Raw genomic sequence first — 115,343 nt, 5'->3', positions numbered from 1 at the left:
ACTATTAAACCTCCGTGTGGCAGTCCAAAACATTCACCTCTTGGAGGGTATCCATCATCTCTTCGTCGACGATGCCACCTATCCCTGTAATTATCATCACTGTCCTTAAGTGAAGATCCACATTTGGAGCAGTATTCTGCATCATCCTCATTTTTTGTTCCACATTTATGGCAGTAAACCATTGAAATCACCAGTTTAATATTTATATTTATATATTGATAAATCATTTGATTAAAAAAAATTAAATTAAACTCCCATTTTGTAATAATTTTTTTCCCATGATAAATTTGTTCTTGGGGTTTAATTCAAACAGTCTGATATTGTTCTCTATTTTCATTATTACAATACTTTTTTTAAAAATTATGAAAATTATAACTGTATTAAGGTGCATAATAGTGTAATAGATATAATTATGGTAATTGATAAAAGAGGTGAAAAAATATGGTCGACTTTAAAGAAATAAAATCTATTGAACTTGTGCCTTTTACATTGATGACATCTTCGGTTAGTGCCATTCTGGCATTTATCTACGCAATAATACTGTTGATTACATTTGGAGTATTAGCAGCAGTTGTACCAACTGTAGGATTAGTATTTGCCAGTCTAGGTCTTTCAATGCTCGTCATTTTCCCGATTGGAAGCTTCCTTGTTTATGTTACACTATCATTTGTATCTGCACTCATTTACAATAAGTTAGTGCCTAGACTCGGTGGTATAAAATTGGGTCTTGAAGGAGATGAAGTTAAAAGCCTGCCGGTTGTACCATTTGCGTTAATAACATCCTGTGTTGGAGCAGTATGGGCATTTATAATTGGACTTTTACTAGCTGCAATTATTGTACCCCTAACAACATTAACAAGTACAATAATTCCACTCATAGCAGATGTAACAGCTAATGCAACAAACATGACTCCTGCAACTCTTCCTACAGGTTCAGCCGTAGGAACCGGAGGCGTAGTTCTTGCTTTATTGTTAATCATTGGCTTACCAATATTTGTATTTGTAGCAGGATTCATTGGTAATGCTCTATGGGCAATATTCTACAACTTCTTAATTCCTAGAGTCGGAGGAGTTAGATTATTGTTTGCACCAGCAGGAAACGCCCACGAGATAACTTCAATACCTGTAGTAGCAGCTGCACTCGCCCTTGCAGTAGTTGCAACAATATTTGGAATTATTCAAGGATTATTTAGCCTTGTAAATGGTATTATGGCCGGATCCGCTTCAATGGCTGTTGGAAGTTTAATTGGCAATATAATCGGAGCGTTCATAGGGACATTTATTATGGTTGCAATTATAACCATACTCTATAACTTCCTAGCCCCAAGAATAGGTGGAATTCAACTAGAACTTAAATAAAGGTTAATAAACCTTTATTTATTTTTAACATCTGCTTTTTGAATGAAAAATAAATTAAGAGGTAATTTATGAAAAATAACAACTCTCAATCAACAAAATCCCAGCCACCAAACAAACAAGATGGAAATGAACAACACCGCACTCGTGTATCTTTAACAAGTTCAGAGCGTGTATTGGCGGTCTTATTTGCTTTTGGTTTCATTTTGGGCTTTCTTTTGACACCATTAGGAGTCGAACCTCGTATGCCTGAACTACGGACACTAGCTTTCGCAGGGTTCTTCATAACCGTGGGTCTATTACTTCCACTAGCAGGGCTGGTTTCGATATGGCTACGAAGACCTAGACTCGCTGGAGTCTTGGCAGTAATCGATGCTGTGTTCATGTTCATCACAGCACCAGCAGACCAAGCTCTGTTCTTCTTCACGATCTCTCCCCCGCCTGCAGTTACCGCAGGTGAGTTCATTCTGATCTTCGTGGGCATAGGATACATGCTTTACGGACCACGTGTTTACGCCAAGAACCGAGAACCAGCTGCGAATTTCTCTCAATAACCTATAAAATAGCGCTGCTTCGATTGTCCAGGCATGAGGTTTTAGGGTTATTTAAAATAAAATTATGAAAATTAGTTTCAATTCAAATACAAATATTAGAAAAATTTTGAAAAATAAGTTCTGGAAAAATAAGTGATTAAAATTGGTTATTATAGAATTTAAGTCAATTAATTAGATAATAAATTTTGTTTTATAACCAATATTTTAAATATTTTTTTTTATTTTATTAAGAATAATTGGAATTTAGAGTTTTTGGATTGGAAACCCTTGGACAGGTTTAATCCTCAAAGTTTTATCTTTTAACTCCTCTTCCCCTTTTACTTCCCGCCTTTTTATAACCCTTCTTTTGTCTGGTTCTCTTGTTAGTTCCTGATATCTTTGCCATTTAATTCAACTCCTATTTGTTAATTTTAATTTTTTAGAAAATTCAGCACTGATACACCTTGTAACAGTACAAAAAACGCTTTTTTTAACCCGAATAAAGTTAATATAGCTTCTTTTTATGGTTTTGATTTGTGATCTTAAATAATGTTACTAAAGATCTCCTACGTCTATTCTTTAATTTAGTTTCTATAAATACTTTATATATTTGTTAATTTTGGATCTAAAATTATTTTTCATATAAAAAATTTATTATTTGGATATGATACTAGAATGGAATAAAACCATACAAATTCATAGAATTACATTATATATAAAGTTTTTATGAGTTTAAATTCTTGACAATCAAATTTTTGATATTGAATATTCATTCGAACTAATGATGTGACTTTTCCTTCAGTATGCTATCAAAAATGTTTGCCATTTGAAAGTCTAATACCCATGAGCATATAAAAGAACGAAAACTGCCATACACTAATTGATACTCCTTTTTCATTTGCAATTAGACTTTATTTACCGAATTTCTTTAATTAGAACAAAAATTAACATTAATTTTCGATAACAATGCTTTTATAATAAAAAATTGATAATTTTTTAGTGACGTGATTCACCATAATAAAATAGAAAATACATTATAAGTTTAGGAGCTGTTAACATTAATCGAAAATTATTCCTTAGTGTGCTGTTGTTATTGGGAATAGCATTGACCCTAAATTTTGGTCTTGTATCTGCAACAGATAGTTCTAATAACACAACACAAAATCTTCAAACAACACAGACTTCAAGTGTTGCCAACTTAGCAACAACTTCAACTACTAAAGTAACAACAACGACTACCAAATTAGCAACAACATCAACCGCCTCAAAAACTACTAAATATGCAGCAGGTTCCCCAGTCAGTACAACCAGTACCAAAACCATTCGAGTACTAATATATAATGGAAATGGTGCCATTACTAGCTGTGTTAATGGTGTTGTGACCGCATTGACTTCAGCCAATAACAATAACCTTGTTCCAGGATATCGTTTCACCTATGGAAAATCAACTTCAATTACTTCGTCCATACTGGCTAATTACGATTTACTTGTAATGCCCGGGGGTTCAAGCGGCTACACTTACATTCACAGTAGCAGAATAAGCTCTTCTGCCATTAAAAACTTCATTTCCAGTGGTCATGGATATCTAGGAATTTGTGCAGGAGCATATGCAGGATCTAAATATGTAGGTGGAAGTGGAACCAGTTATAATGGATGGGGAGTTGCTCCTCATGTTAGTTCAAAGGTATATAACCATGAAGGAAATCTTCAGGTTTCAACAACCAGTATTGCAACTCAACTTTTAGGTTCCAGCGGTACATTGACCCTTGCTCACTATAATGGGCCTGCATTTTACGGTAGTGGTTTTACAAGATTTGCTAACTATGCAAGTGGTACAAACTCAGGTTATGCAGCCATAGTTGGAGACACCTATGGAAATGGAAGAACCGTTTTAAGCGGACCTCACCCAGAATTAAGTCCGACCAATTATACTTTACTAGATCAACTTATTGTATGGGCAGCTAATGTTCAGACACCATCAAGTACCAGTTATACTGTAAGTCAGATTGGTTCTGCTGCTAAATCTGTTAAAACATATTATGAAACCTATAAAAAGCTACCATCTTATGTAACTATTTCGAGTAAACATGTTACAATGTCTAACTTTTTATACTTGCTTACTTCATCAGTGATTAACCTAAACAGCGGCTCTACCGCATCAATAACAGCAAAAACTGTTAATGCACCAACAGCACCTAAAGGAACATTTAAACATGGAAACATATTAAAAACAGAATACGTTAAACTTGCAAGTAACATCAAAAACTACATAAACACCAATGGAAGAGCACCCAATTACATTGCCACCTCTTTGGGTAATATCCGCTACGAATCAACTATCTACATGTACTCAAAAATAATGAATTTCTATTATACAAATAAAAGATTACCAAGCAATGTGTCGATGTAGTTACCTGTTTAATCCTTCCTTTTTTTATTTTTTGAATGTTTTTTCTCTTGATTTTTGATAGATTGGATTGAAAATATTTAATAATCTATTTTACTATAATTACTTCTGAAAATACAATTGTACATATTAATTGTTAGAATACAAATTGGAATAAGATCTCTTTATCAAAGATTGAATTGCTAATTGTAAATTTGGGAAATTTTGTAATAGAATTTTAAGTAGATTGATAAAAAAAATTGAAGTTCAAATTTCCTTACCCATTCATCAGATGGAAATTGAAACAAAAATTGTTTAACCTATATCTTGTTTTAAATCTGAACTTAAATTTATTTTAATCTCCGAATTTAATCATCTTTTTAGGCTCGAAATTGGTTTTCATTGTCCAGAAATAGGCTTCACCCTTTGCAATTCTGAATATAATCAATCCAGGATGGTCAAATGTCATTCCAAACTCTTTAAGAAATGGTCTGTCTTCCAGTACCTTCTTTTTAAGTTCAATATCATCTACAAATTCTATTTCACCTGCAACCCTCATCATTGTTCCTGTTTGTTCGTCTGGCTGCCAAAAACATGCTTCAACTTTGGGGTTTGCCTTGAGTTGCCCATACATTTCCTTTACATCACCTATTTGAAAGTGAAATCCATTTTTATCAGCAAACCAAAATCCCAGTGCCCTTACTCGAGGTTGGTCTCCATCTACAGTTGCAAGATAACATACAGGTGTGTCGTTAGCAAATTTTATGCACTCTTCAAAATTCAATGTATCACTCCCTTTAAGTTAAAAAGTTCCATTTACTATTATGTTAATTCGCTTTGATGAATATTTTCATAATACACTTCAACAATTTTAAAATTTTATGTGAGTTATTACAGTTTGAGCAAATTTTAAATAATTAGCAGTCCATATTATATATTAGGTGATACTATGAATGAAAGCACAATGGGAGCAATTACTTTCGTTTAGGTGTGGTTCTGGCAATTTTAGCCCTTGCAGTACCAGGATTATTCTTTTGGCTATTTTGGATCGTGGTAATAATCTTAATAGTATACGGTCTATATATGTGGCTTATTAAAAAATAATTATTAAATTTGAACTTATTTTATTTTTTTAAATTATTTCCTAATTAAAATTAGAAATCCTAATCATTATTTGGGGCGATATTTTAGATCCTATTAATGTACAACAAGTACAGGACATTTAGCTTCTCTAATCACCCGTTCAGTGACACTTCCCAACATAAATCTATCCAGACCATGTCTGCCAGATGCACCCATAACAACGAGATCTACATCATACTCATCTATTGATTCAAGTATTTCCAGATGTGCTTTGCCCTCTTTAATTTTTGTGGTTAATTTAACTGTTTTACAAATACCATTACACTGATTCAATTCTAATTCTTTTCTAAATGATTCAACAGCAGTTTCTCCCTCCCTCATTATATCATCGTATAAGCCCTCCCTGTAATTGGGCAAGGCAGATATTTGGGGATAATAAAATTCAACCACATTTAAAACTATTATATCAGCTCCGCTTTTATCAGCAATCCATATAGCATGTTCTCCTGCTCTTTTAGAATTTTCAGAACCATCGGTTGGTAACAGTATTTTTTTATACACAGTTATTACCTCCTTGATACTTACTATCTATTTTTTATTGCAGATAAAATTTTATCAGTTCCTTGCTAATGATGCGAATATAGCTCCAAAGCCCATTATAGTTGAAATTGTGAAGATTATTTTAATACTGGTCATGAGTTCGGGATAGGTTGATGGTGTGAATTGTGCTGTTCCAATGTAGATGGAAAATATCAGTATTGTAATTCCCATACTGAGAGTTTGGCCTGTTATCCGCATTGTACTCGATGTTTGCAGCTGCAACACCATAAAATCTTGGTTATACTGAGCTCATTATTGCATTGGTATTTGGAGAGCTGAATGTTCCGGAACCAATCCCCATTATATGAGACCCAACAGCAAATAGTAGATACATGTGTTGTTATCAAGAAAAATAAACATAAAAAGGCTTAGAGTGATTATCATCATGCCTATTGATGCAATTTTACGAGAGTCGTACTTGTCTGATAGTTTTCCTGAAACAGTGGACATTAGGGCCATGAAAATGGTTGAGATTGCAAGTATTAAACCCGCAGTGATTGGGCTCAAGCCTTTTATATACTGCAGATACAAGCTCAAAAGGAAAATATGCAAATGTTCCTGTGAAACTTATTAATGTGGAGAGACTGGAAAATGCAAACATCCTGTTGTGAAAGAACAGTTTCATATCCAGTACAGGATGTTCTATCCTCAACTCGTAAACAACAAAGAGTATAAATCCTGCAATTCCCCGGAGTACCATTAATTTTCCATATGTGCTGGTTATCATTGAAAATCCCCATAGAACAAGTAACAGGGAAATACTGAAGATAGTTGAACCTGATTTATCAAAGTTTTCTCCTTTACATACTGCCCATTCAACTCCTTTAAGTTTCCAGAGTATTAATGACAGTATTAAGAGTCCAAATGGTAGCATCAAATAAAATAAACTTCTCCATCCAAGATACTGTGTAAACAACCCACCAATTACAGGACCGATAGCAAGACCCATATAAAGAACGATAATATTTATTCCAATCACCTTACCACGTTCTCTTGGAGGAAATGCCGAAGTAATTATTGCCATTCCTGTTACAAAGATCATTGCACTCCCAACACCCTGCAAACCCCTTGCTATTATCAGAAATTCTACTGTAGGAAATATTGCACCTAAGAATGATGCTGTTGTGAAAATCAAAACACCGCATGTAAAAATCTTTTTCAGTCCTTAGATATCGGCTATTCTTCCCAGTGGAATTGCAACCATTGCAGATACAAGGAAAAATCCTGTTGTAATCCAGCTCAATAATATGGCATTGGCGGATAATTCCTGTGCAATTGCTGGAAGCGCCACATTAATCGAAGAACTCATTATTGGAGTTAGAACAACTGCAATCACTGAAACAATCAAAACCGTTAGTTTATTTATATTTTGTGCAACCATCATTGTTATCTCCAAAATCGATGCTCGATTAAGCTTAATTAATATTAACTTTAAAGGTTTGGGTATGAATTTTTATGGGATGGAAGTGGACATAGACAACAGAAAAACTATATTCATATTTTAATCCAAATTGGTCGGGTATATTGGAATTTCTCTATTAATATACAATATAATCAAAAAACATTATAAACATGTGTTAAATTTAAATTTAAGGAATATTAGTATTTTAATTAAAATTTTACTCTTTTAGGGTGTGATTTGGGTGTGATTTGGGAAAATCGATTTAAGCTATAAAATAAAAGTTTATAGTGTGAGTTGTGTTCGCTTAGTCGCAACTTCATAACCCCCAATATATTATATATATTTACCCCAGGTAATCGCCTCCAAACTGATTAAACCTGGGGATATATATTGTTTAAGGATAATAGTGGTTTTTATTAGGTTGCATTTATCCATAAATAAATTACAAATCCAAATACAACAAATTATAAAGCCTATCTTTCCATTGATGTACTGGAAATCTTATTTTTGTCACTAGTAGGAATTAAAAAGGTTAGACACATTGTTATTACAGATATCACTGAGAGAATAATAAAAATACTCTGGAAACTTCCTGTGATGTCTAATATTTGTCCAGCCATACTAGGCCCGATTACTGCCCCCATATAACCAACCGATACAACAACACCCCCTGCAACTCCTGAATGTTCTTTTGGCATGATTTCCACGGGTAAACTTAGTAAAGTATTGAAACGTAGGATGTTTATGATTCCTGCTATAACCATTATCAAGAAGATTGAAGACATTGAAGCATACAATATCCATATTGCAAGGAAAGCGAATATCAAACTGGGTATCCATATAAGCAGCCTTTTCGATATTATTCGTGAATAGAACATGGGTACAAGTAGTATAGTTGGAATACCCACCAAAAGCATGATTGAAGTTAATAATCCGGTTAAATTTGAACTAAACCTTTATGTAATAGATAGGTTGGAAGCCACCCCGACCATGTGTAAAAGAAGATATTATGGAGTAAAAGAATAAAAGCCAATAGCCATAGTGTTCTATTTTTTAATATTTGTTTTAATCCTAGAGAAAGTGTTTTTTCAGATTCAATTTCAGTGCTTGGACATGGAGGTTCATTAACCAGAATCCACCATAAGATTGTTGCAATTATCAAAGGTACAGCCCATATATAAAAAACACCATGATAACTCTTTGCAAACGGATATATAATTGGTACTGTAATAGCCAGAGCCAATCCAATTCCTGCCAATAATCCAAATCCATTGATAATTCCTATGACTAAACTAGTTTACTGAATTGAACTGCATGATCTAGCTAATTTAGGTAAGTTTGCAAAGGTAAATCCCATACCAAGCCCAAAAACAATGGAAAATATAAGTAAAGTGGAATAAGATGAAGATGTTCCTTTAAGTACAGCACCGATACATGCAATAATAGCCCCAATTCCAATTGCTCTTTTTAAACCTACCTTATCTGCAATAATACCTGCAGGAATTGCTACCAGAGCTATCATAAGTATTGGAGAAGTGAAAAGTAAACTTGTCTAGAAATGAGTAATTAATAAATTTGCAGAAAATATAGTTTCCAATGGCGGTGTAACAAACAAAAATGCCCAAGTAAAAAAATTTAAAAATACTGCTATTATCAAGATCTTCCAAGGTTTATAATTATTAACACCACTATTATTCATTTCATTGCATCCCCTAAACAACTTAAGACAGTTCTTACTATATTATTTTCATAGTAATTGGTTGTAGAAGATAGGATAATTAGTCCCGTATTTTTACTATAAGTGCAGATATTCCCTATCTGTTGCGCTCTTGTTTTTCAGTACCATTAAAAATATTGAAATTTAATTTTGGAAATTTTAATGATCTATAAAAAAAATTAAAACGATGGAAAAAAATTGGGGCTTTAATTCTTTTATTAATCAATAAAAGAAGATTAATTTTCCATTTTTACTATTTCAGATGGATTTATAAAAAACAAAGCTATTCCATCAACAATTAACCATACTGCAATTAATATTGCAAGATAATATGGGTTCCATGCATATGCAGCCAGAACTATGTAAAGTATACCTAATATCACTCCTACAATACCTGAACCTTTACCAGCAGTTCCTTCTTTAGCAAATAATGACATTATTGCAGAAAATATAAGGAAAAATCCTGCAAGATAGAGCCAAAAGCTGACCAGGAAGCTGAAGGCCATTATATTACCAAATAGGCCTATTCCAACTATTACACCTAGAATACCAAGTATTAAATAGGCAATACTAACTCCTTTATTACCTTCCCAAACTGCAAAGCTCTGTATTAAAAGCCAAATACCTAAGAATAGTATACTCAGACCTGCAAGTATACTTACAGTGAAAACACTGAATAATGGGAATATCAGAACTAAAATACCTAAAATTATGGCTAAAATACCTAAAAGTACATTTCCTTCTTTTGCCAAATTTATTCCTCCAAATAGTTTTTTAAAGCCCCAACAAATGAGATTTCATGAAATACATGAACATATATCTATTTATATTTAACAATAAATTCTTGTTAGTAAAATGTTTAACTTAATATTATGGAGTTACAAACCACTGCTATATTTTCTAATTTAACCATTATCTTTTTATTATAATAAGATGACCATTTGTTAATTAAATTTGTTATTATAACTGATTAGAAGATTAATTGTAAGTTTTACGAAGGTACAGTTCATTAAAATAATAATTTATTTATTATAATATTTTTATTTTATTTGATGTGAATTCTTATTACACCAAAAGATTAACAGAATCTGTTGATAATAATTAAATTAAGACAAAAACTATGTTTTCATAAGAATCCTGATTAAATTAATGAAAATAAGAAAGTAATATTAATCATTTAAGTGTTGGAAATTGTTTTTTGGAGTTGAAGTTCATGCGATTTAATAAATGGAGTGCAATGAGAATATGTAAATGTTGTTATACTTCATTTACCCCAACTCAAACACAACGAAAGCGTCATGAAACTAGTTACTGTGCTAGCTGTTTTGAAAAAATAGAAAAAGCTAAAGGAAACAGTACAGATAAAAATAAAAAAATAAAGAAATGAATTTTATTGTTTGTTCCTGCTTACAATAAAACCGCCCATTAAAATGAGTATACCTAATAATGCAGGCAGTACAGGAATTCCTGTTTTTTGCATTGGTATTGTATCCTCTTTTACTTGTTCTGGATCGTTTTTAACTGTTTTATTCTGTTCGATCCATAAGTTTCTCTTACTTCATCTGGATCAAATTGCAGTACTGAACCATCCTCTCCAGATATCTGATTATCTCTTACATCACTAATAGTTACAGCAGCAGATGGAATTGTACCATCAACAGATGTAGCAGCCAAATGAAGTTAATGAATATCTTTATTCAATGGGTCATACTGTGATTTTTCATCCAAACCAGAATATTTACAAATCTTTAATATTAAAAATTTAATGATATTGAATTCAGTCGGTGCTACCAACGCCACCATAATATTTAGCTGTATTTACACCACTTTTACTGTAATCTATGTTTATGAATCCATTATTGTAGTAATACTGTAGTTCAGATGAATGCATTAATTCGAAATTCCTGTAAGGACTTTCCAGATATGGGAAAAGCATTCCAGTGAATGTGTATATGTATGCCGGAATTATACCATAGGTTTTGGTTAATATTTGGAAGTAGAGTGGGAATCCACAGCCTGGGGCTAATATAGGATTATCAGTTCGAACTGTTCCATGATAAACCATTGGTATGGCGCCTTGTTGGCCGTGTTGTTTGGCCAAACTTGTAACATGTTTCATCATATCGTCGTAGGTATTGTATACCACACCATCTGACATGTACTTGTATCTACCATCAGGTACACCGAATAGGGCAACGTTAATCGAATCCCAGATATTGATCTGGCCCAATCCTGTTGAACCGCCTCCCTGGGTGTCAATAAATGCTACTTCTATTATGTACACATTATCATTTTTGTTATTTCTATCATTTTCTTCAAGGTAACTACTATATGTTGAGCTACCTGCAAAATGTAGAACCAATGCACATTTAGAGTTCTTTTTATTCGCATATTGAGCTAATAAAGAAGAATGAGGATGACCAGGGAACATGTCGGGATTTTCCAGTTTAACAAATGAAAGTCTTCCCAATGGTTCTACGGGACCAATAGCTACCACAATAAAAGAATAACCCACAATTATTACTAAAACAGCTACTAATACAACTGACCATCTCATATTTTTACACCTAAAACATACATAATATCTTCTTAACTTGATATGACTGTTAATATAAATAACTTTTGTCAATTTAAGTAAAAGCTATTGATTTTAAAAAAGTATTATTTATAATTTTTTTTTATCATCACTCATAAATTACTAGTTTAATATATGTTTTACTTGCTAAAATAATTATATTCCAATTTGATCTTCACTAAGACTTAATATGAGTAATATTATAAAAATTATTTTGTAATAATTTCATATGTTATATCATTTCTGATTGTATTATTGTAGATAATTTTCTAAAAACCTAAAAAAATTAATATTATCAATACCAATTTTCTAATATGAATCTTAAATTCAAAATCTTGGTTTTAACTATTCTTATAATTTTCATACCTCTAAGTGTTTATTCTGCAGTTTTAAACGACAATAGCTCAAATATTACTAATTCTACAAATAATGTTTCAATATTGGAAAATAACAATCTATCACAGAACAGCACTAAATTGTTGGATGTTCCTAACGTTAAACAGCCTAATAATTATTCCTCGGGACCTGCATCTCTAGAAGCTGTTTTAGATTACTATGGAACAGATGTAATGGTGGATGAACTGATAAATATAACAAATACCACACCAGAAAACGGGACATTACCCCGCAACATTGCACAAACTGCACAAAGTTTAGGGGTCAATGCAGAAATAAAAGACAATATGACCCTCAAAGATCTGCAACAGAATATGGACCAGGGTATTCCAGTTATAGTAAATTTACCTGCATTGAATGCAACCAATATCAGCAATCAAAATGGTACAGTCAGTCCATTATACTGGCATTATATGGTTGTAATTGGAATAGATAACGAAAATGTCTACATGGAAGACCCAGCAATTTTGGGAAGCAGAGGGTATCTAACCAATCAAGAATTCCTTGACAGATGGAACTATACCTACCAGGACCCTTCTTCAGGTAATAATATTACAGCATACCGTTCAGGAATTGTAATAACAGGAGGAACACCTGTTGTTTTTCCATTGATAGTAAAAATTAGTTAAAAATACTATGGTGTAATAATCAAATTCCTATCTAATTATGTTCATTTAAAGGAGTGTTAAAAATAAAAAAGTTCATTTTATTATTTGTTTCATTGATTTTCCTGCTGACTTTTACTGGTACAGCTTCAGCAAGCAACAGCACATCTAATTTTTATGTGGATGTAAATCACGGAAATGACCAAAGTGCAGGGTCTTTAACCTATCCATGGAAATCCATTAATCATGCCGCATTAAAGGTAAAACCGGGAAACACAGTACATATTTCAAGCGGAAATTATTTAATCCGCCAAAATATCCACATCACCTACAAGTGGAACTAAAACCATGCCCATAAAATTTATTGGCACTGGAAACGGAATCATACCCAAAATATTGCTATCCAAGACAACCAGATACAAAATTATTTTACACAGCGGATGTGTTAATGACAGTTTAAAGCATGGATTGTCACTATACACATCTAATTTCAAAACAAGAAGCTAATAGATGTTTTTTAATACTATTTTAAAATTTAATGTCCACACAATGGAAATTTCTAAATCTTCAAAATTATCTTGATTTATTCCTAAGTTTCTAATATTATTTAAATAAATGATCAACGCAGATATACTCTATTAAGTCACTAATTGACGTCTCAGACAGCGTTTAAACGTTTTAAATCTCATTAAAGCGAAATATTGATAAATCAAACCCCCAAGCCTATAAAATTAATAAATAACCTTAAAATTTGATAGAATTAATTAACTTATATTGAGGGGATGAAAAAAAAGGATAAAAAAAATATTTAATAATTTAGTTTGAAGGTGCTCCTCCAGCCCCACCTAAATTCTTTCCACTGTGTGCATCCAAATATATTTCTCCAACATTTTTCTTTTTATCAATTACAGGAACTATGTAAACTTTTTTACCATCCTGTTTTACTAGTTTAGGAGTACCTGGTATTGCCCCAGGTTCTTCTATATATTTTTTTGCCAGTATTTTGGCTGCTGTTGGAGATATTATTTCACTCTTAACATTGTTTACCATGTTATGAACTGGAGCATTATTTGAAGACTCCGAGAGGGTACTAGGACTGTTGTTAGAGATCGAAGATAATGGTGCCGCCACATCAGAGGCTATATTATTAGAAGAATTATTATTTCCTGAAATTGCAAAAGCAGCAATAACAAAAACAGAGATAGATACCAAAATTAATAAAGTCACAGTTGCTCTTTTAAACATTTTTTTACCCCTTAAATTATCCAAATAAAATATTACCATCTAATTCATATTTTTTAACATCGATATTGAATTACTAAATTATCTAATTACACTCAATTACATACTAATACAACATCATTAATATAATTTCTTATTTGAAACTCTGAAATATAAACAATCTTAAAAATCCCCAAACAACTTTTAACTAATATATCCATGATAAATTTGAAATCTAGATACAGTTTAAGGGAATAAAAAATGGAGGGGTTAATTATTTATCAAAGATTTTAGATTAATTATTAATATGTCCAGAGAAAGTATTTACAAGAGGTATGTACCCTCTTTTGCACCTGAAGGTAATGAAGATAGCAATGTTTTCTGGTTTGTTTTTAACTCTGATAACTTGCTTATTGATCTTGAAAACAACTGTAAAATTCCTTTTATAAAAGATCTTAAAGTTTTGAATATTCTCCCTATTAGAACACATTATATGGGAACCTTTCTAGGACATGCATGTTATTCTGCAGAAGTTGCACCAGAAACAAATGCCCCCGAATCAATGGCTTTCATGGATTTAAGGCATTTATATGAAATTTTAGAGGAAGATTTGTTTCTTTTAGCTGGAAGAGCAATTCAAATAGTGAATTGGGATAAAAATCATAGCTTCTGTGGTAAATGCGGTACCTCAACAGAAATCATGGACAATGAAATGGCCAAAATTTGTCCAGAATGTGGTTTTATAAGCCATACACGTATTGCTCCCGCTGTGATAACTGCAATTATAAATGATGAAAAGCTTCTCATGGCCAAACATTCCTATGGATTGAAAAATATGTACGGTCTGATTGCAGGATTTATAGAAGCCGGTGAAACCTTAGAAGAAGGTGTTCAACGGGAAATTATGGAAGAAGTGGGTTTGAAAGTTAAAGACATTAAATATTTTGGAAGTCAACCATGGCCCTTTCCCAACTCGCTTATGATCGGTTTTACAGCAACTTACGAAAGTGGAGAGATAAAAGTGGATGGAAACGAAATTTTAGATGCAAAATGGTTTGATGTTGACGAAGTTCCAAGAACTCATTCTAAGATGAGTATTGCAAGCGATTTAATTAACTGGTATATTGATAATTATTCGAATAAATAGCTCTATCCCAAGTAAATAATTGTAATTTCTTCCTTTTTTTATTTTTGAATTTTTTTCCATCCATTATTTTTGAATATTTCATATTTTTTTTATTTGTACAACCCACGAATCTGTTATAACGGAATATGCATAATTTCAAGTATCGGATAAAAAAATAATACATTCAAAAAATTTAAATAATAAAATAATCATATTAAGTAATATCATAAGAGGAGGTAATATAATATGGAATTAAAATACATTCTTATATTCTTACTGGCACTCATTGCACTGGTTTCTTTCAATGGAGCATCTGCAACAGATGATTTTGTAATAAATGATTTTATAGTTCCTATAGATTATAATTCATCTGTCCAAGCAATTGAAACATTTTATGTGCAGGATCCTTCGGGAATGAAAAAGTAATTACAACTGATAAATTTAAAAACTGGCTTGTACAACATCTGAAAATTAATTCCAATGAGTTTAATCTTAAAGTTGTAAGGCCAGATAGTACTGAAAGAATCTCATTATGCTTCATAATAATACACATAAATGGTACTATTCAGTAAGTCCTGGTGACGATTCTACTACAATAAGCACTATGGCTAATGTCTATGGTAACGTCAATAACTTCCGAATTGTAAACAATTGTGGACAAACCGTATATTCCGTAGGTATTACATTATATAGATCAGTCGTAGGGTTCCCAATATACGCTACATCAAGTACTAGATATCATTTACCAAATAAAGGGGTATTAAATTATAACCCTAGTCCTGAACTTACTCATGTCACAATAGCTATAAATGTAAATAAAAAATGGCTAGGAGATCCAAGAATCGATATATTTAAGTTAATGATACCCTTAAAAACATGGCACACAGCTACTATTAAAAAAGGAGATGGTTTTTATTTATATTATAGCTAAAAACAGGGGGTTTAACCTATGAAAGATTTTTTAAGAAAGATTTATGGGGATAGTCCTAAAATTATTGGATTCATTGTATTAATTGGTCTTTTAATTATTATCATATTATTGATAATTGACATCATACTGCCCCTTATATTAACTTATTTTTAACACATATTTTGTCCTTCATCCCCATCTTAATAATTAAATTGATATATGGGTTTATTCCTAAGTTTTTCTGATTTCTTAAGGAAACAATTAGAGATAAATTAAAAGCTACAAAAATGGTTAATTTAAGGACATTAATTATGAAGATGCTAGAAAAGAGTTTTAGGTTATTAAAGAATTATAATGAAAATAAGGTGTATAAAAATTATATTAAAAAAAATATTGATATAATGGGTTTTTAGAATATGAAAATATATTTCACATCCTAAAATTTTAGATATTAACAAATAGAAATTCGAGAAAATTAATAAAATTATAAACTTTGTAAACTTATAAGATTAACAATTTTCAAGAAAACTTTGCTTTAACAATTCAAAATTGAGATTATTCGACTATTTCAGCGAATGCAAAATTTCTTCTTGTTGAATTAATCTTAATTTTTACTTCGTCGCCAACTTTAGCGCCTGAAACAAAAACCACAAAACCTTCTATACGAGCAATTCCGTCTCCGTCTCTGCCAGTATCCTCAATTTTAACATCGTATTCTCCGCCTTCTTGAATAGGAGCATCATTTCTTTTATCATTACCGTAACTATTTCCAAACAAATTTATCACTTCCAATTTTTAGCCTATAAAATAGGCTTATTCACTATTGATTTTAACACCTTATAAAGTAATTGGAAGTTTTCATGCTTTTTTTTAATAATTTATTTTGAAATTTGAAAAAATTATTTGGATAGGGCTAAAAAGCTGTAAACTGATCAATTTTTTAGAATATGGAATTTATTTTACCTACAAAATTCTGTTTTTCCCAAAAATATATTATATCAATACTAATATTTTCAGTTTTTTAATTAAAGATTGTAAATTTTTATATACTTTTATGATTGGTATTTTTTAGAAAAGTTAAAGTGAAAAGCAGACCATAATATTAGATAGATTAAAAAAATGATGTTGGAGGGTGATTATATGGATATGAAAAATGAAAATCTAACTGGTGAACAGTTATTAAAATCAATAAGTGATAAAAGAAAGTTATTCCATAGCAAAGCCCAATTTCCTAACGCAATATTAATAAATCCAAGTTGTTATTCTATTTTAAAGAAAGTTATGAAATCTGAAAATATATCCAGTAAGAAGATTTTTGACCTTGAAATTTTTGTGACAGAAGATACTTCCTCCTATCAGTTAATTAGAATCTACGATCCACACGAATGTTCAATATAACATTTCAGATCCAATCTTTATCAAAAGTTAAAAATAAGACATTATTTTATTTTATTTTAACAAAAAATATATTAATCATCAAAAAGAACAATATTATTATAATCGGAGTTAAGAGGAGTTCTAATTATTTAAAATAGAACCAAATTTCAGGTTAAAAATAAACTTTGCTAAAGAATAAATATATTTATTTTTAATTAATTTTTAATAAATCCCCTAGCTAATTAATTCTCTATTTCTTAAATCCATTATTTCATTAATAAACTGTCTACTTCGGTTGTTATTGGTCTAAACTCCAACCTGAATTTATCCAGCAGATTACTTGACTCTTCCAGTTTCTCAGCCTTTTCTTTCTCATGATCGTCCGAGAATACAACAAAATCATAGTTGGCAGCTACAGATTCTTGTAAAGTTATTAAACTGTGAAGGATCTTTAAATGTAGGGATACACAATTATCTGGAGGACTTAAAACTTCGTATCTGAAAAATGCTGTTTCAACACCTTTCATAATCCCCTTTATTTTTTTATATGCTTCCTGATTATCAATTTTTTCCTCTTTTTCAAGGTTAATTAATTCGCTGATTAACAGGGCCTGATTACCTGTTTCATTAATACAAGATTTACTTCGCTTTAAGAATTGTTTTCTGGTTAAAACCGACATTAAATATTCACCCAATTTTTTTAGAAATGTTATGTAAAGTTCCAATGGACATTTATTTGAAAATTTTAGGAAATTTGTTTTCAATGTTATATTTTCATAATTATATTTTCAATGTTATTTCCATGTTATACTATGGATCTATAGGGAAATTATTTTATCTATTTTTCTTATCCAGTTAAGGATTAATTACAGATTGTAACTAAAAGAGTAACATTTTTATATGATGTTGTTAAACTTTATTATTTCAAGCTTTATTGTAATTCATTACTTATTATACACAAATTTAAGCCTTTAAGGAGAAGGATGGTTTTAATGATAAAGGGAGTAAGAGAAATATTTAGAAATGATGTTAAGGCGGTTATTAAGAATCCTGTTGTTATGTTTGTTTTGATTGTTATTATTTTTATTCCATCGTTGTATTCATTACTAAATATCCAGGCTACGTGGGATCCGTATGCTCGAACTTCAAATATTGAAATTGCTGTCGTTAACGAGGATCTGGGTTACTCTACCAATGGGACAAGTTATAATGTGGGAAATATGCTTGTTGATGAGTTGAAGAATAATACAAATTTCAGCTGGAAGTTTGTTGATAGGGATAATGCAATGAATGGTGTTAAAAATGGAGATTATTATGCTGCACTCATAATTCCAAATAATTTCAGCGAGGATCTGCTTTCCATTGAAACATCAACACCCCAACAGGCTAAAATAGATTATATTGTCAACGATAAAACTAATCCAATTGCACCAAGGATTACAAATGCCGGTGTAGATGCAGTACAGTCACAGATTAATGATGAAGTTGTTAAAACTGTTGATGGTATAATTTTTGGCAAACTAGGTGATGTGGGGCAGTTAGTTAAGGAAAATGAGGCACAATTTTTAAAAACAAGGGCGTTTGTTAACGAACTGAATGGAAAAATAGGGGCCATAGATGCAACACTGGGCGAAGCTAATTCAAATATGGATACTGTAAATGATATCTGGCCTAAAGTCAGTGCAGCCCTGCCAGAAATACAGAAATATTCCAACGAAGTTAGAAACTCCTATGATTCACTTTACAATCAAATAGAATCTGATCCAAAAGGTGCCCTGACAAAGGTTCAGGATATGGAGTTAAAGGTTAATACTGCAATTGTTTCTTTAAAATATATTGATGCTATTTTAACCAGTTTATACGATGCTACAGGTGATGAACAGTTAAAACCTATTATTGCAGAAGTTGAAAATGATATTGGAATGGCAAATAAGGTTCTTGCTGTCTTGAAGGAAATAGAAGCCGATATAAAGGATGGTACTAATCCAACAGGTAAGTTAAATGAATTAAAAACATTAATTGATCAACTGGACAACGGTGTTAATTCATTTGTAAGTAATAAGGATAATATTAACCAGAAAATTAATGAGGCATCCTCTAAATTGAGTTTAGCCAATTCTAAATGGCCTTTAATTAAATCTGAAATTCCTGTTGCTGCTGCTAAACTCAACTCAATAAGTGTTGATGATCTGGATAAATTAATTGCATTCTCTGATATGGACCAGGGCGATGTTCAAAATTACTTTAAAACTCCTGTAACACTTGAAAAGCAACATATGTATCCTATTGCTAATTATGGATCTGCTCTGGCCCCATTTTATATTTCAATATCGCTATGGATCGGTTGTATTATTGCTGTTGCCATGATCACCATGAGAATTAAAACACGTAAAATATACAATGCAGCAAGTGTTTATATTGGTAGAATGGGATTGTTTTTAATTATAAGTATTTTACAAGCGCTGCTGGTTTCAATTGGTGCATTATTACTGCATATCCAGGTTACCTCTGCATTGTTGTTTACATTGACTACTGTGTATATTGGTGTGTGTGCAATGATAATTGTGTATTCAATGACATCCACATTTGGAAATGCTGGTAAGGCCTTGGCCATTATTATCCTGGTTTTGCAGATCACTGCTACCGGTGGAACTTTCCCTGTGGAAATTTTACCACCATTTTTCCAGGCAATACATCCGTATTTACCGTTGTCGTATGCTATAGGAGCACTGCGTGAGGTAATTGCAGGGGTGATTTGGACCAGCTACTGGTATGATATGGCAATTTTAACTGTATTCCCTATAATAGCATTTGTTTTAACCATGCTCATTAAAGAGAAGATGGATAAAGGTGCACAGTTAATTGAAACCAGATTGGAAAAGAGTGGATTATTCTAAGTAGATTGATACCATTTTTGGGAATGATCAAACCCAATATCATTTCAATCCCAGAATATTTTTCCATAAAATCCATAATTTTTGATTTTGAGTTATTTTAATTTGATTGCAATTTATATTATGAATCACATTTTTTTTATTAATTATTTTTAAATATAATTAATTCAAAACTTTAATAAACCTCTAATAACTTAATATAAACATTACTACAGTTTTTTAGATTATTTTTATTTATTTTCATTATTCAACAATAACAACAATTGAAATCTATTTAATTGGACATCATGGGAGGCGTTTTACTATCAAGAAGTATTTAGTTTTGGCTTTATTAGTTCTTGGAATAACATTAAGTTTAGGAATATATGGTGCCTCAGCAGCTAATGTTGGGACTGGAAGCACTGGAAATATAAGTTCAACCCATTTTGAGGGATCAGATGCAAAAATTGTTAGTTTAAAAAGTACTAGCTCTAAACCAGTTTCTAAAAGTGTATCCACTTCAAGGAAGGTAATTAAAGTAGTTATTTATAATGGAAGGGGTTCAATTAGTAGCTGTGTCTGGGGAGTAAAAACTGGTCTTCATACTGCAAACACCAAACATCTATTGAACGGTTATTATTTCTCGTATTCAACAACAAAGATAATAAATTATTCAATTTTATCCCATTATAATGTACTTGTGATGCCGGGTGGTACGAGTGGTAAAAATTATATAAACGCTGTAAGCAGTAGTGCCATACGAAAATTCGTTAGAACAGGTCATGGCTACCTTGGAATTTGTGCAGGTGCTTATTCTGGTTCTAGAAATGTTGATGGGATGTACCGAGCATGGGGTGTTGCTCCCCATGTTTACTGTAAACATCCATATCATGAAGGTAATATAAAAGTAAAAATATTGTATCCGGGAAGTAAATTATTTGGATCTGGCGGTACTGTTACAATGGCCCATTACAATGGTCCTGCAATGTATGTTAAAGGTGGTAAAGCTGTTACATTTGCTGTGTATGCCGACAACCATATTGGCTATAAAAATTATGGTGCCATTGTAGGTGATTACTACTACAATGGAAGATCGATCTTAAGTGGCCCACACCCAGAATTAGACCCCCAACATCCAAGTATATTGGCACGTCTTGTTGCATGGACAGCAAAGGTACCTGTTGTAAATAGTCTTGCAGTTATAATGCCCAATCCAAGTAGTGGTGCTGTTGATGTTTCACCTAACAAAGTTTTAAAGATCACCTTCAGCAAACCAGTAAAATTTGGAAATAAATTGATAACACTTAAAAACGGTTCTGGAAATTCCATAGCAACAACCCAAAGCATCAGCAGTAATGTGCTCACTTTAAGATATAAATTACTCAGCAAAGGAGTTAAATATATTATTACAATGGCTTCTGGAAGTGTGACAGACATATCGGGTAAAGCAATTTCATACTATTCAACCAGTTTTAGAGTTTCTTCTTTGACAATGGCACAGATGAAGGATGGGATTTCCAGAGTTCAGAAATTCTTTATTACAAACCATAGACTACCTAATTATGTTACATTTGGTACCAAAAAAATATTGATAAACAATTTCAAAGAGATAATAAGTGCATATGGATTGAAAGTAAATTATTAATTAATTTTTTTAGCCCAAAAACTAAGATGATTAATGGGGATATAATAGGGCCATTATTGATAATATTGGAAGAGAAATTTAATATAGTTGCATATGATTCAGAAAAAAGTTGATTGAAATTATTTCTTGTTTTTTTCTTGATCTAATTATATTTGATTTGATGGGTGAGGATCTGCACTTTTAACATGAATAATTATATATTCTTGTGAAGATATTCCATAATATATTATTAATGGAGTTAAAAAAATATCGGGAATTAAAATCCCATATAGCAGATATTTATCCCTAAAAAATATAAAGGTGTGCTGGTTTGGATATAAAAAGGATTTTTAAGATTTTAATAGTAACTGCCGTATCATTGACATTTATTTGCAGCATTTTACCCTATTCAGAGGCTCATATATTAATTATTGGGGATTCTGCCAATGATATACCTTCTGCATATAGTGAAGCAAAAAGTATTGCCTCTCTACTTAAATCAAAAGGATATTCTGTTTTAGAACTTTATAAAGGAAATGCTACCACCAAAAATATATTGAAGGGTATGTACGGTGCAGATGCAATAATATATGCAGGTCATGGTGGATATCAGTCGGGTAATTACAATTTGAAAGGAGGATCTGCAACTCCTCCCTTTGCATTGGTTGGTTCCGATAATTTTATATGGGGTATTGGAAATAGAATGCGCGAAGGATGGGATGGAAAACTGTTTACAGCCCCAGTAAAAAATAATATTCCTGTAATCCTGCTTGAATCATGTTTTTCAACGGGATGGGTAGATAATTGCCAAGTTTCAAATCCAACCAGCACAATATACAATTTTGCAAACATGTTTAGAGGTTCTGGAGCTAATTATTATGCAAGTGCTTGGACTGGAGAAGGTTTGGATCTTGTCAATAGTTTTATTAGTGGGGGAACCAAAAATTTTGCAGAATACAACAGTAAAAACGATTATGAAAAGATTGTTAAGTCAATATCATACAATAATACAAAGGTTTGGAGAAATTCCGGAGGATATTCTGCATTTGTTGGTAACTGGCTTGGTACTTTCCCAACACTTCAACAAACAACCAAATATAATGATAATGCAGCAGAGTTATGGTACAACAGCGACAGATCAAAAAATCCTTATCAATCTGATTTAACTGTATCAGAGGTTATTAATCCTAAGAATGGTATTAAAGGGCATAAAATTAATGTTTTGAGTACTATTAAAAACTTGGTTAATGCTGCTTCCAGCAGTTTTTACGTGAATTTTTACCTTAAAAAGAATTCAACAAGCAAAAATATCTACATGGGGCAGACTTTCATAACAAGTATTGGTTCACTGTCAAGTAAACATTTAAACACAACACTTACATTACCAACAAACATAGCTACAGCTAATTATAATATTTTACTCTATGCCGACCCTTATAAAACCAATCCTGAAACAAATAAAAATAACAATTACAAGTTAGGTTCAACCAGGATAAGTATTCACAGTGCATACCGGGATCTGGTTTTAACTGGAATTGGGGCCAAAATTAATGGTTACAGCGGAAACAAATTATATGTAACCAACACCATTAAAAATATTGGGACAATCAGCACAAGTAGCTTCTGGGTGCATTATTACCTTAAAAAGAAAGGAAATGCCCAGAATAAATATATAGGCCAGCATTACTTCACTGGGCTAGGTGGAGGTAAAAGTAAAACTTTGAATACCACAATAAAATTATCTAGTTCTATTGTTGCTAAGAATTATTATATTTCAGCATATGCAGATGCCCATAAAACTGTATCAGAATCCAATGAAAACAATAATTATAAGTTTAGTACAATTAAAAGTGTATGAAAATATTATTCTAATGCATTATTTTACTTATTTTTTTTATTCAGCTCAGATATATTAATTAATAAAAAAAAGTGTGGAAATCCTGATAAAACAAGATTTCTTATTATTTTGTATATTCAATTTTAAAAAAGGTAATTCTCTGTAAGTACCATAATAATTTGCTGTATTGGTGTTCCAGTTGTTTACAACTCCAAACTGGTTTCTGGAACTGGTTCCATCTGCTTTATACCATACCCGTCAACATATACTTGTGCAACCACATGCCCATACCAGTGGCCGCTTGAGAACCGTGCATATACCTTCTCATATCTAGCGGGAATCCCTGCAGCTCTCTGTAGTGTTTACACCAATCCCATTTTAAATACGCTTTAGATGAGAGTATAATGGTTCATATAACTATGTAAAAAAGAACAGTACTTTAAATAAGTAATAGAATGGAATTTAATATTAAATTTAATTCATTTAGTTGATTTATGAATTTTTATTTAAAAAAAGATAATATATTAATCTGTTGATGATATTTTGTCCATGTCTGTTTGATTGTCCAGATCTGTTGGTGGTATTTCATCAATTTCTGCTGGTGGTATTTTGTCCATGTACTTGGTTGTGAGATCCTCAATATTCATTTTCCCATTTCGCATATCCACAGTTATCTCGTTGAGCATTCCCAGTAATTCACCAAATTTTTCATCGCATCGATGATCTAATAGATATGTTTGACCTTCTGTGGTTTTATCCAGTACACTTATTGCCTTTAACATCTCATGAATGTTAATTTCTCCACATTTACCTGCACGAGCCCTCAAAATAAGTTCATTATTTAAACCCTTTAATTCGTTTTTCAATAAGATATAAATCACTCCTTATACTTTGAATTCTGTATTCAGGGTTAATATGAGCTTATTCCCTAGAATATTTAAATAAATTATTTAACACGAATAAATTTAAAAAAATAATTGATTATGCTTGGTTATTTTTCTTCATAATCTGTTTCAATTCTGCTATTATGGTTTTATTATCCTGAAATTCCAGAGATTCACCACATTTTGGGCATGAAAAGTTGTTTTCAGATGCTTCGTCAAATTTGTATCTGTGGCCATTTAAATTACATGCAAAGAACATGTTTTCTTCTTCGAATTCAAGAGATTTTTCAATTTCTTCAGAAAACTTTTCATATTTCTTGCTTATTATTTCAGAAATTTTATCCTGGTCAAATTTCCAACTGTATATGTACCAGTTAGTTTCAGGATCTCTGCTTCTTTTATAGGATGCTATGCCTGCATCGTAAAGTTTATAGAGAACTTTCCTTACGATGTTCAATCTTATTTCAGTTTCTTCTGCAATTTCTTCGTCGAATGTTTTACCCTTCTGTATACATTCAATTATAGAAACACTGCTTTTTTCATCGTTGGTTATATCCATTAATATTTCCTGGACTATTGGATCGCTTAACATAATTATCCCCCTTATATTACATTCAATATTTTTATTTGACAGTTAAAAAATACTGCATATACATTCAATTGCCGTTATATCCTCCAATCAAGTTTTTGAGAATTTTACGAATAATAATTGAATGTGGAATATTTATTTCTTAATAAACTTTTTTAAATTAAATTTCTTTCATCTGAATTATTCATTCAATGCAAATTATTATAAAAATACTTCCAATGTAAAATAAACAAATTTATTATTTATCACATTTTGATTTCTAAAATTTGAAAACTAAAAATAGAACAGTCTTCTTTTCTGTACTGTTTAATATATGTTTTCATAGCTTATATACTTTTCGGTTTATTTTTTATAATTTACAATAAAAATCCATTTAAATTTATATAAATTTCAAACTATCCATTAATTATATTTGAATTTTAGTTAGTCTATATGTTTCGGTTTAAAAAACATAAATATCATGGTATGAATTACGATTTTAACTGCCAGAAACTGGAATATTCAAGTAAGTATTTTTGTGTTGTGTAAATTATTTATTATTCCATCTATATTCAACAATTTTTTATTCATAAATTCCATTTTAACTATTTTATTCTTTAACCTTCCATAAATTCCAAATTTTACAACTCTTATAAATTTTATATCAGATGATTGAGAAGTGTTTGAATTAATATTATAAGTACCCTGAACCAACTCCAAATATATACATTTAAAAAGTATAAGTTAAACTTTTGAAAATAAATATTCTAAAAATGGATTATTTATTTAGGGGTAAAATTTTGAAAAAAAATCTATTAATCATCTTAATGATTTTAATTGTAGTTCCATTAATCATTCAAAGTTCTAGTTCGGCTGCAACCCCGGGAATAAGTTCTATTCATAAAGGGGTTTCACATGTTCCCAATAAAAATTTAATTGTTAGCCATATATCTGTTCCTTTGAAGGGTATTAAAGGGTGCAAGATAGTGGTGTCAAACACTATAAAAAATAGGGGAAATACTTCCTATTATAGTATATGGGTTAATTATTACCTTAAAAATATTCACAGCCACGCAATTACTTATCTCGGTCGCAACCACTCATCAAATATGGCTGCTGGTGCTTCAAAACATCATTTAACTTCTCTTTACATCAGTCCCAAAATGAATGTGGGTAATTATTATTTATTAACGGTTTTAAGCACTAAAAAATTTGTTTCAAAGTATAATATTGGAAATAATTATAGATACACTAAAAAGAAGATCAAAATTATTGGGCCGGAATATATCATATTTAACAGTAAAATTGGTGGAGATGTTACCCGAAACTCTCAGATCGATTCTAATATACCCAAGACAGATTTTGCAAAAACAATTTTTAGTCAGGAGAAAAAGGGATCTGTAATGTTGAAATTTGGAGATGGCCATGGTCCCATACTTCTAATCTCAGCAGGTATTCATGGTAATGAAACAGCAGCAAATATTGGAATTATGAAGTATTTAGAATATATTAAGGACAAAAATATCCATGGAACACTTTATGTTATACCATTTGCAATTCCATTAGATACTGAACTTAATACCAGATTTTACAAGGGCATTGATCCAAATAGAATTGCCAATGTAAAAGGTTCTCCTGCCTGGAAAATTGTTCACTTCGCAAAAAATAAGGGAATAAAATACATTTTAGATATTCATTCAGGCGGCGGGGTGACTCCTGAAGGTTATTTATATTTAAACCCATCAACCACAGGATCAAAGGAAGATAAATGGGTTTCTTATATAGCAAATGTTTCTGGCTGTACAAAACAAGTACAACCGCTTGGAACAGGTATGTTGAGAACAGAAGCTTACAATTTGGGTATTAACACCATTACACTAGAAGTTGAAAGGGATAACACTGACATGTCAATTGCGGCTGAAACAGAATTAAAAATGATTATGGCTGCATGCAAATACTTTAAATTTCAATAAATCCATTTTTTCATCAATTAAATTCTTTTTAGTATATTTAATAGTTTTTATGAGATAAAATTCCGGATGCCCATTCATTGTAAAGTTCGTTTGAAATTGTTTCTATTTCCTGTGAGTCTTTATGTTCTTTAATCCAAAATTTCCACCATGTATGGTTTTTTTCATGTTCAACCATATGTATTGCCTCGTGTATCACATCTAAATATATATTATTAATGTCCAAATCTTCATTTAGCACGTCCATATGTCTAGTTTTTCTCAATAATATCAAATAATCATATCCAGAATTTTCAGTTAACATGGTGTGTAGAAAAGTTACATCCTTCTCTGTGCCGTTATTTTCATTTAAAATTTCAATGGCACTATAAACTGGTGCAATGGTATTATACACTTTATTGATATGGATTAAAGCTGCAGAAATATAGGAATCATCTTCACTTTGATAAAAGAATTCGCCATATTCTTTGGTTATCATTTTTAAATATTTTTTGTAGCTGTTATTACCAGATTCATTTTGTTGGGTTATCATGTAATAGAAGCTTCTAACAATATCACATTCATAATTAAAGAGCTCAAATTCAGGGTCAGATAATAAAAATATTCTATAATTTTTGTTATCAACTTGAAATCTGTAGAGTACAAAGTCTATGAGATCATCATATAATTTTATATCTGGATCTTCCATGCTCAAACCCCGATTAATTGGTTAAACTGAAATTAATGATTTTAAGATCAACCTATAATTATTGAATAATAATTTAAACATAATTTATTTTATTGTTATCAATTTTAAGCTATATAAAAATAAAAAATCTTTGAAAATTCAGTTTCTAAAAAAAATGTATAATTCTATGAAAATTTATGGAAATTGGGTAAAAAAATAAATATAATAAAGGAAGGTGGGGGGGGGGGGGTGTTCTAATTAGAGTATTCTAAATTTGATATTAGAATGCTCCTCCTCCACCTCCTCCGAATCCTCCACCCACATCTCCAACTCCTCCGAAATCTCCGCCCGATCCTGCAGTTGCTGTTGATATTCCTGTATCAAATGCATTGGATAAAAGCAAGTATCCTCCATAGTAGTGGAACATGTAGATATCACTACCCTGTAATTCATCTTTTGGAACATATAATTCCATGGCCTTTCTAACTGCATCGGCAGCACCTAATGCTGTGGCATATACAAGATATTTGTTCCAGATAACAATTGATTCAGGAGGATATTCCTTTATCAAACTGAAATCTTTTATGTACTTCTTGAAGTTATTCCACTTAGCATCGTATTCTTCGCCGTAGGTTGTCCACTGTCCTGCTATCTTTTCTGGTAGGATTAGTGAAATAATTGCCACCACACCCAGAACAATTGACATTACAAGTGCAATATCTGCTGCGGGTAATGAATCCATCAATGCACAGATGAAGACTATTACAGAAACTGCTAAACCTATTCCTCCAAAGATTTTAATGTAGGAATCACCTTTCTTGTTGAAGAACTTGTTGAGTTCGCTGTCATTTAAAAACTGGTTTTTGATGTTATCAACCCAGCCCATATAGGTTTCTCTAAAAGATTTTGCAGATTCACGGTTTGATAAGTCATCAGAAATGGCGTCCATTGAAATTACACCGTCTTCCTCAAACTGTGTCAGGAAATTCATAACATTCAGTTCAAATCTTTTAAGTGTTGAGGAATCCTGTTCAGGGTTAACCTTTAAAAACATTGAACCATCCGCTCCGTATCCCTCCTTTTCAGATGGCTGGTTTTGGAGGATGAAGTATTTTCTGTTGATTAGATCCATTATGGTTGCTTTGAAACCATCCATATCTGGTACACCCACTTTTTTGGAAAATCCCGGACCACATATGGCATTTACAATTGCAGGAGGATCATCTGTTGGAATGTCCCTCTCATATTCTGCCCTGTAATCTATTTTAGGTTCTCTTCCAAACCTTAAATATATGAATAAAGGTATGAAAAGTGCTAAAAACATTAACACTGCAAGAATCTCGTACATAGCCGTTTTGAAGTTCAGTGAATTCTGATAATCTTTTTGAATCTTCAATATTTCGTTTAAACCGTTCTGGTTTATTATATTGGCGTTAACTGGATTGGCTGCAAACTGACTTTTGGGTATAACCATTCTTACTTCGAAGTACTGTCCAGATGGAACATTGGTACTTGTTACATGTAATGTGTTGTTATCCCATGAAGAACCTGCTGCAAAGTAGGGCGGATTAAGCCAGTACTGCACTCCTGTATTGGAGTTCAAATGTATATTGGCTACAACCTGTCCAATGTCAACAGCCCAGCTGGTACCAACTAGCTGGTACTGTAGTTCGGCTATATCGTTGTAAGATTTTATTCCATGTAGAAAATCGTATTCAATTGTAACATTCACATTCCTATTTGTAATAGGGGTGTTTTTTGCTGCATCAGAATAGAGATATACCTGGATACGTTTAGTTGTTCCTTGATCAATCAGTTTATAGCTGGTATATGCTCCATCTGCCGACACCGTTATGTTGGTTAACTGTTGTGGTGATGTTACAGGTATGTCCCTGTATATTCCATTGTATGTTCCACTGAAGGAGTAATGGATTGTTTCAACTACATGTAGTGTTCCATCGCTCTGTACAAATAGATCTTCATTTAAAATAGGGATTGTGTAGCTTCGATCCGCTGCAAAGGATGCTCCTGCACCAGCCATTACCGATAGAGAAAAAAAGAGGATTAAAGTTAGATAAACCTTTTTATCCATTTTTTACCACCTAGAATTTAACTTCTGGAACTGCACGATCTGATTCGGCAATTTCGAAATATTCTGCTTCAGTGAAGTGAAACAGTGAGGCCAGTATATTGCTTGGAAACATCTGAACCTTGTTGTTGAACATAAGCACGGTGTCATTGTAAAATTGCCGGGAATACGCAATTTTATCCTCTGTTTCTGATAACTGGGCTTGAAGCTGTCTGAAGTTTTCACTTGCCTTGAGTTCAGGATAATTTTCAGCCACTGCAAATAAAGATTTCAGTGAATCTGTTAACATGTTGTTAGCTTCTGCATTTTCTTTAACCGTTTTAGCACTCATAAGGCTTGATCTGGCCTTGGTAACATTTTCAAAAACAGTTTTTTCATGTTTTGCATACCCTTTTACAGTTTCAACAAGGTTTGGAATAAGATCTGCTCTTCTTTTAAGCTGAACATCTATCTGTGACCATGCATTTTTTACCCTATTTCTAAGCCGTATTAGACCATTATACTGGTAGATAATGTAAATAACCAGTATTAGAACTATAATTAATATTATAATTTCTATTATCATTTAATTTCCTCCGTCTAAATTCTTTATTAATATTATTATCTTGTATTTATTACTTAGGTATTGGAATCATATATCTTAAAAAAAAGTTGTGAGAAAGGGTATAAATTCTAAATTAATGGAAAATAATTGGTTTATTAGCCTTGTAAAAATTAATAAATTGATCTTAAGGTTTTTATATCCTTTTAAAACTTTTTTATTCCTATTTATATTTAATTTTTGATTATAAAGGGAAATGAGTTTTTGGAATTGGTACAAAATCGAAAACTTAATTCATATCTAGGATCAAATTATATCGGGGAGAAAATATTAAGAGGTGACTTGGATGGCAGAGAAAAATGATGTAGTTAAGGATGAAATAAAGAAAAAAACATTGGAAGCAAAAAATAAAGCAGAAGAACTGAAAGAAAAAACTTCAAAAAAGCAGGCAGAAGCTAAAGTGAAAACAGATGAAATGAAGGACAATGTATTGAATAAATCATCTGAAGTTAAAAAAATAGCTCTGGAAAAAAAATCAGATCTCAAAGATAAAGCCCTTGAAGTTAAAAAAGGTGCTTTAGAGAAAACAGCAGATGCAAAGGAAAGTGCTCTTATGAAAACATCCGAAATTAAAGAAAATGCCGGCGAAAAAACCGCTGAAATAAAGGCGGATACATCAGATAAAACTGCGGAATTCCGAGAAAATGCTGAAAAAACCCGAAAACAGGCTGAACGTAAGATAAATGAATTTATAAGTACTCTTAAGGATAAGCAGGAAGAGTTTGGAAAGACCATATCGGATTATACTTCACAAAAACCTCTAACCGATGTTCTTGAAACAGAAAATTCTTATATAATCAAAGTGGATTTACCACGCATAAAAAAGGAAAATATCAATGTTAACATAACAGAAGATTCTGTTGAAATCCAAGCTAAATTCGATGAAGAGGATGAAACTCTTGAGTTCATTAAAAAGGAAAGGAGCTATGGCGATACCAGTAGAATCATTCCTCTGCCAGAAAAAATCGAAGTTAAAAAGGCTTCTGCAAAATTCGAAGATGCTGTATTAACTGTTGAACTTCCTAAGGTTCAAGAGGAGAAAATCAAAGTTAAAATTGACTAATTTATTTCTTTTTTTTTATTTTTGAAATTCTGGTTCTTTGAATTCTATTTTAAAAGAAGTTCCATTGGTTCTGGCCAGATGGATTGTTCCATCAATCTGATTTGTAAGGCTGTATATTAGTTGCAGACCCAGTGAATCTGTATTTTCAAGATCAATATCTTCTGGAAAACCTATTCCATCATCAACAACACTTAATGTATAACCTTTTTCACTCTTATACAAATTTACATCGATATTTCCATTTGTAAAGTTATTTGAAAGCTCTGTTGGAAATGCATATTTCATGCTGTTGGATAGTAGTTCGTTTAATATAAGTCCCAATGGAATAGCGGTATTTACATCCAGCATTACATCTTCAACATTTATATTTAATTTTACCATGTTGAAATTTGGAACATAGGTATGGAACATATCATTTGCAAGGGTTTTAATATAGTCGCCAAAATCAATTCTTTTAAGATCTGATGAATCGTATAGTCTTTGATGTATGAGTGCCATGGACTTAGCACGACTCTGACTTTCTTTAAACATCACCAGATCTTCTTTATCTTTTATATATCGGGATTGTAGATTGAGAAGACTTGATATTACAGTTAAATTGTTTTTCACACGATGATGTATCTCTTTTAAAAGAATTTCTTTTTCTTCAAGGGATTTTTTTATCTCGGCTTCTGCATTTTTACTCTCTGTAACATCTAATAAGGAAATTAAACTATCATTTGAACCGGGTATTATCACTGCTACAACATATATGTTTTTTATATTACTTGATCTATCTTTTAACCTGAATTCATAATTCATTGGATGGGGTTCTTTTTCTGTAAATCTAAGATTGTTATAATCCATCATTTTATCCAAGTCTTCTTTAACAACAAAATCTGTCCAGGGTTTTATTCCTTCAATTTCCTGTTTAGAGCAGCCTGAAAGTTTTTCAAACTCGCTGTTTGCCAAAGTTATTATGTTATTTTCATCTATTATGGCTGTAGCAGTTCCTGTATTTTCGAATATGGTCCGATATGCAGATTCAGATTCTTTTAGTGACTTTGAAATCTCTTTTCTCAGCGCTATTTCTTCCTGTGCCTTCCAATAAAGTTTTTTGTTCTCGCTAACCGATATTATTTGACGTAACACAACTAAAAAGATTAATATGCCCACACCAAATTCTAAAAATATTAAATTGGAATTAAAAGTATTATATGCCCATATTAATGATATATAAGCAGCTGTAACTCCTGCAAGTGCTAAATATGGAGTTATGCTATAATTTTTATGCCAGGATAAATATTTATCAATAAAATTGTCCATATTCAATTTCTGATGGTTGTACTGTGATATACCTGCCAGTCCCACTATTAAATATCCTAGGATCCATCCAAGGTCCGCTGAACTTCCCTCAACATATGTTCCATGTACTATCTGATATACATAGACTGATTCTGTAATTATCAAAACTAAAATTCCAAGGGCCAATATCAATAATGGAGCATATCTATCCGCTTTAATTCTGTTGAAAATCAAGTCTATCAGCGAGAGCAGAAGTAAAAACCCTCCAAGAACGTAGGTTAATTTAATTATTAGTGAATTGAAGTTTCCGTGGAAGTTATTAAGGGCAGGTGTAATTAGAAATATCCATAATACAAGGCTCACCGAGAACATAATTATGAGTATGTCAAAGAACCTTTTGAATCTCTGTCTTGTTGTTGAGCTTGAAGAAGGAAAAATTATGATTCCAATAAAGAATAAAGGGAAAAATAACAGATAAAATATATCGGCAAGGGAATTTGAAGGACTTTGATTGAAGTAAACAACTAAAATTCCCGCAATAATACTCGCAATAATTGATGTTACAACTGCCAATGATAAAATTGCCCATGCAGTCTCGGTTCTTTTTCCATAAATCTGCGATGCATTACTTGCCAGGTACAAACTTATGGCAACACCCACATAAAGTATTATCATCATGCTATAACTAAAAATATCACTTATTTCTGGTTGTTTTGTAAGTAATTTCAATACCAAGAATAAGATAACTAAAAAAGATATTCCAATGACCAAAGCATTACGAAAGGATAATTTCAAAGTCATTTTTAATTGGGGGTCCGGAATCTCATCTTCTATTTTCATTTAATACCATTCTAAATTATTTCATATAACTATTTTACCTTTTAATTCGAATTTTTCCCAATAATCCATAACATTGTACCAATTTAATCAAGATATATGTTAATTATTATTAAATTGTTCATACTGTCCAAGATTTTGTATATATTCCTAATAGAATTGATAGAAACTTGTAAATCACAACATATTATAATTTACAAACTAATTTGTGAATATCCTCACTTAGAATAAAATTTAACTCCTTTCTCTGTTTATTTGGCCTGTTAAATACATTTAAAGAAATCAAATTTTTTTTTGTTTTGATGAATAAAAATAAATTCTAATTACCACATAATATTAAATCAAGCCTAAATATTTAATTCATTAAATTTACAGTTAAATATATTAAAGAGTCAAATTAGGATTTAATAAATAATATGGCTTGATTTACCCGGATTTTTGTAAAATTTTGGCATGAATTGTGCATAGTTATTATACAAGGTTTAGAAAGAGGAGGTTGTATGTCATTTTTATCGCTGGTGGTGAAAAATCCATTCAGAAACAAAACTAGAAGTTCCCTTGCTATTGTTGGAATAGCAATTGGTATAATGGTCATTGTGGCCCTGGGAATGGTTACAGGAGGCCTTAAAAACTCCACGCAGAGTACTCTTAAGGCAGGTGCAGCAGAAATAACAGTTGTACAGGCTGGTTCGAATAGTTTTGGACAGGGCGGTACACTTAACGATACATTTGTCTCAGATCTGCTAAATATAAGTGGTGTTAAAGATACTACCGGAATTTTAAGGGCCAGTAATACTTCAACAAGTGGTCAACTTTCAAATAGTTCTTCAGAGAGTTTCGGTCCAGGTGGTATTTCAGTAACAGGTATTGATACAGTTAAGTTAAGTCTTATTGGTGTTGACAGTGTGAATGGTACTGTTTTCTCGAATGACAGTACTGATCAGGTCATATTAGGAAAGACCATTGCAGAAAGTCTAAATCAAACTGTTGGAGATACCATAAATCTGTATGGTAAAGATTTTAAAATAACAGGAACATATGAAACAGGAAATTTCATAACAGATGCAGGTATCATGATGCCTCTTTCAACATTACAGAATCTAACTAGTAATGAAGGAAAGGTTAGTAACATCCTTGTGAAGGTAACAGACAATGCTAATGTCACCACTGTAAGTAAGTCTATTGAAGATGCATATCCAAATGAACTTACAACAACCACTGCAGAAGCATCTGCGAGTCGAATAAATCAAGGACTCAGTTTTATAGATACGGCTAGCTGGGCAATTTCGCTCTTGGCAATATTTATTGGAGCTGTTGGAGTTATAAATACGATGATAATGTCTGTCTATGAAAGAACCAGGGAAATAGGGGTTCTTAAAGCTGTGGGATGGACCGAAAGAAGAATTCTTGGAATGATTCTCGGTGAATCTGTTGTGCTCACACTCATAGCTTTTGTTGTAGGTACTGTGATAGCTGTTGTAGGGGTAGAACTCATTTTAACAGTGAGTCCATCTGTGGGCGGAATTATTAATCCTTCCTTTGCACCGGACATATTCCTGAGGGCATTTGTAGTTGCCTTCCTTGTAGGGGTTATTGGTGGATTGTATCCTGCTTACAGGGCAAGTAGACTATCACCAACGGAGGCACTACGCTATGAATAATAATAACCTTATCATCAAAATAAATGGTCTAAAAAAGAGTTATGATAATGGAAAAATCAAGGCATTGAATGGAATGGACTTGGAAGTTAAGAAGGGGGAGTTTGTATCCATAATGGGACCTTCAGGATCGGGAAAATCAACTCTTCTTAATATGATTGGAGCTCTTGACACTGCAGATGAAGGTTCAATTGAGGTTGCTGGAATAGATCTAATGAAAACCAAGAAACTGAATAAATTCAGATCAAAGGAGATTGGATTCGTTTTCCAGATGCATAATTTAATACCTAACCTCAGTGTGATTGAGAATGTTCAGATACCAATGTTTGAAACTAAAGCAACTTCTAAAGAGATGCATGACAGGGCTTTTGAACTGTTAAAATCTGTTGATCTTGAAGATAAAGTTGATCAAAAACCAACCAAACTTTCAGGAGGAGAAAGGCAGCGAGTGGCAATTGCCAGGGCTTTGGTTAACCGTCCCTCAATAATACTGGCAGATGAACCTACAGGAGCTTTAGATTCAAAAACAGGAGAAGTTATCCTCAACCTCCTGAAGGATCTTCATTTAAAAGAAAATGTTACGCTTGTGATGGTTACACATGAACCATACGTTGGTAATATGGCCCAAAGGCTTGTAACTGTTCTTGATGGTAAAGTTCAATCTGATAACCCTACACCATAGATTAATATAAAACTTTATCATTTCTTATTTTTTTTTAGTTTGCTTAAAAAGTGTTGTTCTTTATTTTAGTGTATTTATCTGTTAATTTAATCATTGTACTTGTTTTTATCTTCTCTATAAAAATATAGCATGAATATCATTAACATGATGAGACTGTAACTTGCCCAGAATATGATTGATGGGTATGTGCTGGTGTTTTCTCCATTAATCACCTTGTAGGTACCAACTATGATTGCTATAATTAAAAGGAATATTACTGTTAGTTGTGGTAGAATTTCTTTTAATTGAATTTTGTAAACCTCTTTTTTCGGTGTTACTTTAAATTCTAACTTTTTATTTAGCAGGCCATAAATAAATGCCTTGGTATAAACTGGGAAAAGGCTGAAAAACAAGCCCTGTGCCAGTATTAATTCTTTAAGAGGGTATCTTCTTTCCCTGAAACTGGTGAAGGTTTGACTCATTATCATGATGAGGAACAAATAGAATGGAACGTTTAAATAACCTAAAACTAAGGGTTTCATGTTAAATAAAAGCACAATAATGGGGTAAAGTAGCCAGATAAATATTCCCACCCCAATAAAGTACCAGCTCCCATTTAATATAATATATTCCCACCATTGCAAGGACTTCAGGCTTTTAGGTTCTTTGATAAATTTATTTAAGACCTTTTTAGTGTTCTGAAATGTTCCATAGGACCATCTCATTTGCTGTCCATAGTAGGCTGATAAAGAAGGTGGAGCCAGCCCCTCAGCATATACCTTATCAATATAAAGGGATTTATATCCATTACTGTGAAAAATAAAGGATGTGGCAATGTCTTCTGTTATACAACTTTCATCCATACCCCCAATTTCATTTAAATGTTCTAATTTAATCAGAACATTGGTTCCACATATATAAGAAGAGCCATTCACACATAGTCCCCTGCAGATATGTTTATAAAAAATATGCTGTTGAAATGAGTAGGCTATTGACAAATGATCATTTGGTTGTTTGTGAAAATATTGTGGTGTCTGAATAAAGGTTAAATCTGGATCGTTTTCCATGATTGGGATTAAATCATGGAATATTGAACTTTTTAACCTGTGGTCTGAATCTAGAATTAAAATATATTGATATTCATCCTTAAATTCTTCTATTGCATCATTTATGGAACCTGCTTTGTACCCTCGAAGAGTATCACGATAAATATAGTTAATATCCAATTCATTACACATTGTAGCTGTTTTATTTTGAATATCTCTGTCTGTGGAACTATCTATTAATGTAACCTTAGAATTATCATAGTTAACATTTTTAGCCTTTAAAATAGTTTTTCTGACCATTTCAGGATCTTCATTAAGGGTTGGAATTATAATGGATACAAGAGGAGATTTTGTATTTGTTTTGGGTTTCAATTTAAATATTAAATTATTATTATACAACGTCAATGATTTTATTAGATGATCTAGATAGCCTACACAGTGCAGTCCACTGTAGATGAATGATAATAATAGAATAATTGAAATTCCCTTTTCTAATGGATTTAAATTGTTGTTGTTAATTATTGGAGAAAAATTGGATGTAATTAATACGAATATGGTTGTGAACAAAATAATGGAAAAAAAGGTAATTAATGAATTTAAATTATTTTTAAATTTGAATTTATTTGGAAATTTATAATCAGGAAATAGTGATTTCATATATATTTATATCTTATTTTTGTAAAATAAATTATTTTCTGTATTTTAAACATGATCCATTTTAAATATAATTTTGATATTATACAACAATCCCTTTAATCATAATATTTTTTTTATTAATTTATTTTACTACTTCAATTCTTAGAAATATTATCAAATATAATTCTATTATCAATAAATTCACAGATTTTTTACTTAACTAACATTTAGCACCTGAAATATTTATTTTGTTGTGATTTACACCATGGAGAATAGATATAAATAATTTTATTTTTCCCCTATATTGTAAAAGAAAGGTTTATAAGATGAGAATGACATGAAGAATACAATGTACGTTTACTAAGTTTATTCGAATTTTAAATTTTATTAATAAAATTTCGGGAAAATTTATCACTGTTTTTTAATGGTAACTAGTGATTAATAAGTTTGATAATATGATTGGAGGAAAGGTGTTATATGGAAATTAAATTTAAATATTTAATGGTTGGTTTATGTGTTATTCTTATTGGGGTGGCTTTTACTGCTGTGGTATTCTCAGGAAAGGAAATTAAAACCAGTCACTTCCAGAAGGATGAAATATCATTTGATTATCCTGAAACATGGCTAAATTTAAACCAAACATCGCCTTCTGAAATTGTGGCATTCACAGATCCCCAGTCAGATTTAAATGTAACAGTAAATAGGCAGCTATTAGTGGCAGGTTACAACCCATCAGAGAATTTTACTACGAATATATCCGATCAAACAGGTATGAAATTTATTTCACATAAAACATTGGATTTTAATGGTACTGCTGTTCATGAAAATGTTTATCAAATGGATATGAATGGAACCACTGTTCAAAGGACAGAGATGTGGATTGGTAAAAATGATGCACTCTATAGCATTATTTACACCACAAGCAACTTGAAATTGAATGAAAAAAGTCCTGAAATTGAGGCTTTAACCAAAAATTTCACTGTTACCAATACAACTGTTCCGAACACCGAAGTTTGGGGGAAAGTTTCTATACCTAGTCAGGGTGTAAACTGGGATATTCGTCGAGATACAGTTAATGCTCTGGGATCTGTTTACCATTATTCTGATAGTTTTTATCCCAACCAAAACGGTACAGTTGGACTTCTAGGTCACCATACCCACTTCTCAGCACCATTTGCCAATATAAACCTTCTTAACAACGGTGATCAGGTAATAATAATCGATTATCTTACCCAGAAAAGATATGTCTACCAAGTAACTAGCAATGGAGATATAAAAGGAGATTACAAAACCAATCCTGTTACATTCCCTGCAGGAACATTTGAATTGACACTGGTAACATGTTATCCTCCAGGATATATGTCGGCGGCTTATATGACCCACTGTAAATTAATGGCTGTTGAACCCATATAATTAAAATTTAAGGATTGGTCCAATTTCTAGTGCTGGATGAGTTCGATTTCAACACCGTTTGGATCCATTAAAAAGGCAAGTTTGGCACCATCACCCACTTCCATTGGTCCTCTTGTGAATTTTGCGCCATTGGATATGAGTTGTTTAACTGTTGTGTCCATATCTTCAACTTCCATTCCAACCAAGAATATTCCTTTTTTATCAGGTTCATCTGCATTTTCTACGAGTTCTATCATTGCATCTCCCTCATCCTTTAAAAAAATAATATTCATACCGGGATAAGGTGTTATTTGATTGTCTATTTCAAAACCCATAACTTCGGTATAGAATTTAACGGATTCTTCCATATTAGCAACTGCAATTGTAGCGTATTTAACTTTCATAAGATATCTCCTCCTTATCTATTGTTTATGCTAATCTTGAATATTTTTATGCTTCCACCGAGTATAATGAAAAATATATCCAATTATTTATATCTCTTTTTTTTTATCTAAACAGAGCTCTCCCGTACACTTCCGCACCAATATAATAGCCTTTTTGTGATTTCTTTTTTTTTAGAAGATTTTTTTGAAGGAGTTCCAGTGGATATGTAAGTGGAAAATTCCTGTTACAGCTGTTATAATACCTGCTTCAACATGCAAAAATATCAGTGTATTGTCTATAGGCAGTATGTTAAAATTTATTAAAATTAACATGGTAATTCCAATTATTCCAACGATCAAAGAACTGGCAATGAGAACAATGATCCAAATCAGTTTATAAGTTCTGGCGGTGATAGTTTTATCTGTATATAAAAAATAGCTCAAAAGATAGAGGATTATTAGGAATATGGTAATTGGAAGTAGATTGAATTGAGATATCATGCTTATCGATAGTTATTATTTATTTTAACCGGTTTGTAATATTAATTTCTTTAATGAAATCCAGTTAATTTGTAGATGAAAGAATAATATGAAAAAGAAGAATATTCCAAATTCATTATGCCAGAAAATAAGATTAACGTTTGGTATAGCGGTAATACCTAAATCTGTAAGTGCAGTTAGTAAATAGCCAACACCCATTGCAATTATAAAAATCAGTAAAAATATTATGTTCCATATTCTGTTATGAACTTTTTTATCCATTATTCCGTATCTGTAAAGGGTATAGCTAGAAATGTATGCGATTACTAGGATGGTCCCGATTAAAATAATATCGTTTGACATTATCTATATTTATGATTCAACGAAAATATAAAATTTTGTGGGAAAAATTAAATAAGATTTATAAGAGATAGTTATTGGGAATATTTATGGAAAAAAAGAAAATAGCTGTTCTGGTTATTCTTAGCATTTTATTTGTTGCTGTAGTGGGTGTGTTATATTTTTCTGAAAAAAGAACTGTTTACACAACTAGAAATGTTATAAGTGTTACAACTCTTCCTTTACCTGTGTTAAATGGTAATGTTTCTGTTGAACAGGCTATTGAAAACAGACGTTCTATTAGACAATTTTCAAACGATTCAATTACTTTGGATAATCTTTCACAAGTTTTATGGTCTGCCCAGGGAATTACTGATTCTGAAAAGGGTTTAAGAGCAGCACCTTCTGCTGGTCAGGTTTATCCACTGGAAATTTATGTTTTTGTAGGGATTAATGGGGTTTCTGGATTTCAGGAGGGTGTTTATCATTATGTTCCTGTCAATAACTCCCTTGAAAAAGTTATGAATGGTGATCTGCGTGGCGAACTTTCAGGAATTGCCAATAATCAGCCATGGGTTAAACAGGCTCCAGTTGACATTTTGATCACTGGAAATTATCATAAAATGATCAATAAATATACTGATAAGGAGTTAAGTACCAGATTTGTTAATCTTGAGGCAGGGCATGCAGGTGAGAATATTTATCTCCAGTCTGAGGCTTTGGGTTTGGTTACTGTATCATTAGGTTCAATGAATGAAGAACAGTTAATACAGAGTTTCAAACTTCCTGAAAATGAAAATCCAATATATATTTTCCCTGTTGGCCACCCCACTTAAAATGCTTGTAAAAAAAATTAAGGCTGTTTAGAAGGGCTTAAATTTAAGCTCTATACACTATGTTTCATTGAAATAGATCATATCAAGATAGTTTAAATTCGTTTCAATAAAGGGCTGTGCTTTGGGATCTGCCAATGTTTTCAACTGTTTTTTATTGGTATTTTTGTATACATTTAACAGTATCTCCTGAAGCTCGGGTACCTGCATCTCTATGACTTTTCTTATTTTTAATAGTTCATTGTCAAGTAACTTGCTTTTGTGGTCGATGATTTGATTTTCAAATTTTTTAACGACATTTACATTTCGGGATACCATTCTCTTTAGTATGAGGTTAGGAACTTTGGTAAATTGATCCATTATTTCCATAACATCTTCTTCTGTAATATTTACATCTTCCATATCTAGATCCTACCTTTTTGTATCTAAACTGTTTTTTTTTTTATTCCAGATTTTTATTATTAAACAGTCTGTATTGAAACATTGTTTTTATTGCATATCTGTATTATGTACTGTGATGAGAGGAATAAACTTGATGTTGGTGTTGCTGTTTGATTGACTTGTTGTATTGATTCAATACTATAAATTAGAATTCCAAGTACACTATTTTGTGAGTCAACTACTGGACCTCCACTGTATCCGTGAGATGCTAAAGCATTTGTTTGATAGTAGATGCTACCGTTGTTTGGTACTTCTGCTGTTAATACTCCTGAAGTTGAGGATGGTTTTATTGTTGTTTGATTGGTATCAGAGTACATTCCCCCATTCAATACAGGATATCCATATATCTGAATATTTTCACTAATAGTAGGTGTTTTTGAGTTAACTGCTAAAGGTGTAAGGGTTTTTAAGAATGGGTCGATCTTTATGAGTGCCACATCATTATCTATACCAGAATTTCCAACGTCAATTAAATTTGCACTTACAGCATTTGTACTGGTTGTGCCGGGTAATTTTACTCTGATCTGCTGTTGTGATGATCCAACTGTTATGAGGTTATTTTGATCAAGCATATCTGTGGTGGTGTTAATATCTGGCTGTGCTTGGATTATGGGAGGACTCCCTGTTGAATTAGTGTTCATAAGTTCTGAACCCAATTGAGGGTTGTATTTAGATACATATCCTGCTACAGCTGCTCTTTCAATGTATTTCTTTATATCGGCGCTGTTCATTAATCTAATTACCATCTGATTCTTTAAAGTTTCAGGGTCACCAACTACATGGAAAGCTGTGATAATATAGCCCTGATCGTTGACAATAAATCCAGATCCTGAATCCAATGGTGCATAGATCACAGAAATATCTGTTGATCTGTTTAAAACTGGATCATTAATTGTAACTACACCTGTTACTCCATTTTCAATGTAAACAACAGAAGCTGCAGTTTGTGAATTTAAACTTGTTGATTGGGAGTAGTAGTTTCCAATAATGTTTTGGCCAACAACCCCAATAATTACCACGAATACGGCTATTATTAGCAGAGATATTTTTTTCCTCATTTCAAAACCTATAATTGTGTTATTAAAATTTGAATCATTTTTATAAACGTTACTGTATATATTGGAGCAGATTTAGAAAAACATTTCTATAAAATAATTAATTATTTTTTTCATTACTGGGTTTTATTAATGGACGGTTTTTTTGTCCTGCAATCAAATGTTTTATTAATTGTAAGTTTTGGACTAGGAAAAAATCTAAAAAAATAAAACATTTGTTGTACAAATTAAAAATGTGATAATTCTATATGATGGGGAAAAGTCCATGATAGTTGAAAAAATAGAAATAAAAAAATATGAATCTTCGTTAAATGGAGAACTAAGATTTGTTGATGCTGAAATGTCCAAAGATGACTGTGAAGAAATGATAAGTCGTCTTGTTAGCTGGAAATTAGGACGTTTGACACCAACCAGACATTTTGAAATGGTTTATAATAATGAAAAAAAAGAAGCTGAACTTGATGTTTATGTATCAGTACCCCTTCCAGAATCATCTAAAAGCCCTGTTGATAGTGTTAAGTATGTATTTAACAAATTAATTGAATTTTTAGATCTATATGAAAAGGTTTTTGAGGATATTTATGGAATTAAAAGATAAATTAAAAGATTAATTATCTCCCAATCACTTATCCTCCATTAAATTCCACGTTTTGTAGAAAGCCTTGGACGTTCAGAAGCGCCTTTTCCTGCTTTTTTACCGCTTTCATGCTCTTCTTTCTTCTGTTTTTCCACTTCATTTGCAGTTAAAGGCCTTATAAGTCCACGTTCCATTGAATATCCGCTGGTTAATAGTGAATCCAATACTTTATTAAAATCTTTACGTGTTAGGCCAGGGAAACCTTTTTTTAAGACGGCGTATAATCTTTTATCAAGATAAACACCATTATGTCCCTTAAGTATCTCACCTGCCTTTGATTCTATAGCTGATAATTCATTGTTATCGGTCATACTACATCTCCTCATATCCAATCATTAATTTGGTTTAAATTTTTATAACTCTTAGACTTTTATTTGTTATTCCTAGTCAATATAGGTTTCTCATAATTTTAGAGACATTAAAAATCAAGATTTCTGTTGATTGATCCATTAATAAAATTATTCCACAATGTATTGATTCTGTTTTTAGGACAAATATAAACTGTTTTAAAATAATTTATTAATTCCAACCAATAATCATAGGTATTTGTAATAATCCGGGTTTAAATTTAAGTTGTTGTTAAATGGATAATTAAATCAACTATCCATGATATATAATATAAAACAGGAGGGATGGTTTGTGGAAGAATATGGTGATGTTAATGATGAGGAATTTGTTAATATTGTTGAATCCTGTGAAAAGCTTTTGAAGCAAGATCCCGATGATCCTGAATTATGGACTCGTAAAGGAATGGCTTTAATGGGACTTGGAAAAGCTGAAGATGCTGTTAAATGTTTTGATGAAGCTTTAAAGATAAAATCCGATTTTGTATGGGCTCTTGACAACATGTGTATGGCGTTGTTACTTTGTGAGAGGTATGAAGAATCATTAGACTGTTTTAATAAAGCACTGGAAATCAATCCTGAAGACGAAGTACTGCTTAATAACAAAGCATTTTTATTGTCATCCATTGGAGAGTTTGAAGAGGCAATTTCAATATTTGATGGTATACTCGATAGAACTGAGAACAGGGTATCGGTGTTAAAAGAAAAATCTAACTGTCTTTTAAACCTTGAAAGATATGTTGAGGCTCTTGTTTGCCTGGAGGAAATTCTTGAAGTTGAAAATGATGATCCTGATGTGTACTTTAAGAGAGGTAATGCACTTGGAGGCATAGGAAGAACAGATGAAGCATTAAAATCTTTTGAACGTGCATTGGAAATAGATCCTATGTTTATTGAAGCATGGAATTCTAAAGGAGTTACATATGGTATAATGAAGTGCTATGATGATTCAGTAATATGTTTTGACCATGCAATTGATCTTGACCCTAATGACGATAGAGCATGGTTTTTAAAGGCAAAAACACTTTCTGCTATGGGTGAATTTGCAGATGCCCTGGAATGTTACGATAAATCCCTTGAGATCAATCCACTCATTACAGAAGCATGGTATCGTAGGGGTGTTGTGCTATACGATCTTAAAATTTTCCCTGCATCCATTGAATCCTATGAAAAGGCAATTGAGATCAATGAAAATTATGCTGAGGCATGGAATGGTAAGGCGCTTTCTTTGTATGAAATGGGCGAGCACCATGAAGAGATTAAGTGTTATGATAAAGCCCTTGAAATAAAGCCTGATTATTCTGAGGCGTGGACCAATAAAGGTGCAACATTTTTAACTATGGGTATGAATGATAAAGCAATGGAATGTCTTGATAAGGCTTTGGATTTGAATCCTAATGATCATAATGCATTGATGAACAAGGCAACCATACTCATACGTCTTGAAAAATTTGAAGATGCAATAGATTGTTGTGATAAGGCCTTGAAAATAAAACCAATGCTTTTACCTGCGCTTTTTTTGAAAGTAAGAACACTTCAAACAATTGAAAAGTTCGAGGAATCTGTTGGAACCCTGGATTATTTACTTGAAATTGACCCTGAAAATGATGAAGCATGGTTTTTAAGGGGAATATCGATGGAATATCAAAATAAACAGGAAGATGCCCTCGAATCTTTTGATAATGCTCTGAATATTGACCCCAAAAATATTGGTGCGTGGTACTTCAAAGGCAGATCCTTGATGTTTTTAGGTAAAACTGAAGAAGCAATAAAAAGCTTTGAAATGGTTACAATTATGGATCCAGATAACTTTGAAGCGTTCAATTTAATGGGTAACCTGTTATTGGAACTTGGAAGATACAAGGAAGCTCTTAAAAATTTTGATAGTGCCTTAAATTTAAACCCTGACAGTGAAGAGGCACTCATAAAAAAAGGCCAGTCATTAGGTTTCCTTGAAGAATCCGATATGGCATTAGAATGTTTTGAACAGGCTTTAAAGATTAATAATGATAATATGGATGCAATGAACTACAAGGGTATTGCATTAAAGCATATGGGGGATTTTGAATCTTCTATTAATGTTTTTAAAACCATAGTTGAAGCCGAACCAGAGAATCCATGGGCATGGCTACAGATTGGTTTGAATTATAAAGAAATTGATAACTTTCAAAATGCAATAGAATCCTTTGACAATGCATTGGATATCGATCCAAATTTTGTTCTGGGACTTCTTGAAAAGGGCGTTACCTTGGGGCTAATTAAACAGTATAAAGAAGCCCTTGAATGTTTTGATGAGGTATTATTTAAAGATCCAGACAATCCTGATGCACTCCATTTTAAAAAAATCACACTGGAGTATATTAATCAGGATAAAGAATCGGGCAATTCATAAATAAATATTAAAAGTTGGATCAGGAGAAAACTATGGATTATAAAGAGTTAAAGAGCTATATGGAACTGAGTCCTTTTGAGGTTCAATTTGCACTGACCAATATTGCAGGAAATTTCCGTGATCGCACACTTCTAAATGCTGGTAGAGGTAATCCTAATTGGATTGCCACCACCCCTAGACAGGCATTTTTTACTCTTGGTAATTTTGCGATGGAAGAAACTAAATGCAACTGTAAATATGTACATACTGGTTTTCATGCTGAAAAGGAAGGAATATCAGAGAGATTTCAAGATTATGCCCATAAAAATCCTGATGCACCAGGTATAAATTTTCTTAAGAGTTCTGTTGAATATGGAATCAATAAAATGGGTTTTGATCCGGATAGCTGGGTGTATGAACTGGTGATTGGTTGTATTGGAGATTTCTATCCCGAACCAGACCGAATGTTACCCCACTCAGAAAAGGTTGTACATTCATTTTTAATTGAATTTCTATGTAAAAACCAGTTAAAATCGTGTAAATATGATCTCTTTGCAACTGAAGGAGGTACAGGTGGGATCATATATGTTTTTAACTCGCTAATTGAAAATAAGCTGATTAAAAAAGGGGATAAAATAGCAATTGGATCTCCCATATTTACTCCTTACCTTGAAATACCACATTTAAACGACTATGACTTGGTTGAAGTTGAGATTAAAGCTGATCCGGATGATGATTGGCAGTATCCAGATAGTGAAATAGATAAACTTAAAGATCCATCTATTAAAGCATTTTTTGTTGTTAATCCTGGAAATCCCCAGGCAAGAGCAATCAGGGATGAAACCATCCAAAGAATAGCGAACATAGTAAAAAATGATAATCCCCATCTTATCATCATATCTGATGATGTTTATGCAACCTTTGTTGAAAATTTTAGTTCCATTATGTCGGAAATACCATCAAATACTATCTGTGTTTACTCATTCAGTAAGCATATGGGATGTACAGGCTGGAGATTGGGTGTGGTGGCACTTTATGAAAACAATGCAATAGATAAAATGTTGAGCACACTTCCTGAAAATATAAAAAATCAGTTAATAAAAAGGTATGAAAGCATAAGTCTTGATCCCTCTAACATTAAATTCATAGACCGTATGGTTGCGGACAGCAGATCAGTAGCTCTTAAACATACTGCAGGTTTATCTCTACCTCAGCAAACTCAAATGACCCTATTTTCATTGTTCTTTATAATTGAGGATGATATCAATTATATTGAAGGTACTAAAAATGCTCTTAACAAGCGTATACATGTGCTCTATAAGTCTCTGGGTCTGCCTTTAGATTATGATTCTACTGCAACCAATTACTATGCAGTAATAGATCTTCTTAAACTTGCAACTGATAGGTATGGCATGTCCTTTGCAGAATGGATGGAAAAATCATATAATGCACTTTCATTTGTATTTGCACTGGCAGATAAAGAATCTATAGTTATTCTTCCCGGTGCAGGATTTGATGCTCCCAGCTGGTCTGTGAGAGTTTCATTGGCTAATTTAAGATATGAAGCATATGAAGAAATTGGTAAGAAAATGTTGGAAACATTAGAAACAGCATTTGAAGATTACAGTATTACTTTGAATAAAAAATAAGGCAATTTCTAGATGGTAAATAAAATTTTAATAGTGGTGAACCTGTAGGTGAGTCGGGAAAATGGATCAACGTTTATTAATTCTGTTATTACCTTGTATTTTTGGATTGCTAACATGTGGTATGGTTTCTGCTGCTGATAATAATTCAAATTTAATTACTCAGAAAATATTATTCATCCAGTAACAATTTCAAATTCATATCTGAACTTTCCTGTTGTTAAAAGTTCTGATCCCAAAATAAATTGCTTGAATGTGAAAACTAATAAAGTTATTCATATTAAATTTAATAAACATGTGAAATTTGGGAATAAATGGATAGAACTACTTGGAAATGGTTTATTAACTCTTTTTAGGAAAAATATTCATGATAATAATTTAATTATTACACCCTCTAAAAAATTAAAAAATGGAACAAAATATACTCTTATTTTACATTACAACAGTATTCAGGATATTTCGGGTAATGGTGTTGCATATTACTGTTCGAGCTTTAAAACTGCTGTGAAGATAGATATTATTAACCATGCAACAAGTGGGGATATCAAAAAAAATTCCTTACTCTACAAATATATTCCTAAGACAGTTCTTAGCGATCAGATAATTTCTAAGGCAAAAACTGGAACTCCCATGGTTACATTTGGGAACGGTAAGGGACCTAAAATATTAATTGTTGCTGGTGTGCATGGAAATGAATTACCTGCTCCTGCAGCAGCAATGAAGTTGATAAATTATCTTAATGGTAAAACAATCAAAGGAACAATTTATATTATTCCATTTGCAATTCCCTACTGTACATCACATACCCATAGATATTGGAATCACACGAACCCCAATAGGAGGGCAAATAAAACAGAAAGTCCCACCAACATTATAATGAAACTTGCAAAGAGATTGCATGTTGATGCTTTGGGAGATTTCCATTTATCAATGCCAGGAGGTGTTCCAGGCAGGGATAGTGCTCTTTGTACCAAGATACCCATTTTAAAGAGTTATAAAATTGCTGGATACATTGCCAAAAATTCAGGGTCTAAATTAATTGCCTATGAAAAAGTTGGAGTAAAATATCCGGGTGCACTGGAAGATGTTTGTAATTTAAATGGTGTGCCTGCAGTTACATGTGAAGTTCTTGCACTTCACGGGACCTTAAAAAAAAATAGGATAAATAAATCATGTAATCAAATGTTTGCCCTTTTAAAATATTTTAATCTTATCTAAAAATATTCAATTTGTTGAAATTTAATTATAATATTGGATTTTTGTATGATATATTTGATTAAAAATATATGGAAATAATTTGATGAGATTTTTGATTTAGACATGAATTAGTGGGAGAATAAGAGTTCTTTCACTAAGCCCATCCCATTGATTGCCTCATCCTCAGTATTAAATAATCTTTTTATTTAGTTCTTATTTTTACATCCATCCATTGTTTGATACTATTTCTCCCATTGTTTTTCGTGGTCTTGGGTCGGGTTTCTCATCTGGATATCCTATGGTTATCACTCCAACAACTCTGATGTTATCTGGTATGTTCAGTATATTTTTCACGTTGTCTTCGTTGAAAGCACCTAACCAGCAGGTTCCAAGTTCAAGTTCTGTTGCCTGTAGTATCATAAATGAAAGGGCAATTGAAAGATCAACTGTATATGCATATTGTCCGCAGGGCATTTTCTGATCAGATTCTGTTGAACATGCAGCTATTACTACAGGAGCTTCTCCAACAAATACCTGGCCATGACATGCATCTACAAGTTTTTTTCTTATATTTGGATCTTTTACAACCACAAATTTCCATTGTTGACGGTTGGCTGCTGATGGTGCAATTCTAGCTGATTCCAAAATTTTATCCAACTTATCTTCTTCAATATCAATTTTTTTGTACTTTCTAATGCTTCTTCTAACTTCTATAGCTTTATTTACATCCATGATATAATTTCCCCCATTATTTTTTAGATTAAACAGATATTTAGAATCTATTTTTTTTAAAAAATTTTTAAAATCCTTTTGTTCTGACTACTTCTTCTATTGGGCGTCTTGGGCTTTTGTATGTATTTTGAGGGCTTTTTTCATCTTTATATCCCAGTGCAATTCCAAAGACTATCATGAGTTCTTCTGGAATTTCTAGTTCTTTTCTTATGAAATTGGGATATGCAACAAGATTTACTGATGGTGCAGAGTCTACTCCATGTTCCTGTGCAGCCAGCATTATGCTCTGTGATAATAATCCAAGATCGAAAATTGACCATTCAGTTAGGCTCTCATGCATGCATAGATATACAACTAATGGTGCATCGAAAAATTTGAAATTTAATCTCCAATTCGCGTTTTTAGCTATCTTATCGTCCCTTGAAATTCCCAGATGTTTAAATCGGCCTATTCCAAGTTCCTTTATCCGTTCTTCCATGGCGCTTGGCCAGTTTTCAACCCAGGGTATTTCTGGAGTTATGGGTTCATCATTTGCATATGATTCCATAAAATTTCTTCGAATCCTTTCTAATGCATCGCCCCCCGCTACAAATATTTCCCATGGTTGTGTATTTGCCCATGAAGGGGAATGGGTTGCTTCTTCCATTATTTTAAGAATAGTCTCTTTTGTTACTGGATCCTGTTTAAATGCTCTACAAGTAAAACGGGAATTTAATGCTTTAACAACATCCATTGACATCCACCTCCGATTATTTTTTAACAATTCATTCCATTCTTTTATACAGTGAAAAATCTCCAAAAAATGATCTTCTTTATTAATGTATTAACCGCTGTTACCAAATAATTTTGCTTAACTTAGGATATCCATTTATTTCAGTGTGGTTAATCTTAAATAGAAATGAATTTAAATTTAATTGGAAATATCTGAATTTAATTCAGAAGAGTATTATTGAAGATAAAATGGTGTGGAGGTTTTATTAAAATGCGTATATTCTATCTTGCAGGTGCTATTATCCTACTTTTACTCGTACCTCTTTTACTTTACAGTTCAACCAAATTGATGGAAGGTTCCAGAACATCCACATATATAACTGCTGTATTATGTTTTGTTGTTGGTTTTGGTACTCTGTATATCAGCATAATATAAACAATTGAATATTATAAATTTAAAAATTTTTTATGCATTTTTTATAATTTTAATTAATTTTTAATTATTGTCTAATTTATGCATAAAACATATTATAAGGAACAATTATACTATTTTTGGGAAGGTTTTAGCGATAGCTATTTTTAATTATTACACATTTTTAAGATTTTTTGTGATTTTTGAGTATTTTATTGAAATATGATATTTGATTTATGGGAAGAATTTTTTTAGATATCTTTTTTTGGTGCTTATTATTTTTTTATTAACACCCAACAGTATGAATTTTACAATTTTGTTTAGTTAATCTTGATTTATTATCTGCAGTTCTGAAAAAAAATGATTATTAATGTTAAATTTTAAATACTTGTTCAACTTAACTTAATTTAAAGTTTAAAAGTAAAAGTTTTAATATTAATATTTTTCTTTATAATATCATTAAGGGATACAAATGGAAAGCTTGTTGTGGTGGTTATTCAAAGGAAGTAAAGGCGGGTTTAACAGAGTGAGGATTATGGATTTACTCAAAACAGAACCATATAATGTATATAATTTATCAGAAATTCTTGAATTGAATTATAAAACCGTTAGGCATCATTTAAAACTTTTGGAAGAACATAATATCATTGCAACACCTGTTGATAATAAGTATGGTGCTGTTTATTTTCTTACAGAAGATATGAAGGACCATATTGAATTATTTGAAGAGATCAAAGAAAAATTGAAGGTTAATAGTTAAATTAATGACTAAATATAGTTCATTAAAATGTGAAATATTTTTTGTAATTGATTAGTTTTACCATATTTTTTTTAAGATTATGAAGAGTAATTGAAAATTTTGGTGTAAAACTTTATTTTGACTTCTAATTAGTGGTGGAGTTTAGTTGAAGGGTATCGGTAATTATAAATTTTTTTAAAGCTAATAGTATAGTGTACTTTATTATTGAATCAAAAAAAAATTTAATAGTAAAATTATATTCATATTAATGATTATTGTGGGGGCCTATGAAGCTTAGAAAAGATTTTGTTGTACTGCCAACTTTACGATCAAATGATGATCAAAGTTTGGAAAAACGTTCTGACTGGTTGGAACTACTGTACGATCTGATTTTTGTTGCGGCCATTTCACAGATTGCATTAAATTTAAGTGCTAATTATACACCCATTACTTTTTTAGAATCTATTCCCCTATTTTTTGCTATCTGGTGGGGTTGGTCGGGTCATACATTTTATTTGGACCGTTTTGGAACCGATGATATCTTAAATAGGGCCTTGACAATGTTGCAGATGGTTGTTGTTGCTTCGTTGGCAGTTAACGTTAGGAATGCTTTGACAACCACTGGTGAGGGTTTTGCTATCTCTTATGCTGTTTTGAGATTTATTCTTGTTGCTCAGTATGTTAAAGTTGGAAGAAATTTGCCTGATGCACGTCCATTAACACGTCGTTACAGTATTGGTTTTGGTATTGCTGCCACTATATGGTTGATATCTGCATTTATACCTGCTCCTTATCGTTTTGTACTCTGGGGAGTTGCTTTATTTGTTGATTTCTTAACACCTTTTAGAGCAGGGGATCTTCATATAAATTTTCCTACACATCCAACTCATTTACCTGAAAGGTTTGGTCTTTTCACCATAATTGTTATTGGAGAAGCAATTGTGAGTGTTGTTTTGGCCATTAGTAATGTTGGATTCAATATTTACACAGCAATTATAGGATTAATGGGTCTATTAATATCTTTCAGCATATGGTGGGGATACTTTGAAGAGGCCGGAGGTGCTGAAGCAAGAGTACAGGAACGCGGAGATCAAATTGTCAAATATCAGCTTTGGATATACTCCCATTTTCCATTGCTTCTTGGAATTGTTGGAGCGGCTGCTGGTATCAAACATGTTTTAATGTTATCGTATGGAAGTGAACTTTCAAGCATTGATACATGGATTATGTGCATATCACTAGCTGTTGCACTTTTATCACTGAGCCTAATATTCATTTCCTCATTTAGATGGGATGACTGTAAAAGCCGTCTACTTTTAATATTCAGAATTCCATATTATTTGATAATACTTTTGGTTTTATTAACCGGCTTTTTAGGTACAATTTTACCAGGATTCTTGGTGCGGGTGATTTTAACTGTTCTGTGCATTGCAAAAGATCTGATTTCACTTAGAGAAATTCCCGATGAGATCTGCAATTTGTAAAAAAAATTGTTTGAATTTTTATTAGTCTTGATACTGTTTAAAAAAATATAGTCTTAAAAAAAATATTTGAGAATTTTTATAAACCATTTGATTTTTTTCGATTTTAATCTTTTGGTTTATTTTTTATTTGTTAATGTGGGTTTAAATGCTAAATGCAATAAATTTATATATTATTAAGGGTATAGAAGTATTATGAAGTCGTTTTATGATTTTTTCATGAGGAAAGAGTATGTTCGTGTGGAAGAGCTTGGTGATAAGTTGGCTGAGATTGATCCTCTTATTGATTGGGGGTTTTTAGGCCGATTATTAGGGAAATGTATGATAATCGTACAGAACTGGGTGGCAGGCCTAATAATGATGAAATAGTTATGATGAAGATGTTGGTTTTGCAATCGTGGTATGGATTGTTGGATCCTGAACTTGAAAGACAAGCAAATGATCGTATTTCATTCCACAAGTTTTTAGGATTCCCTGAAAGAATCCCAGACCGTTCCACGGTCTGGGCATTCAAAGAACGATTAATCTACACAGGCAAAGACGAAAAAATATGGGAAGAACTACAACGACAGATAGATGCCAAAGGATTAAAGATTAAAGAAGGCGTTATACAAGATGCCACATTCATAACAACAGATCCAGGCCATAAAAAAGTAGTCGAACCTCGAGGACCAAGTGCAAAAACACGACGAAACAAAGATGGCGAATGGACAAAAAAGAATGGAAAATCTCATTTTGGCTACAAACTACACAGCAAAATGGACATAGACCACCAATTAATAAAAGAAATCGAAACAACACCCGCATCAGTTCATGATAGTCAATTTGACCTCACTAAACCCGGAGAAGTTACATACCGAGATCGCGGATACTTTGGAACAAAATGCAAATGCTACAACGCAACCATGAACCGCGCAACACGTGGCCACCCACTAAATAAAAAAGACAAAACACCGAAACAAACGCATAACCCGCAAAAGATCACCAGGAGAACGACCATACACCGTAATCAAAAACATATTCCACTCAGGCCACGTCAAAGTCACCACAACACTACGAACACACACCAAAAACATCTTCACATGCTTCTGCTACAACTTACTACAACTAAACACCCTCAAACAAAAAAACACAACCTAGCGAACGCTACCCAGGAAAAAGAGAAAATAAATAGAAAAAAAGAAAAATAACCAAAAAACACGAAAAAATCTCTAAAATGCTTACAAAAAAATTTATAAAAAATTCAATCCAAAAAAATCACGTAAATAGAAATTCTCATTTATTAAAAAAAATATTTATTAAAATTATTTAATTACTTTTTTCAAAAAACCCATTTCAATGTTATCTCCAACATTTAAGAAGAATTTACCTTTATCTGTTAATTCAAGATAAGAACCCTCGTATTCGGATTTATATTCTGTTTTTAGAAACCCATTTTCAATAATAGAATCTATAATAATTCTTAATTGTTCTTCTGTATAGTTAGAAAGCATTCCATAGGTTTTAAGTTTGTACAGCTTGTATTTTGTTATGAATGGAGATTCTTTTCCATTTAAAATTAGCATGAAACGTTTTATTCCCAGTTCAATTGGAATTTCCAACATACATTGGAGTATTATTCTTGAGATCGCCGATTCATAATCTATTACCAGTCTTTCAATAACTGGAATAGAGTTTCCATTGGTTTTGCGTTCCTTTGAATTAAGAAAATCTTCAAGTTTTTCGTAATACTTCATTTTAGAGCCGCATTGACATGATTTTAAATCTTTCTCTGCATTCTCATCGGCTATTTCATAGTAAACATCGCATTTTTTGCATATCATATATGGCATTTGTCCACCGTTGTAATTTTAATTATAATCCTGTGTTTGATCGTAAATCTTCTGAAAGTAGATTTTAATTTTGATTTTTATTCACAGTCTAAAAAATAATTAGAAGTTTTTATGTGATGATCATCACCAAAAATTATCGATGGACAAGATTAAGGTAATATCTCTAACTCAAAAATAATAATTTATATCTACTTTCATATAGAAAACAGATTAATGATACATACAATGTAAGATCGAATTTGTGATGGTAAAAAATGACTATGAACCAAGAATACAACGATAAAACATCTTTTAACAGGATATGTCCAGAGTGTGGTGTTGGAAACCCGGAAGACGCAGATAGTTGTATTGTATGTGATAAGGATCTTAGTGAAACTTTACTCTTTTTTGAAGATGACTTTTATGATATTGAGTTAACCAGTGAGTTGCTGATTGAATACAGGAAAAATTTTTACAGAACTAGAAGAACGGGTAAAGATAAAAAGTACTTTATAGCAGAAATAAAGGATATTAAATTTGGACATCCCATAAAAAGATTCAGCTTTAAATATAAGGGGAAGAAGGAAGTATATGCCCTTAAAGAGGATAATTATAATTCTTTAAAGGAACTTTTTAAAAAAATTGGTATTATTTATGAGTTAGAAGTGGAGTAAATCTTCTAAATAAATGATGTGAAGCTGATTTGTAATATGAAGGTTCAATGAGATGTGAAGTTCTATGGATCATTGTTTTAATATTTTCTAGTTTTTAAACTTCTTAGTCTGTTGAATGCTGCTGTAAGTTCAAATATTCTTGGTTTTACAATATTATTAGGATTCTTTCGACCCTTTGGTGCCAGTATGTCAAGTCCTTTTGTTTCTATATCGTGTTCTACCATCTTTACTATTTCTTTCATATTGGTTTTACCATCCATATGGTTTTGGGCTGCATAGGCTATTGCATAGGCTATTGCACGCGTCTGACTAATGTCGATTAACTGTTCAACCTGGGAAAGGTCTATGGTTTCAAGGCCAAGTAGTATGGTTGATTTTCCACGTATATCTAGTTTTATTTTCCGACCTTTATATGGTTTAATACTTTCTGGAAGTGGGTATCTTTCCTTGAATCGAAATTTGAATTCTATTTCTTGCATTCTGTTTATTGGAAGCTCTTCTTTTATCTTTTTTGCATCCTTTGTAACGTCTTCTGGCAGGTAGTTGTCCATCATTATAACTGTGTCTGCGACTTCAAAGTAGTCCCCTGATCCTCCCATTACCATGATGGTGGATATGTTATGGTCTTCGTAAAGTTCTCGGACCCTGTCTATAAATGGTGTTATTGGTTCTTTCTCGTTTGAAACCAGTCTCTGCATTCTTTCATCGCGTATCATGAAGTTGGTTGCTGATGTGTCTTCGTCGAATAGTATGAGTTTTGTTCCTGCTTCTACTGCCTCTACAATATTTGCTGCCTGGGATGTTGAACCCGATGCATTTTCTGTTGAGAATTCTTCGGTGTTTTTATTTAAAGGTGGGTTGTGTATAAATGAACTGATGTCAACATTCTCTATTCTTCTGCCATCTTCTGCTCTGATCTTGACTGCAGTTGGATCTGTTACAACCCATTCCCTTCCATCCCCATATACATGATTGTAAACACCCCTCTCTATTGCCTGTAGCAGTGTTGATTTGCCATGATAACCTCCACCAACTATCAAGTTAACGCCATTAGGGACACCCATACCCCGTACAGATCCATTGTTGGGTGTTTCAAATATAACTTCCAGGGTTTTTGGTGTTTTAAATTGAACTGCATTTTTTAATGGTTTGTCAGTTACTCCGCTTCCCCTTGGAAGTATTGAACCATCCCGTACAAATGCAATCAGACCTCTGCTTTTTAGCTGATTTCGTATAAAATTTGCATCTTCATAAAGTTCCACTTCTTCTGTGAGATGGTCTGAATCTAGATTTTTATAGAAACATGAATTATTAACAATTGCTGGAAGTATATCCATCAATATTCTGGAAGCTTCTCTACCTATTATCCTTCTTCCACGTGCTGGAAGGCCTAAAGAAAATCTAACCTCCAAATTATCTGACTGAATATTAACACAGCTCCTTTCTAATATCTCCTGACCTCCTCTGTCTATTGTTATAATCCCACTTTTTCCACTTCCACTTCTTCCTGCTGTTTGTTTTTTTATTGATCCATTGAATGCTCTTGCAATAAAGTCGGATACTGCATCCCTTTTTTCATGGTTGTCAATTAATTCTCTTGGAAATGATGCATCCTGCACCTCAACTCTTAAAAGTGATGGACCTGCAAAGGGATCTCTCTGAATATGGTCTATATGTAAAATAAAAAAATCAAAGTTATAAATGCCTTTAATATCATTATATGCCTTGTAACCCTTTCCATCTATTCTTTTGAGTATTTTTTGAAGTTCTTTTTTATCTTTCATATTATTTCCTATAAATTTATTTATGGATTGTAATTAGGTGGAAATCTTTTAAGTTATATTTGAATTGATTATTTTAGCTAAACTAGTTTTATTCATTATTTTTTTTTATATTTTCTTTGCAATTATGATGTATCCTTTGGTTTGGTTGCCCTGAAATGTTGTTAATACTGTTTCATGTACTATTTCTACCTTGAATTTTTTAACCTGCTCAAATAATAACATTAATTCTTCCTTTGTATAGTGGTGTGCCTTGAAAAGTTCTTTGCCAGGAGGTTTTCCTTTTTTGGTCACAATAAATGTTCCCATTTCTCCTGTTTTCGCAAAATCACGTTCATATCTCTGGCTGTAGTAGGGATTTTCCCAGTTTTGGCCAAAATCTGCCAAATATACAATTCCTTCATCTTTTAGTACTCTGTTTGCCTCTTTTAATATGAGGGTTCTGTGTTCGGGTTTGATTATGGTTGTAAGGAATGCCTGTAAAATACATGCATCAAAAGACTTGTCAGGGTATGGTAATTCAATTGCATTTGCTGTGTGGAATTGCACCTGGAAAATATTTTTCTTGTTGGTTTTTTCTGCTTCTTTTAATGCTGTTTCCACCGCATTTTGGTTTAGATCGAAGCCTGTTACATTGTAACCCATTTTTTGAAGGTGGAATGCTATTCTGCCCCATGCACAACCAAAATCTAGTATTTCAGAACCTTCAGGAATATTGTTAAAGAAGAGTTCGTTGATCTCAACGGAAGATGGTGTTTCCTTTCCTTTAAACTGTTTCCAGGTTTTTTCATTTTCCATGATCATAATTTTTTGGTTTTAACATGTAAAATTCTTTTGAAAGTATGTGAATATATTGTTGAGGAATAAAGCTATTTATAATCAGAAACAGATGGTTTAAAAAACATTTGAGGATACAAAATGGAAATACAGTACACTGCTTACTCTGGAATTTTAATTATCAGTTCATTAATAAGTCTCCTTTTATCTTGGAGGGCTTGGAAAAGACGGGGAGTTAGCGGTGCATTGTATCTTTCATTATTATTTTTATTGGTAGCGGAATGGTCGTTAACCAGTGCTATGGAGTTAGCTTCTGCAGATTTGGCTTCAAAGATTTTATGGGCTAAACTCAGTTATATTGGGATCAGTGCTGCTGCACCATTTTGGTTTCTTTTTACATTAGATTACACTCAGAATCAAGAGGTTATAAAAAGACCCAGAGTTATATTTCTTTTTTTAATTCCTGTTGCCACTATCTACTTGACATTTACAAATGAATTGCACGGACTTGTATGGCCACTTATCATTCCCGTGATGACTTCTGAAGGTTTAATGGTATTATACGCTCATGGACCTGCAGCCATAACCTCTGCTATTTATTCATATATACTCTTACTGGCAGGATTGGTCTTAATTGGACAGAATTTATTTAGAACATCTCGCATCTACCAACGTCAGGCAATGATGGTTTTTCTAGCCGCATTAATACCGTTATTAAGCAATTCTTTTTATTCTGCAGGTCTTATCCCATTCTTCTTTGATCCCACACCTCTGGCCCTCACAGCCTCAGGAATTCTTATATTATGGAGTATTGTTGGTTATAAACTCCTGGATATTATGCCTCCAGCATATAAAAGCCTCTTTGACAGTATGAAAAATGGGGTGTTGGTGCTAGATACACAGGAGAGGATTATGGATATTAATCCTCAGGCAGAGAAACTTCTTAAATTGGATAATACATGTGTTGGTCAAAGTGCAGGTCAAAAACTTGAAATATGGAATGAAATCTCACCAAAGGGAAAAGTTGAGGGTAATATTAATTTAAAAATTGAAAAATCTGATGTTGAATGGATTGAAATTCAATTTGCCCCTGTTTATAATGGGGGGCTTTTTTCAGGTTGGATATATATTTTTGAAGATATAACTAGTCGTAAAAATGCTGAGGAACATATAAAAAAGTCTGAGAAGAAGTACAGAGATCTGGCAGATCTTCTTCCCCAAACAGTTTTTGAAACAGATTTAAAAGGTAATCTTACATTCATGAATAAGTATGCCTTTATAATGTTTGGTTATTCCCAGGCGGATCGGGATAATAGTTTAAATATTTTAGAACTGTTAATTGAGGAAGATAGACCGTTATCAAAGGCAAGAATTCAAAAGGTTCTTGAGGGGCAGGTTACTGGAGATGAATATACTGCCTTGTGCAAAGACATGACTAAATTCCCCATAATACTCTATTCTAACCCTATAACCCACAATGGTGTTCCTGAAGGTTTCAGGGGAATAATTATAGACATTTCTGAGTTAAAAAATGTTGAAGATAAACTCGTTGCATCTTTAAATGAAAAGGACGTGCTTTTACAGGAAATTCATCATAGGGTTAAAAATAACATGCAGATTATTTCAAGTCTTTTATCTCTTCAAGCTAAAAATACTGAGAATGAAGAGGCTTCTGAAGTTCTTAAAGAAAGCAGAGGCCGTGTTAAATCCATAGCTATGATCCATGAAAAGCTTTACCATAGTCCCAATATGAGTAAGCTCAATATGTATGAATATATGGATAGTCTTGTTCGTGATATTCTAACATCATATTCACGTGTTTCAAGTAATATTAAAACAGAAGTGCATGTAGATGAAATTTATTTAAATATTGATACTGCTCTCCCAATGGGTTTAATTGTTAATGAAATGGTTTCAAATTCTATTAAACACGCATTTCCTGATGATAAAGGTAATATTAATGTGAAGCTCGAGTTTGATGGTGGAGAATATATTTTAACAGTTTCTGATGATGGTATTGGAATTCCAAGTAATATTGATCCATTTGAAGCATCTTCTTTAGGGCTCAAACTTGTATCTAGTCTTTCAATACAGCTTGAAGCCCTTCTAGAGGTTCATAGTAACAATGGTACCAATTTTAAATTGACTTTTAAAGAGATTGATGATGAAGATTAAGATTAATGCATATTTTGTTTTTAATAAAAAAATAGATAATATAAATTAAAAAAAATAGTAAAAAAAACTTTTTTTAGGTTTTACCTAGCGGGCTCATCTTTCTTAAATTGGTTACAACTTCTATTAATGCATCTATAATTGCATCTACATCTCCCATTTTGTTGAAACGTCCCAATGTTATTCTGAGCGATCCATGTGCTCTTTCAGGGTCTCCCCCTATTCCAAGTATTACATGGCTTGCCTGTAGGGATCTGCTGAAACATGCAGAGCCTGTACTTACAGCGAACCCGCGCATGTCTAGATGTAGTGTTACTGATTCTCCTTCCACATATTGAAATGTTATATTGGCATTTTGAGGTGTTCTAAGTAATGGATGACCATTCAGTATTGTTTGAGGTATTTCTGATAGTACTCTTTCAATCAGATGGTCGCGCATGTCCTGGATCTTCGTATTTTCCTCATTGGTTACGAGTTCAACTGCTTTTGCAAAGCCAATTGCTCCCGGAATATTTTCAAGACCGCCTCGTTTGTTGAACTCCTGAAATCCGCCATCAAGCCATTTCATCATGGGTGTTCCTTTTTTGATGTAAAGTGCTCCAATTCCGTTGGGTCCATGTATTGTATGTGCTGAGATTGTTACAAGATCAACTGGCAGTACACTCACATCTAAAGGTACTTTGGTGAATGTGTGAGTGGCGTCTGTGTGAAATATTACTCCTTTTTCTCTGCAGATCTCACCTATTGATTTTATGTCCTGTAAGCTTCCAATTTCCTGGTTTGCATGTTGAATAGATACCAATATTGTATCGTCTCTAATGGAATTTTTTAACACCTGGGGATCAACTATTCCATATTCGTCAACTTCGAGGTAGGTTACGTCAAATCCATATTTTTCCAGGGCTTTCGCACTGTTTAATACTGGAAAATCTTCTATGGCTGATACTATGATATGTTTTCCTTTCTTGTTTATCAATGCCATTGCAACACCCTTAACAGCCATGTTACTTGATTCTGAACTGCCAGATGTAAATATGAGTTCGTTTTCATTAGCACCCAATGCTGTGGCTATTTTTACTCTGCTTTTTTCAAGGGCTTCTCTTGCTTCGATACCCATTGAATATCCTGTTTCTGATGTTGGTATTGCGTAGGATTCGAAAAAATAAGGGTTCATTACTTCCAAGACTCTTTCATCCATTCTTGTAACCGATGCATTGTCAAGATAGATATACTTATTAGGCATATTGATTATTCCTCCTTATTTACAGAAATTTTAGTAATTTAGATTAAATGAAGAGGGTTATTTTTGAATCTCTTGCTTCGTTGACATAGGTTCCCACTGCACCATATTCATCTATCAAATTTTGATCCAAGTCTTCCTTGCTCACACCCATAATCTCCATGGTCATCTCGCATGCTATTACTTTACCACCCAATTCCTTGAAATCCCTAAATAGATGTTCAAGTGAGGCTACATTAGCTTTTTTCATCCTGCTTTTTATCATAGATTTTCCAAGTCCTAGGAAGTGCATTTTTGATAGAGGTCCCTTTTCAAGTCCGCCCTTTTGAAGTCGTTGCAGTCCCCAAAACGTGAAATATAGTGATGCTTCCATTCCCATAGATAGGGCCCCATTGGCAACTATGAGTGCGCTGTATATTTTATCCATGTCTCCGCTGTGCACAATTATGGTTGCCTTATCTGGTTTATTTTCTTCAACCATTTTTTTTTACTCCTCAATTTTTTTTATTTGCGAATTTTGATGGTCCATATTCCATCCTTTTCTTGAATATCAACCAATTCTAATCCCAGAGCTTCAACTGCCATGGGTATTTCTTTTTTGGATGCAGGATGGGTACCTGTTACTTCAATAATTTCTCCAGGTGATGCCTTTCTTACTGCCTTTCTCATTTCGACAAGTGGTACTGGACATGTTTCCCCTTTAACATCAACTTTCACTTCTGCCATTGAATCCACCTCTTAAAAATATTTTAAAAAAATTATTATTATTAATATATAATATGTTGTTCAGGAATGATAAAATTTTTTGTAGTAGTTTTTGCGTCATATAATTAATTTCTATTTTTTAACCTAAAAAGATGGATTTAATCTTTTAGATAATATTAAAAAGTTTTAAAGATTAAATAACATCAAATTAGGGAAATTTGTCCTGTAATTTGTTTTACTCCCCTCCCCCCCCCAATATAACAATTGTTATATTAAACTTTATATAGTTTTCTCTAAACCCAAATCAGGATTAAATGAACAGCTATTACTAAATGAAACATGTTTTTTTCATTTTAATAGTGTTGAAAATCCTAAAACTGGTTAGTTTCTAATATTATAATAATTAAGAATTTTTAAGGATATTATTAATAGTTACAAGTTCGGCAACTTTTTTAAAAGCTCATAACAGAGTCATCTAACATGATTAAGGATCATTAAAGCAATAACCTGTTGTTTATTCTGATAATCACTTTAAAAAAAGGTTTTAGATAAATTTACTATAAAAAAACTTATTAAGCTTATTTTAGAAAGAAATAATTGGAGGATCTATATGAAAACTGTACTACTTTCATATTATATTGATAACAATTCAGCTTACTACGTTGGAACAACAAAGCCTGTTATAAAACCCAACAATCAAATAGCATGGGGTGAGGATTACAACACATACATTATTCAGGTGGGTAATCACTGTGGAACTCATGTGGATGCTCCAAGACATTTCATATCCTCTGGTAAATCCATATCGGATTATGATATAATGGAACTTACATTCCATGATCCTTTTCTGTTAAATTGTGAAAAGGGTCTAGGGGAATTTATTACAGTTGATGATCTTTCTGAAATTGATCTTAGTGGATATGATTGTTTGTTGATCAAGACTGGTTTTGGTAAGAATAGGGATGAAAATCTTAACCTCTATTTAACTGACTATCCTTGTATAACTCCGGAATTACTTCGATGGATCAGGAAAACTTATAAAAATATAAAATGTATTGGTATTGATATAATCTCCATTACTAGATATGGTGATGCCAAAATGCTTAAAGAGGCCCATATTAATGCTTTTATTGAAGATGAAAATTATGGGGATCCTCTTTTACTAATTGAAGATATGAACCTTGAATTGCTAGAAGTGGAGGACTATCTCATAAGAGTTGTTGTTGTGCCATGGCAAGTGAAAGGAATTGACAGTGCACCATGCGGGGTTATTGCATACACGAAATGAAAATAAATTAGCACTAAAAATCCTATTTTATTAAGTGGAATATTAACTAAAAACTATTAATGTCTCCAATTAAAATATTCGAGAATAAAAAATTTCATAGTAATATGAAAACGGTCATAAAATCCTTGTTTTTACATAAAAGCTTTTCTATTAGATTGCAATAATAAAATTTAACGAAGTAAATGAATATAAAACAATCTAAATAAATTATTTTGGAATAACGAAAAAATTATCATGAATAAAAATTCATGAATCTGTATTTAAAAAATAAAAAGAAGTTTTATTCAATCTTACTCCTTCATTCAAGGAAATGTTTTATTTCTTTTGCTATGATTTCTGGCTTGCCGTAATTTTGTGCTGAATCATGGTTTAATCCAGGAAGTTCTTTGTGTGTAGTATGAGGTAATACTTTGTTTAAGGCTTCAGTGCTGTTTTTTAGGAATAGGGGACTTTTGCTTCCATTGAGTAATAATATTTCTGACTGTACCTTTTTGAATTTCTGAAGTTTTCCTTCTGTTTCGTTGACCAACTGTATATCATATTTCAGTGTGGGCATTAGATCTTTAAGGGTAACATCGTCACCTTTGATGTTTTTTTCATCTGAAGCCAATACATGACTGAAAATTGGTTTTAATATTATACTTGGTAAATGATTTGCCAATGGTGATTTTTGGTCTGGATCTACTTCTGAATTTACATCCATAGCTGTTATCATTGCTGTGATTACATCACCTTCAGCTAGTTGTTTCTCAAAACGTTGGACTATTTCATTAAATTTGTCCATCTCAGACTTGTTAACATAGACTAATGGTTCATAGGTTACAATTTTTTTTATGCTAGACAAAGTAATTGATGCTTGCAATGCGATAAGTCCACCTGAGGACCCACCGAAGAGGTAATGTGCATCTGTTTTTTTTAGGATAGCATCTAAATCTTCTACTTCTCTTTGTAAACCGTAATTATCTCCAAATGCTCCACTTAATCCTCTTCCACGGCGGTCTGGTATATATACAGTGAATTCATCGGAAAGTGCAGCACCGAGTTTCATAAAGTATTGTGAGGAACTTATACCTCCATGCAATAGAATAAGTCCCGGACCACTGCCCATCTGTCTATACCCAATAGTAGTTCCATCCTTAGAAGTTACAAAACCCTTAGTATATTTTTGTTCTTTACTCATATTAATTAAATCCTCCTTTATTTTGGCTATAAATATTTATGCAAAATTTTAATTTAGTTTTCTTTAATTTTGTAAGTTTTAGCTTAATTATTTCTGATAGTAAGTGATTTTGAACTTTATTGTTTGCTTGCATACTATTCTGATTTTTGAATGATTAAACTTTAGTCCACTTGTTTTATAGTAATATAAAAATATAACAAATGTTATAAAGGGATTATCTCCTAGTAAAGTACATGGAATATTACATTAATTACACTTTTTTAACCATACCAAACATTAACTCGAAAGATAATTTATGTATTAAAAAAAATTAATTTAATATGAAATTATATGTTATAACTAATGATTAGTTAACAAAATGATAAATTGTTCACCATGTACCGTTATTGCAGATTTAGAATAGGGTATTAATAGTTTAGAATTAAAATTTTTATGGTTTTAAAAATTTGATGAATTATCCGAGTTAAAATAAAGAAGTTTTTGATGCTCCGGCCGGGATTCGAACCCGAGTCTTCGCCTCGAGAGGGCGGAATGATTGGCCGGACTACACTACCGGAGCAAGTGAATATTAAATGATCTAATTTCATACTTATAAATCTTGCTAATATAATTCTTGTTTAAGTTAACACCATTTCTTTTTTTCAATGAATTTGTTTGCGAAAATTTATTTTGTTAATGTTATATATTAAATTAGAAAGTTGAGAATTGAGGATATGAATTTGGGGGAATATCATTGAGTGTTTTAAAAGAATTTTCTAGTGATAATAAATTTTTAAGAATTGTTTGGTGTGATAATGCCAATATAATCCGTTCTAAATCTCTTCGTTTACATTCTAAAGCTAATTCAATCTTTTATGTTGGGATATCAAAGGCCCAACAGGCTGTGCCCGTAATATACGATGGTGTTGTTCCTGATTCTTTACTTGGTCCTGTTGGAGAAGTATATTTAAAGGCAGATAATTCTACCATAACACAGTTACCCTATGCTCCAGGTCATTTAAGAGCTATGGGTGATATGTATTTCAATGATGAACCATGGCAATATTGTACTCGGGGTTATTTGAGGAGAATGGTTGATCATGCAGGAGAATATGGTTTAAATATCAAGGCTTCGTTTGAAAATGAATTTTACCTCCTGAAAAATTCTGATAATCTTGAATCTGTTGATAGTACTCCATTTGCTTCTACATTATCAATGGATGTTAATCATGAAGTTATTATGGATATGGTTGATTCAGTTGAAGCTCAGGGAATGGTTGTTGAGCAGTATTATCCTGAAGCTGGTCCTGGTCAGCAAGAAATAACAATTGGATATGATGATGTTCTTAGGGCTGCAGATAATCAGATAATGTTTAGGGAAACTGTAAATGCAGTTGCATTAAAACATGGCATTAAAGCTTCATTTCTACCTAAAATCTTTCCTGATTCTTCGGGAAGTGGATGCCATTTACATATGAGTCTATGGAAAAATGGTGAAAATATTACACATGATCCATCTGGAAAGTGGAAACTTTCTAAAGAGGCAAGTTATTTCATTGCAGGCGTTCTTCATCATCTTCCCTCTCTAATGGCCATTACAACACCTATTTCTAACTCATACAAAAGGATTAAACCTCATTCATGGTCTGGAAAATATAAGTGTTGGGGATTGGACAATAGAGAAGCAAGTATTCGTGTTGTATCTGAACCTGATGGCAGTATCAAACACTTTGAACTTAAAACATTGGATGCTGCAGCCAACCCCTACCTTGCACTTGGTGCTGTTATCAGAGCAGGGATTGATGGTCTTGATAATAAATTTAAACTCCCTTATCCTGTGCAGTCTGATCCTGGAGATATTGGCGATGGTGAGCGTGATGATCTTGGTATTGAAGAACTTCCTTCTTGTCCTGTTGATGCATTGGAAAACTTGGAGAATAACATTACAATCATGAACTCATTGGGTAAAGGGCTTTCAGCAGCGTATTTAGCTGTTAAAAGGGAAGAATGGAGAATTTTAAAAGATTTAAATATGGATGAGGAAGTATCTTGTCTTATTGATAGATATTAATCGTTTAGATTTTAGATTTTTTTTTGGATCTAAATTTTTTTTTAGAAATATTTAACTTCTAAATGCATCATATAAAATCTGAAAATAGAATTTCTTGAAAATATTTTAAACAGATATCGAACTTTTCAGTTTTAAAGTTTAAAAGGTAATTAAATATGGACAATAAAGATATTTCCCCAATAAATAATACTAATAAAGCCCATTTCCGTAATTTGGATAGCCCAATATTCATTGGAAGGACATGGACAGAATATATTAAGATGTTCAATATTGATCCAGAAAATATTGCTGGTGAAAAAATACTTGACTGTGCTTCTGGTGCAAGTTCATTCACAGCTATGATGTCAAAAAAAGGATTTGATATTAAGGCTGTTGATAAAATCTACAATGAAACTCCGGAAGCTCTTTCAGCTAAATGTAAAGAACATTTGGAACTGCTTGTTGAGGGTTTGAAATCTGTTGATCATTTTGTTTGGGGTTTTTTTAGTGATATTGAAGATCTGAAAAAACAAAGAAATATAGCTTGCAGAAAATTTATTGATGATTACAGGAAATATAAAGGGGAACGGTATATTGGTGCGGATTTAAAGAGTCTTCCATTTAAGGATAATAGTTTCTCAATTGTTCTGTGCTCACATTTACTTTTTATCTATGATCATAGATTGGATTATAATTTTCATTTAAATGCCATAAAAGAAATGCTTAGAGTGTCTTCCAACGAACTTAAAATTTATCCTCTTGTAAAAAATCGGGGTAAAAAATCTGAATTTGTTAAAAAGATAATTAATGACCTCACTGATGTTGATGTGGAAATTGTGAAGGTTGATTATGAGTTTAGAAAGGGTGGCAATGAAATGCTCAGGATAGTGAAATAGTTTAAATCATATGGATTTTTATCAGTTATTATAAGAAATTATATAGTGAGTTGTAAATAGATACTTTTATTGAAAATGATATTACATTTAAACCAGATAGTTGTTTTTATAAAAAATATTGATTTTCATTTTTTATTTGTTTGGGTGATGAAAAAATATGAAACTTAGAAGTAAAACTTTGGTACTAAGCGGTGTTATTATCGTTGCAATGGTCCTAATTTTACTTGTTATTTCTCAATTCGTATTTTTAAATACCTACAGTGATTTTGAAAATAGGTACAGTCAACATGTAATGAAAGATGAAATGACTCAGTTTAATCAAACAATATCTTCAATGAATCAAACTGCTAATGATTGGGCTCATTGGGATGATGCTTATTCTTTTGTATCGGGTAATAATCCCAGTTTTATAACAAATAATTTGCCCTCTAGTATTTTTTCAAGACTGCACATGAACCTCATTATGTTTGTGGATGATAATGGAAAAATTGTTTATGGTAAAGCCTACGATCTCCAAACTAACCAGTCAATGAATCTTCCCCAGAATTTCACTAGTTTCACAAATGATAGTGCTATTATACAGCACAAAAACCTTGAGGGATTGAGTGGTATTCTTAATTTGCCAGAAGGTGCTCTGCTATTAATTTCCAAACCTATATTAAATAGTCATGAACAGGGACCTGTAAAGGGAACTCTCATAATGGGACGTTACTTGACTCGAGAGGAACTTACTAGTTTTGTTAATATTCCAAACAATACCCTCAGTGTTGCAGGTTATAATAATGCCAATAATGCTCCTGATTTGATCAAGGCTCAAAATTCACTTTCCTATAACAATACCACAGTGCAGATATTAGGACCAAATTCCGTTGCTGCATACATTCTTTTGAAGGATATATATGGAAATCCTTCTTTGATCTTAAAATCAGAAATGGCAAGAACACTATATAATTCTTACTTAAATACTGTCCTCTATTTTATTGTTTCAATTATTCTAGTTGGATTATTATTCATGGGATTAGTGCTTTATTATTTAGATAGAAATGTTCTAAACAGACTGGATAAAATTATTAGTGATATATTGGATATTGGTAAGAAGGGTGATTTGAAAAGACGTGTCAAGGTTTCTGGTGATGATGAGCTTTCAGATCTGGCTTCTTCAATTAATAACACATTCCATGCGCTCCAAAAATCAGAAAAACAACTTGAAGATAGTGAAGAAAAGTATAGAAGTATTTTTGAAAATACTGGAACAGCTATGATTATCACAGATGAGAACATGAATATTACCCTTGCGAATAGAATATTTCAAAATATTCTAAACCCGAAAGGGGACCAGATCAAACGAAAACTAAACTGGATTGAAATGTTGGTTCCAGACGACAGGGAAAAAATTAAAAATTATCATAAAATTGATGAAAAGAAGGATGTTAATTCTGCTATTGTTCCGAAAACTTATGAAGTCCAGAGTATGATTAAAGGCGATTTAAGGGACTTTTTTGCCACATTCGAATTTATACCTGGAACAAAGAGTAGTTTAATTTCCCTTATAGACATTACAGACCGTAAAAGGGCAGAAGGCCTTTTAAAAACTTCTTTAAAGGAAAAAGAACTTTTACTTCGTGAAATTCATCACAGAGTAAAAAATAGTCTGCAGATTATAAGTTCTTTATTATCTCTACAGGCATCTGAATTTGATGATAATTTAATAATTGAGAAGTACAAGGAAAGTGAAAATAGAATTCATACCATTGCCTTGATACATGAAAACCTTTATCAGTCAACTGATATTTCAAATATAGATTTCAAAAACTATTTAGAAATCCTTATCGATGATATTATGTACTCTTATAAAGTTGACAGGGAAATGATAAAAACTGTGCTTGATCTCAATGATTATGAATTGGGAATTGAAACAGCAATACCTGTAGGTCTCATAATTAATGAACTTGTATCAAATGCACTTAAACATGCTTTTAAATCCGGTGAAAAGGGTGAAATAAAGATAGTTCTTGAAAAGTATGATGACACATATACATTGACAGTTCAAGATAATGGTATTGGATTACCCGATGAAATTCATCCTGAAAACTCAAAATCACTTGGTTTAATGCTTGTAAATGCATTAGTTACCCAATTAGATGGTAAAATGAGTTTTGAAGTGAAAAATGGAACAGCATTCAAAATTATATTTAAGGAACTTGAGTATCAGGAGAGGATTTGATAGAAAACAACATCCTTGTGTTTTAAGTGAAAAAATTCCCCCTGTAAACCTTAAAATGGTTAAATCATTAGACATTAAATAATTGATTAGATCCCATTATAATACTTGATTTATGATGTTATTTTAGAAGATTTACGTAAATGAAAAATTGAATATTCAAACAAAATTGCAAAAATGATCTTCATAGAATATTTCTAATTTGAAAATGGAAAATATTTTTTTTTAAAATATTATTAAAATTCATTTAATTCTTTAATAAACTAATTATTTTAATTATATTTCATTTCCTTTGTCAAATCATTATTTATCATAATTTTAATCTAATTAATGAATTTATTTTGACTTTAAATATAATGATTTGATATTAATGTTATTATAAACCCATATTAAAGTTTTAAATGAATAATTATTTGATATTTATTGATTTTCAATTTTTTTTTTATCATGGTTGAATTTGAAACACCGATAAACTTATATGTTACAACTTTTACATTATACATTACAGGAGGGTTGAAGGCATGCAGCTTACTCCCTTATAAATTTGTAATACCCCCCCCCAAACGATTTATAAGGTAGACGCCTTTTAATCACGTCCACCTAAACTTATTTTAATGCATGCCTGATGAAGCCCCCTTTAACCTCCCTAAAAAAAATTTAAAGAACAATACAAACTTATCAAAAAAATAATTTTATTTTACTATTATTTATCACAACTGAAAACGGTATGAAAGGGGAATAAATATGAAGAGGATATTTAAAAAAAAGTGCATTCATGAGGCCCTAGAATGTGCAGAAAATGATACTACATTAAAAAGATCCATAGGGCCCTTTGGATTGACAATAATGGGTGTTGGAGGTATAATTGGTGCGGGTATATTTATTGTCACCGGTGTTGCATCCGCAGCATCAGGACCCGCACTTATACTGTCCTTCATTATAGCTGCAATAGCATGCACATTTACAGCTCTTTGCTATGCAGAATTTGCATCAATGATACCCATTGCAGGAAGTGTTTATACTTACACTTACATAACAATGGGTGAAATATGGGCTTGGATAATGGGATGGATAATGATACTACAGTATCTCATTGCATCTTCAGCAGTTGCAATTGGTTGGTCATCATATGCAGTTGCTCTTGTAACATCTATGGGAATAGCACTACCAGCAGTAATAAGTGGCCCTTATGGTGTAGGAGGATCACTCATAAATTTACCAGCAGCACTGATTGTTCTAATTTTAACAGCAGTTCTGGTACGTGGAGCACAAGAAAGTGCACGTGTAAACGCAGTTATAGTTTTTATAAAAGTTGCAGTCATATTACTTTTCATTACAGTTGGCATACAATTCATCAATCCTTCAAACTATCATCCATTCACCCCATATGGATTAACAGGAGTATTCCAAGGCGCAGCAATGGTATTCTTTGCATACCTTGGTTTCGATGCTGTTGCATCCGCAGCAGAAGAAACGAAAAATCCAGGAAGAACCATTCCAATAGGAATTATAGGTTCCCTAATAATCAGCTCAATATTATATATTGCAGTTGCTGCAGTAATGACCGGTATGGTTCCGTTTAACTTGTTAAACAATGCATCACCAGTTTCTTTCGCACTTCAACACGTTGGTGTTCAGTGGGCATTTACAGTAATTACAATAGGAGCGATTGCAGGCCTTACAACTGTTGTTCTTGTGAATATGTTTAGTAAAGCTAGGATAATATTTGCAATGAGCCGGGACGGTTTACTTCCAAAAGTGTTTTCAAATGTTAAGGAAGGATGCCAAGCACCAGTAACTAGTATACTCCTTGTAGGTGCACTTGCAACAATTGTTGCAGCATTTTTCTCAATGGACAGTATATTTGAATTGGTTAATGTTGGTGCACTTTCAGCATTTATATTCCTTGCACTCTCAGTTTTAATACTTAGATATCAAAAACCTGAAATTAAAAGGGCATTTAAATGTCCATTAGTACCTGTAATCCCCGTATTATCAATAATTTTCAGTATATCTTTAATAGCTCAGCTTAAAGTAAATATCATCGAGATATTCGCAGTATGGCTTGTATTGGGAGTTGTTATATACTTTGCGTATGGAAAATACAGAGGAATGTTCGAAGCCAAGGAAAAACTAATTGATAGTGAAGTCGAAGGGTATGAACCACCTCTTGAAACTCCTTCATCAAAATAAATAAATTATTTCTCTTTTTTTATATTTTTACTAAAGAACATGGCAGAATCATGAGCAGAAAAATCTTTTCAAAAAAACCTATCAATGACCTATTATCCTCTAATGCCGATAAAAGTCTTAAACGTTCTATCGGCCCCGTTGGCTTAATACTCCTTGGACTTGGAAGCATTATTGGTGCAGGAATATTCATTGTAACCGGAGTTGCAGCAGCAAATTATTCAGGTCCCGCCCTGTTAATATCATTTGTAATATCAGCTATCGCATGTGCATTTACAGCTTTATGTTATGCAGAATTCGCATCTATGATACCGATATCAGGAAGTGTTTATACATATACATACGTTACTTTAGGCGAAATATGGGCGTGGATGATTGGATGGGTGTTGATTTTTGAATATTTAATATCTGCATCTGCTGTTGCTGTTGGTTGGTCATCTTACAGTGTTGGTCTTTTAAGTTCTGCTGGAATAAATTTTCCAACTTATTTAACTGGATCATTGGCCATGGGCGGATTAATTAATTTACCTGCAGTCTTGATAATAGCACTATTAACTGGAGTACTTATTTTAGGTGCTAAAGAAAGTACTCGTGTAAATGCAATAATAGTCATAGCTAATTTAGCCATAATTTTGCTTTTTATAATAGTTAGTATTAAATACATTAACTTTGCAAATTACACTCCATTCACTCCATTTGGTATTGCGGGAGTATTTCAGGGTGCTGCCATGGTTTTCTTTGCATACATAGGATTTGATGCAGTTTCCACTGCTGCTGAAGAAACAAAAGATCCTCAAAAAAATTTACCAAAAGGTATAATTGGATCTCTGATAATCAGTTCGATATTATATATTGTTGTTGCAGCCGTACTAACTGGTATGGTGCCTTATAATCTTTTAAATAACGCTGCACCTGTTGCATTTGCATTACAATATGTTGGTTCCAATGTGGTAGCTTCAATAGTATCTGTGGGCGCATTATGTGGTATCACATCCGTACTTCTCACCAGTCTTTTTGGACAAACTAGAATATTCTTTTCAATGAGCAGAGATGGATTATTACCAGAACTGTTCTCCAAAGTTCATCCTAACTTCAAATCTCCAATAACAAGTATAATGTTAGTTGGAACTGTTGCCGCATTAATAGCAGCTTTCTTACCGTTAGCACTGATTATTGAACTTGTAAACATTGGAACTCTCTCAGCATTTATCTTCCTTGCAATTTCGGTTATTGTACTACGGAGACAGCAGCCAGACATACCAAGGGGATTTAAATGTCCATTGGTACCATGGATTCCCATTATTTCAATTATTTCATGTCTGTTTTTAATAACTCAACTCTCATCAACAACGTTGCAGAGATTTGTAATAAGTCTCATAATTGGTGTCTCAGTTTATTTGGTATATGGAATGCATAACAGTAAACTCCATAAACCAGATGATACTGAACAGGATGATGTTAATTTGGTAACAGATCCTTCATTAATTGAAACAAAAATTGATTAAAATAAAAAAAAATAGAATAAATTATTTTAGATCTAAGGATTGGAATTGATTTTAAGGGAAATAATTATTCCCTTTGGATATTTAATAAATTAAAAGTTAGGTTTATCCAATTCTAAACATATTTCATCACCTTTAGGATATATGGTAAATTCTCCACCATATTTATCAACAAATTCTAATGCTATTTTGGTTAGTATTTTTGAAACATCTTCGTTAGTTGATGATTTCTGTCCCCTTGGAGCTGTGATGTATATTTTGTTTGTACCTATGTCTAGTGATGTGTCAATTTCATCTAGTGATGACCCAAATATGGCTTTTTTAAATGAGTCTTCGTTTTTGTTTATAAAACTAGTTACTCCTCTGTAAACATCTTCATAGTCCAGAATTTCTTCTTGTTCTGCCTTTTTTCGATAAATTGTCATTTCGATATTGGCTTTCAATTCCTTTTCCTTATAAGGTTTAAGTATGTAACCATAAGGTTCTGTAGTAGCTGCCCTTTTGAGTATTTCATCATCAGCATAGGCTGTAAGGTAAATTACTGGTATTGATTCTGTTTCATTTAATTTTGCAGCTGTTTCTATACCATCCATATCTCCCTTAATTACAATATCCATCATAATAATATCTGGCTTGTTTTGAGCTACCTTTTTAATTGTTTCAGGGCCAGAAGCAGCAATATCGGTAACAGTATATCCTAAATTTTCTAACTTCTTTTTCAGTCCTAAAGCGAGTATACTTTCATCCTCAACTATCAGGATCTTAATTTTTTCCATTTTATACACCGGCCAGGATTATTTTATAATTCACGTTTTGGAGTTACAAGTTCCAAACACACATTATCACCTTAAAGACTATTCTTAAGAAGAACCTTTTTATATTATGATTATGAATAATATATTTAGTGAGTGATATGTCAGGAAAATTAACAAAAAAAGATATAGAAAATGATAGTACGTTAAAAAAGTTCTTAAAAAAGAAAACAGGAATATCATCGTCTACCATAGAGGGTTATATATATGCAATAAGGGATTTCTGCAATTTTACTAATAAAAATCCAACAGAATTATACAATATACATAAGAAAGACTTGATAGAACGTACTCCAGAGTTTGATATGTGGCTCAATGAAGCCTTTGATGATTATGTTACCTATTTGGTAAATTCTAAAAAAAATTATTCATATGGAACTATAAATTTACAAATAAGCAAAATTAAAAGTTTTTATCATATCTTCAAACTTAAACCTACACCTATTCCGGATATATCTAAAAAAAAGATCCAAGAAGACTTTAAACATGCTTTAACTGTTGAAGATATAAGAAAAGCAATTAAAAATAGTTCACCTACATATCAAGCATTTTTTATAACTCAAGCACAGACCGGTTTGTCCTTAAGTGATGCTCTTTTATTGGATGTTAAAGATTTTATTGATGCAGTTAGTGGAAAAAATGAGGATTTGACTCTTAAAGAAGCAATTTATAAAGTTAAAAGTGATAGTAATCTTATTGGATGTTTTGATTTGCGGAGGAAAAAAACTGACATAGAATTTTATACTTTTGCTGGTCCGGAAGTCCTTCACAGCATAGCATCTTTACTAGAATCAAGAGATGAAAAATATTTAGAACCAGAATCACCTATATTCATGAAGAACATCTCAAGGTTACCTAAAGAAGATGGAAACAAACATCTTCAGGATTTGAGGTTAAAACCTCGTGTTGTGGAGAATTATATTGACCGTATGCATAGATATAGAAAAATTTTCAATAGAATAGAAGTTAATGGAAAAGAAAGAAATTATTTTAGGAGTCATAAATTAAGAAAATGGTTTGCTAACCAATTAAGGAATGAAGCCAATATTAATACAGATGATGTTAAATATTTGATGGGTCAAAAAACAGGTGATGTTGCAGAGAGGTATTTTAACCCTAACAACTATGCAAATCTAAAAAATAATTATCGTAAAGCTTTGCCACACTTATCTATTAACGAAGAAGTGGTAATGGAAGAAAATTTAGAAGCTATTGAAAAACTTCAAAAAGAAAATAAACAATTAAAAGACCTATATGAAAATGATTCTAAAGCAAAAGATGAAGAAATTAAAAATCTAAAAGCTGAAAAAGATGAAGAAATGGCTAGGATGGATAAAAGAATAAAATATATGGAACAGCTTTATCTTGATAAAGAATTTGCTAAGGATAGGATTAAATAAGCATATTATCCTAATTCATATCTTAAAGGGAAAATCATTCATATATTTTTTATTCATTCGATAGAATTTTCGCTCTAATGGAACTAATTTTTTTTTCAAATTTGATTTCACAATATAATATTCTTTTATTAATTCATCTCTTTTTTGTTTCTTTTCTTCTCCTTTTTCTTCTGAAAATTCCCTTAAACAATCATAAACATATCGTTTTAATGTTTCTTCAGTATTTCGTAACGTATCTAACTCATTTTCTAACTCAACTAGTTCTGTTGGTTTACATTCTTCATCAAACTGAACTTTTTTTAAAACCTGTTCTGAAGTCATGTATATGGGTGGTTCAAGGCTTTCAATTTTACTATTCTGTTTTATTTCTTTCTTATCGATTTTTATGGAAACTGAAACATCAAAAATGAGTTTAATATCAATCATACCACGTAAAGGAGTAGTTTGCATATCATTATATAACCAAAATTTGAGATCCATTAAAAATTTTTCTTTCATATGCAAACGAACTATCTCATTCGTTTTTGGATAACAACTTTTAAACCAATACTTATCTTTAATGAAATATGCCTCTAATGAATTGTATAATGCTGTTGGAGATATTTTAAAAGTAGAGAAGATAAATTGTCTGTCTTCTTCAGTCCATAGGGGATTCAATATTTTAGTTATTTCATCAACTAAGTCTAAATTTATTAATTTTTTGCCATATTCTGAAGATAGCAGATCTAAACGAGCAAAAGAGCCATTTATTTTTTTCAAAATCAAATAAAGTACTTTATTACTTTTAACAAGCCAATACACATTTCCACTAGATCTTTTACTCCCTTCTTTTTCAAATCTCGAAATTGCTCTTGTTCTAAGTATCCCCTCTTTTACTAAATTACCTAAGATTATTGAGAGTTTGGGATTATTTACCGGGTTTATTGTTTCAGGTATAAAAGTTATATCACCTTGATAAGAAACACCTTTACCCCTACAATAACGTTTATATTCTAAATCACCTATTTTTTTTAGAATTTCTTGAGTGTGCCATTCATTACCATCCAAAAGTGTTTGAATTATGAAACTTCTCCGTAATTTAGTTTGATTTCTATGTGCCATTTTTGAATCAACCTCCAATTCATTATTTTTAGATTAATTTTTATCTAATTTTTATTTATCGGTAAATACTTATCAAAAATATTAAAACCAATAAGTATCTATCAAAAACAAAAAAAGAAGTAAATATTTACTAATTTTGATTTTAAAGATAAAAAAAATCTTTAAATAGATAAAAAATCAAGCAATTCTTAAGTATAACAAAATGGAGGTGCATACGGTGAAACTAAATAATGTCTCAGTTCAGGAAGTTAAAGGATCTTTCTATATTTATATTCCAAAAATATGGGTTAAAGAAATGAACATAAAAAAAGGTGATAAACTCTCTTGGAATGTAAAAGAAGGAAACCATAAGAGTTTAATATTAAAAATAAACGGTGATAAAAATGTCTAAGTTTATTGAAGATATTAAAAAACTTTACGAAGAAAAAAAAGACATGGACAACCCGCCAGACTATATTAAAATCATAAAAAAACTTTTAGAACTGGAAGGAATTATATAAAATGATAAAAATGATTCATAAAGGTGATTCTAAATGGAAAATAAAAAAAATGATAAGACAGTACGTCGCCAAACAGATGTCCTACCAAAAGAGAATATGTTTCAAGAGAATAAAAATGTTTCGAAGTTCTTAGATAAATTCCCTAAAGAAATAAGAAATAAAAACATTATACCAATTTTTGATAAAAACAAGAAGGGTTATGCTCCTAAAAATCCCGGTTATAGTTGGAAAGAATATCAAAAAAAGAAATATCCAATAAAAAAATTGATTAGAAAACAAATCAACAATTATGCTTTAATATGTGGAGATCCATTAAGAGAAAATAAATATCTAATAGTTGTTGACATGGATAATCAGTTATTCTTTGAATACTTCGAGAATGATGAAACATTGATTACAAAGACCCCAAATGGAGGTTATCATGCTTATTATTATAGCATTGAACCGGTAGATAAAAGGAAACGATTTTTGAAGTTACCTTTAGACATTCAGGGAATAGGATCTTATGTAATGATCCCACCTTCAAGTTATAATCAAAATTTTTATGAAATTGTAAAGAATAAACCAATCAAAACTGTTCAAAATGTAAAAGACTATGTAAAAAATAAACTTCCCAAAAGCCTCATAAATATAGAGAAAATAGAAAACCAACAACCAAACGATATTAAACAGTTTAAAAAGCAATTACATGAAAAGTTTAGTCTGTTAGATATAATAAAAGAACATTTCCCAGATTGGTATGAACCACAAGAAATAAGAGAACATGGAAATGTTATTAGACTATTTAACCCTATAAAAAAACAGGAATCTGATAGTCCTAGTTTTGTAATATTTGAAGAAACACAAAGTTGGTATTCCCATAGCTCAGATGAATCTGGGGATGTAATAGACTTTATTAAACGTATTAACAAAGAATCAAGATTGGATCATGCTTTGCAGTATTTACAATTGAAATATGGAATTAAAGCACCTACATTAAAAGCTAAGAAGGAAAATAAAATAGATATAGATGATATAGATGATTTTTTTAGAAAAACAGAGAAAAATGATAAAAATATTAATCATGGAATGTTCTTCAACGACATAGATGGTTTAATCTATGCTTCAGTGTATTCTGGAGGCATAAAAGGAATCTTCGGGATAAGCCGTAATAAATTAATTAAAGCATTACAAAAGTTTGATACGATAAAAAAAGAACCCCCCGAAAATGTGTATATATGTAAAGGTTACAAACAACCCCTCAATGAAAGAACATTAAGGGCTATACGTGATTTATCGCATCAAATACATATAAATGGTAATTTTGCATATAATAATATCTCAGAGCTTTTTGATTCAGTGCTTCAAAATACACAGGTATATCTTGAACTTAAAAATCAAAATGAACATTATTTTTTTGTTCTATGGGTTTTAGGAACATATCTTAGAGCTATTTTTGTATGGTTTCCTTATATTACTTTTTATGGTTTGAGAGATGTTGGAAAATCAACAGCATTAACTCTTTTAAGCAATTTATGTTTTAATGGATCGGGTTATATATCTGGAAGTTCATCAGAAGCATTATTATTTAGAAAAGCTTCAGCTACAAAAGGATTTTTCACAATTGACCACTATGAAGAAGTAAGAAAATCTAATGAGAAAAAACAAGTTATTACACAATATTTAGAAAGTGCATGGTATTTATATTCCACTATTGACAGGGTAAACAAAGATAATCATGGATTAGAACAATTTAATGTTGCTTCTTCAGTAGCTATTGGAACAAGGGATATAGATGACGTATTAGAAGAAAAAGGAATTATAATCCAAATGGTTGAAACTTCAGATAAAGATAAACGCCGTAATTCTGCAAAAATCCATAAAGATCCATACTTCCAAACTATACAACAAAAATGCATGGCAACATCTCTAATGTACCAAGATGAAATCATTAAAGCTTATGAAAATATTGGAGACATAGAAGGACTTGAAGGTAGAGACTATAACAAGTTTTTACCTATTCTAGCATTATCTAAGGTGATTGATAACAATAACAATATAAAATATGATTTATATGATCTTATGGTTTCATATGCTATAGAATATCGTAAAAAAAGAAAAGATGAACTCAACGATACTGAAGAAATACTCTTAAAAATAATTTTAGAAGAAAAAATCGAAAATACAACATACAATAAACTATCTGAATTAATGACTAATGAAATTGAAAATTATAATTGGCAACGTGCAAAATCAGATCTTAAAAAACTTCAAATAATAAAAAGAATTCACAAAACCAAACCTGTAAAAATTGAAATTAACTTAGAAAAGGCAACAAACAGAGCTGAAAGCAGAGGAATAAAAATAGAACTACAAAAATCAAATACAGAAAATTTTCCATATTTAAAAGTAGAAGATAAAACCAATAAAAAACCAAAATACTTAAAAGAACCGAATTATGAAGACATTCCATTATTAGATAATGATTCAATCAAAGATAATGAAATAACCGAATCTTATACAATTTTAATAGAAAATGGTTCAATTGCTTTGAAATCTTTCGTAGATAAATTAGAAATTAAAACTGACAGTTCTCATTTAAGGTGTTGGGGAGCATTTAACTATCTAAAAGATAAGGGATATATTGATTTTAAGTCTGAAGGATGGATCCAAGCTACAAATAAATTCAGGGATCTACAACAAGAATCAGATTTGAATAAACCAAATGAAATTTAGTACAGGTTTAGTAAAAGTTTAGTGGATTATGGGGCGGATATTATGGATCCGTTAAAAATACCCTTAAATTACAGTAAAGTGGCACCTTTTCTGGACATATAAAAAAGTTGTCGTTAAACGTTATATCATGATTATTGTTGAAATCGGATTTGAATATAAATTAATTGTTAGTAATACATTGGAGGTTTTATTTAGTTCTGAATAATTCAGCAAGACATATAAAATATAGTATTTACTGATTGAACCTGAATCATAATTTTTCAACTAATGGAATTTCTTATAATTTAGTGTTAAAAGTGAACTATCGTTAATTTATGTGAATTAATTGGAGGTAATCAAGATGAAAGAATATAATAAAATGGTTTCTCTTATTGAAAGCATAGGAGAAGACTCTCAGAAAAGGAGAATTAAGGAAAAGAACGCCCTGAGAGGTCATGAACCTAAATGTAAGGTATGTAATAGTAAGTATCAAAAAGAAATAGAACACATGTACGAACTTAAGCACCCATTCAAAGATATTAAAGTTTATATGGGAGATAAACAAGAACTTATCACTGAGATGTCAATTTCAAGACATTTTAAGAATCATTACCCTAAAAGAAAAGCCTATTTTGATAACGTTAAGACTATGGAAGATGAAAGTATCCAAGAAGCTATTAAATATTATCCACACCTTAAAGATATGTTCCAAGAAACGAGCCTGATTGGGATAAAATGGTTCTTAATAATGAACAAACAGATTTTAAAGAGGTAATATACCATGATAGACCTGTAAGTGATATATTCCTTCATGATGAGGGTTATTGTTTAACCGAATATCGTTTATGTAGTAGTGTACCTAAAAAAGAAGTTCAATACATGGAAGACACTTTGAGCAACTTTGATGATAAAATTAGAAGTTTAGATAAACATTCTTTCAATAAATCCGAAAAGATAGACCTGTTAAATCAAAAATTAACATGTTTTGAATGTAGAGATTCAACTCATAATCGTAGAATGGAATATATGATGCACCTGTTATTAAAAAATATTTTTAATATTGACGTGGAATCTGATAAACTTCATGAATTTTTAAATCTTACCTTTGATGACTTATTATGTAGTGTGGATTATGATTTTAATAAAATGGATAATTTATTAAATAAGTTTAAGAATGGTAATTCAACAAAATAAATTCCACGATATTTAAAGTATATTACCAATTCTACCAGTCTATAAAAAAGGTAAGTTTTGGCAGTTTTGGCCGTCTATAAAAAAGGAATAAAAAGGAAGGTTTATGGAAGGATCCTGGAAGGTTCTTTAACAATAAATTAATTTTTACTTCCAGAAGAAAGTAGAATAAGAATTAAACAAAATGTACGGCACACGAATTACTATTAATCTTTTTTACATTCTCTTTTCTTCTTTTCATTCCAAGCAACCCATCCAACAACCCCCATATTTGCTCCCATCTTATTTTTTTCTAAGGATTCTTCGTTCTTTTTATATTCCTCAAGTTTTCCTTCTAATTCCATATATTCCTTAGTGCCAACACAATTAGGACACCAACCACCTTCATCAAAAGGTTTTTCACCAATATCTTTCCCACAAACTGGACAATAACTCATATTTGAACCATCCTCTTTTTTTTATCCCATAAGTCTTTGTTGTGCGGCAAAGTTTGCATAAGCAAATAATCCTACAACTACAATTATTATAACGACCATTAAGATTAGTTTTGTATCATTATCCATAATTGAACCCCCATTTTATTATTACTTATTATTTTTTTTATTATTATTAAATTAACATTTTTTAACCGAAATTATCCTAGCATAAAAACAATAAAAAGGAATATTATAGGAATGATATTGGAAGAAAATTTAAGATATTTTCAACCTGTAAACTAATGACATTAACATGACAAAAAACCCTCTAATAAAAAAAGTCATAAGCACTAAATTATCATGAAAAAAGAATAATTGTGTTTAAAAGTGAATCTGAAATAAAACTGATAAACTTCTTAATACTCCCTTGTTTTAAGTTAAAACCATTTATATTAACTAATTTCATGGATATAATATAAAAATAATTAAGCACAAACCCATCTCAAAAAAGTTACCTAAAAAGTGAAAAGTGACATTTTAAATATGACTTTTTTAACCTGAAAATTCAACAATAATTCAACAGGTACAAAATAAAATCCAACAGTTATGAAAATGCAAGTAACTGCAATAATATGCAAGTTGTTTAACAATAACTTAACAATACTTTAACAATCCTATTTCTTGACATTAACTTAACAATTAATTGACAAATTAGTTTGGTTTTGACACATACCATTACCCTTATTTTTCAGTTGGTATCGGATTTTAAATCAAACTTGTTAGAACCCCAATACTGGTATAACTTAATATTAACCTTATTTGTTAATGTCCTGAGAGAGTGTTTTATGGACATAGTTTTTTGACACCTTTTGACCGGTTTTTGACTACTTTTTGAATAGTGTATAACCTAACTTACCCTACCATATTTATTTTTATAACTTAACTTTTGAAATATTGTAAGTTGGACATAATTTGTCAAGAATTTGTCAATATGAGATTTTAAATCCAAGTTTAACCCTAATGATATACACTAAATAGGGTATTTAGCATACTACTTTTCTGTTGATATAATCTATTTGTATGGAAACTCTATAATTAAAGTCCTAAAACCTATTATTATATTTACATGATAATATCTAATATAATATCAATAAGTACAGTTAAAAGATATTCAAGGGAATTATCAAGAACGCTAAAAGATGGAAAAAAGGAGAAATATACAACCGTTCAATTTACAATCACTATTCCAGAACGTGAAAGCCCTTTCAATGATAAACAAGAAGTCATGATAATACCTGTTGAATATAAAAATAAAATATTAAACATGGAATTACAAGAAAATACAATAACAGATTTAACAATGGATCTTAAGGAACATAAAGAAAAGGTACAGGACTTACAAGATAAGCATGATAAATTATTATATCAAATAATCTCATTGGAACGTCTGAATAAAAATTATTTAGTAGCAATAACTAAATTAGAAAATCTTAGTTTCATGAATCGTTTATTTAATCGGATACCTAAGAACATCAAAGCCCTAACAGATGGAAGTGATAACGATGACAAAAAATGATAAGGTACTGAATAGCAAAGAAGCAACATTGGAATATATAACCATTGAGCTGTTTAATTCCATTCGAGGCTGTTATAATAAAGGAAATAGTGAACTCCAAACAACTATCCAACACCAATGTATGGATATTATACTTGAATCATTAGAAAACGGATCCGATAAACAACAATTTAAAAATATATTTGATAAATTAACAGGCTGTAAAAAAGAGTAAAACAATTATATTCAGTTATTGCTATTTTAATTAGATGTATTTACTAACATACCCATTATTAGAAAGTTAGATTAGTCAAAATAAGATAACTTCCTAATATAAAAACTAACGCAGATCCTATTAACCCTACAATATCAATGGGTGCTTTCTTTTCAATAATGAATAATGTTTTCCAACTTTTATTAAATTTTTTAATCCAATAAACAAGAAAATTATTCCGAAAATTAATATAAATAACATTTTAATCCTCTTTTACAAGTCAGTATATTCCATTATATATTCAGTTATTGCTATCCGTATTAAGTTGGATTTAAAATCGTTAAAACAAATTAAAAGTTTTTGTTAGTTTTGGATGTCCTGTTAATGGATACTTGAAATAAATTTAAAATTTATTGAGACTTTAAATCCCTTCCAACAGGTCTTTATATATTCAGTTATTTTAAATCATTACTTCTTTACTTTTTCCCAGATTTTTCTTTAACTTAATATAACCTCCTAAACCTCCTCCTAATCCACAAAGAAAAATCATTAACAAAAGAAAAATAAATGAATAATAAGTAAATTCTGGATCATAATCTGATGCAAGTTCAGAAACAAGTATAGACATAGGGATAGTTATTATAATTCCCACAACTAAACCATTTAGGATGGAACTTCTTGTATATAGTCTGTCGGCTGTATAACCTGTAATAAAACCACTTATAAAATAACTTAATATAATACTTATCAATATCATGGGTAAATTATTAAATTTTAAGTTTCCAGAAATAGTCAATAGAAAATATAGAATGATAATCCCTAACAATATAGCTTTTTTATTAAAATTACTGGTTTTGGATAATATTTTTAGATTGTTACCACACTCAGAACAATAAACATTACCATTATCATTTTTTGACCCACATTCAGGACATTTAACCATTAATAAACCATACCCCCAATCATACTAACTATTAGCCTTTAAAAATTTGAAAAAAAGCCCCTCCCAACACTACTATTCCCACTAAAACTAAAAGACAAACCACTGCAATAATAATTTCTTTTCGAGTTATTTTTGGTGCAGGTTTAAGATTTTTATTTACTTCTTTTCTTCTAGAAGCTAACTTATTTTTTATCTCTTTATTGGAATTGATTTTATTATTAGGAGTTTTGAGTTTAATATCTTTATTACATTTTTTACAGAAATTTCCTTCTTTGATTTCAGTTCCACATTCTTGACAATACATCATAATCCTTCCTACTTATTATCCAATTTATTATTAATATTGTATTATACCACGTCTTCCAGCAACACTTGATATTTCATAATATATTCAGTTATTGCTATTCTAATAATTTATAACATACTCATTCTTAATATTCATGAAGTTAATTATCCTCTAAGCTTTTTACAAATTCTTCAGCTCTTTTTAAAAGATCGTCGTAAGTTAAAAAGGTAATATCGTTTTTACGATTATATGCTTTAATATATTGTTTCTCATTTTCTCCCATATCCTTAGATCTTCCACCTATAATCAGATAATCTGGAGGGTATTCAAAACTTTTTAATTTATTTTTTATATAATTTAGATTTTTTTCTAACCAAATATCCCAATCCAAAATCTGTTTTTCAGCATGTTTAAATTTTGACGTAAATTCATTATTTTTAGTTAAAATAGGCATATCCGATTTTTCTATTTCTACAAAAGTGTATTTGTGCCCTTGATCAAGAATATTAATCAAAACAAAGTCTGTTACCCAATCTTCTCCTAATTTTTGTTTTGGTATTTTTTTTGAGTGGGGTTGAATTAGAAGTGGGTTCTTGTTTAGAAATTTTTGTATATCCTCTTCAACTTGTGCTTTTTTTAATAATTCTTCAAATTCTTTAAGTTTTTCTTTAAAAACTTTTATAATATTTTTTTTATCCTCTTGTTTCGTGACTCCAACCTCAAAATGGGAATTATTAAGCATTCCATTCACATATATATCTAAATCAGTTAGTGCATCTTCAATTTCAATTAAATTACTATTACCATATAAATAAGAACTTATATTAAGCCATTTAATTGTTACATTATTAAATATACAATTTATAAACTGATAATTTTCTCCAAGAGGCATTGGAATGAGAAACTCTCCGGATTCAGTAGGGATGGGCACGGCATTCATGAAAGTTTCCAAGGGTGTAAGAGAGTAAAAAATTTGGAATTTTGTAGGCATATTAAATTCTATATATCTTAATAAGATTATACCATTTTTACATGCATAAATTCGAATAGAAACATTAGAAGGGAAAATCGACTCAATTTTTCTGTCTAAATCTGCATCAATTTCTTTAAATAATGATTTTTTTTTCTGAATTTCCTTCCAATATCTATGTTCTAACTTTACTATTTTATCGATTTTTTGTCGGTATACTCTGATTTCTGAAGGAATTTTTGAGCTTATTTTAAATTTTTCTTGTTTTACCATGAAAAAACATCCCAGAGAATATATTATAGCATCTTACAATTTTATATACAGTCTATATTCATTATATATTCTGTTATTGCTATCCTAATTAAATTAGATTTACTAACATTACCCATTGCAGTTGATAGTTTTTCAAGGTCTTTTGATTGTTTTTCTGTTAAGTTTCAGATTATTTCGTTATGACTTATATAATAATAAATTTCAATTTATTTAAATAATAAGTAACACTATCAAATAATATATGTAATATTTAATTTTTATTGACAACAATTAAACAAATGTGGTGGCTAAATGGTTAAATGTAATCAATGCGGTCATATAATGGAAGAAACTGCCAATTTTTGTAGTGAGTGTGGAAATCCAATTGGAGTCAGTTCTACAAATGAACCTCCTAAAACTACATCCCTGTCTAAACATAATGGTTTGAACATTCATACCCCTAAAACAATTAAAATGCTTGATAATCCACTTAAATTTACTGTTACTATTCCAGTAGTTCAAGAAAGGAGTGCAGAATCAAAAGCTACTGCAACATTATTAATGGGATTTGTTGGTTTCGCCGCCACAAGTGGTAACATATTACATAAACAAATGGATGGTTATGTTTCTACACATAAAAAAGGACTGAAAATCAGTTTTGGAAAAAAATACGCTAAAGATGTCAAAATTGAATGGGATAAAATAGTAGATGTTAAAAAGAGGGGAGTACTAACCAAAGAGATAATTATGTATCTCATAAATGAAGATTACCTTACTTTTCGATTTGGATCTATAAATAAGTTATATCCTGTAATTAAGGAAAACATGTGCGGAGTTATTCCAGAAAATCTTGAAAAAAAAGGTTGGGATTAAATTTGTAACCTTCTATACTACTCTAATAACTCATTATATTTCATTATATATTCAGTTATTGCAATTCTAATCAAGTTTGATTTAGAAACATTACCCATTGCAGATGATAGTTTTTCCAAGTCTTCGAGTTGTTTTTCTGATAGTTTAAAGTTCAATTGCTTAAAGATTGGTTTTTCATTCATGTTGATACCTCATTTAATATCTACGGAACATATATTATATAATGTTTTTTAAGTTTATTTATAAATAAATATATCTAAAATAAGCTACTTCGTTAAACTTCCATATAACGAAATAAAATTATAAATATCCAAAACATTTCAATTAATTTATATAAGAGTAACACTATCAAATATTATATGTAATATTATTAAAATGCAATATCATAAATGTTCTAGAAGATTTTTCAAGGAGTTATGATGTGGTCGTTAAATAGAATATCACTGAAAATTCATTTTTTGACGTTTTTTACTCAGTTTATATGCCATCGTATCCCTGAACGATCATTTAATATCCAAGGATACTATTTTCCAGTTTGTTCAAGATGTACAGGTTTATATCTAGGTGCATTTTCTTATTTTACTTATGTATATTTCAATTTTGTAGAGTATACCTCACTATTAATTATTCTTGGATTTTTGATGATAATTCCAACCTTTATAGATGGTACAACACAATTATCTGGTTTTAGAGAGAGTAATAATAAAGTTAGATTCATTTCTGGATTAATTGGAGGAATTGGGTTCGCTATTCTTATTAAAGCAATTAAATATTTTATACTTAGTAAAGGGGGTTTTTAATGGGGTATTTAGTATGTGAAAAATGTGGAGGTTACTATGAATTACAACAAGGAGAATCTCCAGACGATTTTGAACTCAAATGTGATTGTGGAGGAAAATTAAATCATGTAGAAAATCTTGGAAGCATTGGTAATAACAAGAAAAAAATGGAAAAAACAGTTACTTGTCCTAAATGTGGTACAGAAAATCCTGAAAATGCACGATTGTGTAAATCATGTAAAAAATTATTGAGAATACCACCAAAACCACCTATTTCTAATAAAAACCAAGAATCTAAAGAGGGGATATTAAAAACTTGGAATGAACAATCTAATGGTATCAAAGTAGCGAGTATATTAGGTGTTTGTTGTTTAGGATTAATTCTGATAGCAGGGATAACAGGAATGTTCACTCCAGATAAGACTACAACAAACTTACCCACTACAACAAATCAAGCAACTACTCCCCAATCAACCACTCCTACCTCGAGTAGTAGTAGTCAAGTAGAAATTAGTGTGAGTTATTCTGGTCCTTGGACGGGCGCTATTGCCGATTCTACCGGTACTAGATCAGTAGAAGGTACAGGCCCACAAAAGTTTCCATTAGGCGAGAATCCGGGGATAGTATCAACTAATTTCCAAAAACATGACAATGGTACAGGAACTTTAACAGTTCAAATATTAGATGGAGGTAATCCTGTAGAAACTCAAAGCACTTCTGCAGAATTTGGAGTTGCATCTGTAACCCATTCGTTCTAACATCTACATTTTTATTCTTTTTTTGAAATCATGATGATATCCAAGTTTTAATTGGTAAACTTATATTTTATGACTTGTTATTACAAAATAATAAAATACATTTAATAAAAAGGGATTATGTGACTTTTTCACATCAGAGAATTTGAATTTCTACTATGTTTCTCAAATATTTTATAATACTTTTAAGCAATTTTATACATCAATTCATAGTATATCCATGCGATTTGAGTATGAGTATAACCCCATTTTTCAAATAATATCATTTAAAATAAAAAAGGAAAAAGTAGTAGGTTTTTTATGCCCCTGTTTTGAATTTTTAGGTGTATTTAGCTGCTAAGTTGTTGCCGGCGTAGTCGTTAATTGCCGCTTTGGGTATGGTTACGTATTTTCATGAATATTAGTTATTTGTTATTTTAATTAAATTTGAATTACTAATATTGCCCATTTGCATTGAAATAAAAGAAAAAAGCCTAGAGATTCAAACTTAAAGGACAAAATATTCAGATTAAGTATTTTCCAAGATTAAAGATATTTATTAAAATTAAAAAAAATTGATTATTTTTCCAATAATGATTTATAATCATTTGAAAGTAACTGTATGGTGATATATTGCCTTGGAAGTATCTCCACCACTAAATACGGAATCAAAGATATATATTTCTACTCTTGTAGGTGTGCCCTTCTGATATAATGAATCTTCACCTTTAGCTTTGTAAACTTGTCCTGCTTGCGGATTATTGACATTCCAGAGTAGAGAAGATGTTTGAATAACAGCATTGCTTGAATCATACCATATTGCTACCATTTCAAGATAATCTAAATTCTCATTAGGAGTTATTGCAGCAGTCACGGTATACATACCAAATTCACCTGGACCTGCTGTTACATTTGTGACATTTATTGGTGCTGCTGTTTGTGTATTATTTCCACTACTCGTGCAACCACTTACTAAAACAACTGCTAAAATCAAGAAAATTCCACCCATTAACAATTTTTTCATTTTCATTCCCTCCAAATAATTAATCTTATTTATTCTCCCCAAATCCCGAAGTTTTTTTTAATTTCATTTGAATTTTTATATAACCTCCTAAACCTCCTCCTATCCCACAAAACATTGCGAATAATAAGAAAATGAAGTAAGTATAACCATAGAGTATAGGATATATGGTTTGTAAGATTATAAGACCAACTATACTAAATATGATCCCTACAATTAACCCATTCATAATTGAACTACTAATATATAGTTTATTAGCAGTATACCCTGTAATAACTCCACTTACGAAAAAAATAAACATCATGGAAATGGTATATAAAAATAACGTATCAAAATGAATTAAAGTTCTGATTATTAGTAAAAAAAATAGAGTAATAATTCCGAGCAATATAGCTTTTTTATTGAATTTAGTAGTTTCTAATGATTTTAAATTATTTCCACATTCTAAACAAAAATCATTAATATTATCATTTTTTGACCCACATTTAGGACATTTAACCATCAAAAAACCCCATTTTAATAATATAATTACTCTAATAATTCCTTATATTTCATGATATATTCAGTTATTGCTATCCTAATTAGATTGGATTTACTAACAACTTTGAGTGTAGTAACCGCACTTTCGAAGAACTGCAAAAATCTTCTAGGTTTGAAAACTCGATTTTTAACATTTATTTACTGAAATTTAGCTAATTTTTTAATAAGTATTCACGTGAACAACTCTAATTAAATGAACCCAACTAATAGGATTAGAAGCTTGTTTGATTATTTTAAAATATGTGTTATGGGGTTAGAGTATGTTCCAGTAGCTACTTTTTAGTAAAACATACAACCTCTATAAAATGAAGGGTTTATTGATAAGGTATTTGTTTACTTGATCGTTACTGTTGATATAATCAAAATATACACTTAAACCGATGCCTTTATATACACCTTTATCAAAATTGCAAGTGTAAAGATTTATCATGTATTATCATTATCTACAAAATGATAACTTGTAAACTATGTTATATCCTTATTCCAATCATAATTAGAATTGCTCCATAAATAAGAATTAAAAATAAACTTAAAATAATAATACCTATTCCCCTCTCTCCTTCCCCTTTATTCTTTAATAAATAATCAATCCCAATAAATATTCCTAATATTGGAATTATTAGTGTTAATAAAATATCTGCAGTATGAACACTAACAGGTTGTCTTTCTTTTTGTTTTGGGGGTACTGGTTTTAGATTAGCTCCACATTCACTACAAAACTTACCATCTTCTATTTTAGCTCCACACTCTTTACAATACATTTAACCACCTTTTGATTGATGATCATTATACAAAATATAAATTACAGCGATTATAAGACCAGCAACTGCAAATAAAATTCCCAATATCCAATATAACGCAAGTGGAAGTAAGATAAGTAATGCAACCGATTCCCATACTTTTAATTTTTTAGTCGTTTTCTTTTCAGATCCTTCCTTTTTTTTAGTAGAATTTATACTTGTACCACATTCACTACAGAACTTTCCATTCTCTATTTCAGCCCCACACTCTTTACAATACAATTTCAGTCACCTTTTTAAACTGATTCATTTTAAAAAACCCCATTAAACATAAATCATTAAAAACTATAATTTATTATTTACTATTTAAGATTCTAGAAATATGCAGAAGTTATAATATTAATAATCTTAATCCTTTAACTTTTTGTCAGTTGGAATCTTAATCTTTTAAATAAGCTTAAAAACCTCATTAACCATCATTTAATCAATTCCAATTATATTAAACAAGATATTTTGAGGTAATAATATAGTGTTATTTAAATTTAGATGTGATCAATTAGAAGAGAGTTATCTTGGAGTTCAATTATACTTACAGGATTAATGTTTATTTTTTTCTTAAATATTCTGCTAAAGCTTGGCGAATATGATAACTCATAGGATTGTAGCTCTCATCTGATAATTCTCTTAATCCTTCTAACATCTTGGGTGGTAACTTGATTGTAATTTGTTCCATCTTTTCTTTTGCTTTGGGTCTGCCTCTAGTTTTGTTTTCTGGCATGATTTCACCTATAGTCACTTGTATGTTTTAGGTGGTTTTAAAGTTTTATATTATTTATTGAAGTTTTTTAAATATTTATTGAACTTCGTTATAGATATATATTACGAAATAATTTTATCTAGAGAACTAAGTCAAATTTATTTTTCTCAAATAATTCTAAAAATTCAGGATAAGATGATTTTTCTTTTTTTAAAACCATAATAAAATTATTTTGCCCAATCAATTCCATATAAGTATTTGTAAATCTAAAAAGTTCGATACAAGATGATTTTGTAAATTTAAATAAATCTACATAGCCATTATTATTTGAATCTACAGTTAAAACTCCCCAAAATTCATGTTTTTTTGATTTATCCAAATCATTTGGACACATTTTAAGTTTTTTAAATATTTTATTTGGTATTTTTACCCCTTTAGCAACTACATAAGGGTTTTTATGAAATGCACCATTTTCAAGCATTTCATTGTGCATGATTGTATTTCTTAATTCATGAATAAGCCCAATAAATTCTGAATAATATACTAAATGTTTGTAAAGAGATTCATTCTTCTGTTTAATGCCTTTCAAAATGATTTTTTTAGAATTTTTGGGATTTAATGTGATGTCATTATTCGTTTCTGCAAATATTTCGTATTTATTTTTTGTAATAATGGCTAGATTATCAAAAATTCCTGTTATTAGTGATAAAAAATAATTAAAATGATATAAACTGTTGAACATTGAAGTTCTATCTGTACCATTATAATGTTGAATCCCTATCTCATCTAAACTCATTAAAAGATATAAAAAACGGTTGATTAATGGTTTGGTAAGATCTCCAAAGTTATCTGATCTAAATGGCAAATTTGAAATCTTTAATAATAAGGAATTTTCATAAAATTCATGTTTATTAATTGGAAAGTTTATGTTAATATTGTCGGAATTGATATTAATATCATAATTATTTTTATATCTCATATATAATCCAATAATCTCTTTAGCTATCTCTAAATTAACAATAATTGGAGGATAATCTATTATATGATAAAATTTTTCCTTACATTTAAGAATCAGAGGGTTTTCGGTTATGAATATTTTCGCATTTGACTTTAAATAAGGTTGAATTATCATTAACTTCATTGCATTTATCTCGGCTTCATTCAAATCAGATTTGTTTAATATTCTTTTACCGATTTCATATGATATTTTTCTTGTAAATCTAATTTGACTGTACGACAATATATTATTGGGATGTTCTGAAATCTTAAGTGGATTATGAGTATATAATGCTGAAAGATCATTCATTCCATAACGTAATTTACTATCTTGAGTTTCTTTAATTGTGAAATAAGGTATTTTTTTTAATAACTCAGGAGAATCTGTTTCCAAAGGAGATCTAATAATTTCGAAGTATTTAACGTTCTCACTGGATGTTAATTGTTCTAGAATAATTTCAGCATTTTTATTTTTATTTAAAAGTAGGTCTTGAAAACTTTCAGAATCAATTGAAATATTTAGATTTTCTTTGAATAAAGACTCTTTAAGCAATTTATCACCCTGAAATATACATATATTAAAAATTCAACCTTTTAAACGCTATCTTCAATTATTTTAATTTCATCATCAGTCAACCTATAGAGTTTATATACCATTTGGTCAATCTCATTATTAGTTAGTTCTATCTCCTGGAGCAATGGATTTGTAATTTTAATACTTTCACTGAATTCTCGCTCTAAGTATTCCCTGTTCTTCCGGGATTTAGTGTTAACTTTCTTTTTCCTCATTTCAATTATGAATTCATCCTTTGATAATTCATAATATTTTTCAAGTTTCTTAGATAGCTTTTCAACATGGAATTCCTTTTGAATCCAATACTTAAAACCATTAATTTCATTCTGGAGTTGTCTATTAAGATGAAGCATAATATCTGCCCTTTCGATAAATGGTTGCTGTTCATCTAAACCGATTTCAGGAAGGGGGAACATTCCAAGGTTTTTTAGACTTATTTTTGCAAAAATTTTCCCTTTTATATCATGTAATAATCGATAGAAGTATGTTGCAGGGTAAGAATTTAAAATAGCCATTAAAAATTTTAGACTAAAGTTTTTATCTTTTAGATATATTCCATGCACTAAAGTATCAAAATAAAAATTTTTATCATCATAACAACAAATTAACGAATCCCCAGTTTTTCTAATAACAATTTTTTCATTTTCAAATATATCTGGAGTCCTCCAACGCAAATCAACTTTATTTTGCTTTTTCATACCCGGTTTAGATTGTAAATCAGCTATAGAAATGGTACTTGTTATTCTTTTATCATAATTCACGTATTGTCCAGACCAATTTATATCGTATCTTGTAATATCTCGTCCCCATATTATTGGTTTAAAAAATGAAGTTTCTTTTTTGTTTGAAATTAAGATGTGCTTAATATTACCGGGATTTAAACCATTTTTCAATATATAAAAATCATGAATAGTTTTAAGCTTTAATAATTTTGTCAATAATACTTGTGAACTAGATGATAAAAAAGATATTTCATAATTAGGAATAGACAAAAAATATTCTTGAGGTATATAATTTTCTTTTATACCTGATTGCATTTTTACATTTTGAACTTTTTCTGCAGTTCTTAATTTAATATTATTCTCAGGATTGGGTGTATCATTTAAAGTAAATTTTAATAGTAGACTACCTCCAACTTCCGCATCAGCAAAGACCTTCTCTGTTATAGTGAATATTTCATTAATCTCAGTTTTTAGAAGAAGTTCCTTTCTTAGCATTCCATGATAAGAATTGAATAGTAAAGATTTAGGAATGATAAAATGAACTATTGAATTATTAAAAATTTGTAGCATTCGTTCTATAAATAATATATATAGATTCATTTTGTATTGTGTCAATGGAAAATGGGTGGAATAATAGTTCATTACATATTCATCTATAAAAATTCCATAAGGGGGGTTTCCAATGACTATGTCAAAACCACCATTATTAAATATCTCAGGGAATTCTTCTTCCCATTTAAACGGTTTATCTGTAAAATCAGAATCATCGATAAGTGAATTTCCACATTTAATATTATTATCCAACTTTGGAAGTTTTTTACCTTTTTCACAGACCTTTAAAAATAAAGAAAGTTTAGTAATTTCAACAGATTCCGAGTTCAAATCAACACCATAGATATTATCTAATAGAATTTCACGTCTTTTGCTAAGAGCATCAAAGACATATACGCCTATATCCATATGTTGGACGTTTTCAGTCTTTCTTCCCTTTCCTTTACCTACTCTCATTGGTATGGACGTTTTATAACCTTTTTTAATCTTAAATATTCCTTTATGAATATCTAGAAGAATGTCAGTTGCTTTATTTAGAAATGCTCCAGATCCACACGCAGGATCAATAATTTTAATATTTTTAAGTTTTTCATCTAATTTCTCAACCTCACGCCCTGCAGAGAACTCTTTTAACAACTCATCAACAGTATTCACGTTACCTGAACTACCCAAATAAGGAATAATAGTATTTTTACATATATAATCAGTTATATAATCTGGAGTATAGAAAATTCCTTCCTTTTTACGCCTTCCTTTGGAATCTTCTTTAAGCTCTTCAATATCACCAATAGAATTTTCAAAGATATGTCCTAATATTTCTATATCTAATTTATGTTTATTATCTTCCTTGTTTTCTTCTGAAAAGTCAAAATATGAGATTATAAGTAAATTGATGTATATTGGATTAATTCGTTGTAATGTAGATTTATTAATTTCTTTTCCTAGCCTGTCTTCAAACTCTTTGAAGTTCCATTTTTGATAAACATCTTTAAAGAAATTTTTATCATTTATAATATCTTTAAGTTTAATATCCGTTAAATCTTCTTTAAATAAACCGCCATTATATTCAGAGATATTTCTGTCTTTATTACCCTCATTTACATCTATAAATAAATAATTTAAATCTCTCCATATTTCATGATCCCTTATATTCTCACTTTTAATCCTATCTAACAATATATTACGTGCAATATCTGGAGGTAAAAGATTTCTACTGGAAGAAAAGCTAATAAAAATAAATCTATCTAATATTGTTTGAGCATTGGAAATTGCATCATTCTTATCCATTCTATGTAGTTCATGAAGCTCTTTAAATATCATTAATCGAGTTTCATTAAACAGATTATAGAAGTTGTTAGCTAGTTGAGTTTTTTCAATATAATTCTCATTTACTACATCGTTAATTGCTTTTAAATCAACATGAGATTCTTTAGAAAATGCAAACATAAAATATTTAAATTCATCTTCATTTAAAAGATCTTCAACATTAAAAGAAATATATTCGCCAAGCCTTTTTTCATAATTATACAATCTAAATTCTTTATAATTTGATACAAGGATCCATTGTACTAACCCTGATTTTTTACTTGAATGTTGAGCATAACCAAAAGCCTGTTCAACAGGTGTTCTTTTATCATTAGCTCTATTTTGTGGTTTATCCAGATCTGCATTTTGCCCTTTAAGTTCAATAACCATGAATTTTCCATCGTTATCTTTTAAAGCAAATTCAACCCTATCAGAACCTATATCAACGTTATCATCAAAACTAATATGTTTATCTTCTTCATAATCTAGTATATCCTCAAGAAACTTAAGAAATGCAGGATATCCTTTTGTTTCCCCTTTAAATTCATTATTCTGTACCCTTTCAATATATCTTTTAAGTCTCTTTTGTTTCTGTTCAGTTAATATAAAATTATTAGTGTATTTTTTAATCGAATCCTGATTAAAAAGATTATTTTTCATAAGATCACATTTTGATAATAATTTGAGGTAAATTTCATTATAGATCATTTATTCTACAGGAATTAATTAAATGTTTTCTAAAAATAGGATAATATATCTGATTCTAAAAATTATTAGATTTTATTTAAAATCATATAATAACAAAAAATATATATATTAGAAGTAATAATTTAACATGTTACCTTTTTATTTAATTGAATTATGAAACTGGAAAATGGGGTATTATGGAAGAGTTCAACAAAGAAAAGTTTAAAGCTGTTTTACATTTTATAATAAACGAATGTGGACATAAGCAAAATTTTGGAAGAACTGTTTTGTATAAACTGTTATATTTTTCGGATTTTGATTTTTATGAGATAAATGAAAATAAAATGACCGGAGAATCTTACCGTAAAATAGAAAATGGACCTGCACCTGTTCATTTTCAATCCAATAAAAATGAACTTATTAATGAAGGTAAAATCAAAGAATTCGAAGAAGTTTATCCTTATTATACACAATTTAAATACGATTCTCTGGAGACGCCCTCTTTGAGTTTACTTAGTGAAAAAGAGATAGGGGTAATAAAAGAGGTTATAAATCGTTGCTCGGACATGCAAGCTGGAGAGATAAGCAATTATTCACATGAAGATGTTCCGTATATTGTAACTGGAAATAAAAAGATCATAGACTATGATTTTGTTTTTTATAGGCATAAAAAATTTTCAGTAAGGGAATATGAAGTCAAATAATGATTCTCTTACTTTTAGAAAAGTAGAAGAGTTTGAAAAGGAATTAAAAAAGTTTAAAAAGAAATATAGAACATTAGAAGACGATTTAGTTAGATTTGAAGAGGTATTAAAGGGATTACTTCCAAATACTCCACCGGGAACTCATCGAATTTCAAGATTAGGGCATACTATTAAAGTCCCAATATACAAAGCAACTCATTTTCACTGTAAATGTCTTAATAAAGGTTCAAGAAGTGGATTTAGACTTATTTTTGCATTTTTAGAAGATGAATTGGGTATAGTTTTCATTGAGATTTATCATCATAATAAAAAGGATATTGAAGATCGTGAAAGAATCTTCAAATATTTTAAAGAAAAAGAATTTAATGATTAGCTATTTTTGATTGGGAGTACGGAAAATAACAAGATATATAGTGATAATGTTCTATGATTTAATTATTTTTATTATTCTGAAAACATATATTACATAATATTTTTGAAGTAAAGTTATAAGTTAATATATCTAAATATGCTACTTCGTTAGGGATATTAACGAAGAAGTTATAACGAAGAATCATTAAGTTTATTTATAATTACATACTATTTTTTAATGTGTTATTATGGAATTAAATTCAAAAACTAACGATAATTCTATTAAAACAGATTTTGAACATTTAATTAAAAAAGGCAATATAGCATTTTACAATACAGCGGAAATATCGAATATATATCTTATAAATGACAATAAACCAATAAATTTATTTACTTTAGTAGTTTTTGAAGAGAATAAAACAACTTCAAAAAGATTTAATATAACTTACAATCTACAACGCATTAATAAAGAGATATCATTAGGTATTTCTCAAAAAAGAATACATATTGACGAAGCTAAATCAATATTTAATAATTTATTTAATTTAAAGGTTGAAAATGATTATACTTCTCTTATTCTGAAAGAAGGACCTCTGTATATAGAAAAATTTAATATAATACCTAAACAATTCATTCCTTCTTTTAAAAGCGTTTCTATAATGAATAGTATTCCACTTAATGAAATACTCAAAAATAATGGTGAAAATGGATCTTATATTATTGAATTTTTTTCTGAAGAAAAAAAATTGTTAAAATTATTAAGTAAAGATGAATACAAAAAAGCTTGTAATATAATTTCAAAATATTTTCCAATAGACCTTTTTTTCTCAAATGAAAGAGCTTGTAATATAATATTTCAATTTCCAATAACTTTAATCTCTGTAAAAACAAAACCATCAGAGAATAGGGATAAATTAAAGGTAAAAATTGGTTATCATCCACTTTTAAGAGAAAAATCCTTAAATTATTTTGCATATACATCATTAGATGGAAATATAGTAGGAAATGTCTGTATTTCTGGTATATCTAAAAATGAAATAATTAATATTGGAAATTTAGATGGAGAAACAACTGAATTTATTAAAGATAATGAAAATGATTTTATTTTGTATTATTCTAAAGGATTTTATGTTAGAGAAGTAGATGTAACAAAAAATATTAATTTGTTGGATGAACCAAGAACTATCTCTATTGATGATAAAACTTATGAAATTAAATTAAAGAGTTTTGAGAACAAATTAATAGGGTATAAATATAGTTATGCTCATCAGATATTAGATAGAGAATATATGGAATCTAAGAAGAAATTAATAGAAAGAAAGGAATTTTTACACTATGGAATTAACGGAATAAATCAAAATAATGAAGCTATTAATGATTTAAGGAAAATTATTAAAGATAACTGTAATAAAGGCGTTTATCTTTGGGATCCTTATGCTCGTAGTGATGATTTATTAAACACTATCTATCATTGTCCATATTCAAAATGTGAAATGAAAGTTATTACATCTTATTCAAAAGAAACTAGAGAAAAAGTAGATGATCAAATTAATGATCTTGAAGGATGGAAAAACAAACAAATAAAATTATTAAAATCTTGTTCTAATAATAATGACATAAACTTAGAAATAAGATACCAAACTGGAAATTATGGTTGGAAATTTCATGACCGTTTTTTAATATTCCCTAGAGAAACTCCAAGAGTTTGGTCTCTAGGTACATCTGTAAATTCTATAGGTAAAAATCATAGTATTTTAATGAAAGTAGAAAATGCCCAAAATGTATTAGATGCTTTCAATGAACTATGGAATAAATTAGAAAATTCAGTTTTATGGAAATATCTGGAAGAATAATGCTAACTAATATCAATAAAGAATTGTTAGATGAATTAAAAAAATTATCTGAAGATAATTTAATTATTGATCTTGATAAAATTGATCAAATTTTAGAAAATTATGATATTATCGATTTAATAAATCACCTACCGGAAATATTACCAATAACGATAACTAATAAAATAGAAGAAATAAACTCTGAGTATGAAACTGGTTCTGATGAGTTTAAAAAGAATGATATTGATTTAATTTTAAATATATTGAAAATATGTGAAATATATCTCAAAAAAACAGCATTTAATGAGGACTTAAAATTCATTTATCCTGTTGCAATAATATTTTATCATTTACAAGTTAAAACAGAATGTCTGAGCATTATAACTGAATATAATACATTTTCAAATATTAAAAAACTTATATTTGAATTTTTATGTAATTTAAAAGAAACTTATGAGCTACCGGAAGATTTTCCTCATATTGTAAAAATTTCACATGAAAACTATATTAAAGGTATCAAAAATGAGGATCTTAAGTTAGTTTATGAGGAGTATATTGATAAAAATAAAGGCAATTTTCCTGAAAATGTTTTCATTTCATTTTTAGTTAGAATATTACTTTTAGAACCTGATAATTATATATATTTTTTAAAATCAATTAAAAAACATTTTATATTGATCAAATACATTTGTATGATAGAGAACAAAGTAAACAATGAGATTATAGAGGCTATAATCCGTTTAGAGGATAAATGGATAATAATTGAATATTTAAGACAAATAATCAAATACACTAATAAAAAAAATTTTGGGGAAAGTGAAATTCTACTAGTTTCAACTATGTTTGAGAAACTTTATTCTATTGATGAAATTTTTTTTATTAATGGTATAATTCTTTTTTTAAACTATGAAAATAAAGTTCTTTTTGGGAAAATCATTGGAAGAGCACTGGCTAATATAAATAATGAAGAACTAATTGGAAAATTATTGGATCAAAGGGATATATGTATTGATCTAATTGAAATATATCCAAATTTTAATTTAGGACTTGATTATGAAGCTAAATTAAATAAATCAATGTTGAAAAGTATGAATGATCATAAAAAAAGAAATAATCAACCTAATAATATTTTTTGGGACATCATATTAAGTTCTTTAATTAAGTTTAATGAACCATTAGCAAGTTTTTTGGCTGAAAAAGTATTTATAAAGTGGGAAAATTTTCTTGAGAATTTATGGAAAAGTATGCTTATTCCGAATGATTTCATAGGTACTGAATTTAATAATATTATTATTTATTATTTTATACTCCTTTTAAAAAAAGACGAATCTAGTTTTTTAAAATTATTAAATGAGAAATTAGATGATATTATAAATTATAAATCTTATTGGATTTATTATACTTCTAATAAAAGATTTATTCCATTAACATATGTATATGCAATGAGTTATAGTTGGATAAACGTTCATAAGCACGTAATCCATAATAAAATTTTAAATGATAAACTACTTTTCTTATTAAATGACGAATGTATGTTCTTATCTCTTTTTAATCAAAATCATACTCCTAATGAATTTTTAGAGATTGAAAAAAATTTTAAATCAATGAATTTTTAATATAAAATATGGTTTATCAAATCCGGAATAAAAATATAAATCAAAAAATTTTAAATCATTATATATTTTTAGAAAAGTAATAAATTCTTTCAAAACGTGATTATCTAAAAATAAATATAAATTGTATATTTAGACAATTTTATTTCTAATATTTAATAATACTAATAATATAATTATTATGTCATTATAGTAAAAATACTCCCTTTTTTAGATATAGATTAACCAAAAAGACTCCTATGGGTACAACGTTTAGTTGTCCTTATTATAGAATGAATATAAACATCAACAAGTATTAAAATAATAATAGATCTCCAACAAAAGAGTAAGAAAATCATCGAATTATGGACATTTAAGTCCAAAACCTATAATAATTTTAAGAATACATCAATTATTCCACAGCTTTATTTAATATACATGAATTAGTATTAAATTTGAGCTATAATTGAATCAATGTACATGAATTATATAACTTTCTAATACAATTGAAGTTTTAAATTAAATGGGGCAAAAAAATGTTAATTGAACTAAAAAAAGAATTTGATATCAAATTCAATGAGATTATGTTAATTAAAGACGATCCTTCAAGCCAGAAATATGATGAACTTTACAATGAAATATTGGAACTCAATTCTAAAATGATAAAGCAACTGATTAAAATGAGAAATGAATATTATTTCATGCCAGAACCAAGAATATAGGATAGATAGGTTTTTTTTCTATTCAAAAAAAAATGTTATCGTTAAGATGAAAACCTCTTGTCTAAAAACTATCAATCTAAAAAATAGAAATATTCATGAAATTATGTCAAAAGGTTATCGTTAAGAATAACCCTCTCACCTTTAGGGTACATTGTAACAGTTGCCCCGTAAACCTGTATAAAGAGTTCAACCACCTTGGCAAGTACAGGATATGCTTTTTTACTATTTTTTGTACACAAATAGGTTTTTTTAATACCAACATCTAAAGTAAAATCTTCTAGTTCTTCAATTGTTCTGGTTCCAATTATTGATTCTTTTATGTATTTTTCCTTCTCTTCAAGAAATTTATCCACTTCTTTGGATATTCCCTCAAGATCAAGACCTTGGTCGGATGGATCTTTATAGTTATCATTTACCATATTATCACCTTTCATCCTCAAATAACTGGTCTTCGTCCAGAAGTTTAATTCTCTCTCTTTGACACCAGTCAAATATTGCTTCCGTGGCACCTCGAGATATTTTACCCTGTTTTTCCCCATATTTTAATCTAACAAGTCGTCTAAATGCAATTTCAAGTTCGTCTGATATACAGATAGTAACGCAGCCCATAGAATACCTCTTTTTAATTCTTAATTTAATTACAATTCTCAATATGGAATCCTTTGTTTATAATGTTAATGTAAAATTTTTAATTTGAAATGGAAAAATATAAAATTATCAAAAATTTAAAGACTTAATTAAATGAATTAGCTAGAATATTAATCTTAAAAAACATTTAAATTATATTTAACCGAACACATGGTTTTTTTTTTATTCGGATTTGTTGAAAAGTGCAATTGGATCTGAGATCTTAATTGTTTTCTCCATTTCTTTGATTTTGGTTATGTCTTGGATAACTCCATCATAGTACTTTATATTTCCAAAGTCATCTCTAATAACAAAAGCAGATACTGATGCGGTGAATGGTGTGCCATCGTGCTTCTTAAATTTAAGTTCTTCGTTTTTAACGTGTCCAAATTTCATTATTTTATAATCGAATTTAATTTTGTCTTCACTGTCCTGGAAAAGATAAGAAGCTTTAATTGCAAGGATCTCTGTTTTTTTATATCCGAACATGTCAAGAAGTGCGGGATTTGCATCTACAAACTTACTATGTGGCCCTACTGTGCATCTGTAAACACCAACACTAATGTTATCAAAAAGGTTTCTATACTTCTCTTCTGCATTTTTTCGTTGTGTTATATCAACTGCCACACCTGCAATACGCTGAATTTTAGGGTCATCTTTTCTGAGTGTAAAAGCCTTTCCCCATATCCACCGAATACTGCCATCTGGCCGTCTTATCCTGTATTCTATCCCATTTTTTTTCTCTCTTCTTACTTCATGTGATGTTCTGAATATGGTATCTACTACCTCTTTTCTATCCTCGGGATGTATTGATTCGATCCATGATCTTGGATTATCGAAAAGGCTTTCCCTGCTGCATCCCCAAACCTTCTGATAGGCCGGGCTTATATAAAGTAGTTGACTCATTTTTGGATCTATTATCCAGAAAACCTCTTCCATATTTTCTGTCATCTGTCTGAACTTTTCTTCACTGCCTTTGAGTTCATATTCAACTAGTTTGCGCTCTGTTATATCCCTGATTATGGATGTTGTAAACCTTTCACCATCAACATCCCATGCTGTTATAGATATCTCAATTGGAAATTCACTTCCATCCTTTCTGTGACCGTAAGACTCGAATAATTTTCCAGATAGCATATGTTTACCTGTTAACTTGAATTTTTCCTGTCTTCTTACGAACTCTTCTTTGTAACGGCCGGGAATAAGCATGTCCACAGATTCTCCTATAATATCATGTTCATGGTATCCGAATATTCTCTGGAGACTGTCATTGCAGAATACAATTCTACCTTCTAGATCTGTAATTATTATGGCATCAACTGCAGAACTAGCAACGGTTCTGAATCTTTCTTCGCTCTGTTGGAGTGCGTTTTCTGCAATTTGTCTTTCGGTTATATCGTCAACAGTCATTAAATATTCATTGTTTTCAAGCAAAACTGGTACAAAGTCCACTATTTTCTTTTCTCCATTTTTACAATAAACTTCATAGGTCCTTGGCCGTTTTTCTCCGGGTGCAGCGTCTTTAAAATCATTTTTCCATGTTAAAATTGCATCTCTCCTCTTTTCAACATCAGGAAATGCTCGTTTAAACCATTCTTTACCATTAGGAATCTCATTTAGATCATAGCCAAACAATTCTACGAATTTAGGATTTACATATTTGTAAACACCATTTTCATCTATTAACACCATACCAAATGGTGCATTTTCGGTAAGACTCATAAATCTGTTTTTTTCTGCACTAAGAGCTTTTTTAGCTTTTTTAATATTACTTATATCCCTTCCTTCTGGAACCAAATATTTAACTTTCCCATTTGAATCATAAATAGGGTGCATGCTGTAATCTATCCAGATCATCCCGTTTAAGGAGTTCACTTGGATTTCATGTCTAATTGTCTTTCCCATAGCACAAAGTTCAATGTCTCGTTTTATTGATGCTTTAACTTCTTCAGAATAATCCCACCAAGGTGTTTCATAAAACAATAGCCCCTCAACATCACTAAATTTTTTTCCAATAATTTCCAATGGAGTATTATTTACAAAAATAACTTCTCCTGTTGGTTTTAAAACAGCTACAAATGTTTGCATATCATTTAGTGTTCCAGAAAAAAAGTTTTCCCTGTCAATAAGATCTTTTTCAATTTTCTTTTGAAGGGTAATATCATGTGCAATAATTTGAATACTCGATATTGAACCATCAGGATCTTTTATTGGCTGTATTTTTGAACTAAACCATTTATCACTGCTATTTATTTTGGTTTTTTCATTAGTTAAAATACCCTTACCCGACTCAATTACATTTTCTATTGATTTCATCTGGGAATCAGCATATTGTTTTGGGAAAATATCCCACATTTTTTTACCTTTCAAATCTTCAGGAACTCCCCCAAAGTATCGTGCTGCACTGGGGTTAACTAAAACAAATTCACCATCTTTACTTATAATTGCTATAGGATCATCTGCATTTTCGACTAGGAGCTTGTATTTCTTCTCGCTTTGATGAAGTGCCCTTTCCATTTTGCTTTTGTATAACTCCATTTCCATTGTTAATTTCAGTTCTTTTGCATTAACCGGTTTTCTAATACATGAAAAACTTTTAGGTAAATTCAATAATTTTTCATCTGTAGGGGAGGTAAAAAAAATAACAGGAACTTTAATATTTTGTTTAATAATTTCAAGGACTTCCCTTCCAATATTTTCATCCTCAATAGTTATATCAACTAAAATTAAGTCATTATTTAATAAATCATCACTGAAAAATTGGTTATTTGAAAATCTTGTTGTTGTTACATTATAATCCCATAAATCAAGCCATCTTGTTATTTTACTGGCCTCTATAACATCTTCTGTTATTAACAGGGTTTCAAGATCATACATGTTTTTACCATATCGATATGTAATAAGAATAGACTTATTATTTGCTATTCAAGCCAAATAGAAAATTTTATACAACTAAATTTTTAATGCAAAAATCCATTTAAAATAATAATTTATTGTACTTTGTAAATATTTTCAATAAAAAAAAATTATTGGTATATGGGGATAAATCTAATTTTAAATTGATATCCGTTTTTTTAATGGAAATTTCTATTGTAATAAATTAAATTGGGGCTTAAAAATAATTTGGAGTGAAGAATAATGGATAATGATCGATTAAATGAACTAAATGATACAACCAAAGACAATATTGCACGGGTTCTGTGGATGAGTAAATTTGATGCGGATAAAATTCCGGGATATTAAGCTTGATTCCACCAAGGATTTTATGCTACAGGGAAATAATGGCTGCCTTCCATGTTGCTGTGAAGTTGGAACTCTTTACTACTCTGCAACTAATTTGGCCCTTGATGGGAAAAATAGTACCTTAAAATTGGGTGGTGAAACAATAAAGATTACAGAGGGAAAATTCTGGTTTGATCATCAGTGTGGAAACTCGCTTGAACCCCTAGGAAATTCCCGTTGCGAAATTATCAGAGCTGCAAGTACAATGAACAGAAACACATACAATGGGTTGGGACTGGTTTATGGGACAATTTGATGGAGATAAAGAAATTACATTAGCTGCACCACATACTGATGCAGATATTGAATTTTTTCAACAAACAGGACCAGAATCACCAGGGGTTATGGAAGTAGTGGTCACAGGAAAATATGTAGATAAAACTGGAAATTCAGATGATATCTCTGGAACATTAAAGATCGATAAATGGGTTAAAAGTGAAAAATCATCTGATCCTGAAAAGTACTGGATAACACATACATGGTACCCAAACAGAGGGAATTTTACCTTCAATGAAATTCTTCCCAGAGATATTAGAAACTTCCAGATGACCCCCGTAGTAGATGGTGGTCAATCTGGTTTTAATGCAAGCGATGCCCAGTATTCTGGGGGAGGTGTTTACATCAAGAATCTCGATGGAAAACTCATAGGGCGAGGTTTTGCAGAATCTGTGTATTATGATGATGTAGCACGGAATATGCTTTATTTAGCTGGTCTACCAGTTACAGATGAGATGTTGAGTTTGGTTAGAAAACCATATGCATCTTCAATTCTCAAAATTAAAAGCATTTTAAAGCTTTTAACACCAACAAACAGGGCTAAAGTTAAAAAAATATTGGACAACTGTATGGAAGAGGGTTTACCTAAAACTATGATAGGATAATTTTTTAATCGAAAAATATATGAAGTACCTCAAATATGTTAAACCATAATTTAGGTTAAATATTATCCCTATACATCCTCCCCAATTTCTTTTATTATGGCCTGATGCATCCTTCTTATAAATTCTATACGTTCCTCATATTTTAACACATCCAGATAGCTCTGTGCAACCAGGTTAAATGCAAATGGTGAGGGTATTTTGGTATCAATTTTGGTTATGTTCATCCGGCCATCTTGGATCATCTTAAGTACTTTTTTTGCATTTTTCACATCCATATAATCCTCAATTACTTCACGCCTAGCTTCTTTAAGTATTGAAAAGTTATCGTCAAGATCTTTAACAAACTTAAGAAGTATCTTACCCTTTATCTGTTGTCTTGAAACACTCTTTTCATTTCCTTTATACCTTCTAAGTATCATTAGCGATCTTCCAGCACAGTGACGGAATCTTGCTGCCAATGTTTCGGTTTTATCAATTGCTTTTATTAAAATTTCCTCGATATTTTCAGGTTTGAGTTCATTAAACACATCTAATCCACCTACCTTACCATCAGAGCTCAAATAAAAACCATTATCTGAAACAGATATCATTACATCGCGTTTATATTTTTCTGCTATTAAATATGCTACAGCCCTCGAAAGTGCATCGTTTACTCTTCTACCAAATAATGCATGGAAAATAACAAATTTTCTTCCCCCATATCCCTTGTAAAATTCTATGAGTAAATTTCTGGCACTTGGTATCTGTGCAAACATGTATTGTTCCCTGAAATAGCTGTAAATTGAATTGGCGGCATTGTAATCTACGTATAGAAATTCATGGATAAACTTGATTATTTCATCCTTATCCTTCTTGCTTTTAAATTTCACATCCATTATAGCCCTGAAGTTCTGGATAGACATTGCCAAGTCAAATGAAAGTGGCAGCTGCTCCGAGAACCAAGAAGGAATTGTTGGTGGCCCTGATGAAGGAGTTACATTAACTGTCATTCCCCTAGCATAGTTGAATCTGTATATTTTTCCCCCGAGCACAAATGTATCACCTTTCCTGAGTTTTTCCATGAAGTCCTCTTCTATACGGCCGATAACTTCTCCATTGCACTTGACTCTGGCTGCAGATCTGTCAGGGATTGTGCCTATATTAGTTGAATACAACATCCTTGCAAGTTTTCCACGTTTCCCAAACTGTTTCTCCTTGTAGTCAACCCATATCTTTGCATAAACATATCTGTCCTCTAAACTAGTATAATCACCGGCCAGATAACTTAAAACACTTATAAAATCGTTTTGGGTAAGGTTTCTGTAGTTGTAGCTTCCCCTAATAATATTGTATGCATTATCTATGTCCCATTTTCCTTCAATAGCCATTCCATATATCTGCTGGGATAAAACATCGAGACAATTTTGAGGTATATGTATCTCATCAATTTTACCTTCAATAGCATTTTTGAGAATGAGTGAACATTCAACAAGATCATCTCTCTCAACAACAATAATTCTTCCCTTGGACTTATCATGAAGTTTATGACCGCTTCTACCAATACGTTGAAGAGCTCTTGAAACAGATTTAGGTGAACTTACAAGAACTACCAGATCAATGTACCCTATGTCTATACCAAGTTCCAGTGATGTTGATGATACAACAACCTTTAATTCTCCATCCTTTAATTTATTCTCCGCTTCTAATCTAAGCTCCTTTGATAGGGATGAATGGTGAGCCATTATGTTTTCATGGCTGTAAAAATCTGGAAAGTTCTTTTTAAGATTAAAAACAACACTCTCTGTTCCGCTCCGTGTATTAGTGAAGATAAGTGTGGTTTTATGTTCATTTACAAGATCATGCAAGAGGTTGTAGAGTGCTGTATTAACATCTTCAGGATCAGACATCACAATATCTTCTACAGGGCATAATACTTTCATGTCGAGCTGTTTTAGATAATTGACATCAACTACTTTACAATTTCTAACAAGACCATTTTCATATCCCACAAGGAAACTGGCTATCTTTTCCAGAGGATGTACTGTAGCACTCAGACCTATCCTTGTGAATCCTCCTGTAAGACTCTGCAAGCGTTCAAGTGTGAGACTCATGTGAACACCACGTTTGTTGTCAGCAAGTGAATGAATTTCATCAACAATCAAGTATTTAATATCCTTGAGTTTGTCACGGAATTTAGGTGCACATAAAAGTATTGAAAGTGTTTCTGGCGTGGTTATGAGAATGTGTGGAGGAGTTTTAAGCATTTTAGAACGTTGATACTGGCTTGTATCTCCTGTTCTGACAGCTTTTCTTATTCCCAATTTTTTTCCTGCTATTGCCTCTATCTCTTTCAATGGTTCTTCCAGGTTCTTTTCAATATCATTGTCAAGAGCCTTTAATGGGGATATGTAAAGACAGTACACTCTATCTTCGAGTTCATCTTGTTCTGCTAGATGTGTTAATTCGCTGATTATTGATAGAAATGCTGTTAAAGTTTTTCCAGAACCAGTTGGAGAGGAAACCAGCACATTTTCACCAATATGAATATCCATTATAGCGTAACGTTGTGCTTCAGAAAAAGTTTCAAATTTTTCTTTAAACCATTTTTTGACCCACGGATGGAGTATCTTATATATTTCTCCGTCTTTATAGGCTTTTTCCTGTTTTTCTATCATATATTTCCCTAAATTAAAATGTAAGTAAATTTTTTTATATAATTTCTGATTTGATTATTATTTTTAGTAAAATTTATTTTTAACCGCCAGAATATCCTTAATTTTTCCAAAATATAACACTTCAAAGTTTTCTACACCATATACTTCAAATTCTTCGATTGATCTATTCTTTAGAAAGGGGGATAACGGTTTTTCATGAAGTATGTCTGATCCTTCTGTTACGAAATTGAATGAAGGCATTACAATGATATTTTTCTCTTTGTAAGTTCCCTTAAGGAAACATTTAATTTTCTCGAGTCTTTCACCGTTTCTAATACCTATACATGGATGTTCATGACCTATTATTATGGTTGAATTATCTTTGGCCATTATATCATCGGTAATCTTGTCCCCATGCATTATAATGTAATTACCGAGTGAATATGTTTCGTATACTGCTAGATCTGATTTTTCAGCAATGAATTTGGTGAAGTTATCATGATTACCCTTTATAAGAATGACTTCATCAAAATTCTCCTTTAGAAATTCTATGAAGTTTTTGGCTTCCATCCATTCTTGCCTGGTTATTCTTCCAAATTCATGTTTAAGATCTCCGTTTACAACAACCCTTGTCACGTTGTACCTTTTGAGTATTTCATGTAACCTTTCTAGGATCATTTTATACTGAAATCTTGGAACCATAATCCCCTCCCGGTTAAGTGATTGTTCATATCCAATATGAAGGTCGGATATGATCAAAGTATTTTCTATGAAAAGTCCGAGATCAGCAATTTCAGCGTTATAAATTAATTTTTCTTCCATTTTATCGTCTAAATATTAAACTAAGTAACAATTCGTTTAAGATAATTTAATTGAATTATAAATTTTCTTGATTTTCTATTTCACTATTTCTTTTGTATATGAAAATAAGGAGTAATCAATGAAAATACAAGGTATTAATTTGAATATTTCTTTTGTTACTAAAGAGTATCGCCGTATATATAAAGCTGATCAAAAATATGAAAATCACGTATAAAAACTGATATTCAAATCAATTATTAGTTAAATATGGTCATTATTTCAATTTAAGAGTTTTGTACCTGATATTAAGTGTACATAAATTAGTCCTTATATTTTTTTTCCTATGGTTTCAACGATTTCCAAAAAGTATTTATATAAGAATCGTTATAATATCGAATAATCGATATCGAATATTTGATATTGATTTATGATTAGAACTTTAATATTTAATATAGGGGAGTTATTGTCCCTTATTCAATATCTACTAACAGATATTATTTCGATAAATCGATATGGAGGAATGGATACAATTGTGGAACTCATTTAAAAATCTTCATGAAAAATTTCATGAAAGAATAGAAGAAATGCAAAGACTTGGTGGTTTAAGAATCTGGATAATTCATGTTCTAGATGAAGGGCCCAAAAATGGGGTTGAAATAATGGACTCCATTGAAGAGCACCATAATGCTATCAAAATGCGCCATATGAAAGAAAATAATGAGATCGATAGACGCATACTACATAAAATGAAACACCACACTCAACGTCCTTCACCCGGCTCAATCTATCCTATGCTTAAAAAAATGGTTGATGAAAATTTGATCATAAAGAGGGAAGACAGCAAATATGAATTAACAGGTAAAGGGCAGGAAATTGCCCGTAAAGTATTTGGACACTATCAACTTCATGGAAAACAAATGGATCGTAGTGCATATGCAGTTGAACATGCAATAGCAGAAATTGACAGCTTCATATCTTATTTAGAGGATATAAAAAAGGATAAATTAAGTTCATACGAAGAAATGTTAAATGATTTAAGTGTAAGACTCAAAAATTTAAAAGAATCATTAAATGACGATTAATTGGAGGAATATATGACTGAACACGCTATTAAATTAAATAATCTGACTAAAAAGTTTGGTGATTTCACAGCCGTGGATAATTTATCCCTTCATGTTGAAGAGGGAGAGATCTTCGGTTTTTTAGGCCCAAATGGTGCAGGTAAAAGCACTACAATAAGGATGCTTTGTACCCTTGCTCAACCAACATCAGGGTCTGCACTTGTTTCAGGTTATGATCTTGTTGAAGATTCAGCGAAAGTCCGTAAGGAAATTGGACTAGTTGCAGAGAAGATGATAATGTACGACACACTTACTGCGGCTGAAAACCTTAGATTCTTCGGAAAACTTTACGATATGCCGAAAGAAAAAATTGAATTACGTATTGATGAATTACTCGAACTTGTTGATATGCAAGAATGGAAAAACACACAGATCAACAAGTTTTCAACAGGTATGAAACAGCGTATAAATGTGATCAGAGCACTCTTACCCGAGCCTAAAATACTTTTCATGGATGAACCAACTCTCGGACTTGACCCTCAGACAACATTTTCTATTCGGGAAATTATCAGAAACATCAACAACAACGGAGTAACAGTGATACTCACAACACATGCAATGACAGAGGCTGAAGCTCTGAGCGATCGTGTAGCAATTATTGACCATGGCAAAATAGCAGCTTTAGACACTCCTGAGAACCTGAAAAATATGTTGGTTAACAGTGACATAACCATATTCACAATGAAGATAATGAATCTATCCTCTAAACTGATTGAACAGTTAAAAACATTGAAAATTGTAACTGCTATTGCACAGCAGGATGATCACCATATTAAAATCAGTGCTACGGGTAAAGATGCTCTTAATCAGATTATTGACAAGATCAGATTAGAAGGCGGAGATATTTTCTCAATTGTTAACAGTAACGAATCAACACTTGAAGATGTATTCCTGACTGTAACAGGTAAGGAAATGCGTGATCAGGCAACTGAAAAACCAGCCCCTGTTCAGCATGGACATGCACCCAAGGCTAGAGTGAGATGAGTACTATGGATATAATAAAAATATTAAAAGATAGCTATCATATAATGGCCAAGGACCTTCTTGCGCTTAAAAGAAATCGCATGTCACTCGCAGCTTTAGTTATAATGCCCATAGCTTTCCTTGTTATGTTTGGTTTCATTTTCCCAAGTGGTAACACACAACAAAACATGCCAGTTGGGATTGTCAACCTTGATCAAGGACCAAGTGCAACAGCATTTACAACACAGCTTAATACTCTGAATAAAAACGCCAGTTATATGAGCTTTGAAAATTTCTCTACTGTTGACGACGCCAAAACACAGATCAATAGAGGAAAGCTCTATGGGACATTCATTATACCGCCAGGCTTTTCATATAATATGACACATGGACAATCTGCCAATGTAATTGTATATGTTGATAACAGCAATCCACAGGTTGCCACACAGATCCAAAGTGTTGCAACAAGTACAATAACTGGATTGAATGGTATGCAAGCAGAAAATAATGTTATGGAAATGGGCAAATCAACAAACCAAACTGTAAATGCACAGGCAGTTGTGTTCCCATACACACCAAATGTTAAAACCACAATACCGGGTCAAACAAATTACTTCAACTTCTTGGCACCTGGACTGATGATCATGATCGTTATGATGACGGTTATGACTGGAATTCCAGAGGCCATCTCAAAAGAGAAGGAAATGGGAACTTTTGATGGAATGTTGTCTGCACCAATAAATCAGGTTTCCATTATTCTAGGCAAAACAACTGCATTATGTGTAAGAGGATTTGCTCAGTGTATTCTGATATTAGTGCTGGCCATGCTATTCTTTGGAGTTACAATCCAGGGAAGTATTATGCTAGCATTTGTCATGCTTATACTGGGAATATTCAGTTTTGTGGGAATTGGAATTGTAGCAGTTTCAATGTCTGAAGATCAGGCATCAAGCACCATGCTTGTGAACCTTTTAATGTTCCCAATGATGTTTTTGGGAGGTGTTTTCTACCCGATCCAACAGATGCCATGGTTCATGCAGACAATCTCACAGTTCATACCATTGACATATGCTGCTGATGCAATGCGTAAAATTATGCTCTTAAATGCAGGTATTGGGGATGTATTCTACCAGATCTTAATACTTGTTGCATTTGGTATTGTTACAATGGCAATTGCAGTACCGCTCTTCAGAAAGTCAATGACTAGGTAAATAGTGTTTTATTGAAAAAATAAAATATTTTAGATAAATAGTGGATTTAATTCCACTAGTTATCATTTTAAAAAAAATGTTTGTAAAAATTAAAAAAATGAAAAATAGGAGGTAAATATATGGAATTTGAATATAAAGCAAGGATGATTATTGAAAAGGAATGTGAAGACTATTTCTTTGGCATTGCTGATTATTGAAAAGGAATGTGAAGACTATTTCTTTGGCATTGCTGATTTATCTCACGTACAAAATTCGATTATAGAACAATACAGTGCACTGTTTGATGAATATCCAAGAGCCATCTCAATAGGGATTACTCTACCTTTAACCAAAGATGGATTGATGAATGATAATAAAAAAGTTTATAACTTTACAGATCGGAAATTGAACAACATTACAGAACATATAAGTAATTTATTAGAAGCTGAAGGCTATAATGCATTTCCTTTTCCTAAATCAGAAAAAACAAAAGATAACACATTTATATCTTTGAATTTAATTGCTGCAAATCAGGCCAATCTGGGACAGATTGAAAAAAACGGTTTGCTCACAACACCAGAAGTAGGTTCAGCCGTTAATTGGGGAACAGTGCTTATTGATGCACCAATTAAAATAAAATAACACCAAACTACTTACTTTTTATGCGCTCATATAATCTTTTTTTTAAGAATATTCAAATATTTGGAGTCAATTTTTATTATTTCCGCTATCATAAAATGATAAATATTTCTAAAATTTATTTTTAAGATATATTTTTATAGTTATTTAGTGTGAAATTATACTAACAAAGTAAACATTCAAGATATTGAAAAATTAAAATATGAAAATAGACTTCATTTGAATATTAACTTGGAGTTAAATTTAATTAATTGTGATTATGGTGTTATAAATGGATGAAACTAAACAATCAGCTGAAATTGAAACTTTAATTGAAAAATTATTAGACTCAGATCCCAAGGTAAGAACAGATGCAGCATTAGAACTAGGAACCTCCGGCCAGGGATCTGCTGTTGAACCTTTAATCCTGGCTCTTAATGATGAAAATCCTGATGTAAGATTTCAAGCATCAAAATCACTGTCGGAATTAGGAAAACCTGCAGTTGAACCCCTTGTAAAAGCATTAAAAGGTGAGGAAGGTAATACAAAAAGGTATGCCACATTTGCCCTTAAAAATATGGGTGATGATAATGTAGTTGAACACTTGATAGTGGCTTTGAAGGATGAAGACTGGAGTGTCAGGAAAACATCTGCAAAGTCTTTAGGTGAAATGGGCAGTAAGAAAGCTGTAGAACCCCTTATAGATGCACTGCAAGATGATGATTGGGGCGTTAGATGTTCAATTGCCAAAGCATTGGGAGACATAGGTGATGAAAAAGCAATAGACCCTGTTAAAAAAGCCAGAAGAGCTGCAAAAGGAGATAAAGAATTTAAAAAAGTTGCTACCAAGGCACTTAAGAAAATAGGTTAAAAATTATCCACTTCAAAATTTTTATCTCTTTTTTATTAATTGTTTTTATGATCATAACCAGGAGATGTTTAAATGAGCTGTTACATCAGGCACATGAAAGATTTTCTTTCAGACTTAGATATTGAACCTGAAACTAAAGAAGAACGCAAAGAAGTAGATCTGGCCATTAGGAATGCTATATGTAAAAAAAGTACAGATAAATGTAACGAGGTATGGAAAGAGTTAAAAATCTGGCTTGATGATACTCAAAAGAAGAAAAAACTTCAATCAAATTTAATGAATTTTTGATATTAATATCATGAAATAATATTTTTGAAATTTGATCGATGTGTCATTCATATCAAATTAGGACATCTAAAAAGATTTATTTATTTTTATTTATTTTTAATAATTTCAATTAAATCATAAATGTCAGTACGCCTATTTTTTAAAAGTGGCAGTTCTTTACGTACTTTGTAGATATAATCTTTATCTATGGTTGCGTAAATTATCTCTTCATCTTCATCTGCTTGTGCAATGATATTTCCCCATGGATCCACCACCATTGAATGACCATATGCTATGTATGCCATGCCAATATTTTGGGATGGTGACGCAACAGCCATATATGTCTGGTTGTCTATTGCCCTAGCACGTATTGTAGTTTCCCAGTGGGCTGGTCCTGTTGTCTTGTTAAATGCTCCAGGTACAACAACTAATTCTGCTCCTTTTATAGTCATCAATCTGAAAAGTTCAGGAAACCTCATATCGTAACATATTGCCACTCCAATTTTGGCTAAATCCGTTTCTAAAACTGTTATATTATTTCCCGCTGTTATTACTTCAGATTCTTTAAATGTTATCTCATTTGGAACGTTTATATCAAAGAGATGCATTTTCCGGTGTATATTAATAACTTTACCCTTCATATCAAAGATGAAACTTGAGTTGTACAGTTTTCCATCGAGTAATTCAGGTATAGAACCCGCCACTAAATAAACACCATTATCTGCTGCAGCATTAGAAACTGATTTTAATGATATACTACTATCCATTGATTCAGCATAGGCTAGAAATTTGTTGGTATCATAGGGACAGTTAAACATTTCAGGTAATACAACCATTTCTGCCCCATTATTAGAAGCTTCACAGATCATTTTAGTTGCTTTATCCAGATTTAGCTCCTTATCATCCACAACATTCATCTGACATACAGCAATCTTAAAATTATTTTTCATATTGAATTTCCATTTTTTTTTTAATTAGAGGTAGTCTCATAAATTTTTTTATATTTTTGGAATTTTTGGATTTTTTTTAG

At 31.0% G+C, this 115,343-nt stretch carries 117 protein-coding genes, 1 tRNA gene and 1 pseudogene (1 of these 119 running past the window's edge); 61 read left to right on the top strand and 58 right to left on the bottom strand.

The features are described 5' to 3' along the window. Positions 1-182 carry the 5' portion of a zinc ribbon domain-containing protein gene (locus tag K8N75_RS11890; RefSeq protein ID WP_223792268.1) on the bottom strand. Its footprint begins 151 nt before the window's first position, so 182 of the gene's 333 nt are visible here — the first part of the coding sequence; its start codon is at positions 180-182; the stop codon falls past the left edge of the window. A 259-nt stretch (positions 183-441) separates the two neighbouring features. Between K8N75_RS11890 and K8N75_RS11885 the strand changes: the two genes are divergently transcribed. Next, positions 442-1,359 carry a hypothetical protein gene (locus tag K8N75_RS11885; protein ID WP_223792267.1) on the top strand — a complete coding sequence of 306 codons (918 nt, stop codon included), beginning with the start codon at positions 442-444 and terminating at the stop codon, positions 1,357-1,359. An 85-nt stretch (positions 1,360-1,444) separates the two neighbouring features. Here K8N75_RS11885 and K8N75_RS11880 read toward each other — a convergent pair whose 3' ends face one another. Further along, the gene (locus K8N75_RS11880) at positions 1,445-1,822 is read right to left on the bottom strand and encodes a hypothetical protein (RefSeq protein ID WP_223792266.1); all 378 of its coding nucleotides are present in this window, start codon (positions 1,820-1,822) and stop codon (positions 1,445-1,447) included. Between the two features lie 1,160 nt (positions 1,823-2,982). On the opposite strand from K8N75_RS11880, the gene K8N75_RS11875 reads away from it, so the two are divergent. Next, on the top strand, positions 2,983-4,299 hold the full coding sequence (locus tag K8N75_RS11875; RefSeq protein WP_223792265.1) for a pseudomurein-binding repeat-containing protein: 1,317 nt from the start codon (positions 2,983-2,985) through the stop codon (positions 4,297-4,299). Between the two features lie 331 nt (positions 4,300-4,630). On the opposite strand, the gene K8N75_RS11870 is transcribed toward K8N75_RS11875, so the two are convergent. From K8N75_RS11870 to K8N75_RS11840, 9 genes and pseudogenes are all read right to left on the bottom strand, one after another. Further along, complete coding sequence (locus K8N75_RS11870) at positions 4,631-5,059, bottom strand: pyridoxamine 5'-phosphate oxidase family protein (protein WP_223792264.1); 429 nt, start codon at positions 5,057-5,059, stop codon at positions 4,631-4,633. Between the two features lie 413 nt (positions 5,060-5,472). Then, positions 5,473-5,919: a universal stress protein gene (locus K8N75_RS11865; protein WP_223792263.1), complete on the bottom strand. Its 447-nt coding sequence runs from the start codon at positions 5,917-5,919 to the stop codon at positions 5,473-5,475. Positions 5,920-5,973: 54 nt separating this feature from the next. Next, the gene (locus K8N75_RS14250; protein ID WP_338038048.1) at positions 5,974-6,186 is read right to left on the bottom strand and encodes a hypothetical protein; all 213 of its coding nucleotides are present in this window, start codon (positions 6,184-6,186) and stop codon (positions 5,974-5,976) included. A gap of 72 nt (positions 6,187-6,258) precedes the next feature. Next, on the bottom strand, positions 6,259-6,456 hold the full coding sequence (locus tag K8N75_RS14245; protein ID WP_338038050.1) for a hypothetical protein: 198 nt from the start codon (positions 6,454-6,456) through the stop codon (positions 6,259-6,261). Next, positions 6,362-7,093 carry an MFS transporter gene (locus K8N75_RS14240; protein ID WP_338038047.1) on the bottom strand — a complete coding sequence of 244 codons (732 nt, stop codon included), beginning with the start codon at positions 7,091-7,093 and terminating at the stop codon, positions 6,362-6,364. The genes K8N75_RS14245 and K8N75_RS14240 overlap by 95 nt, the downstream gene beginning before the upstream one ends. A 30-nt stretch (positions 7,094-7,123) precedes the next feature. Beyond that, positions 7,124-7,342: a hypothetical protein gene (locus K8N75_RS14235; protein ID WP_338038046.1), complete on the bottom strand. Its 219-nt coding sequence runs from the start codon at positions 7,340-7,342 to the stop codon at positions 7,124-7,126. Positions 7,343-7,833: 491 nt separating this feature from the next. Then, positions 7,834-8,277: an MFS transporter gene (locus K8N75_RS11855; protein ID WP_255590962.1), complete on the bottom strand. Its 444-nt coding sequence runs from the start codon at positions 8,275-8,277 to the stop codon at positions 7,834-7,836. Positions 8,278-8,297: 20 nt separating this feature from the next. Continuing rightward, positions 8,298-8,897 (bottom strand): annotated as a pseudogene (locus K8N75_RS14230) (MFS transporter); the annotation flags it as partial. Positions 8,898-9,313: 416 nt separating this feature from the next. Next, a complete protein-coding gene (locus tag K8N75_RS11840; RefSeq protein WP_223792261.1) occupies positions 9,314-9,829 on the bottom strand; it encodes a DUF308 domain-containing protein in 516 nt (171 codons plus the stop codon). A 461-nt stretch (positions 9,830-10,290) separates the two neighbouring features. On the opposite strand from K8N75_RS11840, the gene K8N75_RS11835 reads away from it, so the two are divergent. Then, complete coding sequence (locus tag K8N75_RS11835; RefSeq protein ID WP_223792260.1) at positions 10,291-10,464, top strand: hypothetical protein; 174 nt, start codon at positions 10,291-10,293, stop codon at positions 10,462-10,464. Between the two features lie 110 nt (positions 10,465-10,574). On the opposite strand, the gene K8N75_RS11830 is transcribed toward K8N75_RS11835, so the two are convergent. Continuing rightward, complete coding sequence (locus tag K8N75_RS11830) at positions 10,575-10,751, bottom strand: hypothetical protein (protein ID WP_223792259.1); 177 nt, start codon at positions 10,749-10,751, stop codon at positions 10,575-10,577. Positions 10,752-10,854: 103 nt separating this feature from the next. After that, the gene (locus K8N75_RS11825) at positions 10,855-11,634 is read right to left on the bottom strand and encodes a hypothetical protein (RefSeq protein WP_223792258.1); all 780 of its coding nucleotides are present in this window, start codon (positions 11,632-11,634) and stop codon (positions 10,855-10,857) included. A 332-nt stretch (positions 11,635-11,966) separates the two neighbouring features. Here K8N75_RS11825 and K8N75_RS11820 point away from each other — a divergent pair, with 332 nt between their 5' ends. The 3 genes from K8N75_RS11820 to K8N75_RS11810 all read left to right on the top strand — a co-directional run bounded on the left by K8N75_RS11820 (position 11,967) and on the right by K8N75_RS11810 (position 13,160). Continuing rightward, on the top strand, positions 11,967-12,677 hold the full coding sequence (locus tag K8N75_RS11820) for a C39 family peptidase (protein ID WP_223792257.1): 711 nt from the start codon (positions 11,967-11,969) through the stop codon (positions 12,675-12,677). 92 nt (positions 12,678-12,769) lie between these two features. Beyond that, positions 12,770-12,997, top strand: coding sequence for a DUF1565 domain-containing protein (locus tag K8N75_RS11815; protein ID WP_223792256.1), 228 nt, complete (start codon positions 12,770-12,772; stop codon positions 12,995-12,997). A 4-nt stretch (positions 12,998-13,001) separates the two neighbouring features. Further along, positions 13,002-13,160 (top strand): hypothetical protein, encoded by a 159-nt coding sequence (locus K8N75_RS11810; protein ID WP_223792255.1) that lies wholly within the window; start codon positions 13,002-13,004, stop codon positions 13,158-13,160. Between the two features lie 309 nt (positions 13,161-13,469). Here the strand turns inward: K8N75_RS11810 and K8N75_RS11805 are convergent, their stop codons facing one another. Further along, a complete protein-coding gene (locus tag K8N75_RS11805) occupies positions 13,470-13,898 on the bottom strand; it encodes a PepSY domain-containing protein (RefSeq protein ID WP_223792254.1) in 429 nt (142 codons plus the stop codon). A 283-nt stretch (positions 13,899-14,181) separates the two neighbouring features. Between K8N75_RS11805 and nudC the strand changes: the two genes are divergently transcribed. The 4 genes from nudC to K8N75_RS14145 all read left to right on the top strand — a co-directional run bounded on the left by nudC (position 14,182) and on the right by K8N75_RS14145 (position 16,084). Further along, the gene (gene nudC, locus K8N75_RS11800; RefSeq protein ID WP_223792253.1) at positions 14,182-15,021 is read left to right on the top strand and encodes an NAD(+) diphosphatase; all 840 of its coding nucleotides are present in this window, start codon (positions 14,182-14,184) and stop codon (positions 15,019-15,021) included. A gap of 225 nt (positions 15,022-15,246) precedes the next feature. Next, a complete protein-coding gene (locus K8N75_RS11795) occupies positions 15,247-15,426 on the top strand; it encodes a hypothetical protein (RefSeq protein ID WP_223792252.1) in 180 nt (59 codons plus the stop codon). 106 nt (positions 15,427-15,532) lie between these two features. After that, positions 15,533-15,931 carry a hypothetical protein gene (locus tag K8N75_RS11790; RefSeq protein ID WP_223792251.1) on the top strand — a complete coding sequence of 133 codons (399 nt, stop codon included), beginning with the start codon at positions 15,533-15,535 and terminating at the stop codon, positions 15,929-15,931. Between the two features lie 18 nt (positions 15,932-15,949). Further along, positions 15,950-16,084 (top strand): hypothetical protein, encoded by a 135-nt coding sequence (locus K8N75_RS14145; RefSeq protein WP_255590961.1) that lies wholly within the window; start codon positions 15,950-15,952, stop codon positions 16,082-16,084. Positions 16,085-16,465: 381 nt separating this feature from the next. Here K8N75_RS14145 and K8N75_RS11785 read toward each other — a convergent pair whose 3' ends face one another. After that, positions 16,466-16,687: a TRAM domain-containing RNA chaperone gene (locus K8N75_RS11785; protein WP_048190261.1), complete on the bottom strand. Its 222-nt coding sequence runs from the start codon at positions 16,685-16,687 to the stop codon at positions 16,466-16,468. A 363-nt stretch (positions 16,688-17,050) separates the two neighbouring features. Here K8N75_RS11785 and K8N75_RS11780 point away from each other — a divergent pair, with 363 nt between their 5' ends. Beyond that, positions 17,051-17,308 carry a hypothetical protein gene (locus K8N75_RS11780; protein ID WP_223792250.1) on the top strand — a complete coding sequence of 86 codons (258 nt, stop codon included), beginning with the start codon at positions 17,051-17,053 and terminating at the stop codon, positions 17,306-17,308. Between the two features lie 245 nt (positions 17,309-17,553). Here K8N75_RS11780 and K8N75_RS11775 read toward each other — a convergent pair whose 3' ends face one another. Continuing rightward, positions 17,554-17,967: a hypothetical protein gene (locus tag K8N75_RS11775; protein WP_223792249.1), complete on the bottom strand. Its 414-nt coding sequence runs from the start codon at positions 17,965-17,967 to the stop codon at positions 17,554-17,556. 312 nt (positions 17,968-18,279) lie between these two features. Here K8N75_RS11775 and K8N75_RS11770 point away from each other — a divergent pair, with 312 nt between their 5' ends. From K8N75_RS11770 to K8N75_RS11760, 3 genes are all read left to right on the top strand, one after another. Next, a complete protein-coding gene (locus K8N75_RS11770) occupies positions 18,280-20,184 on the top strand; it encodes a YhgE/Pip domain-containing protein (protein ID WP_223792248.1) in 1,905 nt (634 codons plus the stop codon). A gap of 319 nt (positions 20,185-20,503) precedes the next feature. After that, on the top strand, positions 20,504-21,805 hold the full coding sequence (locus K8N75_RS11765) for a BPL-N domain-containing protein (RefSeq protein ID WP_223792247.1): 1,302 nt from the start codon (positions 20,504-20,506) through the stop codon (positions 21,803-21,805). A 310-nt stretch (positions 21,806-22,115) separates the two neighbouring features. After that, a complete protein-coding gene (locus K8N75_RS11760) occupies positions 22,116-23,642 on the top strand; it encodes a CARDB domain-containing protein (protein WP_223792246.1) in 1,527 nt (508 codons plus the stop codon). Between the two features lie 182 nt (positions 23,643-23,824). On the opposite strand, the gene K8N75_RS11755 is transcribed toward K8N75_RS11760, so the two are convergent. From K8N75_RS11755 to tfe, 3 genes are all read right to left on the bottom strand, one after another. Continuing rightward, entirely contained in the window at positions 23,825-23,962 is a 138-nt protein-coding gene (locus K8N75_RS11755; RefSeq protein ID WP_223792335.1) for a hypothetical protein, read from the bottom strand. 183 nt (positions 23,963-24,145) lie between these two features. Continuing rightward, entirely contained in the window at positions 24,146-24,487 is a 342-nt protein-coding gene (locus tag K8N75_RS11750) for a hypothetical protein (RefSeq protein ID WP_223792245.1), read from the bottom strand. Between the two features lie 115 nt (positions 24,488-24,602). Further along, positions 24,603-25,097, bottom strand: coding sequence for a transcription factor E (gene tfe, locus K8N75_RS11745; protein ID WP_048190257.1), 495 nt, complete (start codon positions 25,095-25,097; stop codon positions 24,603-24,605). A 776-nt stretch (positions 25,098-25,873) separates the two neighbouring features. Between tfe and K8N75_RS11740 the strand changes: the two genes are divergently transcribed. Then, positions 25,874-27,046, top strand: coding sequence for a succinylglutamate desuccinylase/aspartoacylase domain-containing protein (locus K8N75_RS11740; RefSeq protein WP_223792244.1), 1,173 nt, complete (start codon positions 25,874-25,876; stop codon positions 27,044-27,046). A 37-nt stretch (positions 27,047-27,083) separates the two neighbouring features. Here K8N75_RS11740 and K8N75_RS11735 read toward each other — a convergent pair whose 3' ends face one another. The 3 genes from K8N75_RS11735 to K8N75_RS11725 form a co-directional block, all read right to left on the bottom strand. Then, positions 27,084-27,731 (bottom strand): hypothetical protein, encoded by a 648-nt coding sequence (locus tag K8N75_RS11735; protein ID WP_223792243.1) that lies wholly within the window; start codon positions 27,729-27,731, stop codon positions 27,084-27,086. A 259-nt stretch (positions 27,732-27,990) separates the two neighbouring features. Continuing rightward, positions 27,991-29,802 carry a DUF2207 domain-containing protein gene (locus tag K8N75_RS11730; RefSeq protein ID WP_223792242.1) on the bottom strand — a complete coding sequence of 604 codons (1,812 nt, stop codon included), beginning with the start codon at positions 29,800-29,802 and terminating at the stop codon, positions 27,991-27,993. Positions 29,803-29,812: 10 nt separating this feature from the next. Continuing rightward, the gene (locus tag K8N75_RS11725; protein ID WP_223792241.1) at positions 29,813-30,364 is read right to left on the bottom strand and encodes a LemA family protein; all 552 of its coding nucleotides are present in this window, start codon (positions 30,362-30,364) and stop codon (positions 29,813-29,815) included. Positions 30,365-30,686: 322 nt separating this feature from the next. Between K8N75_RS11725 and K8N75_RS11720 the strand changes: the two genes are divergently transcribed. Next, the gene (locus K8N75_RS11720; protein ID WP_223792240.1) at positions 30,687-31,463 is read left to right on the top strand and encodes an Hsp20/alpha crystallin family protein; all 777 of its coding nucleotides are present in this window, start codon (positions 30,687-30,689) and stop codon (positions 31,461-31,463) included. A gap of 15 nt (positions 31,464-31,478) precedes the next feature. Here K8N75_RS11720 and K8N75_RS11715 read toward each other — a convergent pair whose 3' ends face one another. Next, the gene (locus tag K8N75_RS11715; protein ID WP_223792239.1) at positions 31,479-33,587 is read right to left on the bottom strand and encodes a sensor histidine kinase; all 2,109 of its coding nucleotides are present in this window, start codon (positions 33,585-33,587) and stop codon (positions 31,479-31,481) included. A gap of 497 nt (positions 33,588-34,084) precedes the next feature. On the opposite strand from K8N75_RS11715, the gene K8N75_RS11710 reads away from it, so the two are divergent. Both K8N75_RS11710 and K8N75_RS11705 read left to right on the top strand, forming a co-directional pair. Beyond that, the gene (locus K8N75_RS11710) at positions 34,085-35,245 is read left to right on the top strand and encodes an ABC transporter permease (RefSeq protein ID WP_223792238.1); all 1,161 of its coding nucleotides are present in this window, start codon (positions 34,085-34,087) and stop codon (positions 35,243-35,245) included. Beyond that, positions 35,238-35,924, top strand: coding sequence for an ABC transporter ATP-binding protein (locus K8N75_RS11705; protein ID WP_223792237.1), 687 nt, complete (start codon positions 35,238-35,240; stop codon positions 35,922-35,924). Before K8N75_RS11710 ends, K8N75_RS11705 begins: the two co-directional genes overlap by 8 nt. 86 nt (positions 35,925-36,010) lie before the next feature. Here the strand turns inward: K8N75_RS11705 and K8N75_RS11700 are convergent, their stop codons facing one another. Next, positions 36,011-37,606, bottom strand: a complete 1,596-nt coding sequence (locus K8N75_RS11700; protein ID WP_223792236.1) for a glycosyltransferase family 2 protein — start codon at positions 37,604-37,606, stop codon at positions 36,011-36,013. Positions 37,607-38,062: 456 nt separating this feature from the next. Here K8N75_RS11700 and K8N75_RS11695 point away from each other — a divergent pair, with 456 nt between their 5' ends. After that, positions 38,063-38,998, top strand: coding sequence for a class E sortase (locus K8N75_RS11695; protein ID WP_223792235.1), 936 nt, complete (start codon positions 38,063-38,065; stop codon positions 38,996-38,998). Positions 38,999-39,024: 26 nt separating this feature from the next. On the opposite strand, the gene K8N75_RS11690 is transcribed toward K8N75_RS11695, so the two are convergent. Then, on the bottom strand, positions 39,025-39,381 hold the full coding sequence (locus K8N75_RS11690) for a VOC family protein (RefSeq protein WP_223792234.1): 357 nt from the start codon (positions 39,379-39,381) through the stop codon (positions 39,025-39,027). A 184-nt stretch (positions 39,382-39,565) separates the two neighbouring features. Here K8N75_RS11690 and K8N75_RS11685 point away from each other — a divergent pair, with 184 nt between their 5' ends. Next, on the top strand, positions 39,566-39,760 hold the full coding sequence (locus K8N75_RS11685; RefSeq protein WP_223792233.1) for a hypothetical protein: 195 nt from the start codon (positions 39,566-39,568) through the stop codon (positions 39,758-39,760). A gap of 125 nt (positions 39,761-39,885) precedes the next feature. Here the strand turns inward: K8N75_RS11685 and K8N75_RS11680 are convergent, their stop codons facing one another. Then, positions 39,886-40,203 (bottom strand): hypothetical protein, encoded by a 318-nt coding sequence (locus K8N75_RS11680; RefSeq protein ID WP_223792232.1) that lies wholly within the window; start codon positions 40,201-40,203, stop codon positions 39,886-39,888. 86 nt (positions 40,204-40,289) lie between these two features. Between K8N75_RS11680 and K8N75_RS11675 the strand changes: the two genes are divergently transcribed. After that, on the top strand, positions 40,290-41,015 hold the full coding sequence (locus K8N75_RS11675; protein WP_223792231.1) for a SagB/ThcOx family dehydrogenase: 726 nt from the start codon (positions 40,290-40,292) through the stop codon (positions 41,013-41,015). 57 nt (positions 41,016-41,072) lie between these two features. Here the strand turns inward: K8N75_RS11675 and K8N75_RS11670 are convergent, their stop codons facing one another. Both K8N75_RS11670 and K8N75_RS11665 read right to left on the bottom strand, forming a co-directional pair. After that, positions 41,073-41,414 carry a hypothetical protein gene (locus tag K8N75_RS11670; protein ID WP_223792230.1) on the bottom strand — a complete coding sequence of 114 codons (342 nt, stop codon included), beginning with the start codon at positions 41,412-41,414 and terminating at the stop codon, positions 41,073-41,075. A 59-nt stretch (positions 41,415-41,473) separates the two neighbouring features. Continuing rightward, a complete protein-coding gene (locus K8N75_RS11665; RefSeq protein ID WP_223792229.1) occupies positions 41,474-42,511 on the bottom strand; it encodes a S1 family peptidase in 1,038 nt (345 codons plus the stop codon). A gap of 262 nt (positions 42,512-42,773) precedes the next feature. Here K8N75_RS11665 and K8N75_RS11660 point away from each other — a divergent pair, with 262 nt between their 5' ends. Beyond that, positions 42,774-43,106 carry a hypothetical protein gene (locus K8N75_RS11660; protein WP_223792228.1) on the top strand — a complete coding sequence of 111 codons (333 nt, stop codon included), beginning with the start codon at positions 42,774-42,776 and terminating at the stop codon, positions 43,104-43,106. Between the two features lie 38 nt (positions 43,107-43,144). Here the strand turns inward: K8N75_RS11660 and K8N75_RS11655 are convergent, their stop codons facing one another. After that, on the bottom strand, positions 43,145-43,456 hold the full coding sequence (locus K8N75_RS11655; RefSeq protein WP_223792227.1) for a hypothetical protein: 312 nt from the start codon (positions 43,454-43,456) through the stop codon (positions 43,145-43,147). A gap of 328 nt (positions 43,457-43,784) precedes the next feature. Between K8N75_RS11655 and K8N75_RS11650 the strand changes: the two genes are divergently transcribed. From K8N75_RS11650 to K8N75_RS11640, 3 genes are all read left to right on the top strand, one after another. After that, positions 43,785-45,881, top strand: coding sequence for a tetratricopeptide repeat protein (locus K8N75_RS11650; RefSeq protein WP_223792226.1), 2,097 nt, complete (start codon positions 43,785-43,787; stop codon positions 45,879-45,881). A gap of 32 nt (positions 45,882-45,913) precedes the next feature. After that, positions 45,914-47,509 carry a bifunctional aspartate transaminase/aspartate 4-decarboxylase gene (locus K8N75_RS11645; RefSeq protein WP_223792225.1) on the top strand — a complete coding sequence of 532 codons (1,596 nt, stop codon included), beginning with the start codon at positions 45,914-45,916 and terminating at the stop codon, positions 47,507-47,509. 168 nt (positions 47,510-47,677) lie between these two features. Beyond that, positions 47,678-48,724: an Ig-like domain-containing protein gene (locus K8N75_RS11640; protein ID WP_338038049.1), complete on the top strand. Its 1,047-nt coding sequence runs from the start codon at positions 47,678-47,680 to the stop codon at positions 48,722-48,724. A 198-nt stretch (positions 48,725-48,922) separates the two neighbouring features. Here K8N75_RS11640 and K8N75_RS11635 read toward each other — a convergent pair whose 3' ends face one another. Beyond that, on the bottom strand, positions 48,923-49,435 hold the full coding sequence (locus K8N75_RS11635) for a nitroreductase family protein (RefSeq protein WP_223792224.1): 513 nt from the start codon (positions 49,433-49,435) through the stop codon (positions 48,923-48,925). A 67-nt stretch (positions 49,436-49,502) separates the two neighbouring features. Further along, positions 49,503-50,168: a nitroreductase gene (locus K8N75_RS11630; protein ID WP_223792223.1), complete on the bottom strand. Its 666-nt coding sequence runs from the start codon at positions 50,166-50,168 to the stop codon at positions 49,503-49,505. A 216-nt stretch (positions 50,169-50,384) separates the two neighbouring features. On the opposite strand from K8N75_RS11630, the gene K8N75_RS11625 reads away from it, so the two are divergent. From K8N75_RS11625 to K8N75_RS11605, 5 genes are all read left to right on the top strand, one after another. After that, the gene (locus K8N75_RS11625) at positions 50,385-50,582 is read left to right on the top strand and encodes a hypothetical protein (RefSeq protein ID WP_223792222.1); all 198 of its coding nucleotides are present in this window, start codon (positions 50,385-50,387) and stop codon (positions 50,580-50,582) included. Positions 50,583-51,030: 448 nt separating this feature from the next. Next, positions 51,031-51,318 (top strand): ArsR/SmtB family transcription factor, encoded by a 288-nt coding sequence (locus K8N75_RS11620; protein WP_223792221.1) that lies wholly within the window; start codon positions 51,031-51,033, stop codon positions 51,316-51,318. 266 nt (positions 51,319-51,584) lie between these two features. Next, positions 51,585-52,781, top strand: coding sequence for a low temperature requirement protein A (locus K8N75_RS11615; RefSeq protein WP_223792220.1), 1,197 nt, complete (start codon positions 51,585-51,587; stop codon positions 52,779-52,781). 192 nt (positions 52,782-52,973) lie between these two features. After that, positions 52,974-53,147: a hypothetical protein gene (locus tag K8N75_RS11610; RefSeq protein ID WP_223792342.1), complete on the top strand. Its 174-nt coding sequence runs from the start codon at positions 52,974-52,976 to the stop codon at positions 53,145-53,147. Further along, positions 53,096-53,968, top strand: a complete 873-nt coding sequence (locus K8N75_RS11605; protein ID WP_255590956.1) for an IS5 family transposase — start codon at positions 53,096-53,098, stop codon at positions 53,966-53,968. Before K8N75_RS11610 ends, K8N75_RS11605 begins: the two co-directional genes overlap by 52 nt. A 114-nt stretch (positions 53,969-54,082) precedes the next feature. On the opposite strand, the gene K8N75_RS11600 is transcribed toward K8N75_RS11605, so the two are convergent. Further along, positions 54,083-54,610, bottom strand: a complete 528-nt coding sequence (locus tag K8N75_RS11600; RefSeq protein WP_223792218.1) for an RQC domain-containing protein — start codon at positions 54,608-54,610, stop codon at positions 54,083-54,085. A 254-nt stretch (positions 54,611-54,864) separates the two neighbouring features. Here K8N75_RS11600 and K8N75_RS11595 point away from each other — a divergent pair, with 254 nt between their 5' ends. Next, complete coding sequence (locus tag K8N75_RS11595; protein ID WP_223792217.1) at positions 54,865-55,263, top strand: hypothetical protein; 399 nt, start codon at positions 54,865-54,867, stop codon at positions 55,261-55,263. Positions 55,264-55,340: 77 nt separating this feature from the next. Here K8N75_RS11595 and K8N75_RS11590 read toward each other — a convergent pair whose 3' ends face one another. Then, positions 55,341-57,047 carry an ABC-ATPase domain-containing protein gene (locus K8N75_RS11590; protein WP_223792216.1) on the bottom strand — a complete coding sequence of 569 codons (1,707 nt, stop codon included), beginning with the start codon at positions 57,045-57,047 and terminating at the stop codon, positions 55,341-55,343. Positions 57,048-57,152: 105 nt separating this feature from the next. Further along, positions 57,153-57,842 carry a class I SAM-dependent methyltransferase gene (locus tag K8N75_RS11585; RefSeq protein ID WP_223792215.1) on the bottom strand — a complete coding sequence of 230 codons (690 nt, stop codon included), beginning with the start codon at positions 57,840-57,842 and terminating at the stop codon, positions 57,153-57,155. A gap of 120 nt (positions 57,843-57,962) precedes the next feature. On the opposite strand from K8N75_RS11585, the gene K8N75_RS11580 reads away from it, so the two are divergent. Then, on the top strand, positions 57,963-59,996 hold the full coding sequence (locus K8N75_RS11580; RefSeq protein WP_223792214.1) for a histidine kinase N-terminal 7TM domain-containing protein: 2,034 nt from the start codon (positions 57,963-57,965) through the stop codon (positions 59,994-59,996). Between the two features lie 73 nt (positions 59,997-60,069). On the opposite strand, the gene K8N75_RS11575 is transcribed toward K8N75_RS11580, so the two are convergent. Genes K8N75_RS11575 through K8N75_RS11565 form a run of 3 tightly spaced genes read right to left on the bottom strand, consistent with a single transcriptional unit; the run spans position 60,070 to position 61,959 of the window. Further along, positions 60,070-61,236, bottom strand: coding sequence for a cysteine desulfurase family protein (locus K8N75_RS11575; protein WP_223792213.1), 1,167 nt, complete (start codon positions 61,234-61,236; stop codon positions 60,070-60,072). 43 nt (positions 61,237-61,279) lie between these two features. Then, positions 61,280-61,714 (bottom strand): DsrE/DsrF/DrsH-like family protein, encoded by a 435-nt coding sequence (locus K8N75_RS11570; protein ID WP_223792212.1) that lies wholly within the window; start codon positions 61,712-61,714, stop codon positions 61,280-61,282. A gap of 23 nt (positions 61,715-61,737) precedes the next feature. Beyond that, positions 61,738-61,959: a sulfurtransferase TusA family protein gene (locus K8N75_RS11565; protein ID WP_048190230.1), complete on the bottom strand. Its 222-nt coding sequence runs from the start codon at positions 61,957-61,959 to the stop codon at positions 61,738-61,740. Positions 61,960-62,548: 589 nt separating this feature from the next. Here K8N75_RS11565 and K8N75_RS11560 point away from each other — a divergent pair. Further along, positions 62,549-63,226 carry a cyclase family protein gene (locus K8N75_RS11560; RefSeq protein ID WP_223792211.1) on the top strand — a complete coding sequence of 226 codons (678 nt, stop codon included), beginning with the start codon at positions 62,549-62,551 and terminating at the stop codon, positions 63,224-63,226. 298 nt (positions 63,227-63,524) lie between these two features. On the opposite strand, the gene K8N75_RS11555 is transcribed toward K8N75_RS11560, so the two are convergent. Both K8N75_RS11555 and K8N75_RS11550 read right to left on the bottom strand, forming a co-directional pair. Then, positions 63,525-64,406, bottom strand: coding sequence for an alpha/beta fold hydrolase (locus K8N75_RS11555; RefSeq protein ID WP_223792210.1), 882 nt, complete (start codon positions 64,404-64,406; stop codon positions 63,525-63,527). 484 nt (positions 64,407-64,890) lie between these two features. Beyond that, a tRNA-Glu gene (locus K8N75_RS11550) sits at positions 64,891-64,965 on the bottom strand. 174 nt (positions 64,966-65,139) lie between these two features. Here K8N75_RS11550 and K8N75_RS11545 point away from each other — a divergent pair. The 5 genes from K8N75_RS11545 (at position 65,140) to K8N75_RS11525 (ending at position 73,247) form a co-directional block, all read left to right on the top strand. After that, on the top strand, positions 65,140-66,456 hold the full coding sequence (locus K8N75_RS11545) for a glutamine synthetase family protein (protein ID WP_223792209.1): 1,317 nt from the start codon (positions 65,140-65,142) through the stop codon (positions 66,454-66,456). A 155-nt stretch (positions 66,457-66,611) separates the two neighbouring features. Beyond that, positions 66,612-67,331 (top strand): class I SAM-dependent methyltransferase, encoded by a 720-nt coding sequence (locus tag K8N75_RS11540; protein ID WP_223792208.1) that lies wholly within the window; start codon positions 66,612-66,614, stop codon positions 67,329-67,331. A gap of 157 nt (positions 67,332-67,488) precedes the next feature. Next, a complete protein-coding gene (locus K8N75_RS11535) occupies positions 67,489-69,555 on the top strand; it encodes a CHASE4 domain-containing protein (protein WP_223792207.1) in 2,067 nt (688 codons plus the stop codon). A 741-nt stretch (positions 69,556-70,296) separates the two neighbouring features. Further along, positions 70,297-71,745 carry an amino acid permease gene (locus K8N75_RS11530; RefSeq protein ID WP_223792206.1) on the top strand — a complete coding sequence of 483 codons (1,449 nt, stop codon included), beginning with the start codon at positions 70,297-70,299 and terminating at the stop codon, positions 71,743-71,745. A 50-nt stretch (positions 71,746-71,795) separates the two neighbouring features. After that, positions 71,796-73,247 carry an amino acid permease gene (locus K8N75_RS11525; RefSeq protein ID WP_223792205.1) on the top strand — a complete coding sequence of 484 codons (1,452 nt, stop codon included), beginning with the start codon at positions 71,796-71,798 and terminating at the stop codon, positions 73,245-73,247. 89 nt (positions 73,248-73,336) lie between these two features. On the opposite strand, the gene K8N75_RS11520 is transcribed toward K8N75_RS11525, so the two are convergent. Beyond that, a complete protein-coding gene (locus K8N75_RS11520) occupies positions 73,337-74,020 on the bottom strand; it encodes a response regulator (RefSeq protein ID WP_223792204.1) in 684 nt (227 codons plus the stop codon). A 137-nt stretch (positions 74,021-74,157) separates the two neighbouring features. Between K8N75_RS11520 and K8N75_RS11515 the strand changes: the two genes are divergently transcribed. Beyond that, positions 74,158-75,456 (top strand): phage integrase N-terminal SAM-like domain-containing protein, encoded by a 1,299-nt coding sequence (locus K8N75_RS11515; RefSeq protein WP_223792203.1) that lies wholly within the window; start codon positions 74,158-74,160, stop codon positions 75,454-75,456. A gap of 15 nt (positions 75,457-75,471) precedes the next feature. On the opposite strand, the gene K8N75_RS11510 is transcribed toward K8N75_RS11515, so the two are convergent. Continuing rightward, the gene (locus K8N75_RS11510) at positions 75,472-76,557 is read right to left on the bottom strand and encodes a hypothetical protein (protein ID WP_223792202.1); all 1,086 of its coding nucleotides are present in this window, start codon (positions 76,555-76,557) and stop codon (positions 75,472-75,474) included. 217 nt (positions 76,558-76,774) lie between these two features. On the opposite strand from K8N75_RS11510, the gene K8N75_RS11505 reads away from it, so the two are divergent. The 4 genes from K8N75_RS11505 (at position 76,775) to K8N75_RS11490 (ending at position 80,945) form a co-directional block, all read left to right on the top strand. Further along, positions 76,775-76,948: an AbrB/MazE/SpoVT family DNA-binding domain-containing protein gene (locus tag K8N75_RS11505; RefSeq protein WP_223792201.1), complete on the top strand. Its 174-nt coding sequence runs from the start codon at positions 76,775-76,777 to the stop codon at positions 76,946-76,948. 142 nt (positions 76,949-77,090) lie between these two features. Further along, a complete protein-coding gene (locus K8N75_RS11500; protein ID WP_223792200.1) occupies positions 77,091-79,772 on the top strand; it encodes a bifunctional DNA primase/polymerase in 2,682 nt (893 codons plus the stop codon). 340 nt (positions 79,773-80,112) lie between these two features. Continuing rightward, positions 80,113-80,526 carry a hypothetical protein gene (locus tag K8N75_RS11495; RefSeq protein WP_223792199.1) on the top strand — a complete coding sequence of 138 codons (414 nt, stop codon included), beginning with the start codon at positions 80,113-80,115 and terminating at the stop codon, positions 80,524-80,526. Beyond that, a complete protein-coding gene (locus tag K8N75_RS11490) occupies positions 80,487-80,945 on the top strand; it encodes a hypothetical protein (RefSeq protein WP_223792198.1) in 459 nt (152 codons plus the stop codon). The genes K8N75_RS11495 and K8N75_RS11490 overlap by 40 nt, the downstream gene beginning before the upstream one ends. A gap of 203 nt (positions 80,946-81,148) precedes the next feature. Here K8N75_RS11490 and K8N75_RS11485 read toward each other — a convergent pair whose 3' ends face one another. After that, the gene (locus K8N75_RS11485; RefSeq protein ID WP_223792197.1) at positions 81,149-81,379 is read right to left on the bottom strand and encodes a hypothetical protein; all 231 of its coding nucleotides are present in this window, start codon (positions 81,377-81,379) and stop codon (positions 81,149-81,151) included. Positions 81,380-82,484: 1,105 nt separating this feature from the next. Here K8N75_RS11485 and K8N75_RS11480 point away from each other — a divergent pair. After that, on the top strand, positions 82,485-82,934 hold the full coding sequence (locus tag K8N75_RS11480) for a hypothetical protein (RefSeq protein WP_223792196.1): 450 nt from the start codon (positions 82,485-82,487) through the stop codon (positions 82,932-82,934). Next, complete coding sequence (locus K8N75_RS11475) at positions 82,921-83,148, top strand: hypothetical protein (RefSeq protein ID WP_223792195.1); 228 nt, start codon at positions 82,921-82,923, stop codon at positions 83,146-83,148. Before K8N75_RS11480 ends, K8N75_RS11475 begins: the two co-directional genes overlap by 14 nt. Before the next feature lie 439 nt (positions 83,149-83,587). On the opposite strand, the gene K8N75_RS11470 is transcribed toward K8N75_RS11475, so the two are convergent. From K8N75_RS11470 to K8N75_RS11460, 3 genes are all read right to left on the bottom strand, one after another. Next, positions 83,588-84,070, bottom strand: a complete 483-nt coding sequence (locus K8N75_RS11470; RefSeq protein ID WP_223792194.1) for a zinc ribbon domain-containing protein — start codon at positions 84,068-84,070, stop codon at positions 83,588-83,590. Positions 84,071-84,101: 31 nt separating this feature from the next. Next, a complete protein-coding gene (locus K8N75_RS11465; RefSeq protein WP_223792193.1) occupies positions 84,102-84,377 on the bottom strand; it encodes a hypothetical protein in 276 nt (91 codons plus the stop codon). Positions 84,378-84,516: 139 nt separating this feature from the next. Continuing rightward, positions 84,517-85,599: a Shedu anti-phage system protein SduA domain-containing protein gene (locus tag K8N75_RS11460; RefSeq protein WP_223792192.1), complete on the bottom strand. Its 1,083-nt coding sequence runs from the start codon at positions 85,597-85,599 to the stop codon at positions 84,517-84,519. A 291-nt stretch (positions 85,600-85,890) separates the two neighbouring features. Here K8N75_RS11460 and K8N75_RS11450 point away from each other — a divergent pair, with 291 nt between their 5' ends. After that, positions 85,891-86,451, top strand: coding sequence for a zinc ribbon domain-containing protein (locus K8N75_RS11450; protein ID WP_223792191.1), 561 nt, complete (start codon positions 85,891-85,893; stop codon positions 86,449-86,451). Positions 86,452-86,468: 17 nt separating this feature from the next. Here K8N75_RS11450 and K8N75_RS11445 read toward each other — a convergent pair whose 3' ends face one another. Continuing rightward, positions 86,469-86,633 (bottom strand): ribbon-helix-helix domain-containing protein, encoded by a 165-nt coding sequence (locus tag K8N75_RS11445; protein WP_223792190.1) that lies wholly within the window; start codon positions 86,631-86,633, stop codon positions 86,469-86,471. Positions 86,634-86,867: 234 nt separating this feature from the next. On the opposite strand from K8N75_RS11445, the gene K8N75_RS11440 reads away from it, so the two are divergent. Together K8N75_RS11440 and K8N75_RS11435 are read left to right on the top strand one after the other, a co-directional pair. Next, on the top strand, positions 86,868-87,251 hold the full coding sequence (locus K8N75_RS11440) for a DUF2085 domain-containing protein (RefSeq protein ID WP_338038042.1): 384 nt from the start codon (positions 86,868-86,870) through the stop codon (positions 87,249-87,251). Beyond that, positions 87,251-87,988 carry an Ig-like domain-containing protein gene (locus K8N75_RS11435; RefSeq protein ID WP_223792188.1) on the top strand — a complete coding sequence of 246 codons (738 nt, stop codon included), beginning with the start codon at positions 87,251-87,253 and terminating at the stop codon, positions 87,986-87,988. Before K8N75_RS11440 ends, K8N75_RS11435 begins: the two co-directional genes overlap by 1 nt. A gap of 580 nt (positions 87,989-88,568) precedes the next feature. Here the strand turns inward: K8N75_RS11435 and K8N75_RS11430 are convergent. The 6 genes from K8N75_RS11430 to K8N75_RS11405 form a co-directional block, all read right to left on the bottom strand. After that, the gene (locus K8N75_RS11430; RefSeq protein ID WP_223792187.1) at positions 88,569-88,988 is read right to left on the bottom strand and encodes a hypothetical protein; all 420 of its coding nucleotides are present in this window, start codon (positions 88,986-88,988) and stop codon (positions 88,569-88,571) included. A gap of 1,007 nt (positions 88,989-89,995) precedes the next feature. Then, positions 89,996-90,286, bottom strand: coding sequence for a zinc ribbon domain-containing protein (locus K8N75_RS11425; protein WP_223792186.1), 291 nt, complete (start codon positions 90,284-90,286; stop codon positions 89,996-89,998). Continuing rightward, a complete protein-coding gene (locus tag K8N75_RS11420; RefSeq protein ID WP_223792185.1) occupies positions 90,287-90,547 on the bottom strand; it encodes a zinc ribbon domain-containing protein in 261 nt (86 codons plus the stop codon). 322 nt (positions 90,548-90,869) lie between these two features. Next, complete coding sequence (locus tag K8N75_RS11415) at positions 90,870-91,043, bottom strand: ribbon-helix-helix domain-containing protein (protein ID WP_223792184.1); 174 nt, start codon at positions 91,041-91,043, stop codon at positions 90,870-90,872. Positions 91,044-91,161: 118 nt separating this feature from the next. Next, positions 91,162-92,571 (bottom strand): hypothetical protein, encoded by a 1,410-nt coding sequence (locus tag K8N75_RS11410; RefSeq protein ID WP_223792183.1) that lies wholly within the window; start codon positions 92,569-92,571, stop codon positions 91,162-91,164. 41 nt (positions 92,572-92,612) lie between these two features. Next, positions 92,613-95,831 carry an Eco57I restriction-modification methylase domain-containing protein gene (locus K8N75_RS11405; protein WP_223792182.1) on the bottom strand — a complete coding sequence of 1,073 codons (3,219 nt, stop codon included), beginning with the start codon at positions 95,829-95,831 and terminating at the stop codon, positions 92,613-92,615. 224 nt (positions 95,832-96,055) lie between these two features. Between K8N75_RS11405 and K8N75_RS11400 the strand changes: the two genes are divergently transcribed. From K8N75_RS11400 to K8N75_RS11380, 5 genes are all read left to right on the top strand, one after another. After that, entirely contained in the window at positions 96,056-96,562 is a 507-nt protein-coding gene (locus tag K8N75_RS11400) for a Panacea domain-containing protein (protein WP_223792181.1), read from the top strand. Then, positions 96,549-96,935, top strand: coding sequence for an HAD family hydrolase (locus K8N75_RS11395; RefSeq protein WP_223792180.1), 387 nt, complete (start codon positions 96,549-96,551; stop codon positions 96,933-96,935). The genes K8N75_RS11400 and K8N75_RS11395 overlap by 14 nt, the downstream gene beginning before the upstream one ends. 226 nt (positions 96,936-97,161) lie before the next feature. Next, positions 97,162-98,766, top strand: coding sequence for a VPA1262 family N-terminal domain-containing protein (locus tag K8N75_RS11390; protein WP_223792179.1), 1,605 nt, complete (start codon positions 97,162-97,164; stop codon positions 98,764-98,766). Further along, positions 98,745-100,361 (top strand): hypothetical protein, encoded by a 1,617-nt coding sequence (locus K8N75_RS11385; protein WP_223792178.1) that lies wholly within the window; start codon positions 98,745-98,747, stop codon positions 100,359-100,361. The genes K8N75_RS11390 and K8N75_RS11385 overlap by 22 nt, the downstream gene beginning before the upstream one ends. Positions 100,362-100,873: 512 nt before the next feature. Continuing rightward, positions 100,874-101,059: a hypothetical protein gene (locus K8N75_RS11380; RefSeq protein ID WP_223792177.1), complete on the top strand. Its 186-nt coding sequence runs from the start codon at positions 100,874-100,876 to the stop codon at positions 101,057-101,059. Between the two features lie 101 nt (positions 101,060-101,160). On the opposite strand, the gene K8N75_RS11375 is transcribed toward K8N75_RS11380, so the two are convergent. From K8N75_RS11375 to K8N75_RS11365, 3 genes are all read right to left on the bottom strand, one after another. Then, the gene (locus tag K8N75_RS11375; protein WP_048190219.1) at positions 101,161-101,478 is read right to left on the bottom strand and encodes a hypothetical protein; all 318 of its coding nucleotides are present in this window, start codon (positions 101,476-101,478) and stop codon (positions 101,161-101,163) included. Between the two features lie 4 nt (positions 101,479-101,482). After that, entirely contained in the window at positions 101,483-101,668 is a 186-nt protein-coding gene (locus tag K8N75_RS11370; protein ID WP_048190218.1) for a hypothetical protein, read from the bottom strand. A 201-nt stretch (positions 101,669-101,869) separates the two neighbouring features. Further along, positions 101,870-104,563 (bottom strand): PAS domain S-box protein, encoded by a 2,694-nt coding sequence (locus tag K8N75_RS11365; RefSeq protein WP_223792176.1) that lies wholly within the window; start codon positions 104,561-104,563, stop codon positions 101,870-101,872. A 340-nt stretch (positions 104,564-104,903) separates the two neighbouring features. On the opposite strand from K8N75_RS11365, the gene K8N75_RS11360 reads away from it, so the two are divergent. Both K8N75_RS11360 and K8N75_RS11355 read left to right on the top strand, forming a co-directional pair. Continuing rightward, the gene (locus tag K8N75_RS11360; RefSeq protein WP_223792333.1) at positions 104,904-105,224 is read left to right on the top strand and encodes a lipocalin-like domain-containing protein; all 321 of its coding nucleotides are present in this window, start codon (positions 104,904-104,906) and stop codon (positions 105,222-105,224) included. Next, entirely contained in the window at positions 105,211-105,849 is a 639-nt protein-coding gene (locus tag K8N75_RS11355) for a hypothetical protein (protein ID WP_223792175.1), read from the top strand. The genes K8N75_RS11360 and K8N75_RS11355 overlap by 14 nt, the downstream gene beginning before the upstream one ends. 68 nt (positions 105,850-105,917) lie before the next feature. Here K8N75_RS11355 and K8N75_RS11350 read toward each other — a convergent pair whose 3' ends face one another. Together K8N75_RS11350 and K8N75_RS11345 are read right to left on the bottom strand one after the other, a co-directional pair. Then, a complete protein-coding gene (locus tag K8N75_RS11350; RefSeq protein WP_223792174.1) occupies positions 105,918-108,503 on the bottom strand; it encodes an ATP-dependent helicase in 2,586 nt (861 codons plus the stop codon). Positions 108,504-108,566: 63 nt separating this feature from the next. Next, positions 108,567-109,304, bottom strand: coding sequence for a metallophosphoesterase (locus K8N75_RS11345; protein ID WP_223792173.1), 738 nt, complete (start codon positions 109,302-109,304; stop codon positions 108,567-108,569). Positions 109,305-109,813: 509 nt separating this feature from the next. Here K8N75_RS11345 and K8N75_RS11340 point away from each other — a divergent pair. From K8N75_RS11340 to K8N75_RS11315, 6 genes are all read left to right on the top strand, one after another. After that, positions 109,814-110,365: a PadR family transcriptional regulator gene (locus K8N75_RS11340; RefSeq protein ID WP_223792172.1), complete on the top strand. Its 552-nt coding sequence runs from the start codon at positions 109,814-109,816 to the stop codon at positions 110,363-110,365. Positions 110,366-110,377: 12 nt separating this feature from the next. Next, entirely contained in the window at positions 110,378-111,388 is a 1,011-nt protein-coding gene (locus K8N75_RS11335; RefSeq protein WP_223792171.1) for an ABC transporter ATP-binding protein, read from the top strand. Positions 111,389-111,393: 5 nt separating this feature from the next. Continuing rightward, positions 111,394-112,578 carry an ABC transporter permease gene (locus K8N75_RS11330; RefSeq protein ID WP_223792170.1) on the top strand — a complete coding sequence of 395 codons (1,185 nt, stop codon included), beginning with the start codon at positions 111,394-111,396 and terminating at the stop codon, positions 112,576-112,578. Between the two features lie 150 nt (positions 112,579-112,728). Next, entirely contained in the window at positions 112,729-113,199 is a 471-nt protein-coding gene (locus tag K8N75_RS11325; protein WP_223792169.1) for a 4Fe-4S ferredoxin, read from the top strand. Positions 113,200-113,467: 268 nt separating this feature from the next. Beyond that, positions 113,468-114,046, top strand: coding sequence for a HEAT repeat domain-containing protein (locus K8N75_RS11320; RefSeq protein ID WP_223792168.1), 579 nt, complete (start codon positions 113,468-113,470; stop codon positions 114,044-114,046). Between the two features lie 72 nt (positions 114,047-114,118). Beyond that, a complete protein-coding gene (locus K8N75_RS11315; protein WP_223792167.1) occupies positions 114,119-114,334 on the top strand; it encodes a hypothetical protein in 216 nt (71 codons plus the stop codon). An 86-nt stretch (positions 114,335-114,420) separates the two neighbouring features. On the opposite strand, the gene K8N75_RS11310 is transcribed toward K8N75_RS11315, so the two are convergent. Continuing rightward, positions 114,421-115,263 (bottom strand): carbon-nitrogen hydrolase family protein, encoded by an 843-nt coding sequence (locus K8N75_RS11310; protein WP_223792166.1) that lies wholly within the window; start codon positions 115,261-115,263, stop codon positions 114,421-114,423. Between the last annotated feature and the right edge of the window lie 80 nt (positions 115,264-115,343).

This window comes from Methanobacterium spitsbergense, from assembly GCF_019931065.1.
Lineage (GTDB): Archaea > Methanobacteriota > Methanobacteria > Methanobacteriales > Methanobacteriaceae > Methanobacterium_B > Methanobacterium_B spitsbergense.
Note: the sequence above shows the minus strand (reverse complement) of the source record. Positions and strands in the feature narration are given on the sequence as shown.

Coding starts and splice junctions, on each gene's coding strand:
- K8N75_RS11390 (WP_223792179.1), top strand. CDS start 97,162: ATGGAATTAAATTCAAAAACTAACGATAATTCTATTAAAACAGATTTT.
- K8N75_RS11415 (WP_223792184.1), bottom strand. CDS start 91,043: ATGCCAGAAAACAAAACTAGAGGCAGACCCAAAGCAAAAGAAAAGATG.
- K8N75_RS11435 (WP_223792188.1), top strand. CDS start 87,251: ATGGGGTATTTAGTATGTGAAAAATGTGGAGGTTACTATGAATTACAA.
- K8N75_RS14250 (WP_338038048.1), bottom strand. CDS start 6,186: ATGGTGTTGCAGCTGCAAACATCGAGTACAATGCGGATAACAGGCCAA.
- K8N75_RS11880 (WP_223792266.1), bottom strand. CDS start 1,822: ATGAACTCACCTGCGGTAACTGCAGGCGGGGGAGAGATCGTGAAGAAG.
- K8N75_RS11320 (WP_223792168.1), top strand. CDS start 113,468: ATGGATGAAACTAAACAATCAGCTGAAATTGAAACTTTAATTGAAAAA.
- K8N75_RS11490 (WP_223792198.1), top strand. CDS start 80,487: ATGGTTCTTAATAATGAACAAACAGATTTTAAAGAGGTAATATACCAT.
- K8N75_RS11720 (WP_223792240.1), top strand. CDS start 30,687: ATGGCAGAGAAAAATGATGTAGTTAAGGATGAAATAAAGAAAAAAACA.
- K8N75_RS11535 (WP_223792207.1), top strand. CDS start 67,489: ATGAAACTTAGAAGTAAAACTTTGGTACTAAGCGGTGTTATTATCGTT.
- K8N75_RS11735 (WP_223792243.1), bottom strand. CDS start 27,731: ATGGAAGATCCAGATATAAAATTATATGATGATCTCATAGACTTTGTA.
- K8N75_RS11565 (WP_048190230.1), bottom strand. CDS start 61,959: ATGGCAGAAGTGAAAGTTGATGTTAAAGGGGAAACATGTCCAGTACCA.
- K8N75_RS11635 (WP_223792224.1), bottom strand. CDS start 49,435: ATGGATGTAAATAAAGCTATAGAAGTTAGAAGAAGCATTAGAAAGTAC.
- K8N75_RS11335 (WP_223792171.1), top strand. CDS start 110,378: ATGACTGAACACGCTATTAAATTAAATAATCTGACTAAAAAGTTTGGT.
- K8N75_RS11510 (WP_223792202.1), bottom strand. CDS start 76,557: ATGGCACATAGAAATCAAACTAAATTACGGAGAAGTTTCATAATTCAA.
- K8N75_RS11675 (WP_223792231.1), top strand. CDS start 40,290: ATGGAAAAAAAGAAAATAGCTGTTCTGGTTATTCTTAGCATTTTATTT.
- K8N75_RS11395 (WP_223792180.1), top strand. CDS start 96,549: ATGAAGTCAAATAATGATTCTCTTACTTTTAGAAAAGTAGAAGAGTTT.
- K8N75_RS14145 (WP_255590961.1), top strand. CDS start 15,950: ATGAAAGATTTTTTAAGAAAGATTTATGGGGATAGTCCTAAAATTATT.
- nudC (WP_223792253.1), top strand. CDS start 14,182: ATGTCCAGAGAAAGTATTTACAAGAGGTATGTACCCTCTTTTGCACCT.
- K8N75_RS11570 (WP_223792212.1), bottom strand. CDS start 61,714: ATGGTTGAAGAAAATAAACCAGATAAGGCAACCATAATTGTGCACAGC.
- K8N75_RS14235 (WP_338038046.1), bottom strand. CDS start 7,342: ATGATGGTTGCACAAAATATAAATAAACTAACGGTTTTGATTGTTTCA.
- K8N75_RS11630 (WP_223792223.1), bottom strand. CDS start 50,168: ATGGATGTTGTTAAAGCATTAAATTCCCGTTTTACTTGTAGAGCATTT.
- K8N75_RS11345 (WP_223792173.1), bottom strand. CDS start 109,304: ATGGAAGAAAAATTAATTTATAACGCTGAAATTGCTGATCTCGGACTT.
- K8N75_RS11525 (WP_223792205.1), top strand. CDS start 71,796: ATGAGCAGAAAAATCTTTTCAAAAAAACCTATCAATGACCTATTATCC.
- K8N75_RS11665 (WP_223792229.1), bottom strand. CDS start 42,511: ATGAGGAAAAAAATATCTCTGCTAATAATAGCCGTATTCGTGGTAATT.
- K8N75_RS11485 (WP_223792197.1), bottom strand. CDS start 81,379: ATGAGTTATTGTCCAGTTTGTGGGAAAGATATTGGTGAAAAACCTTTT.
- K8N75_RS11315 (WP_223792167.1), top strand. CDS start 114,119: ATGAGCTGTTACATCAGGCACATGAAAGATTTTCTTTCAGACTTAGAT.
- K8N75_RS11350 (WP_223792174.1), bottom strand. CDS start 108,503: ATGATAGAAAAACAGGAAAAAGCCTATAAAGACGGAGAAATATATAAG.
- K8N75_RS11495 (WP_223792199.1), top strand. CDS start 80,113: ATGAAAGAATATAATAAAATGGTTTCTCTTATTGAAAGCATAGGAGAA.
- K8N75_RS11355 (WP_223792175.1), top strand. CDS start 105,211: ATGGGACAATTTGATGGAGATAAAGAAATTACATTAGCTGCACCACAT.
- K8N75_RS11670 (WP_223792230.1), bottom strand. CDS start 41,414: ATGGAAGATGTAAATATTACAGAAGAAGATGTTATGGAAATAATGGAT.
- K8N75_RS11835 (WP_223792260.1), top strand. CDS start 10,291: ATGCGATTTAATAAATGGAGTGCAATGAGAATATGTAAATGTTGTTAT.
- K8N75_RS11560 (WP_223792211.1), top strand. CDS start 62,549: ATGAAAACTGTACTACTTTCATATTATATTGATAACAATTCAGCTTAC.
- K8N75_RS11375 (WP_048190219.1), bottom strand. CDS start 101,478: ATGGTAAATGATAACTATAAAGATCCATCCGACCAAGGTCTTGATCTT.
- K8N75_RS11575 (WP_223792213.1), bottom strand. CDS start 61,236: ATGCCTAATAAGTATATCTATCTTGACAATGCATCGGTTACAAGAATG.
- K8N75_RS11460 (WP_223792192.1), bottom strand. CDS start 85,599: ATGGTAAAACAAGAAAAATTTAAAATAAGCTCAAAAATTCCTTCAGAA.
- K8N75_RS11310 (WP_223792166.1), bottom strand. CDS start 115,263: ATGAAAAATAATTTTAAGATTGCTGTATGTCAGATGAATGTTGTGGAT.
- K8N75_RS11480 (WP_223792196.1), top strand. CDS start 82,485: ATGATAATATCTAATATAATATCAATAAGTACAGTTAAAAGATATTCA.
- K8N75_RS11770 (WP_223792248.1), top strand. CDS start 18,280: ATGATAAAGGGAGTAAGAGAAATATTTAGAAATGATGTTAAGGCGGTT.
- K8N75_RS11715 (WP_223792239.1), bottom strand. CDS start 33,587: ATGAAAATAGAAGATGAGATTCCGGACCCCCAATTAAAAATGACTTTG.
- K8N75_RS11805 (WP_223792254.1), bottom strand. CDS start 13,898: ATGTTTAAAAGAGCAACTGTGACTTTATTAATTTTGGTATCTATCTCT.
- K8N75_RS11730 (WP_223792242.1), bottom strand. CDS start 29,802: ATGGATAAAAAGGTTTATCTAACTTTAATCCTCTTTTTTTCTCTATCG.
- K8N75_RS11780 (WP_223792250.1), top strand. CDS start 17,051: ATGGATATGAAAAATGAAAATCTAACTGGTGAACAGTTATTAAAATCA.
- K8N75_RS11615 (WP_223792220.1), top strand. CDS start 51,585: ATGAAGCTTAGAAAAGATTTTGTTGTACTGCCAACTTTACGATCAAAT.
- K8N75_RS11530 (WP_223792206.1), top strand. CDS start 70,297: ATGAAGAGGATATTTAAAAAAAAGTGCATTCATGAGGCCCTAGAATGT.
- K8N75_RS11710 (WP_223792238.1), top strand. CDS start 34,085: ATGTCATTTTTATCGCTGGTGGTGAAAAATCCATTCAGAAACAAAACT.
- K8N75_RS11450 (WP_223792191.1), top strand. CDS start 85,891: ATGGTTAAATGTAATCAATGCGGTCATATAATGGAAGAAACTGCCAAT.
- K8N75_RS11605 (WP_255590956.1), top strand. CDS start 53,096: ATGTATGATAATCGTACAGAACTGGGTGGCAGGCCTAATAATGATGAA.
- K8N75_RS11620 (WP_223792221.1), top strand. CDS start 51,031: ATGGAAAGCTTGTTGTGGTGGTTATTCAAAGGAAGTAAAGGCGGGTTT.
- K8N75_RS11590 (WP_223792216.1), bottom strand. CDS start 57,047: ATGAAAGATAAAAAAGAACTTCAAAAAATACTCAAAAGAATAGATGGA.
- K8N75_RS11465 (WP_223792193.1), bottom strand. CDS start 84,377: ATGATGTATTGTCAAGAATGTGGAACTGAAATCAAAGAAGGAAATTTC.
- K8N75_RS11885 (WP_223792267.1), top strand. CDS start 442: ATGGTCGACTTTAAAGAAATAAAATCTATTGAACTTGTGCCTTTTACA.
- K8N75_RS11380 (WP_223792177.1), top strand. CDS start 100,874: ATGTTAATTGAACTAAAAAAAGAATTTGATATCAAATTCAATGAGATT.
- K8N75_RS11855 (WP_255590962.1), bottom strand. CDS start 8,277: ATGCTTTTGGTGGGTATTCCAACTATACTACTTGTACCCATGTTCTAT.
- K8N75_RS11585 (WP_223792215.1), bottom strand. CDS start 57,842: ATGGAAAATGAAAAAACCTGGAAACAGTTTAAAGGAAAGGAAACACCA.
- K8N75_RS11600 (WP_223792218.1), bottom strand. CDS start 54,610: ATGCCATATATGATATGCAAAAAATGCGATGTTTACTATGAAATAGCC.
- K8N75_RS11540 (WP_223792208.1), top strand. CDS start 66,612: ATGGACAATAAAGATATTTCCCCAATAAATAATACTAATAAAGCCCAT.
- K8N75_RS11700 (WP_223792236.1), bottom strand. CDS start 37,606: ATGAAATCACTATTTCCTGATTATAAATTTCCAAATAAATTCAAATTT.
- K8N75_RS11610 (WP_223792342.1), top strand. CDS start 52,974: ATGAAGTCGTTTTATGATTTTTTCATGAGGAAAGAGTATGTTCGTGTG.
- K8N75_RS11430 (WP_223792187.1), bottom strand. CDS start 88,988: ATGAAAAAATTGTTAATGGGTGGAATTTTCTTGATTTTAGCAGTTGTT.
- K8N75_RS11655 (WP_223792227.1), bottom strand. CDS start 43,456: ATGACCGATAACAATGAATTATCAGCTATAGAATCAAAGGCAGGTGAG.
- K8N75_RS11515 (WP_223792203.1), top strand. CDS start 74,158: ATGTCAGGAAAATTAACAAAAAAAGATATAGAAAATGATAGTACGTTA.
- K8N75_RS11810 (WP_223792255.1), top strand. CDS start 13,002: ATGCCCATAAAATTTATTGGCACTGGAAACGGAATCATACCCAAAATA.
- K8N75_RS11660 (WP_223792228.1), top strand. CDS start 42,774: ATGATAGTTGAAAAAATAGAAATAAAAAAATATGAATCTTCGTTAAAT.
- K8N75_RS11365 (WP_223792176.1), bottom strand. CDS start 104,563: ATGTATGATCTTGAAACCCTGTTAATAACAGAAGATGTTATAGAGGCC.
- K8N75_RS11790 (WP_223792251.1), top strand. CDS start 15,533: ATGCTTCATAATAATACACATAAATGGTACTATTCAGTAAGTCCTGGT.
- K8N75_RS11440 (WP_338038042.1), top strand. CDS start 86,868: ATGATGTGGTCGTTAAATAGAATATCACTGAAAATTCATTTTTTGACG.
- K8N75_RS11820 (WP_223792257.1), top strand. CDS start 11,967: ATGAATCTTAAATTCAAAATCTTGGTTTTAACTATTCTTATAATTTTC.
- K8N75_RS11695 (WP_223792235.1), top strand. CDS start 38,063: ATGGAAATTAAATTTAAATATTTAATGGTTGGTTTATGTGTTATTCTT.
- K8N75_RS11520 (WP_223792204.1), bottom strand. CDS start 74,020: ATGGAAAAAATTAAGATCCTGATAGTTGAGGATGAAAGTATACTCGCT.
- K8N75_RS11705 (WP_223792237.1), top strand. CDS start 35,238: ATGAATAATAATAACCTTATCATCAAAATAAATGGTCTAAAAAAGAGT.
- K8N75_RS11470 (WP_223792194.1), bottom strand. CDS start 84,070: ATGGTTAAATGTCCTGAATGTGGGTCAAAAAATGATAATGGTAATGTT.
- K8N75_RS11500 (WP_223792200.1), top strand. CDS start 77,091: ATGGAAAATAAAAAAAATGATAAGACAGTACGTCGCCAAACAGATGTC.
- tfe (WP_048190257.1), bottom strand. CDS start 25,097: ATGTTAAGCGATCCAATAGTCCAGGAAATATTAATGGATATAACCAAC.
- K8N75_RS11370 (WP_048190218.1), bottom strand. CDS start 101,668: ATGGGCTGCGTTACTATCTGTATATCAGACGAACTTGAAATTGCATTT.
- K8N75_RS11360 (WP_223792333.1), top strand. CDS start 104,904: ATGCGGATAAAATTCCGGGATATTAAGCTTGATTCCACCAAGGATTTT.
- K8N75_RS11425 (WP_223792186.1), bottom strand. CDS start 90,286: ATGTATTGTAAAGAGTGTGGAGCTAAAATAGAAGATGGTAAGTTTTGT.
- K8N75_RS11825 (WP_223792258.1), bottom strand. CDS start 11,634: ATGAGATGGTCAGTTGTATTAGTAGCTGTTTTAGTAATAATTGTGGGT.
- K8N75_RS11795 (WP_223792252.1), top strand. CDS start 15,247: ATGGAATTAAAATACATTCTTATATTCTTACTGGCACTCATTGCACTG.
- K8N75_RS11725 (WP_223792241.1), bottom strand. CDS start 30,364: ATGATAATAGAAATTATAATATTAATTATAGTTCTAATACTGGTTATT.
- K8N75_RS11680 (WP_223792232.1), bottom strand. CDS start 40,203: ATGTCAAACGATATTATTTTAATCGGGACCATCCTAGTAATCGCATAC.
- K8N75_RS11690 (WP_223792234.1), bottom strand. CDS start 39,381: ATGAAAGTTAAATACGCTACAATTGCAGTTGCTAATATGGAAGAATCC.
- K8N75_RS11775 (WP_223792249.1), bottom strand. CDS start 17,967: ATGTCGGTTTTAACCAGAAAACAATTCTTAAAGCGAAGTAAATCTTGT.
- K8N75_RS11645 (WP_223792225.1), top strand. CDS start 45,914: ATGGATTATAAAGAGTTAAAGAGCTATATGGAACTGAGTCCTTTTGAG.
- K8N75_RS11595 (WP_223792217.1), top strand. CDS start 54,865: ATGACTATGAACCAAGAATACAACGATAAAACATCTTTTAACAGGATA.
- K8N75_RS11385 (WP_223792178.1), top strand. CDS start 98,745: ATGGAAATATCTGGAAGAATAATGCTAACTAATATCAATAAAGAATTG.
- K8N75_RS11400 (WP_223792181.1), top strand. CDS start 96,056: ATGGAAGAGTTCAACAAAGAAAAGTTTAAAGCTGTTTTACATTTTATA.
- K8N75_RS11580 (WP_223792214.1), top strand. CDS start 57,963: ATGGAAATACAGTACACTGCTTACTCTGGAATTTTAATTATCAGTTCA.
- K8N75_RS11405 (WP_223792182.1), bottom strand. CDS start 95,831: ATGAAAAATAATCTTTTTAATCAGGATTCGATTAAAAAATACACTAAT.
- K8N75_RS11330 (WP_223792170.1), top strand. CDS start 111,394: ATGGATATAATAAAAATATTAAAAGATAGCTATCATATAATGGCCAAG.
- K8N75_RS11475 (WP_223792195.1), top strand. CDS start 82,921: ATGACAAAAAATGATAAGGTACTGAATAGCAAAGAAGCAACATTGGAA.
- K8N75_RS11445 (WP_223792190.1), bottom strand. CDS start 86,633: ATGAATGAAAAACCAATCTTTAAGCAATTGAACTTTAAACTATCAGAA.
- K8N75_RS11555 (WP_223792210.1), bottom strand. CDS start 64,406: ATGAGTAAAGAACAAAAATATACTAAGGGTTTTGTAACTTCTAAGGAT.